General features: G+C 64.0%; 110 protein-coding genes and 1 tRNA gene (2 of these 111 only partly in view). 80 read left to right on the forward strand and 31 right to left on the reverse strand.

Annotation, left to right across the window (positions count from 1 at the left end; translation table 11 throughout):
* A protein-coding gene (locus ACSQ3N_RS05175) for an ABC transporter permease (protein ID WP_056173319.1) crosses the window boundary here: on the reverse strand, nt 1-724 show its 5' portion. The gene continues 224 nt to the left of window position 1, outside the view; the window shows 724 of its 948 coding nt (coding positions 1-724); the start codon lies at nt 722-724; the stop codon falls past the left edge of the window.
* Nucleotides 725-854: 130 nt separating this feature from the next.
* Nucleotides 855-2,462, reverse strand: coding sequence for an ABC transporter substrate-binding protein (locus ACSQ3N_RS05180; RefSeq protein WP_056173322.1), 1,608 nt, complete (start codon nt 2,460-2,462; stop codon nt 855-857).
* Between the two features lie 117 nt (nt 2,463-2,579).
* Between ACSQ3N_RS05180 and ACSQ3N_RS05185 the strand changes: the two genes are divergently transcribed.
* Nucleotides 2,580-2,969 carry a RidA family protein gene (locus tag ACSQ3N_RS05185; protein WP_056173325.1) on the forward strand — a complete coding sequence of 130 codons (390 nt, stop codon included), beginning with the start codon at nt 2,580-2,582 and terminating at the stop codon, nt 2,967-2,969.
* Between the two features lie 44 nt (nt 2,970-3,013).
* Here the strand turns inward: ACSQ3N_RS05185 and ACSQ3N_RS05190 are convergent, their stop codons facing one another.
* The 3 genes from ACSQ3N_RS05190 to argC all read right to left on the reverse strand — a co-directional run bounded on the left by ACSQ3N_RS05190 (nt 3,014) and on the right by argC (nt 5,342).
* On the reverse strand, nt 3,014-3,742 hold the full coding sequence (locus ACSQ3N_RS05190; protein WP_436145760.1) for a pentapeptide repeat-containing protein: 729 nt from the start codon (nt 3,740-3,742) through the stop codon (nt 3,014-3,016).
* Between the two features lie 61 nt (nt 3,743-3,803).
* Nucleotides 3,804-4,157 (reverse strand): SMR family transporter, encoded by a 354-nt coding sequence (locus ACSQ3N_RS05195; RefSeq protein WP_056173327.1) that lies wholly within the window; start codon nt 4,155-4,157, stop codon nt 3,804-3,806.
* A gap of 252 nt (nt 4,158-4,409) precedes the next feature.
* Entirely contained in the window at nt 4,410-5,342 is a 933-nt protein-coding gene (argC, locus tag ACSQ3N_RS05200) for an N-acetyl-gamma-glutamyl-phosphate reductase (RefSeq protein WP_056173330.1), read from the reverse strand.
* Between the two features lie 121 nt (nt 5,343-5,463).
* On the opposite strand from argC, the gene ACSQ3N_RS05205 reads away from it, so the two are divergent.
* Nucleotides 5,464-6,351, forward strand: a complete 888-nt coding sequence (locus ACSQ3N_RS05205; protein WP_056173333.1) for a LysR family transcriptional regulator — start codon at nt 5,464-5,466, stop codon at nt 6,349-6,351.
* 124 nt (nt 6,352-6,475) lie between these two features.
* Here ACSQ3N_RS05205 and ACSQ3N_RS05210 read toward each other — a convergent pair whose 3' ends face one another.
* The gene (locus tag ACSQ3N_RS05210) at nt 6,476-7,234 is read right to left on the reverse strand and encodes a TetR/AcrR family transcriptional regulator (protein WP_056173336.1); all 759 of its coding nucleotides are present in this window, start codon (nt 7,232-7,234) and stop codon (nt 6,476-6,478) included.
* 173 nt (nt 7,235-7,407) lie between these two features.
* Here ACSQ3N_RS05210 and ACSQ3N_RS05215 point away from each other — a divergent pair, with 173 nt between their 5' ends.
* From ACSQ3N_RS05215 to ACSQ3N_RS05250, 8 genes are all read left to right on the forward strand, one after another.
* Entirely contained in the window at nt 7,408-7,587 is a 180-nt protein-coding gene (locus tag ACSQ3N_RS05215) for a hypothetical protein (protein ID WP_156372213.1), read from the forward strand.
* A complete protein-coding gene (locus tag ACSQ3N_RS05220) occupies nt 7,587-8,966 on the forward strand; it encodes an NAD(P)-dependent oxidoreductase (protein WP_436145761.1) in 1,380 nt (459 codons plus the stop codon). The genes ACSQ3N_RS05215 and ACSQ3N_RS05220 overlap by 1 nt, the downstream gene beginning before the upstream one ends.
* A 58-nt stretch (nt 8,967-9,024) precedes the next feature.
* Entirely contained in the window at nt 9,025-10,341 is a 1,317-nt protein-coding gene (gene preA / locus ACSQ3N_RS05225) for an NAD-dependent dihydropyrimidine dehydrogenase subunit PreA (RefSeq protein ID WP_056173344.1), read from the forward strand.
* Between the two features lie 231 nt (nt 10,342-10,572).
* On the forward strand, nt 10,573-12,030 hold the full coding sequence (locus ACSQ3N_RS05230) for an NCS1 family nucleobase:cation symporter-1 (protein ID WP_056173347.1): 1,458 nt from the start codon (nt 10,573-10,575) through the stop codon (nt 12,028-12,030).
* Nucleotides 12,031-12,104: 74 nt separating this feature from the next.
* Nucleotides 12,105-13,559, forward strand: coding sequence for a dihydropyrimidinase (gene hydA, locus ACSQ3N_RS05235; RefSeq protein ID WP_056173350.1), 1,455 nt, complete (start codon nt 12,105-12,107; stop codon nt 13,557-13,559).
* Between the two features lie 153 nt (nt 13,560-13,712).
* A complete protein-coding gene (locus tag ACSQ3N_RS05240; RefSeq protein WP_436145762.1) occupies nt 13,713-14,969 on the forward strand; it encodes a Zn-dependent hydrolase in 1,257 nt (418 codons plus the stop codon).
* Nucleotides 14,970-15,269: 300 nt separating this feature from the next.
* A complete protein-coding gene (locus ACSQ3N_RS05245; protein WP_436145763.1) occupies nt 15,270-16,793 on the forward strand; it encodes a methyl-accepting chemotaxis protein in 1,524 nt (507 codons plus the stop codon).
* 251 nt (nt 16,794-17,044) lie between these two features.
* Nucleotides 17,045-19,108, forward strand: a complete 2,064-nt coding sequence (locus ACSQ3N_RS05250; RefSeq protein ID WP_436145764.1) for a putative bifunctional diguanylate cyclase/phosphodiesterase — start codon at nt 17,045-17,047, stop codon at nt 19,106-19,108.
* A gap of 158 nt (nt 19,109-19,266) precedes the next feature.
* Here ACSQ3N_RS05250 and ACSQ3N_RS05255 read toward each other — a convergent pair whose 3' ends face one another.
* From ACSQ3N_RS05255 to ACSQ3N_RS05275, 5 genes are all read right to left on the reverse strand, one after another.
* Nucleotides 19,267-19,659 (reverse strand): Rap1a/Tai family immunity protein, encoded by a 393-nt coding sequence (locus tag ACSQ3N_RS05255; protein WP_056173361.1) that lies wholly within the window; start codon nt 19,657-19,659, stop codon nt 19,267-19,269.
* A gap of 74 nt (nt 19,660-19,733) precedes the next feature.
* Nucleotides 19,734-20,792, reverse strand: coding sequence for a bifunctional nicotinamide-nucleotide adenylyltransferase/Nudix hydroxylase (locus tag ACSQ3N_RS05260; protein ID WP_436145765.1), 1,059 nt, complete (start codon nt 20,790-20,792; stop codon nt 19,734-19,736).
* Between the two features lie 234 nt (nt 20,793-21,026).
* The gene (locus ACSQ3N_RS05265; RefSeq protein WP_436145766.1) at nt 21,027-22,727 is read right to left on the reverse strand and encodes an NAD+ synthase; all 1,701 of its coding nucleotides are present in this window, start codon (nt 22,725-22,727) and stop codon (nt 21,027-21,029) included.
* Between the two features lie 140 nt (nt 22,728-22,867).
* The gene (gene pncB, locus ACSQ3N_RS05270) at nt 22,868-24,067 is read right to left on the reverse strand and encodes a nicotinate phosphoribosyltransferase (RefSeq protein WP_436145767.1); all 1,200 of its coding nucleotides are present in this window, start codon (nt 24,065-24,067) and stop codon (nt 22,868-22,870) included.
* A gap of 213 nt (nt 24,068-24,280) precedes the next feature.
* Nucleotides 24,281-25,147 carry a hypothetical protein gene (locus tag ACSQ3N_RS05275; RefSeq protein ID WP_056173373.1) on the reverse strand — a complete coding sequence of 289 codons (867 nt, stop codon included), beginning with the start codon at nt 25,145-25,147 and terminating at the stop codon, nt 24,281-24,283.
* Nucleotides 25,148-25,321: 174 nt separating this feature from the next.
* On the opposite strand from ACSQ3N_RS05275, the gene ACSQ3N_RS05280 reads away from it, so the two are divergent.
* Both ACSQ3N_RS05280 and ACSQ3N_RS05285 read left to right on the forward strand, forming a co-directional pair.
* Complete coding sequence (locus ACSQ3N_RS05280; RefSeq protein WP_056173376.1) at nt 25,322-25,999, forward strand: NUDIX hydrolase; 678 nt, start codon at nt 25,322-25,324, stop codon at nt 25,997-25,999.
* A 225-nt stretch (nt 26,000-26,224) separates the two neighbouring features.
* On the forward strand, nt 26,225-27,469 hold the full coding sequence (locus tag ACSQ3N_RS05285) for a diguanylate cyclase (RefSeq protein WP_056173379.1): 1,245 nt from the start codon (nt 26,225-26,227) through the stop codon (nt 27,467-27,469).
* A 90-nt stretch (nt 27,470-27,559) separates the two neighbouring features.
* Here ACSQ3N_RS05285 and ACSQ3N_RS05290 read toward each other — a convergent pair whose 3' ends face one another.
* From ACSQ3N_RS05290 to metK, 3 genes are all read right to left on the reverse strand, one after another.
* Complete coding sequence (locus tag ACSQ3N_RS05290; protein WP_056173380.1) at nt 27,560-28,012, reverse strand: hemerythrin domain-containing protein; 453 nt, start codon at nt 28,010-28,012, stop codon at nt 27,560-27,562.
* Between the two features lie 54 nt (nt 28,013-28,066).
* Nucleotides 28,067-28,252, reverse strand: a complete 186-nt coding sequence (locus ACSQ3N_RS05295; RefSeq protein ID WP_056173382.1) for a DUF1328 domain-containing protein — start codon at nt 28,250-28,252, stop codon at nt 28,067-28,069.
* Nucleotides 28,253-28,736: 484 nt separating this feature from the next.
* A complete protein-coding gene (gene metK, locus ACSQ3N_RS05300) occupies nt 28,737-29,918 on the reverse strand; it encodes a methionine adenosyltransferase (protein ID WP_056173384.1) in 1,182 nt (393 codons plus the stop codon).
* Nucleotides 29,919-30,050: 132 nt separating this feature from the next.
* Between metK and ACSQ3N_RS05305 the strand changes: the two genes are divergently transcribed.
* Nucleotides 30,051-30,917 carry a lysophospholipid acyltransferase family protein gene (locus ACSQ3N_RS05305; RefSeq protein WP_056173388.1) on the forward strand — a complete coding sequence of 289 codons (867 nt, stop codon included), beginning with the start codon at nt 30,051-30,053 and terminating at the stop codon, nt 30,915-30,917.
* A complete protein-coding gene (locus tag ACSQ3N_RS05310) occupies nt 30,914-31,780 on the forward strand; it encodes a lysophospholipid acyltransferase family protein (protein WP_056173390.1) in 867 nt (288 codons plus the stop codon). Before ACSQ3N_RS05305 ends, ACSQ3N_RS05310 begins: the two co-directional genes overlap by 4 nt.
* Nucleotides 31,781-31,944: 164 nt before the next feature.
* Here the strand turns inward: ACSQ3N_RS05310 and ACSQ3N_RS05315 are convergent, their stop codons facing one another.
* Nucleotides 31,945-32,850 carry an alpha/beta fold hydrolase gene (locus tag ACSQ3N_RS05315; protein ID WP_436145768.1) on the reverse strand — a complete coding sequence of 302 codons (906 nt, stop codon included), beginning with the start codon at nt 32,848-32,850 and terminating at the stop codon, nt 31,945-31,947.
* Nucleotides 32,851-32,900: 50 nt separating this feature from the next.
* Nucleotides 32,901-33,668 (reverse strand): ribosome biogenesis GTP-binding protein YihA/YsxC, encoded by a 768-nt coding sequence (gene yihA, locus ACSQ3N_RS05320; protein WP_436145769.1) that lies wholly within the window; start codon nt 33,666-33,668, stop codon nt 32,901-32,903.
* Between the two features lie 72 nt (nt 33,669-33,740).
* Here yihA and ACSQ3N_RS05325 point away from each other — a divergent pair, with 72 nt between their 5' ends.
* The 5 genes from ACSQ3N_RS05325 (at nt 33,741) to ACSQ3N_RS05345 (ending at nt 40,001) form a co-directional block, all read left to right on the forward strand.
* Entirely contained in the window at nt 33,741-34,382 is a 642-nt protein-coding gene (locus tag ACSQ3N_RS05325; protein ID WP_436145770.1) for a c-type cytochrome, read from the forward strand.
* 163 nt (nt 34,383-34,545) lie between these two features.
* On the forward strand, nt 34,546-36,711 hold the full coding sequence (locus ACSQ3N_RS05330) for a cytochrome c biogenesis protein ResB (protein WP_436145771.1): 2,166 nt from the start codon (nt 34,546-34,548) through the stop codon (nt 36,709-36,711).
* A complete protein-coding gene (gene ccsB / locus ACSQ3N_RS05335; protein ID WP_436145772.1) occupies nt 36,708-38,054 on the forward strand; it encodes a c-type cytochrome biogenesis protein CcsB in 1,347 nt (448 codons plus the stop codon). Before ACSQ3N_RS05330 ends, ccsB begins: the two co-directional genes overlap by 4 nt.
* A 188-nt stretch (nt 38,055-38,242) precedes the next feature.
* The gene (gene msrP, locus ACSQ3N_RS05340) at nt 38,243-39,247 is read left to right on the forward strand and encodes a protein-methionine-sulfoxide reductase catalytic subunit MsrP (RefSeq protein ID WP_436145773.1); all 1,005 of its coding nucleotides are present in this window, start codon (nt 38,243-38,245) and stop codon (nt 39,245-39,247) included.
* A gap of 100 nt (nt 39,248-39,347) precedes the next feature.
* Nucleotides 39,348-40,001 (forward strand): sulfite oxidase heme-binding subunit YedZ, encoded by a 654-nt coding sequence (locus ACSQ3N_RS05345; protein ID WP_436145774.1) that lies wholly within the window; start codon nt 39,348-39,350, stop codon nt 39,999-40,001.
* Nucleotides 40,002-40,095: 94 nt separating this feature from the next.
* Here the strand turns inward: ACSQ3N_RS05345 and ACSQ3N_RS05350 are convergent, their stop codons facing one another.
* Both ACSQ3N_RS05350 and lptM read right to left on the reverse strand, forming a co-directional pair.
* A complete protein-coding gene (locus ACSQ3N_RS05350) occupies nt 40,096-40,914 on the reverse strand; it encodes an MBL fold metallo-hydrolase (RefSeq protein WP_056173589.1) in 819 nt (272 codons plus the stop codon).
* Between the two features lie 118 nt (nt 40,915-41,032).
* The gene (gene lptM, locus ACSQ3N_RS05355) at nt 41,033-41,284 is read right to left on the reverse strand and encodes an LPS translocon maturation chaperone LptM (protein WP_082517123.1); all 252 of its coding nucleotides are present in this window, start codon (nt 41,282-41,284) and stop codon (nt 41,033-41,035) included.
* Between the two features lie 12 nt (nt 41,285-41,296).
* On the opposite strand from lptM, the gene cyaY reads away from it, so the two are divergent.
* Nucleotides 41,297-41,626, forward strand: a complete 330-nt coding sequence (gene cyaY, locus ACSQ3N_RS05360; protein WP_056173417.1) for an iron donor protein CyaY — start codon at nt 41,297-41,299, stop codon at nt 41,624-41,626.
* A 131-nt stretch (nt 41,627-41,757) separates the two neighbouring features.
* Here the strand turns inward: cyaY and ACSQ3N_RS05365 are convergent, their stop codons facing one another.
* Entirely contained in the window at nt 41,758-44,157 is a 2,400-nt protein-coding gene (locus tag ACSQ3N_RS05365; protein ID WP_056173420.1) for a penicillin-binding protein 1A, read from the reverse strand.
* Nucleotides 44,158-44,425: 268 nt separating this feature from the next.
* Here ACSQ3N_RS05365 and ACSQ3N_RS05370 point away from each other — a divergent pair, with 268 nt between their 5' ends.
* The 10 genes from ACSQ3N_RS05370 (at nt 44,426) to ACSQ3N_RS05415 (ending at nt 55,409) form a co-directional block, all read left to right on the forward strand.
* Nucleotides 44,426-45,505, forward strand: coding sequence for a pilus assembly protein PilM (locus ACSQ3N_RS05370; RefSeq protein WP_056173422.1), 1,080 nt, complete (start codon nt 44,426-44,428; stop codon nt 45,503-45,505).
* On the forward strand, nt 45,502-46,110 hold the full coding sequence (locus tag ACSQ3N_RS05375; protein WP_056173424.1) for a PilN domain-containing protein: 609 nt from the start codon (nt 45,502-45,504) through the stop codon (nt 46,108-46,110). The genes ACSQ3N_RS05370 and ACSQ3N_RS05375 overlap by 4 nt, the downstream gene beginning before the upstream one ends.
* 1 nt (nt 46,111) lies before the next feature.
* Entirely contained in the window at nt 46,112-46,795 is a 684-nt protein-coding gene (locus ACSQ3N_RS05380; protein ID WP_082517124.1) for a type 4a pilus biogenesis protein PilO, read from the forward strand.
* Nucleotides 46,792-47,331 (forward strand): pilus assembly protein PilP, encoded by a 540-nt coding sequence (locus ACSQ3N_RS05385; protein WP_082517125.1) that lies wholly within the window; start codon nt 46,792-46,794, stop codon nt 47,329-47,331. The genes ACSQ3N_RS05380 and ACSQ3N_RS05385 overlap by 4 nt, the downstream gene beginning before the upstream one ends.
* Nucleotides 47,328-49,472, forward strand: coding sequence for a type IV pilus secretin PilQ (gene pilQ, locus ACSQ3N_RS05390; RefSeq protein WP_082517126.1), 2,145 nt, complete (start codon nt 47,328-47,330; stop codon nt 49,470-49,472). Before ACSQ3N_RS05385 ends, pilQ begins: the two co-directional genes overlap by 4 nt.
* 27 nt (nt 49,473-49,499) lie before the next feature.
* Nucleotides 49,500-51,068 (forward strand): Ig domain-containing protein, encoded by a 1,569-nt coding sequence (locus ACSQ3N_RS05395; protein WP_082517127.1) that lies wholly within the window; start codon nt 49,500-49,502, stop codon nt 51,066-51,068.
* Nucleotides 51,069-51,271: 203 nt separating this feature from the next.
* Complete coding sequence (aroB, locus tag ACSQ3N_RS05400) at nt 51,272-52,390, forward strand: 3-dehydroquinate synthase (RefSeq protein WP_056173430.1); 1,119 nt, start codon at nt 51,272-51,274, stop codon at nt 52,388-52,390.
* A 52-nt stretch (nt 52,391-52,442) separates the two neighbouring features.
* The gene (locus ACSQ3N_RS05405) at nt 52,443-53,609 is read left to right on the forward strand and encodes a deoxyguanosinetriphosphate triphosphohydrolase (RefSeq protein ID WP_056173433.1); all 1,167 of its coding nucleotides are present in this window, start codon (nt 52,443-52,445) and stop codon (nt 53,607-53,609) included.
* Nucleotides 53,610-53,811: 202 nt separating this feature from the next.
* A complete protein-coding gene (locus tag ACSQ3N_RS05410; protein ID WP_082517128.1) occupies nt 53,812-54,462 on the forward strand; it encodes a DUF1415 domain-containing protein in 651 nt (216 codons plus the stop codon).
* The gene (locus ACSQ3N_RS05415; RefSeq protein WP_436145775.1) at nt 54,459-55,409 is read left to right on the forward strand and encodes a class I SAM-dependent methyltransferase; all 951 of its coding nucleotides are present in this window, start codon (nt 54,459-54,461) and stop codon (nt 55,407-55,409) included. Before ACSQ3N_RS05410 ends, ACSQ3N_RS05415 begins: the two co-directional genes overlap by 4 nt.
* A 56-nt stretch (nt 55,410-55,465) precedes the next feature.
* Here the strand turns inward: ACSQ3N_RS05415 and ACSQ3N_RS05420 are convergent, their stop codons facing one another.
* Complete coding sequence (locus ACSQ3N_RS05420) at nt 55,466-55,642, reverse strand: hypothetical protein (protein ID WP_056173440.1); 177 nt, start codon at nt 55,640-55,642, stop codon at nt 55,466-55,468.
* Between the two features lie 117 nt (nt 55,643-55,759).
* Between ACSQ3N_RS05420 and ACSQ3N_RS05425 the strand changes: the two genes are divergently transcribed.
* From ACSQ3N_RS05425 to hisD, 16 genes are all read left to right on the forward strand, one after another.
* A complete protein-coding gene (locus ACSQ3N_RS05425) occupies nt 55,760-56,464 on the forward strand; it encodes a transposase (protein WP_056173442.1) in 705 nt (234 codons plus the stop codon).
* 175 nt (nt 56,465-56,639) lie between these two features.
* Complete coding sequence (locus ACSQ3N_RS05430) at nt 56,640-61,373, forward strand: glutamate synthase-related protein (RefSeq protein ID WP_056173445.1); 4,734 nt, start codon at nt 56,640-56,642, stop codon at nt 61,371-61,373.
* A gap of 57 nt (nt 61,374-61,430) precedes the next feature.
* A complete protein-coding gene (locus tag ACSQ3N_RS05435) occupies nt 61,431-62,909 on the forward strand; it encodes a glutamate synthase subunit beta (protein ID WP_056173448.1) in 1,479 nt (492 codons plus the stop codon).
* A 521-nt stretch (nt 62,910-63,430) separates the two neighbouring features.
* Nucleotides 63,431-64,249: an ABC transporter ATP-binding protein gene (locus ACSQ3N_RS05440; protein ID WP_056173451.1), complete on the forward strand. Its 819-nt coding sequence runs from the start codon at nt 63,431-63,433 to the stop codon at nt 64,247-64,249.
* Nucleotides 64,246-65,028, forward strand: a complete 783-nt coding sequence (gene mlaE / locus ACSQ3N_RS05445; RefSeq protein WP_056173454.1) for a lipid asymmetry maintenance ABC transporter permease subunit MlaE — start codon at nt 64,246-64,248, stop codon at nt 65,026-65,028. Before ACSQ3N_RS05440 ends, mlaE begins: the two co-directional genes overlap by 4 nt.
* 35 nt (nt 65,029-65,063) lie before the next feature.
* Nucleotides 65,064-65,558 (forward strand): outer membrane lipid asymmetry maintenance protein MlaD, encoded by a 495-nt coding sequence (gene mlaD, locus ACSQ3N_RS05450; protein WP_056173457.1) that lies wholly within the window; start codon nt 65,064-65,066, stop codon nt 65,556-65,558.
* Between the two features lie 5 nt (nt 65,559-65,563).
* The gene (locus ACSQ3N_RS05455) at nt 65,564-66,334 is read left to right on the forward strand and encodes an MlaA family lipoprotein (RefSeq protein WP_369817192.1); all 771 of its coding nucleotides are present in this window, start codon (nt 65,564-65,566) and stop codon (nt 66,332-66,334) included.
* Nucleotides 66,335-66,495: 161 nt separating this feature from the next.
* On the forward strand, nt 66,496-67,134 hold the full coding sequence (locus ACSQ3N_RS05460; protein ID WP_056173461.1) for an MlaC/ttg2D family ABC transporter substrate-binding protein: 639 nt from the start codon (nt 66,496-66,498) through the stop codon (nt 67,132-67,134).
* Nucleotides 67,135-67,303: 169 nt separating this feature from the next.
* A complete protein-coding gene (locus ACSQ3N_RS05465; RefSeq protein WP_056173465.1) occupies nt 67,304-67,576 on the forward strand; it encodes an STAS domain-containing protein in 273 nt (90 codons plus the stop codon).
* A gap of 98 nt (nt 67,577-67,674) precedes the next feature.
* Nucleotides 67,675-68,613 (forward strand): ABC transporter ATP-binding protein, encoded by a 939-nt coding sequence (locus ACSQ3N_RS05470; RefSeq protein WP_056173468.1) that lies wholly within the window; start codon nt 67,675-67,677, stop codon nt 68,611-68,613.
* Entirely contained in the window at nt 68,610-69,365 is a 756-nt protein-coding gene (locus ACSQ3N_RS05475; protein WP_056173471.1) for an ABC transporter permease, read from the forward strand. Before ACSQ3N_RS05470 ends, ACSQ3N_RS05475 begins: the two co-directional genes overlap by 4 nt.
* An 81-nt stretch (nt 69,366-69,446) precedes the next feature.
* Nucleotides 69,447-69,689 carry a BolA family protein gene (locus tag ACSQ3N_RS05480; RefSeq protein WP_056173475.1) on the forward strand — a complete coding sequence of 81 codons (243 nt, stop codon included), beginning with the start codon at nt 69,447-69,449 and terminating at the stop codon, nt 69,687-69,689.
* An 88-nt stretch (nt 69,690-69,777) separates the two neighbouring features.
* Nucleotides 69,778-71,064: a UDP-N-acetylglucosamine 1-carboxyvinyltransferase gene (gene murA, locus ACSQ3N_RS05485; protein WP_056173478.1), complete on the forward strand. Its 1,287-nt coding sequence runs from the start codon at nt 69,778-69,780 to the stop codon at nt 71,062-71,064.
* A gap of 8 nt (nt 71,065-71,072) precedes the next feature.
* Nucleotides 71,073-71,714 carry an ATP phosphoribosyltransferase gene (hisG, locus tag ACSQ3N_RS05490; RefSeq protein ID WP_056173594.1) on the forward strand — a complete coding sequence of 214 codons (642 nt, stop codon included), beginning with the start codon at nt 71,073-71,075 and terminating at the stop codon, nt 71,712-71,714.
* A 21-nt stretch (nt 71,715-71,735) separates the two neighbouring features.
* Entirely contained in the window at nt 71,736-72,179 is a 444-nt protein-coding gene (locus ACSQ3N_RS05495) for a DUF1016 N-terminal domain-containing protein (RefSeq protein ID WP_056173481.1), read from the forward strand.
* A gap of 22 nt (nt 72,180-72,201) precedes the next feature.
* Nucleotides 72,202-73,587 (forward strand): histidinol dehydrogenase, encoded by a 1,386-nt coding sequence (gene hisD / locus ACSQ3N_RS05500; protein WP_056173485.1) that lies wholly within the window; start codon nt 72,202-72,204, stop codon nt 73,585-73,587.
* Here the strand turns inward: hisD and ACSQ3N_RS05505 are convergent.
* Nucleotides 73,574-74,023 (reverse strand): DUF2917 domain-containing protein, encoded by a 450-nt coding sequence (locus ACSQ3N_RS05505; RefSeq protein ID WP_056173488.1) that lies wholly within the window; start codon nt 74,021-74,023, stop codon nt 73,574-73,576. The genes hisD and ACSQ3N_RS05505 overlap by 14 nt on opposite strands.
* A gap of 152 nt (nt 74,024-74,175) precedes the next feature.
* On the opposite strand from ACSQ3N_RS05505, the gene ACSQ3N_RS05510 reads away from it, so the two are divergent.
* The 16 genes from ACSQ3N_RS05510 (at nt 74,176) to tatC (ending at nt 85,244) form a co-directional block, all read left to right on the forward strand.
* Entirely contained in the window at nt 74,176-75,627 is a 1,452-nt protein-coding gene (locus tag ACSQ3N_RS05510) for a PLP-dependent aminotransferase family protein (protein WP_436145776.1), read from the forward strand.
* A gap of 68 nt (nt 75,628-75,695) precedes the next feature.
* Nucleotides 75,696-75,920 (forward strand): hypothetical protein, encoded by a 225-nt coding sequence (locus ACSQ3N_RS05515; protein ID WP_010462084.1) that lies wholly within the window; start codon nt 75,696-75,698, stop codon nt 75,918-75,920.
* Nucleotides 75,921-75,934: 14 nt separating this feature from the next.
* The gene (locus tag ACSQ3N_RS05520) at nt 75,935-76,387 is read left to right on the forward strand and encodes a PIN domain-containing protein (protein WP_056173494.1); all 453 of its coding nucleotides are present in this window, start codon (nt 75,935-75,937) and stop codon (nt 76,385-76,387) included.
* A complete protein-coding gene (hisC, locus tag ACSQ3N_RS05525) occupies nt 76,384-77,508 on the forward strand; it encodes a histidinol-phosphate transaminase (RefSeq protein ID WP_436145777.1) in 1,125 nt (374 codons plus the stop codon). The genes ACSQ3N_RS05520 and hisC overlap by 4 nt, the downstream gene beginning before the upstream one ends.
* On the forward strand, nt 77,505-78,152 hold the full coding sequence (gene hisB / locus ACSQ3N_RS05530; RefSeq protein WP_056173502.1) for an imidazoleglycerol-phosphate dehydratase HisB: 648 nt from the start codon (nt 77,505-77,507) through the stop codon (nt 78,150-78,152). The genes hisC and hisB overlap by 4 nt, the downstream gene beginning before the upstream one ends.
* A 52-nt stretch (nt 78,153-78,204) precedes the next feature.
* Nucleotides 78,205-78,891, forward strand: coding sequence for an imidazole glycerol phosphate synthase subunit HisH (gene hisH / locus ACSQ3N_RS05535; protein WP_056173504.1), 687 nt, complete (start codon nt 78,205-78,207; stop codon nt 78,889-78,891).
* An 87-nt stretch (nt 78,892-78,978) separates the two neighbouring features.
* Nucleotides 78,979-79,719: a 1-(5-phosphoribosyl)-5-[(5-phosphoribosylamino)methylideneamino]imidazole-4-carboxamide isomerase gene (hisA, locus tag ACSQ3N_RS05540; RefSeq protein WP_056173506.1), complete on the forward strand. Its 741-nt coding sequence runs from the start codon at nt 78,979-78,981 to the stop codon at nt 79,717-79,719.
* A 125-nt stretch (nt 79,720-79,844) separates the two neighbouring features.
* On the forward strand, nt 79,845-80,645 hold the full coding sequence (hisF, locus tag ACSQ3N_RS05545) for an imidazole glycerol phosphate synthase subunit HisF (RefSeq protein ID WP_056173510.1): 801 nt from the start codon (nt 79,845-79,847) through the stop codon (nt 80,643-80,645).
* A 113-nt stretch (nt 80,646-80,758) separates the two neighbouring features.
* Nucleotides 80,759-81,157 (forward strand): phosphoribosyl-AMP cyclohydrolase, encoded by a 399-nt coding sequence (gene hisI, locus ACSQ3N_RS05550; RefSeq protein ID WP_436147922.1) that lies wholly within the window; start codon nt 80,759-80,761, stop codon nt 81,155-81,157.
* Between the two features lie 8 nt (nt 81,158-81,165).
* Entirely contained in the window at nt 81,166-81,543 is a 378-nt protein-coding gene (locus ACSQ3N_RS05555) for a phosphoribosyl-ATP diphosphatase (protein ID WP_056173516.1), read from the forward strand.
* A complete protein-coding gene (locus ACSQ3N_RS05560) occupies nt 81,540-81,926 on the forward strand; it encodes a DUF4870 family protein (RefSeq protein ID WP_436145778.1) in 387 nt (128 codons plus the stop codon). The genes ACSQ3N_RS05555 and ACSQ3N_RS05560 overlap by 4 nt, the downstream gene beginning before the upstream one ends.
* The gene (locus ACSQ3N_RS05565; RefSeq protein WP_436145779.1) at nt 81,919-82,989 is read left to right on the forward strand and encodes a patatin-like phospholipase family protein; all 1,071 of its coding nucleotides are present in this window, start codon (nt 81,919-81,921) and stop codon (nt 82,987-82,989) included. The genes ACSQ3N_RS05560 and ACSQ3N_RS05565 overlap by 8 nt, the downstream gene beginning before the upstream one ends.
* A 163-nt stretch (nt 82,990-83,152) precedes the next feature.
* Nucleotides 83,153-83,509, forward strand: a complete 357-nt coding sequence (locus ACSQ3N_RS05570; protein WP_056415424.1) for a histidine triad nucleotide-binding protein — start codon at nt 83,153-83,155, stop codon at nt 83,507-83,509.
* Nucleotides 83,510-83,615: 106 nt separating this feature from the next.
* Complete coding sequence (tatA, locus tag ACSQ3N_RS05575; RefSeq protein ID WP_436145780.1) at nt 83,616-83,852, forward strand: Sec-independent protein translocase subunit TatA; 237 nt, start codon at nt 83,616-83,618, stop codon at nt 83,850-83,852.
* A gap of 53 nt (nt 83,853-83,905) precedes the next feature.
* Nucleotides 83,906-84,373: a Sec-independent protein translocase protein TatB gene (gene tatB / locus ACSQ3N_RS05580; protein ID WP_056173533.1), complete on the forward strand. Its 468-nt coding sequence runs from the start codon at nt 83,906-83,908 to the stop codon at nt 84,371-84,373.
* Between the two features lie 76 nt (nt 84,374-84,449).
* Entirely contained in the window at nt 84,450-85,244 is a 795-nt protein-coding gene (tatC, locus tag ACSQ3N_RS05585; protein ID WP_436145781.1) for a twin-arginine translocase subunit TatC, read from the forward strand.
* Nucleotides 85,245-85,593: 349 nt separating this feature from the next.
* On the opposite strand, the gene ACSQ3N_RS05590 is transcribed toward tatC, so the two are convergent.
* Nucleotides 85,594-86,733 (reverse strand): S1C family serine protease, encoded by a 1,140-nt coding sequence (locus ACSQ3N_RS05590; RefSeq protein WP_056173538.1) that lies wholly within the window; start codon nt 86,731-86,733, stop codon nt 85,594-85,596.
* A gap of 133 nt (nt 86,734-86,866) precedes the next feature.
* Here ACSQ3N_RS05590 and ACSQ3N_RS05595 point away from each other — a divergent pair, with 133 nt between their 5' ends.
* The 3 genes from ACSQ3N_RS05595 (at nt 86,867) to ACSQ3N_RS05605 (ending at nt 90,176) form a co-directional block, all read left to right on the forward strand.
* Entirely contained in the window at nt 86,867-87,628 is a 762-nt protein-coding gene (locus ACSQ3N_RS05595; protein WP_436145782.1) for a Nif3-like dinuclear metal center hexameric protein, read from the forward strand.
* Between the two features lie 236 nt (nt 87,629-87,864).
* On the forward strand, nt 87,865-88,893 hold the full coding sequence (gene pdxA / locus ACSQ3N_RS05600) for a 4-hydroxythreonine-4-phosphate dehydrogenase PdxA (protein WP_056173543.1): 1,029 nt from the start codon (nt 87,865-87,867) through the stop codon (nt 88,891-88,893).
* Nucleotides 88,894-89,222: 329 nt separating this feature from the next.
* Nucleotides 89,223-90,176 carry an IS110 family transposase gene (locus tag ACSQ3N_RS05605; RefSeq protein WP_436145783.1) on the forward strand — a complete coding sequence of 318 codons (954 nt, stop codon included), beginning with the start codon at nt 89,223-89,225 and terminating at the stop codon, nt 90,174-90,176.
* Between the two features lie 240 nt (nt 90,177-90,416).
* Here the strand turns inward: ACSQ3N_RS05605 and mscL are convergent, their stop codons facing one another.
* Nucleotides 90,417-90,851: a large conductance mechanosensitive channel protein MscL gene (mscL, locus tag ACSQ3N_RS05610; protein ID WP_436145784.1), complete on the reverse strand. Its 435-nt coding sequence runs from the start codon at nt 90,849-90,851 to the stop codon at nt 90,417-90,419.
* Between the two features lie 152 nt (nt 90,852-91,003).
* Between mscL and petA the strand changes: the two genes are divergently transcribed.
* The 6 genes from petA (at nt 91,004) to ACSQ3N_RS05640 (ending at nt 95,282) form a co-directional block, all read left to right on the forward strand.
* Nucleotides 91,004-91,603: a ubiquinol-cytochrome c reductase iron-sulfur subunit gene (petA, locus tag ACSQ3N_RS05615; RefSeq protein ID WP_436145785.1), complete on the forward strand. Its 600-nt coding sequence runs from the start codon at nt 91,004-91,006 to the stop codon at nt 91,601-91,603.
* A gap of 11 nt (nt 91,604-91,614) precedes the next feature.
* Nucleotides 91,615-93,030, forward strand: coding sequence for a cytochrome b (locus ACSQ3N_RS05620; protein WP_436145786.1), 1,416 nt, complete (start codon nt 91,615-91,617; stop codon nt 93,028-93,030).
* Between the two features lie 17 nt (nt 93,031-93,047).
* Nucleotides 93,048-93,803, forward strand: coding sequence for a cytochrome c1 (locus tag ACSQ3N_RS05625; RefSeq protein ID WP_056161235.1), 756 nt, complete (start codon nt 93,048-93,050; stop codon nt 93,801-93,803).
* 111 nt (nt 93,804-93,914) lie between these two features.
* Nucleotides 93,915-94,526 carry a glutathione S-transferase N-terminal domain-containing protein gene (locus ACSQ3N_RS05630; RefSeq protein WP_056161237.1) on the forward strand — a complete coding sequence of 204 codons (612 nt, stop codon included), beginning with the start codon at nt 93,915-93,917 and terminating at the stop codon, nt 94,524-94,526.
* 72 nt (nt 94,527-94,598) lie between these two features.
* Entirely contained in the window at nt 94,599-95,156 is a 558-nt protein-coding gene (locus ACSQ3N_RS05635) for a ClpXP protease specificity-enhancing factor (RefSeq protein ID WP_436147923.1), read from the forward strand.
* 50 nt (nt 95,157-95,206) lie between these two features.
* Nucleotides 95,207-95,282: transfer RNA gene (locus ACSQ3N_RS05640), tRNA-Thr, on the forward strand.
* Between the two features lie 45 nt (nt 95,283-95,327).
* On the opposite strand, the gene ACSQ3N_RS05645 is transcribed toward ACSQ3N_RS05640, so the two are convergent.
* Entirely contained in the window at nt 95,328-95,627 is a 300-nt protein-coding gene (locus tag ACSQ3N_RS05645; protein ID WP_436145787.1) for a hypothetical protein, read from the reverse strand.
* A gap of 31 nt (nt 95,628-95,658) precedes the next feature.
* On the opposite strand from ACSQ3N_RS05645, the gene ACSQ3N_RS05650 reads away from it, so the two are divergent.
* From ACSQ3N_RS05650 to ACSQ3N_RS05670, 5 genes are all read left to right on the forward strand, one after another.
* A complete protein-coding gene (locus ACSQ3N_RS05650; RefSeq protein ID WP_436145788.1) occupies nt 95,659-96,654 on the forward strand; it encodes a M23 family metallopeptidase in 996 nt (331 codons plus the stop codon).
* A gap of 136 nt (nt 96,655-96,790) precedes the next feature.
* A complete protein-coding gene (gene secA, locus ACSQ3N_RS05655) occupies nt 96,791-99,562 on the forward strand; it encodes a preprotein translocase subunit SecA (RefSeq protein WP_436145789.1) in 2,772 nt (923 codons plus the stop codon).
* A 155-nt stretch (nt 99,563-99,717) separates the two neighbouring features.
* The gene (gene argJ, locus ACSQ3N_RS05660; RefSeq protein ID WP_436145790.1) at nt 99,718-100,947 is read left to right on the forward strand and encodes a bifunctional glutamate N-acetyltransferase/amino-acid acetyltransferase ArgJ; all 1,230 of its coding nucleotides are present in this window, start codon (nt 99,718-99,720) and stop codon (nt 100,945-100,947) included.
* A 160-nt stretch (nt 100,948-101,107) separates the two neighbouring features.
* Entirely contained in the window at nt 101,108-101,974 is an 867-nt protein-coding gene (locus ACSQ3N_RS05665) for an ATP-binding protein (protein ID WP_056161249.1), read from the forward strand.
* Nucleotides 101,975-102,016: 42 nt separating this feature from the next.
* A complete protein-coding gene (locus tag ACSQ3N_RS05670) occupies nt 102,017-102,448 on the forward strand; it encodes an NUDIX domain-containing protein (protein ID WP_436145791.1) in 432 nt (143 codons plus the stop codon).
* A gap of 111 nt (nt 102,449-102,559) precedes the next feature.
* On the opposite strand, the gene ACSQ3N_RS05675 is transcribed toward ACSQ3N_RS05670, so the two are convergent.
* From ACSQ3N_RS05675 to ACSQ3N_RS05705, 7 genes are all read right to left on the reverse strand, one after another.
* Nucleotides 102,560-102,790 (reverse strand): DNA gyrase inhibitor YacG, encoded by a 231-nt coding sequence (locus ACSQ3N_RS05675; protein WP_436145792.1) that lies wholly within the window; start codon nt 102,788-102,790, stop codon nt 102,560-102,562.
* Between the two features lie 45 nt (nt 102,791-102,835).
* Nucleotides 102,836-103,591, reverse strand: coding sequence for a cell division protein ZapD (gene zapD, locus ACSQ3N_RS05680; protein ID WP_056161254.1), 756 nt, complete (start codon nt 103,589-103,591; stop codon nt 102,836-102,838).
* Nucleotides 103,592-103,676: 85 nt separating this feature from the next.
* Complete coding sequence (gene coaE / locus ACSQ3N_RS05685; RefSeq protein WP_056161256.1) at nt 103,677-104,303, reverse strand: dephospho-CoA kinase; 627 nt, start codon at nt 104,301-104,303, stop codon at nt 103,677-103,679.
* A 7-nt stretch (nt 104,304-104,310) separates the two neighbouring features.
* The gene (locus tag ACSQ3N_RS05690; protein ID WP_056161258.1) at nt 104,311-105,204 is read right to left on the reverse strand and encodes a prepilin peptidase; all 894 of its coding nucleotides are present in this window, start codon (nt 105,202-105,204) and stop codon (nt 104,311-104,313) included.
* A complete protein-coding gene (locus ACSQ3N_RS05695) occupies nt 105,204-106,424 on the reverse strand; it encodes a type II secretion system F family protein (protein WP_056161260.1) in 1,221 nt (406 codons plus the stop codon). Before ACSQ3N_RS05695 ends, ACSQ3N_RS05690 begins: the two co-directional genes overlap by 1 nt.
* A gap of 16 nt (nt 106,425-106,440) precedes the next feature.
* Nucleotides 106,441-108,180 (reverse strand): type IV-A pilus assembly ATPase PilB, encoded by a 1,740-nt coding sequence (gene pilB / locus ACSQ3N_RS05700; RefSeq protein ID WP_056161261.1) that lies wholly within the window; start codon nt 108,178-108,180, stop codon nt 106,441-106,443.
* Nucleotides 108,181-108,414: 234 nt separating this feature from the next.
* Nucleotides 108,415-109,344 carry a polyprenyl synthetase family protein gene (locus ACSQ3N_RS05705; protein ID WP_436147924.1) on the reverse strand — a complete coding sequence of 310 codons (930 nt, stop codon included), beginning with the start codon at nt 109,342-109,344 and terminating at the stop codon, nt 108,415-108,417.
* Nucleotides 109,345-109,570: 226 nt separating this feature from the next.
* Between ACSQ3N_RS05705 and rplU the strand changes: the two genes are divergently transcribed.
* From rplU to proB, 4 genes are all read left to right on the forward strand, one after another.
* Nucleotides 109,571-109,882 (forward strand): 50S ribosomal protein L21, encoded by a 312-nt coding sequence (gene rplU / locus ACSQ3N_RS05710; RefSeq protein WP_056162434.1) that lies wholly within the window; start codon nt 109,571-109,573, stop codon nt 109,880-109,882.
* A gap of 16 nt (nt 109,883-109,898) precedes the next feature.
* Nucleotides 109,899-110,159 (forward strand): 50S ribosomal protein L27, encoded by a 261-nt coding sequence (gene rpmA, locus ACSQ3N_RS05715; RefSeq protein WP_056161262.1) that lies wholly within the window; start codon nt 109,899-109,901, stop codon nt 110,157-110,159.
* 185 nt (nt 110,160-110,344) lie between these two features.
* Entirely contained in the window at nt 110,345-111,415 is a 1,071-nt protein-coding gene (gene cgtA, locus ACSQ3N_RS05720; RefSeq protein ID WP_056161265.1) for an Obg family GTPase CgtA, read from the forward strand.
* A 109-nt stretch (nt 111,416-111,524) separates the two neighbouring features.
* On the forward strand, nt 111,525-112,078 hold the beginning of the coding sequence (gene proB, locus ACSQ3N_RS05725; protein WP_436145793.1) for a glutamate 5-kinase. It continues 598 nt past the right edge of the window; only the first 554 of its 1,152 coding nucleotides appear in the window; the start codon lies at nt 111,525-111,527; its stop codon lies beyond the right edge, outside the window.

Raw genomic sequence — 112,078 nt, forward strand, 5'->3', positions numbered from 1 at the left:
GCACGGTGACGATGGGCACGAGCGCATTGCGCAGCACGTGCTTGACCATGATGGTGCCCTCGTCCAGCCCCTTGGCGCGTGCGGTGCGCACGTAGTCCTCGCCCAGGATGTCGAGCATGGATGCGCGGGTGAAGCGGATGATCAGCGCCGAGTTGAGCAGGCCCAGCACCAGCGCGGGCAGCAGCAGGTGCGACAGCCGCTCGCCCAGCGTGGCGCGGGGGTCGCCATAGCCCGATGCCGGAAACCACCCCAGCTTGACCGCGAACAGCTGGATGAGGATCAGGCCCAGCCAGAAGCTGGGCACGCTCGCGCCCAGCATGGCCACGCCGCTCACGGCCTGGTCGGCCGCGCTGCCGCGCCAGATGGCCGCCGCCATGCCGCACGGAATGCCCACCAGCGCCGCGATGCCCACCGCGAACAGCGCAAGGAACAACGTGGGCTCGGCCCGCTCCAGCAGCGCCTGCGCCACGGGCCGCTGCAGGAAGAGCGACTGCCCCAGGTTGCCCTGCAGCAGCTCACCCACCCACAGCACGAACTGCGTGGGCAAGGGCTTGTCCAGCCCGTACTGGGCGCGCGCCTGCGCAATGTCGGCGGCAGTAGCCTGGTCGCCCAGCAGCAGCGCCACCGGGTCGCCCGAGGCCAGCCGCGTGAGGCAGAACACCAGCACCGCCACCAGCACCAGCACCACCGCCGCTCCACCCAGCCGCTTCAATAGAAATCGCATGCTTGCTTGTCTCTTAAAAAGTCCCCACTCGCACCACACCCCCGGTCCAAGCCAGTGCCACCGTGGAACCGGCTTTGCCGGGCCACCGGAGGCGCCCCCTCGGGGGAGGCGCCGCAGGCGCTTCGGGGGGTTACTTCATCCATGTATTCCAGAAGAACGGCCAGACCGCCGGCGTGTAGCCCGACAGCTTGGCCGATCGCGCCGACAGGCCGTTGAACTTGCCCACCTCGATGAACGGCACCTCGTCGTACACCACCTGCTGCACCTTGCCCCACAGCGCACCGCGCTTGGCAGGGTCGGTCTCCTGGTTGAACGCGGCCAGGGTCGACTTCTTGGCGTCGGACTCCCACCAGCCCGGTGCGCCGTCACCCAACTGCGGCGGCGACAGCATGGGCTCGGGGAACAGGCCCGAATGCGTGAAGTACACGTCCCACAGCTTGGCGTCGTTGCGGCGCTGCACCAGGGTGGCCCAGTCCACCACCTGCAGGTCGGTCTTGAAGCCCGCCTTCTTGAGCTGCTCGGACATCACCAGCGCCATGTTGTAGTGGAACTCGTACTGCCGGCTGGCCATGATGCGCACCGGCTGGCTGTTGTTGTAGCCCGCCTTGGCGGCCTGCTCCTTGGCCGCCTGAGGGTTGCGCTCGTTGTACAGCTTGGCGCCCGCGTCCGAGTAGTAGGGCGTGCCCTTGGGGAAGAAGTTGGGCTCCACCATGAAGAAACGGTTGTCGCCAAAGCCCGCGGCCATTAGCTCGCCCGTGCCCACCGCGGTCTGCACCGCGCGGCGCAGGGGCTGCGATGCGAGCACGCCCTCCTTGGTGTTGAACACGATGTACGGAAAGCCGAAGTTCTTGGTGACGATGGGCACCACGGCGGGCGCACCTTTCTCCACACGGCCGATGGCTTCCACCGGCAGCAGGTCGGCATAGTGGAACTGGCCGGACAGCGCGCCCTCGACCCGCGTGTTGGCGCTGGGCACGGGCACGAAGCGCAGCTCATCGAGCAGCGCCTCGCGGCGGCCTGCGTAGCCGCTGGGGGCTTCCTTGCGGGCGGCATAGTCGTCAAAGCGAACCAGCACGGTGAACTGGTCTGGCCGGCGCTCCTTGAACTTGTAGGGTCCGGTGCCGATGAATTCCTTGAGCTGCGGCGCGATGCTTTCCTTGGCCAGGATGGCTGCCATGCCGCTGGGCAGGGCCAGTTGCGCCAGCAGCGGTGCGTAGGGGTTCTTGAGCTTGAGCTCCACGCCGTGCGTGCCCTTGGCTGTGAGCGCCACCACTTCCTTGCCCACCGCCTTGCCCCGCGGCGAGAGCTCCATCCAGCGCTGCAGCGAGGCCACCACGTCCTCGGCTGTCATCTCGCGGCCGTTGTGGAACTTCACGCCCTTGCGCAGGGCGATGGTGTAGTTGAGGCCATCCTTGGAGACGGTGGGCATGCCCTCGGCCAGCATGGGCGCAATGTTCCAGTTGCCGTCGAAGGTGTAGAGCGGCTCGTACACGTGCTGCATGATGGTGCCCACCAGGTCGGCGGTGCTCACCATCGGGTCCAGGCCCTGGGGCTCGCCCACCATGGCCAGGTTGGCGGCGCCGCCCTTGGCCGGTGCGCCGGCCTGCTGCGCCGACGCTGCACCAGGGCCTGCGCCCCACAGTGCGAGCAGCGCGGCCAGGCCCACCAGCCCCCGCCGCGCCACGTTCGCCGGCCGGGAGTTCGCCAGCCGCACCACATTGGTTCCAGAAGTTTGCATCGTGCACCTCTAAGTAATAGGATTACATTGATAAGCCCTTTCGATGCCAGAAATCTGCTCGATTTGTGCTTTTTGGGCGTTTTGTATGTAATATCTTTACTCAAAGGAGCACTTTCAATGCCAGTAGAAACCCTCGGTCAGTCCCCGCTTGCCTCCGACCGGCAGGCCCGTCCACTTTCCCCCGCCACGCGCGCCGGGGACTTCGTTTTTGTGTCGGGCCAGGTGCCCACCGATGACCAGGGCCAAGTCATCACCGGGGGCATCGAGGCGCAGACGCGCCAGGTGTTCCTGCGCCTCACGCAGGCGCTGGCGCTGGCCGACTGCACGCTGGCCGATGTGGCCAAGGTGAGCGTCTGGCTGGCCGACGCGCGCGACTTCGGCAGCTTCAACCGCGTCTACATGGAGTGTTTTGGCGAGCACCGGCCCGCGCGCTCGACGGTGGAGTCGCGGCTCATGATCGACGCCAAGGTGGAGATCGACGTCACGGCGTACAAGCCGCGCGGCTGAGCGCGGCGGGCGCTAGCCGGCGGTCCGCGGCACCGGCTGGGTTGCTACATCACGCGGATGCCCAGCTCGCTGACCAGCAGGGCCGCCTGGTCGGTGGAGAGGATCGCCCCCTTGAAGGACTGCGCCAGCTGGGCCAGCCGCAGCCCGCCCAGGTCCACCGACCGCAGGTCGGCGCCGTCGAAGCGGGCGTTCTTGAGGTGCGCATCGCGCAGGCTTCCGCCTTCGAACACCGCATCGCGGAAGTCGCAGCCAGAAATGTCCGCGTCGGACATGTCGAGCTGTTCGATGGTCTGCTTGCGGAACGAAATACCCCGCAGGTCCGCGCCCACCAGCAGCGTGTCGTGAAAGCTCAGGCCCAGCGTCTGCGCTTCATGGAACTGCGCGCCGGTCAGCTTGACCTCGGCAAACAAGGCCGACGCCAGCGTGGCCTTGGTCCAGAGCGTGTTGTTCAGGTCGCAGTGGTGAAAGCGTGCGTCGGTCAGGTGCGCCAGGTGAAAGCTCGCCTGCCGCGCCCTGCAGCCGAGCCACCGCGTGTCGCCCAGTTGGGCGCGTGCCAGCGAGGCCTCGGCCAGGCTGCAGCCGGTGAACTGCGCGCCTTGCAGCGCAAGGCCCGAGAGGTCGGCGCCGTCGAAATCGCAGTGCTCGAAGTGCAGGCGCTGCGCCGGGGTGTCCGCCAGCATCGCCAGCAGGTCGGCGCGGGTGATCTGCTGCTCTTGCACGAGGACCGTACCGCTGGTGCTGGTGCTGGTGAGTGGGGTGGATGCTGTGATCATGGGACGGTGACTGCAATGGTGGCTGGGCCGTGGCGTGGCGCGTGCGGTGCAACGTGCGGCGTCAATGTCCCGTGGTCTTGGAAAACAGGTTCACCACCACCACGCCGGCCACGATGAGCCCCAGCCCGGCGATCGCAGGTGCGTCCAGCCGCTGTCCGTAATAAAGCCAGCCCACGGTGGAGATCAGCACGATGCCCACCGCCGACCAGATGGCGTAGGCAATGCCGATGGGCAAGGTCTTCAGCGTGAGCGACAACAGGTAGAAGGACACCGCGTAGCACACGGCGGTGATTGCGCTGGGAACCAGCCGCGTGAAGCCCTCGGACGCCTTCAGCGCACTGGTGCCCAGCACTTCGGCCACGATGGCCAAGCCCAGCAATGCGTAGCTGGTGGTGGTGGCGGTCCACTGGATCATGGTGCGGGTCCGTTGCAAAAGCTGGAGAAGCGGCCGATTCTAGGAAGGACCCACGCACCGCGGTGGCATGCCCTTGCATTGGTGCAGGGCCTCTGCACAGCCGGTTGCAGCCGCCTGAAATCTGTGACCACACGGCGAGTACCCGTGGCGCGCACCGTGGCCCGGAGGCCCGACCTGGCCCCCCATCGCCGCAATGCCAGCCCGCTGCCAACCCTGGCGCTCTCACCTCGCCACGCAGCTGCTGTTGAGCCGCTATGCAGCGTGCTGCAGCATCAGGTCCAGGTTCTGCACGGCAGCGCCCGACGCGCCCTTGCCCAGGTTGTCGAACACCGCGCTCAGCAGCACCTGGCCGTGCTGCGGGTTGGCAAACACCGAGAGCCGCAGCTGGTTGGTGCCGTTGAGCACCTGGGGGTCCAGGTGCTGCGCCGCCTGCGCATCTGCCCGGGACACCACCTCCACATGCGCCGCGCCGTCGTAGTGCTGCTGCAGGCAGGCGTGCAGCCGGTCGGCAGTCACGCCCGCGGGCAGTTGCCGCAGCAGCAACGGAATGGTCAGCACGATGCCCTGGCGGAAAGAGCCGTAGGCCGGCAGGAAGAAAGGCCGCTGCGTGAGGCCCGCGTGCTGTTGGATCTCTGGCGTGTGCTTGTGGGCCAGCCCCAGGCCGTACACCTGGAACGCGGAGGCTTGCGATGCACCCGCACCTTCATGCTCATCCACTCGCGCACGGCCGCCGCCGGAGTAGCCCGACACGGCATGGATGGCCAGCGGATGGTCCGCAGGCACCAGGCCTGCCTGCACCAGCGGCAGCAGCAGCCCGATGGCGCCCGTGGGGTAGCAGCCGGGGTTGGTCACGCGGCGCGCCGAGGCGATGCGGGCGGACTGCGCGGCGCTCATTTCAGGGAACCCGTAGACCCAGTCCGCATCGGTGCGGTGGGCCGAGCTGGCGTCGATCACGCGCACGGCCGGGTTCACGATGGACGCCGCCGCTTCGCGCGCAGGCCCGTCGGGCAGGCACAGCACGGCGATGTCGCAGGCATTGATCGCTTCGGCGCGGCGCGCAGCGTTCTTGCGGTCGGCCTCGGGCAGCGTGAGCAGACGCAGGTCGCTGCGGCCGTGCAGGCGTTCATGGATCTGCAGGCCGGTCGTGCCCTGATCGCCGTCGATGAAAACCAAGGGTGCGCTCATGCGGTGCTCCTGATGAATGGAATGGCTGAAGAAAAAACGAAGGAATGACGAATCTTCGGCCGCGCCCTAGAATTTGAAAAGTTGAATTTCACAAACATCAGCATCAGATTCACTGAACGTCATGCGCGAACTCAACCTCGACCGGTTGCGCACGCTGGTCACCATCGCAGACCTGGGTTCGTTCGCCGAAGCCGCGCGGGTGCTGCACCTGGCGGCGCCCACGGTCAGCCTGCACATCGCCGACCTGGAGGCGCTTTTCGGCGCGCCGCTGCTGGTGCGCAAGCGCGGCGAGGTGACTCCCTCGGGTGTGGGCGACGCGTTGATCGAGCGCGCGCGGCGCCTGCTGGCCGATGCGGACGAGGCGCTCGATGTGGTGCAGCGCCAGGTGCAGGGGCTCGCGGGCCGCGTGCGGCTGGGGGCGTCCACCGGTGCCATTGCCCACCTGCTGCCACAGGCGCTGGAGGTGCTGGGGCACCACCACCCCGGTATCGACGTGCAGGTGGCCGTGCTCACCACGCAGGACACCATGGCGCGCCTGGTCGGCGGGTCGCTGGATGTGGGCCTGGTGGCGCTGCCGCAGGCCACCGTGCAGGGCGTGAAGGTGCAGCCCTGGCGGCGGGACCCGGTAATGGCGTTCGTGCCGTCGGCCTGGCCTGCGCCACAGCGCGCCACGCCGAAGTGGCTGGCGGGGCAGCCGCTCATCCTCAACGACGTCGGCACCAGCCTGTCGCGGCTGACGGCCGAATGGTTCGCGCTGGCGGGCGAACACCCCAAGGCGCGCATCCAGCTCAACTACAACGACGCCATCAAGAGCCTGGTGGCCGCAGGCTATGGCGCCACGCTCCTGCCGCACGAGGCCACGTCCACCACGCCGCTCGACCCGCGCATCCGCATGCTGCCGCTGCGCCCCGCGCTGTGGCGGCCGCTGGGCATCGCCCACCGCGAAGGCCCGGTGGAGCGCGCCACGCAGCACGTGCTGGATGTGCTGTGGCAGCAGCGCCAGGCTTGAATAGATCGAATTTTTGGGCCAAACAGGCCGTTACCGCTCATCTGCAAAGCGCAAGCAGCTATATATTTGATAGCATTTGCGGTTCTCGGCTGCGGGACTGACCGGCCGCAGCGCCTGGGGTGCATCAGGCGGTGGCGCCGGGCCCCAGCGCGCTCAGCACCATGCGCACGATCAGTTCCTCAGCATTGTTGTAGTCGCGCTCGGTCAGCGCGGGCTTGCCCAGCAGCAGCGCAAACTGCGCCTCCTGCTCCGCATAGGCCTGCGTGACCGACCAGATGATGAACATCAGGTGGGTGAAGTTGACCTTGGCGATGCGGCCCTCGCGCGCCCAGCGCTCGAAGGTGCGCACCTCGGTCTTGAGCAGCGGGCCCACCCGCTCGGCGATGGCGGTGCCATAGCGTGGTGCACCGGCAATCACCTCTTTGGTGAACACCTTGGCGCCCTGGGGGCGCATGCGCGAGTACTGCATCTTGGCGCGGATGTAGCGGCGCAGCGCCTGCTCGGGGTCGTCGCTGTGCGACAACGCCTCCATGCCTTCGAGCCACTGGGTGAGCACATCGTCGAGCACGCGCTGGTACAGCGCCTCCTTGCTCGGAAAGTAATACAGCAGGTTGTGGCGGCTGATGCCGATGGCCGCGGCAATGTTCTCGAGCGACGCGCCTTCGAAGCCGAACTGCGCGAAGTGGTTCTCCGCCTCGGCCAGGATGGCCTGCTCCTTGCGCAGGCGCGAGGCCTTGGGGGCGCGGGCGCCGGTGTCGTCGGTGCTTTCGGCGGCTTCAGGGGCTACCGCGGCAGCGGGCTTGCGGATGGCGCCGGCTGCACGCGGCGGCTTGGCAGGGCGGGGGGCGGAGGTGGCAGCCGGGGACTGGCGGGCGTCGGTCATTGCACCATTGTGGAACAAGCCGGGGCCTGAAAACTGGCAATTGGCTGGCATGGGGTTTGCTCTAGGGATTTTACCAATTGGTAAATTTTTACGGGTTGGTAAATTGGCCCCCAACGCAGGGCACCGCGGCACATCAAGCCGTGGGCACCTGCACCCCCACAGCGAGGACCACGATGAAACCTCCGACATTTGCGGGCGCACGCACCCTCGCTTGCGCCGCATCGGCTGCCTGCTGCCGCCGCCCCGGCAGCGGCGCGCGCCACCTGCACCGGGCGCCCGCGCCCACCACGGCCGAACCAGCGAGCAAGGGCACGGCCTGCACCCCCACCCCGCACCTTTCGGAGGACATCTGATGGACACACCCGCAAGCCGTGCCTGCGGCATTCATGCCGCACGCCTGAACCTGGCCGACTACGCCGTCAACTTCAGCGACGCCCACCCGCCGTTGACCCGGCCGCAGGCCCTCATCGAGGCCGAGCGCTGCTACTACTGCCACGACGCGCCCTGCGCCACGGCCTGCCCCACGGGCATCGACATCCCGTCGTTCATCCACCGCATCGCGCAGGACAACAACCGGGGCGCGGCGCGCGCCATCCTGGAGGCCAATCCCCTGGGCGGCATGTGCGCCCGGGTCTGCCCCACCGAGGTGCTGTGCGAGCAGGCCTGCGTGCGCAACACCAACGAAGACAAGCCGGTGGAGATCGGGTCGCTGCAGCGCTACGCGACCGACGCCTTCTTTGCCAAACCCGGCGCACCGATGTTCCAGCGCGCCGCACCCACCGGCCGCCGCGTGGCCGTGGTCGGCGCGGGGCCTGCTGGCCTGGCCTGCGCCCACGGGCTGGCGCTGCGCGGGCACGACGTGGTGCTGTTCGAGGCGCGCCCCAAGCTGGGCGGGCTCAACGAATACGGCCTGGCCAGCTACAAGACCACGGACAACTTCGCGCAGAAGGAAGTCGACTGGCTGCTGTCGGTGGGCGGCATCGAGGTGCGCACCAGCCAGCAGCTGGGCCGCGACATCACGCTCGACGGCCTGCTGGCCAGCCACGATGCGGTCTTCCTGGGCCTGGGGCTGCAGGGCGTGAATGCGCTGGGCGTGGCCGAGCCTGCGGTGTCTGGCGTGCAGGGCTTGAGTAGCGCCGTGGACTTCATCGCCGAGCTGCGCCAGAGCAGCGACCTGTCCACCCTGCCCGTGGGCCGGCGCGTGGTGGTGATCGGCGGCGGCATGACGGCGGTGGACGCCGCCGTGCAGTCCCGCAAGCTGGGCGCCGATGAGGTGACCATCGTCTACCGCCGGGGAGCCGACGCCATGTCTGCGTCGAAGGTAGAGCAGCAATGGGCGCAGACGAACGGCGTGACCATCCGCCACTGGGCGGCGCCGCAAGAAGTCTTGTGCGAAGGCGGCGCCGTGACCGGCGTGCGCTTTGCGGCCACGGCGCTCGATGCGGCGGGCAAGCTGGTGAACACCGGCGAGACCTTCACGCTCGCGGCGGACGTGGTGCTCAAGGCCATCGGCCAGACCTACGTGGCGGAGCCCGCTGGCAAGGCGATGGCGCTGGAGGGCGGACGCATCGCCACCGACGCCGCAGGCCGCACCAGCCTGGCGAGGGTCTGGGCGGGCGGCGACTGCCGGGCTGGCGGGCGCGACCTGACGGTCGAGGCCGTGGAGCACGGCAAGCTGGCGGCCATCTCCATCCATGAAGCGATGAGCGTGCCGGTGGCGCTCGTGGCCTGACGGCATCGTCGGCACATCCTGACCGCACAACCTGACTGCAATTGACGGGAGCACATCCATGGCAGACATCCGCAGCAATTTCCTGGGCATCCAGAGCCCCAACCCCTTCTGGCTGGCCTCCGCACCCCCGACCGACAAGGAGATCAACGTCACCCGCGCCTTCGAGGCAGGCTGGGGCGGCGTGGTCTGGAAGACGCTGGGCGAGGACCCGGCGGTCGTCAACGTGAACGGGCCACGCTACTCCACGCTCCTGTCCCAGGACCGCCGCGTGATCGGGCTGAACAACATCGAGCTCATCACCGACCGTCCGCTGCACACCAACCTGGAGGAGATCAAGCGCGTCAAGCGCAACTGGCCCGACCGGGCCATGATCGTCTCGCTCATGGTGCCCTGCGAAGAGCAGAGCTGGAAGAGCATTTTGCCCCTGGTGGAAGACACCGGCGCCGACGGCATCGAGCTCAACTTCGGCTGCCCCCACGGCATGAGCGAGCGCGGCATGGGCGCGGCCGTGGGCCAGGTGCCCGAGTACATCCAGATGGTCACGGCCTGGTGCAAGCACTACAGCCGCCTGCCGGTGATCGTGAAGCTCACCCCCAACATCACCGACGTGCGGCACCCCGCGCGGGCGGCCAAGGCGGGCGGGGCGGATGCGGTGTCGCTCATCAACACCATCAACTCCGTCATGGGCGTTGACCTGGACCGCATGGTCATGAGCCCCAGCACCGACGGCTGGGGGTCGCACGGCGGCTACTGCGGCCCGGCCGTCAAGCCCATCGCGCTCAACATGGTGGCCGAGATCGCGCGCGACGCGCAGACCGCGGGCCTGCCCATCAGCGGCATCGGCGGCATCACCACCTGGCGCGACGCGGCCGAGTACATCGCCCTGGGCTGCGGCACGGTGCAGGTGTGCACGGCGGCCATGGTGTACGGCTTCAAGATCGTGCAGGACATGTGCGACGGGCTGTCCAACTTCATGGACGAGCACGGCTACGCCACGCTCGACGACTTCAAGGGCCAGGCCGTGCCCACGGTGAAGGACTGGAAGAACCTGAACCTCAACCACATCGAAAAGGCCGTGATCAACCAGGATGCCTGCATCCAGTGCGGCCGCTGCCATGTGGTGTGCGAAGACACCTCGCACCAGGCCATCACCTTCACCAAGGACGGCGGCGTGCGCAAGTTCGAGATCAACGAGGCCGAGTGCGTGGGCTGCAACCTGTGCGTGTCGATCTGCCCCGTGCCCGAGTGCATCACCATGCGCGCCCTGGAGCCCGGCGAGGTCGATGCGCGCACGGGCAAGCCGGTGACGGGCGAATACGCCAACTGGACCACGCACCCGAACAACCCGCACAGCGTTGCGGCGGCGGCAGTGTGACGGGCTGCTCTCCGTGTGCATCCGCTGCAGGGTCTGCCAAGCAGCGGCTGTGCGTTTGCGACGTGTGGATCGGCCTTGCATGCTGCACTGCATCTGGTGCATTTATTGCGTAACCCTCAACATCGGCCACATCGCTTGCTTCCTTTGGCCCGCCATCTGCCAGCGTGAGAACGCCGGACCAGGCTGCGGGTTGTGTTCCACCCCCACGACGTCTTTGACAGGAGTACAGGCATGACCAACAGTACCGGCAGCGCTGCCCATGTGGCAGGGCAACTGCCCGGCGGAGCATCCAATTCGCTCGCCAATGAAGATCTGCTCCCCACCACCGCGGCGCAGCGGCACTGGACCTGGAAAGACTTTGCCGCGCTCTGGGTGGGCATGGTGGTGTGCGTGCCCACGTACACCATGGCCAGCTCCATGCTCGATCAGGGCTTCACCTGGCAGATGGCGGTGTGGCTCGTGTTCCTGGCCAACTGCATCGTGCTGATACCGATGGTGCTCATCGGCCGGGTGGGCCCCAAGTACGGCGTGCCCTTCCCGGTGCTTGCGCGTGCGTCGTTCGGCGTGAAGGGGGCCAACCTGCCGGCCGTGCTGCGCGGCCTGGTGGCGTGCGGCTGGTTCTCCATCAACTGCTACTTCGGTGCGCTGGCGCTCCACGGCTTCCTGAACATCGTGGGCATGAACCTCGCGGGGCCCGCCCAGGGCGAGACCATCAGCACCTCGCAGTTCATGTGCTTCCTCGCGTTCTGGGCCGTGCACATCTACTTCATCTGGAAGGGGCCGGAATCCATCCGCCTTCTGGAGGTCATCGCCGCGCCGCTGATGATCGGCGCATCTATCCTGTTCGTGGTGGTGCTGGTTATGAAGGTGCCGTCGGGCCAGCTCTTCAACCTGCCCGCCAAGGTGGTGGAAGGCGGGCCCAAGACCTGGGCGGCCCTCACGGGGCTGGTGGGCTTCTGGGCCACGCTGGCGCTCAACATCCCGGACTTCACGCGCTTTGCCAAGTCGCAGAAGGACCAGGTCGTGGGCCAGGCCATCGGACTGCCGCTGCCCATGGCGCTGTTCTCCATGGTGGGCGTCATCGGCTTTTCGGCATCGGCCATTCTGTATGGCAAGGCGCAGCTGTTCCCCGATGGCCTGTTGACCCAGATGGGCAGCGTGGCGGCGGGCCTGGGCCTGCTGGTGATCCTGCTGGCCAACCTGACGACCAACGTGGCCGCCAACCTGGTGTCGCCGTCGTACGACTTCAGCCAGATCGCACCGTCCAAGATCAGCTTTCGCATGGGTGGCGTCATCGCCGCGCTGATCGGCCTCGTGTTCATGCCCTGGAAGATCCTCGCCACATCGGGTGGCTACCTCTTCACCTGGCTGGGCGGCTACGGCACGCTGCTGGGCGCCATTGCCGGCATCTTGCTGGTGGACTACTACCTGGTGCGCAAGAGCGTGCTGAAAGTGGACGACCTGTACCGGCGCGGCGGCGACTACGAGTACAGCAATGGCTGGAACCTGCACGCGCTCATCGCCTTCGCCCTGGGCGTGCTGCCCTGCCTGCCGGGATACCTGGCGGTGTCCGGCGTGGTGGACAAGGCGGGCATGCCTGCCATCTGGCTCACGCTGTTCGACTCGGGCTGGTTCTTCAGCCTGGCCGTGGCCGGCACCTACTACTACCTGACCGCCAAGAAGAAGTGACCTGGGACCCCGCCCGGCCGTGGTGCCGGTGCCGGGCCTGCTTTTTTTGATCTGCATCCCTGAAGGAGATCTCCATGACCCAAGCCCTTCTGATCCGCGGTGGAACCGTGGTCAACGCCGACCGTGAACAACAGGCCGATGTCCTCTGCGTCGATGGCCGCATCGTGGCCGTGGGCGAGGGTGCGGCGGCGCAGGCCCCGGCCGGCGCGCAGACGCTGGATGCCAGCGGCCAGTACGTGCTGCCCGGCGGGATCGACCCACACACGCACATGCAGCTGCCCTTCATGGGCACGGTCACCATGGACGACTTCTTCACCGGCACGGCGGCAGCCCTGGCGGGCGGCACCACGAGCATCATCGACTTCGTGATTCCCGACCCGCAGGAGCCCATCCTGGACGCCTACCGCAAGTGGCGCGGCTGGGCCGAGAAATCGGCGGCCGACTATTCCTTTCACGTCGCCATCACCTGGTGGAGCGAGCAGGTGCGCGCCGACATGGGCACGCTGGTGCACGAGGAGGGCGTGAACAGCTTCAAGCACTTCATGGCCTACAAGAACGCCATCATGTGCGACGACGAAACCCTGGTGAACAGCTTCAAGCGCGCGCTGGAGCTGGGCGCCATGCCCACGGTGCATGCCGAAAACGGCGAGCTGGTGTACCTGCTGCAACAGGAGGTCGCCAAGATGGGCATCACCGGCCCCGAGGGCCACCCGCTGTCGCGCCCGCCCATGGTCGAGGCCGAGGCCGCCAACCGCGCCATCGCGATTGCCGACGTGCTGGGCGTGCCCATCTACGTGGTGCACGTGAGCTGCATGGAGTCGGCCGACGCGATTGCCCGCGCCCGGGCGCGCGGCCAGCGCGTATACGGCGAGGTGCTGGCGGGCCACCTGCTGGTGGACGAGAGCGTCTACCGCGACCCGGACTTCGCCACGGCCGCCGCGTACGTGATGAGCCCGCCGTTTCGCCCCAAGGTGCACCAGGAGGCGCTGTGGCGCGGCCTGCAGTCCGGCCAGCTGCACACCACGGCGACGGACCACTGCACCTTCTGCGCCGCGCAAAAGGCGATGGGTCAAGAAAACTTCGCCAAGATCCCGAATGGCACGGGGGGCGTGGAAGAGCGCATGGCCGCCATCTGGGACGGCGGCGTCAACACCGGGCGCCTCACGCCCAGCGAGTTCGTGGCCATCACCTCGGCCAACGCGGCCAAGCTGTTCAACATCTACCCGCGCAAAGGCTTCATCGGCGAGGGCGCCGACGCCGACCTGGTGCTGTGGGACCCCGAGGGCACCAAGACCTTCTCGGCCAAGACCCAGTTCAGCAAGGGCGACTTCAACATCTTCGAGGGCCGCACCGTGCGCGGCATCCCCACCCACACCGTGAGCCAGGGCCGCGTGGTGTTTGCCAATGGCGACCTGCGGGCCGAGGTGGGTACAGGCCGCTACATCAAGCGCCCCGCGTTCGGCCCCAACTTCCAGGCCGTGCAAAAGCGCGCGCAGGAGCTTGCGCCCACGGCGGTGGCGCGCGGCTGACGCGGGCGCTATGGAAGCATTCCATCCGGCTTTGCACTTTCACAGCCCGTTCAGCCTGAGCCTGTCAAAGGCCGTCACCAGCCCCGGCTTCGACAGGCTCAGCCCGAACGGTACTGAGTGAACCGGCAATTCAGACATCCCTTGGAGAACACCATGGACACCAAAGTCAAACCCGACATCGAGAACCTGCGCATCAACGGCGACCGCCTGTGGGCATCGCTCATGGAGCTGGCGCAGATCGGCGCCACGCCCAAGGGCGGCGTGTGCCGCCTCACGCTCACCGACCTGGACAAGCAGGGCCGCGACCTCGTCACCCGCTGGGCGCGCGAGGCCGGCATGAGCGTCACCATCGACAAGATCGGCAACGGCTTCATGCGCCGCCCGGGCCGCAACAACAGCCTGCCGCCCATCATGACCGGCAGCCACATCGATACCCAGCCTACGGGCGGCAAGTTCGACGGCAACTACGGTGTGCTGGCCGGCATCGAGGTGGTGCGCACGCTCAACGACCACGGCATCGAGACCGAGGCACCGATCGAGGTGGCCTTCTGGACCAACGAGGAAGGCAGCCGCTTCGTGCCGGTGATGATGGGATCGGGCGTGTTCGCCAAGGCCTTCACGCTGGAGCACGCCTACGCCGCCACCGACACCGAGGGCAAGACGGTGAAGGGCGAGCTGGAACGCATCGGCTACGTCGGCGAGCAGGAGCCGGGCGACCACCCCATCGGTGCGTATTTTGAAACCCACATCGAGCAGGGCCCGGTGCTGGAAGACAACGACAAGACCATCGGCGTGGTCAGCGGCGTGCTGGGCATCCGCTGGTTCGACTGCACCGTCACCGGCATGGAAGCCCACGCGGGCCCCACGCCCATGGCGCTGCGCAAGGACGCCCTGCTGGCCGCCACGCACATCATGCAGGACGTGGTCGCGGCCGCCCACCGCCACCCGCCGCACGGCCGCGGCACCGTGGGCATGGTGCAGGTGTTTCCCAACAGCCGCAATGTCATCCCCGGCCGGGTCAAGTTCAGCATCGACCTGCGCAACAGTACCGACGAACTCGTGGACCAGATGGCCGCCGAAGTGAAGGCCCGCGCCGAGCAGGTGGCGCAGGAGCACGGCGTGCAGGTGCACATCGAGATGGTGTCCAGCTACCCCGCGCAGGTCTTCCACGCCGAATGCGTGGAGGCCGTGGCCCGCGCCACCGCCAGGCTGGGCTACAGCCACATGCCCGCGGTCTCGGGTGCGGGGCACGATGCCGTCTACATGGCCAAGCTCGCGCCGGCCGGCATGATCTTCATCCCCTGCAAGGACGGCATCAGCCACAACGAGATCGAGGACGCCAAGCCCGAGCACATCACGGCAGGCTGCAACGTGCTGCTGCATGCGATGCTGGAGCGGGCGGGGACCTGACGCCCGCAACGCCGGGCGGACGCGGGCCCGGTCCACGGGGCGGCCTGCCGGCCTGCCAGCCAGCCAACGCCTGCGCCGGGCAGCGCAAGCCGCCCGTCCCGTTGTGGTTGCGCCACAGCTCCCCCGCTGTTACACCTGGGTCCCGGCAGACGCCAAGTCGTGCCCCCGTGCGGCCTGCACACCGATCTGCGACTACCACAATGGGATGAAGAGACCGTGACTTTCTGGCGGTCTTGAGGGTAACTACGGGGCGGTCCCTGTATCTTCTGGTTACTTTTTCCGTTTCCCGAAGACGTTCCCATGAAATTGCGTACCCGAATCCTGTGGCTGTGTGCTGCCACCTTGCTGGGCCTGGTGGTCCTGTCCGCCGTGGCCTTGACCACGCTGTACCGGTCGATGATGAACGAGCGCACGGCGCAGTTGTCCAACCTGGTCATCCTGGCCCACGCCGCCGCGCAGAAGGCGCACGACAAGGAAAAGAGCGGCGCGCTGTCCCGCGAGGACGCGATCAAGGAGGCCGAGCGCACCATCGGCAGCTTTGTCGACAAGGACAAGTATTTCTTCGTGCGCGGCTTCACCAATGATGTGAACTACGTGCACCCCAACCCGAAGCGCATCGGCATCGTCGATGAAAAGGGCGGCAAGGAAGCCGGCGTGCGCTACCGCGCTGCGCTGCAGGGCAAGACCATCGGCACGGTGACCGCACCGGGCACGCGCCCCGGCGCCAAGGAGCCGGTGGACAAGCTCTACGCCATCATCAAGTTCGAGCCGTGGGACTGGATCATCGGCTTTGGCGACTACGTGGACGACATCGAGGATGCGTTCTGGCGCAACACGGCCATCCTGCTGTCCATCGGCGCGGTGCTGATGTTCATCGTGGCGGTGATGGCCTGGCAGATGCTGCGCACGCTGGTGCAGCAGCTCGGCGGCGAGCCGCAGTACGCGGCGCAGGTGGTCACGCAGATCGCCGAAGGCAACCTGGCGGTGGATGTACAGACGCGCCCGGGTGACACCTCCAGCATCCTGTTTGCCATCCGCGCCATGCGCGACAACCTGGCCCACCTGGTGACCCAGGTGCGCGACAGCACTGATTCGATCAACACGGCATCGGCCGAAATCGCTGCCGGCAACGGCGACCTTTCGTCCCGCACCGAATCGCAAGCCAGCGCGCTGCAGCAGACCGCTGCGTCGATGGAAGAACTCACCTCCACCGTGGAGCAGAACGCCGCCAACGCCCGCCGGGCCGACGAGCTGGCGCGCGCCGCCTCGGCCACCGCCGTGCGCGGCGGCGACGTGGTGCAGCAGGTGGTAGGCACCATGGGCTCCATCGAGCAGTCCTCGCGCAAGATCGTGGACATCATCAGCGTGATCGACGGCATTGCGTTCCAGACCAACATCCTGGCGCTGAACGCAGCGGTGGAAGCAGCCCGTGCCGGTGAACAAGGCCGTGGCTTCGCCGTGGTGGCCAGCGAAGTGCGCAGCCTGGCCCAGCGCAGTGCTGCAGCGGCCAAGGAGATCAAAGGCCTGATCGACGACTCTGTGTCCAAGGTGGGCGCGGGCACCCAACTGGTGGAGCAGGCCGGCGCCACCATGCGCGAGGTGGTCGAGGGCGTGAAGAACGTGACCACCATGGTGGCCGAGATCAGCTCGGCCAGCGCCGAGCAGAGCGCGGGCATCGCCCAGGTCAACCAGGCGGTGTCGCAGATGGACCAGGGCACGCAGCAGAACGCGGCGCTGGTGGAAGAAGCCCTGGCAGCGGCGCAGTCGCTCAGCCAGCAGGCCGTGGCGCTGTCGCAGACGGTGGGCCAGTTCCGCGTCTCTTGAGAGGTTTCGCGCCCCAGCCGGCAGGCGTCTGCATGGTGGCAAAACTTGGCTGGACAAGCCCTCTGGCTGTGCGAAGATGCAAGCAATTGCGTCAAGGTCTGGGCGCGCCAAGGCATCGCTGACGGAGCGCGCTGCTGGCGCACATCCTGACTGCACTGCTGTCACACCGTCTTCACCACCATGTCTGCCTGTCTCTCGCTGACCTTTCCACACATTCTGGCCGCTGGCCTGGTGCTGGACTGCGGGCCGGCATGACCGTGTCGGCCCCCTTGCCGGCAGCGCGCCTGCCGCAACACCGCCTGCCCACCGATGCCGACCTGGCTGAGCGCGGCCAGCGATGCGCGGCGCTGGAGTGGCTGTCGCGGCCCGTCTGGCTCTTCGACATCGACGGCCGGTGCGTGTACTGGGCCAATGCGGCGGCACTGGCCGTCTGGCAGGCCACCACGCTGGCCGAGCTGTGCGGGCGCGACATGGGCCACGACATGTCCGAGTCGGTCGCGCAGCGGCTGGCGCAGTACCAGAGCGACTTCGTGCTGCGGGGCGACGCGAGCTTCACCGAGCAATGGACCATCTACCCCGGCGGCGTGCCGGTGTCGCTCAACGTGCGCTTTGGCGGACACCGCCTGCCCGATGGCCGCATGGGCATGCTGTGCGAGGCCGACGCCATGGGCGCGGCCCTGCCGGAGTCCCTGCGCTCGGTCGAGGCCCTGCTGCACACCGCGGTGATGATCACGCTGTACGACGGCAACGGCCAGGCGCTGTACCGCAACCCTGCCGCGCGTGCCGCCGTGCTCAGCCCCGGCGAGCGACTGCAGGAGCGCGTGGGCAACGCGGCGGTGTTTGCCGCGCTCTCGCGCAGCCTGGAGCAGCACGGCGTGGGCACGCTCACGCTCGCAGTGCGCACGCCGCAGGGCGACCGCTGGCACGAGCTGTCGGCGCGCCGCTGCAGCGACGCCGTCACCGGCCAGGACGCGGTGCTGGTGAGCGAGGCGGACATCAGCGCCATCAAGCACACCGAAGAGCGCGCCAACTTTCAGTCGCTGCACGACGTGCTCACTGGCCTGCCCAACCGGGCCCACTTCACGCAGCGCTTTGCGCGTGCGGTGGAGGAGGCCAAGGCCCAGTCGCTCGAAGCTGCGCTGATGCTGATCGACCTCGATCACTTCAAGGACGTGAACGACACACTGGGCCATGCAGCGGGCGACGAGCTGCTGGTGGCCATGTCGCAACGGCTGCGCCACACGCGGCACGGCACCGAGGTGCTGGCCCGCTGGGGCGGCGACGAGTTCCTGGTGCTGCTGACATCGCCGCGCATCCGCGAAGATCTGGATGCACTGCACGAGCGCATCTCCGTGGCCATGGCGGCGCCGCTGTCCATTGCCGGGGCGCAGCTGCGCGTGACGTCCAGCATTGGTGTGGCGCTGTACCCGCAGGACGGCGAGTCCATCGAGATCCTGCTGCGCAACGCCGACCTGGCCATGTACGCGGCCAAGGAGCGCGGGCGCAACGCGCTGGCCTACTTCGACCGGCACATGGCCGAGACGGTGCGCAGCCGCACCGAGCTGGAGAAAGAGTTGCACCTGGCGCTGGAGCGCGAGGAGTTCGAGGTGTACTTCCAGCCGCGCGTGGATGTGGCCACCAACACCATCCGCGCGGTGGAGGCGCTGGTGCGCTGGAACCACCCGCGCCTGGGCGTGGTGTCGCCCGCGCATTTCATCCCGGCCTGCGAGACCACCGGCCTCATCGGCGCGCTGGGCCTGTGGGTGCTGGCGCAGGCGGCACGCGAACAGGTGGCCTGGGCCGCGCAGGGCTGGGACCTGGTGGTCTCGGTCAACCTGTCGCCCCGCCAGTTCGCATCGCCCAGCCTGCTGCACGACATCACCAGCGTGCTGCGCGAGGCCGGTGTGAACCCCGCGCGCATGGAGCTAGAGATCACCGAGTCCATCTTGCTGGGCGAAGACCAGCACGTGCTCAACGTGCTGCGCGAGCTGTCGGCGCTGGGCCTGACGATTGCGCTCGATGACTTCGGCACGGGATATTCCAACCTGGCGTATCTGCAGAAGTTTCCGGTCCACACGCTCAAGATCGACAAGACCTTCATCCAGGACACCGACGCCAACCGTTCGCTGGCCGAGTTGATCGTGTCGCTGTCGACACTGATGAAGCTCACGGCGGTGGCCGAGGGCGTGGAGACCCAGGAACAGCTCGACTGGGTGGCCGGGCGCGGGATCGCGCAGTACCAGGGTTATCTGTATGCGCGGCCGATGCCGGTGCGGGAATTCACCGACTGGCTGCGTGTGCACCCGCCGGGCTGACCGAAGGCTGCAAGCTCAGTAGTCGCGGCGGATTTGCGGCTGCAGCGGTGTTCAATGTATGAGTCTGGAGCCTGCTTGCTGGGCTTGAATGCGGTGGCAAACAACACATCCATCGCAGGCCCCGCGGCCGTTGATAGTTCGCGCGCAAATCGGTGGCGTCAGGGACGCCTACGGCAAGGAATCCAAGCTTTGAGATGGGCCTCTATGACGGTGGCTGCGCGTGCTTTGGGAGTCTTTTCCAGAGCGGCCTTCAAGCCGATATGCACCTGTTCGTCGATCGTAGAGGGCGAGATCATTTTGAAGTTGCACCAAGTCTCTCCTTCACTGCTGTCTACGACCCCAACCACGTACATCTGAGCAAGCCTTCGTTGCGCCACATCGTCGCTCATGAGGGCGGCGAACACCGTCTCGACGGTCATGTTGCGGTATTGCGTAATCAGGCTCTCATTCTTGTAGGCGGGGACTTCGATGGGTTTTTCGCCAGCGAAGCACGCTGGCGACATCAAGAGCAGCGCCGCGAGGAGGGGGAGTTTCTGGGTGATAGATGGCATGCGACGGCGGTGGTGCATGTGCGTAGGCAGTACTGAAACTCAGTGTGTCACGTGGTTGAAATTGCGCACGGCGGTCACGCTAGGGAGCGCGAGGGCTCGTTCAGATCCGTCAGTCCGAGGAAATGGTCCAGCATGTGGAAGTGGTCCTCGAAGAACTCCTCTTCCATGCCTGCCAGTTCGGACAGCCGCGTCCATTGCACCTGCAGCGCATCGTCATCCGCCTGCACCTTGGGGAAGGGCGCGCTGCCCAGGTCGAAATAGTGCGCATGCGTGAGCGTGCGGCCGCGCTGGCTGCGGTCGGGGTGGTCGAAGACGGCCACGGCCTGCAGCGCGGCGCGCATGGTGGCTTCGGGCAGGTCGCAGTGGGTTTCTTCCACCAGCTCGCGCAGGCAGGACTGCCACACCGTTTCGCGCTGTTCGATGAAGCCGCCCGGCACGGCCAGCTGGCCTTTGCCGGGGGCGTGGGCGCGGCGGATAAGCAGCACGTGGTCCTGGCAGCGCAGGACAGCGTCCACGGTCACAAAGACGGGAGGGTAGGGCGCAGCGGACCAGGCCTCTCGGTAGCGGCGCAGCATGCGCCATTCTTCCTGCAGGGCCGGGTAGTGCGGGGTGTGGGCAAAGCGCTCCAGCGCGGTCAGTGTGCTGGGCGGAATCTCGGCCGCCAGCGGGGCCAGCGCTGCCTGCACCGTGGCGGGCGTGGCGCCGAAGTAGGCGTCGCGGATGGCGGTGGCGTCGATGCGGCCCTGGCGCTCCACGTGGATGAGCTGCCAGCCGGGGAAGGCGCTCAGGTAGCTGCTGGTGGCGTCCTTGAAGTGGCCCACCAGGCCGATGTTGGCATCGGCACCGGCGATCTCGGCCACGCCGCGGCGCACGGCCTGCACCCACACGGCCTCGTTGTAGTAGTCCCGCACGGGCAGCACGCGCACCCGGGCGCGGTCGGCCGCGGGCAGGGCTTCGTGCAGCATGGCCTCGCGTTCTTGCCAGGTGAAGGGGTTCTTGGGCGAGCGGGCCTGCCAGGCGGAGCCGACCACCACGATCACGTTCTGCGCGCTGTCGAGTGCGCGTTGCAGCAGGGCCAGATGGCCGGTGTGGACGGGCTCGAAGCGGCCGATGTAGATGGCGGTGTCGTGCATGTGTCTCCAGGCGGTTGAAGTGATTTGAGCCTCTACCGCTTGATGGGAGAGCGCTGCCAGCTACTGTTTTGATAGCGATTGTAAAAGGGCGTGCGGGGCTGCTCGGCGGCTGCTGAAAAGTCCATCCGTTCACGCCGGGCCTTTCGGCATGTCACGGCAGGCTTGTCGAAGCGCGGCGCCGGGCTTCGGCCAGGTCAGCCCGAGCGGATGGGAGTGCATTCCATATGCATGCCGTCAGACATATTTTGCGGCGATCGGCATCTGCCGCCCGCTGCCGAAGGCCCGGGGCCGCACGCGCAGGATGGGCGGGGCCTGGCGGCGCTTGTATTCGTTGCGCGCCACCATCATGCGCACGCGCTGCACCAGGGCGCGGCCGGCGTCGTCGTTCTGCAGGGTCGAGACGAAGGTCTGCGCGGCCGTGAGTTCGGCGGTGGACAGGCGCTCGCCTTCGATCAAGAGCTTGAGCACTTCGTCGAGCACGGGGTAGGGCGGCAGGCTGTCCACGTCGCGCTGGCCGGGGGCCAGTTCGGCGGACGGTTCCTTGTCGATGATGGCCTGCGGAATCAGCTCGCGCCCGGCCTGCGCGTTGACGTGGCGCGAGAGCGCGAACACTTCGGTCTTGTACAGGTCGCCGATGAGGCCCAGGCCGCCGTTGGTGTCGCCGTACAGCGTGCAGTAGCCCACCGAGATCTCGGACTTGTTGCCGGTGGTGAGCAGCAGGTGCCCGAAGGCGTTGGAGTATTCCATCAGCACCGTGCCGCGGATGCGCGCCTGCAGGTTCTCGAGCGGCAGGCCCGCCAGCGGCTGGTCGAACGATTGCCCGAACTGCTGCGCGTAGCCCGCCACCAGGTCTGCGATGGGGTGGGTGAACAGCTGCACGCCCAGGTTGCGGCACAGGGCCACCGAGTCGTCGACCGAGCCGCTGCTGGAGTAGCGCGAGGGCATGGTGATGCCGACCACGTTCTCAGGGCCCAGCGCCTGTGCGGCCAGGGCCAGGGTGAGCGCGCTGTCGATGCCGCCCGAGCTGCCCACCACCACCTGCCGAAAGCCGCAGCGGCGCGCGTAGTCCTTGAGGCCCAGCATGATTTGCTGGCGGTAGAACTCCATGGTGGGAATGCCCTCGGCCGGCACGGGGGCCGGGGCCTGGCCGTCGCCCATGGAGAAGTGGCCGTTGTCGAACTGCAGGGTGCGCACGTCCTCCACGAAGCGGGGCGCCTCGAAGACGATGCCGGCATCGGGCTCGGCCGCAAACGATGCGCCGTCGTACACCAGCTGGTCGTGCCCGCCCACCTGGTTGACGTACAGGATGGGCAGGCCGTGGCGGCGCGACGAGCCGCCGAAGATCTGGTGGCGCTGCTCGCGCTTGCCCACGTGGCTGGGGCTGGCGTTGATGCTGATCACCAGGTCCGGTGCGGCGTCGCGCAGGCGCACGAAGGGGTTGGTGACGTAGTCGGCACCGTGGTCGTTCCAGCCGTCTTCGCACACCAGCAGGCCCACCTGGGCATTGCCCACGCGCAGCACCTTGGCCACGTCGGGGCCGGGCTCGAAGTGGCGGCGCTCGTCGAAGATGTTGTAGGTGGGCAGCAGCTGCTTGGCATACGACAGGCGCACCTGGCCGCCGTGCAGCACCAGCAGGCTGTTGTGCAGCCGCTTGCCGGGCCCGCTGGCGCGCGTGGGCGTGCCCACCACCCAGTGCAGGTCGGGCAGCGTTGCCGATGCGGCCTGCAGCGCAGCCACCCCGGCCTCCACGCGCTGCATGAACTCGGGCTCATCCAGCATGTCGCCGGGGTAGTAGCCGCACAGCGAGAGTTCGCTGAACACGACGATATCGGACTGCTCGGCCGCGGCCTGCCGTGCGGCGGCCACCATTCGATCGACATTGCCTTCGATGTCGCCAACGGTGATATTCAATTGAGCGATGGTAATACGGAGCATTGCGTTTCCCTTGAGTGCGCAGAGCGATACGGAGTGGCTGAAAAACTCAGCGAAGCGGTCCTGGCTAGGCGTTTAGTCGCAGACAGTACTGCAGGTACGGCAAGACTGAACAACGACGCCAGGAGAGTTTTCTCAGCCGCTCAGTTAGCAACGTTGAAGACTTGGCGGAGGTAGGCCAGATAGGTTTCATCGTCGCACAGCGTCTTGCCGGGCGTGTCCGACAGCTTGGCGACGGCCTGGCCGTTGGCGCGGGTGAGCTTCATCACGATGTTCAGCGGCTTCATTTCGGGTGTGTCCCCCATGTCGTTGGTGAGGTGGGTGCCAATGCCAAAGCCCAGCTGCGTGCGGTCGCCGAAGTGGCGGTACAGCGACAGCGCCTTGGTGAGCGTGAGGCCGTCGGAGAACACCAGGCGCTTGGTGTTTGCGTCGATGCGCAGCTTGGCATAGTGCGCCAGCGCCTTTTCACCCCAGGCCACCGGGTCGCCCGAGTCGTGGCGCAGGCCGTCGAACAGCTTGGCGAAGTACAGGTCGAAGTCGGCCAGGAAGGCGTCCATGCCCACGGTGTCGGTCAGCGCGATGCCGAGGTCGCCGCGGTATTCCTGCACCCAGTCTTCCAGCGCGGCCTTTTGAAAGTCGCGCAGCCGCACGCCCAGCGCCTGGTAGCTTTGCAGGTATTCGTGCGCCATGGTGCCGATGGGCACCAGGTTCAAATCGCGTGCCAGCAGCACGTTGCTCGTGCCCTTGAACCACTGCGGCGTTTGCTCCGCAAACGTCTGAACCACCTCGCGCTGCCAGTCGCCGCTGTAGCGGCGGCGCAGGCCGAAGTCGAACAGCTCGAAGGGGTGTCGCAGCGTGGCCTGCCGGGCCAGGTCCTGCAACTGCTGCACTTTGGCGGCCAGGCGCTCACGGCCGCTGGCCAGCGCTGCTGCGGCGTCGAAGCGGCGAAAGTACAGCTCGTTCACGATGGCCAGCACGAAGATCTCGAAGCCCATCACATGCACCTGGGGGCCGCGCGCAATGATAGTGAGCGTGTCACCCTCGGCCCGCGCCTCGATGAAGCTGCGCTGGAACTGGAAGATCCGCAAAAAGTCGATGAAGTCGCTCTTGATGAAGCGCAGGCCGCCCAGGTAGTCGAGCTCGCCCTTCGTGAAGCGCAGCGAGCACAGGTGGTCGAGCTCGGCGTTCACTTCCGGCAGTAGCTCGACCAGCGGATAAATGGGCTGGTTACGGCACACGAAGCGGTACTCGCTTTGCGTCTGCGGGTGCCGGTGCAGCAGGGCCTGCCACATGGTGAACTTGTACAGGTCGGTGTCGAGCAGGCTGGTGATGATGCGGGTCATGGTGATGCTCCTGTTTTTTGTAGCTGGTTGCGCTGGTTCAACAAGCGCTAGGGATCCACTGCACGAATCGAGCTGCCAAGTGTGCACTGCGGATCGGGAAGGAGTGCAAGGCGCAAAACGCAGCCATAGCCGTAGCTATTGCGAGTATTTGCAACGCCGCAGGCCGCCCGAGACTGCAGATGCACACGGCGCGATGATTCGTGCAGAGAGTCCCTAGAGGCTGATTTCCGTGCTGGTGGCCAGTTGCACGCCCTGGGCGCGCATGGCGTCGAGGAAGGCCTGGTGCTGTGGTTCGAAGCCGCCCACGGGGCTCATGCAGTCGGTCAGCAGAACGATGTGGCTGGGCCGGGCGCCTGCCGCCTGCAGGCGGGGCAGGTGCTGCACGATGTGCTCGGTGGTGGAGCGCACGCAGTGGCTGCTGGCTTCGCCGGCGATGAGGAGCAGGTCGGCGGTGTCGAGCGCCGCGAGCAGGCGGGTGTTGAGGGCGGTGTCCGGGTCGGCGGCGTCGACCACCTCGGCCTGGATGGCGCTGTAGTGCTCGGTCCAGGGGTTGGTGCCCTTGAACACGTTGTGCACCGCGCGCTGTTGCTGCAGCTGCCAGTCGCCGCAGGCGGACAGCACGTCGGCATGCACGCCGTGGCCCCAGCTGCCGATCTCGCAGTGCACCGGCCAGACCATGAGCGTGTAGCGGCCCTGGGCTTCGAGCGCATCCAGGTAGGCCAGCGTGCGCGGCAGTGCGGCAGCGCTGCGGGGCGTGAACGCGCCGCTGCGCACCTGGGCCGCCGTGATGGGGGTGAAGGGTGCGACGGCTGAGCCGCCCGCCTGCTGCCAGAACCCGGGGTGCGCGATGTCGAAGCGCTGGTGCGAGTCGAGCGTGACGGTGATGGCGTCAAACCGTGCGCCCTGCGTGCGGATGAACGCGGCCAGGCGCTGCATGTCGGCATGGGCGCCAGCAACCGGGAGGCTGGGTGCTGTGCGGCTGCCTGGGGGCTGGCCGGTCTGCGCAGGATGCCAGTCGGCGGGCAGGTCGCAGAAGTCGTTTTGCGGGTCGATCACCAGAAGCTGGATGTTGCGGGCCATGGTCTTCTCCTTGGGTTGGATGCAGTGTAAGTTTGTTAATACAAAAATGCAACTAACTAAGATGCAACACGATGTGTCGGATTCCAGAGAGCTTTTGCTCTGAATACTTGGGGTTTTGAAGGTGCAGTGTTAGCCTTGTTCGTATATCTCTGCAATGAACTCAACGATCGAACCATGACCAGCGACAGTGCTCCCGCCGTGATCTGCACCGTGGATGTGGTGCTGCTGACTTTGCAGCAGGGCCTGCTCCAGGTGGCGCTGGTGCGCCGGGACCGCGCGCCGTTCGCCCAGGCGCTGGCCTTGCCCGGCGGCTACATCCACGCGCAGGACGATGTCGATGCCCAGGCCAGCGCCGCGCGGGTGCTGCGCGACAAGGCGGGTCTGGAGAGCCCGTACCTGGAGCAGCTGGCCACCTTCTCGGGCGCGGTGCGGGACCCGCGGGGCTGGTCCGTGGCGGTGGCGTACTGCGCGCTGGTGCCGCCCGAGACGCTGGCCCAGGCCGAGGGACGCGTGGAGCTGGTGGCGGTGGATGCACTGCCGCCCCTGCCGTTCGACCACCGCCAGATCATCGACACCGCCGTGCAGCGCGTGCGCAGCAAGAGTCAGTATTCGTCGCTGCCGGTGCACCTGTGTGCCGAGCCCTTTACGCTGCCGCAGCTGCAGGCCGTCTACGAAGCGCTGCTGGGCGAGCCCATCAACAAGGTGAGCTTTCGCCGCAAGGTGGACGAGCTGGCCATGCTGGAGCCCGTGCCCGGCGCCCTGCAGACGGGTGGTGCGCACCGGCCCGCACAGCTGTACCGGGTGCGGCCGGCGTACCGGCGCAGCCTGTCGCTCAGCGCGCGCGGCCTGTAGGCAGTTTTTTGCCAGTGCCAAACTGCGGGCCCGGGCCATCGGTGTGCCGCGGGTGTTGCGCTGGGGCACGGTGGCAGAAAGTGTTGGACCGCCCCTGCAAAATCTGGCACAAACGCAGGCTTTGACGAGGGAGTGGCGTGCGCTCGCAGCCGCCCCGCGTGCAGCGGCGGCCCACGCCACACCAACAACAAGCCAGCAGCCCACGCTGGCGCCCGAGGGAAATCCATGTCTTTGCGGCTGAAATTCAACCTGGTGCTGGCTGCCGTGCTGCTGCTGGCCGTGGTCGGTGCGGGGGCCTACGTGCACCGCTTCCTGCAGCAGTCGGCCATCGAGGAGGTGCAGCACAACTCGCAGATCATGATGCACGCCGCCATGGCCATTCGCGACTACACCACCGAGCTGGTCAAGCCGCATTTGGACGTGACGCTGGCCGAGAAATTCCTCCCGCAGACCGTGCCCGCGTATGCCGCCACCGAGACGCTGCGCCGCCTGCAGGGCCGGTTTGCCGGCTACGAATACAAGGAGGCGGTACTCAACCCCACCAACTTGCGCGACCGCGCCAACGAATGGGAGGAGCGCATCATCAGCGACTTCCGCGAAGGCCGCGTGGACGTGAAGAAAGAGGTGACGGGCGAGGTGGGTGAAGGCATGCACCGCGCCATGTACGTGGCCCGACCCATCACCATCAAGCAGGCGCAGTGCATGGCCTGCCACAGCACGCCGGCGGCTGCACCGCCCACCATGCTCAAGATCTATGGCGACAAGAACGGCTTTGGCTGGGGTATGAACGAGACGGTGGGCATCCAGGTGGTGAAGGTGCCCATGTACTTCCCGCTCGAAAAAGCGCGCCAGACGTTCTACACCGTAATGGCCGCGCTCATCGGCAGCTTCGTGCTGCTGTTCGTGGTGCTCAACCTGTCGCTGTCGTCCCTGGTCATCGAGCCCATGGCGCGGCTGAATACCAAGCTGGAAGACTTGGCCACCAAGGACTTCCTGACCGACCTGGTCAACCGCCGCAGATTCTTCGAGCGGCTGGAAACGGAAATGGCCGACACGCGCGTGAAGACAAGCCACCTGTCGGTGGTGATGTTCGACATCGACTTCTTCAAGCGCATCAACGACACGTTCGGCCACGACTCGGGCGACGTGGTTCTCAAGAGCACAGCGCTGCGCGTGCGCGAGTTGCTGCGGTCGTCGGACTGCGCGGCACGCTTCGGCGGCGAAGAATTCATCATCCTGCTCAAGGAAACCCCGGTCGACGCCGCCATGGCCATGGCCGAGGCCGTGCGCGCCCGCATTGCCGGGGCGCCGTTCGATTCGGTGGGGCATGTGAGCGCAAGTTTTGGCGTGGCCACCTGGGACCACAAAGAGGATGCCCACGCGCTCATCAAGCGCGCAGACACTGCGCTGTATGTGGCCAAGTCCAAGGGCCGCAACTGCGTGGTGCAGGCCGAGGAAGCGGCTGCCTAAGGCGCATTTGACGGGTTGGTGTCGGGCGCGACGAGCAACAGTAGCGGGACTGGTTTCGTCGCCGCCTGAATCCTGCGCCGTGGTCGCTTCTCAAGCCGTCGTGGTCTTGGCTTCTTCGTAGGTCGCCAGGTATTCCTTGGCCAGCTGGGTTTTCTGCTTTTCGGTCAGCAGTTTGCCCGCCATCTGGAAGAACTTGTGCTCCTCTTCTTTCAAATGGTGCTCGACCTTTTCAGCCAGTTTCTTCGCGAGGGGCAGCCAGGTGGGCGTGGCGGGGTCGGCATCTTCCAGCGACTCCACCATTTCATCGAGCTCGTGGTGCTCGGAGATCGCGTGGCGTGACAAATCCACGCCTGCGTCGTGAGCCATCAGCGGAATGTAGAAATGCCGCTCTTCGGCCAACTCGTGCGCCAGCAGTTCTGTCTTGAGCTGCTCGAACAGGTCGTGCCGCTCGGGCGTGTCGCCGCTGGTCTCGACCAGTTGCTTGCACAGCTCGCGTTGCCGTTCGTGGCTTTCGCGCAGTGCTTCAAAGATGTTGAGTGCCATGGGAGTCCTGGTTTTATGTGTCTGATCGTGGGGTGATGAAACCAACCGGGGTGGTTACTTCAGCGCCTTGCGCGCTGCACCCACGCCCACGACGGCGAGGATCACGAACACCACGGCGATGATCAGGAAGATCACGAACAGCACCTTGGCAATGCCTGCGGCGCCAGCGGCCACACCGGTGAAGCCCAGTGCACCTGCAACCAGGGAGATCAGGGCAAAAATGATGGCGTACTTCAGCATGATGGTCGCTCCTAGCGAGGGTTGAAGAGCAGCCCGGGGCTGCGTGAGGGTGTGCTGGAACGATACCGGCGGGGCCTGGGCACAGCCGTCAGCACGGGCGGGATGCGGGTGTAGGAGAGAGTCGCTGGGGTGCTGGGTGGGTGCGGGTCAGGTGCGTGCACAGGCAAGCGGGCAAAAGAAAAGCCGCAACGTGGGGACGTTGCGGCTTTGCGGGGATATTGGATGCGTTAGGTGCTGCGGGGTTACAGCCCCGCTGCTGCACGCAGTGCAGCAGCCTTGTCCGTCCCTTGGTCTCCGTTCACATCGCTGGCGCGATATGAACTACGCCCGAAGACCGAAAACCGCGCTATTGCGCGGCGGGCTTTACAGCCCGGCTGACGCACGCAGTGCGGCAGCTTTATCGGTCTTTTGGTCTGCGCTCACTTCGCTAGCGCGATATGAGCTTCGCCCACGTACGGAAAGCCGCGCGTACCGCGCGGGGGGCTTACAGCCCCGCTGCTGCACGCAGTGCAGCAGCCTTGTCCGTACGTTCCCAGCTGAACTCTGGCTCTTCGCGGCCGAAGTGACCATACGCTGCCGTCTTTTCGTAGATCGGGCGCAGCAGGTCGAGCATCTGGATGATGCCCTTGGGCCGCAGGTCGAAGTGCTCGCGCACCAATTCGGCCAGGCGCTCGTCTGGGACCACGCCCGTGCCTTCGGTGTAGACCGTGATGTTCATCGGCTCGGCCACGCCGATGGCGTAGGCCACCTGGATCTGGCACTGGCGCGCCAGGCCGGCAGCCACGATGTTCTTGGCCACGTAGCGGGCAGCGTAGGCGGCCGAGCGGTCCACCTTTGTTGGATCTTTCCCGCTGAAGGCACCACCGCCGTGGGGGCAGGCGCCGCCGTAGGTGTCCACGATGATCTTGCGGCCGGTCAGGCCGCAGTCGCCCTGGGGGCCGCCGATGACGAAGCGGCCGGTGGGGTTGATCAGGTAGCGGGTGTTCTGCAGCCATTCCTTGGGCAGCACGGGCTTGATGATCTCTTCGATGATGGCTTCGGTGAACGAGGCCTTCATCTTGGTCTGGGTTTCGCTCTGGTCGGGGTGGTGCTGGGTGGACAGCACCACGGTGTCGATGCTGTGGGGCTTGCCGTCCACGTAGCGCATGGTGACTTGCGACTTGGCGTCGGGGCGCAGGAAGGGCAGGCGGCCATCCTTGCGCAGCTGGGCCTGGCGCTCGACCAGGCGGTGCGCGTAGTAGATGGGCGCGGGCATCAGCTCGGGCGTTTCGTCGCAGGCATAGCCGAACATCAGGCCCTGGTCGCCAGCGCCGGTGTTCAGGTGGTCGTCGGACGCGTGGTCCACGCCCTGGGCGATGTCGTTGGACTGCTTGTCGTAGGCCACCAGCACGGCACAGCCCTTGTAGTCGATGCCGTAGTCGGTGTTGTCGTAGCCGATGCGCTTGATGGTGTCGCGCGCCACCTGGATGTAGTCCACATGGGCGTTGGTGGTGATCTCGCCCGCCAGCACCACGAGGCCGGTGTTGGTCAGCGTTTCGGCGGCGACGCGGGAGCGGGGGTCTTCCTTGAAGATCGCATCGAGGATCGCATCCGAGATCTGGTCGGCCACCTTGTCGGGGTGGCCTTCGGACACGGATTCCGAGGTAAAGAGAAAGTCGTTCGCCATTTGAATAAACTCCTGTGTTCCGGCATTTGGGGCGTTGCCCTCACCCCGAAGGAGCTTTGGCGAACGCTTTAGCAGATTTTTTTAACGTCGCCCTGCAAGTTGCTCATTTAACTCAGCGACCCCGTTATTTTAATGCCAGTCGTGTTCCGTTTCTTTTCTGTGTTCCCGCTGTGGTTGCTGCACGCCCTCGGCGCGGCGATGGGCTGGGTGGCGTTTGCGGCGTCGCCCACGTACCGGCGGCGCTTTTTGGCCAACGTGGCAATGGCGGGCTATCCGTTCGGCGCGGTGCGTGCCGCCGTGGCGCACGCGGGCCGCATGGTGACCGAGCTGCCCCGCCTGTGGCTGGGCGCGCCCATGCCCTGCCGGCTGGAGGGCGAGGCCTGTGTCGAGGCGGCCTATGCGGCTGGCAAGGGCATCGTCTACCTCACGCCGCACCAGGGGTGCTTCGAGCTGTCGGCCCAGGCAGCGGCCCGGCGCTTCAGTGCCGAGCGCGGCCCCATCACCGTGTTGTACCGCCCCGCACGCCAGGCCTGGCTGGCCAAGGTGATGGAAACCGCCCGCAACCGCCCCGGCATGCTGGCTGTGCCCACCACGCTGGCGGGTGTGCGCCAGATGATCAAGGCCCTGCGCCGCGGCGAGGCCGTGGGCCTGCTGCCCGACCAGGTGCCGCCCGACGGGCAGGGTTTGTGGTCGCCCTTTTTTGGCCGTGACGCTTACACCATGACCCTGGCCGCGCGGCTGGCGCAGCAGACGGGCGCGGCAGTGGTGCTGGCGCGCTGCGAACGGCTGCCCTGGGGCCGTGGCTACGTGACGCATTTCGAGCCGCTGGCGGCACCCCTGTCGAGCGACATGGACCAGGCCCTGCTGCAGATCAACCAGGCCATGGAACACCTCATCCGCCAGTGCCCCGAGCAGTACCTGTGGGGCTACGCCCGCTACAAGCAGCCCCGTGCCGAGGCCGCGCCGCCGGCTGCACCGGCTCCGGAGACCGCAGCATGATCGGCCGCCTGGGTGTGTGGTTCATGCGGGTGCTGGCGCTGCTGCCGTTGCCAGTGCTGCGGGGCGTGGGTTGGCTGCTGGGGCAAGTGGCCTTTGTGCTAGCGGCGCCCCGGCGCCGGGTGGCGCTGCGCAACCTGGCGCTGTGTTTTCCGGACTGGACCGAGGCGCGCCGCCGCGCGGTGGCGCGGGCGAGTTTTGTGGCGTTCTGCCAGACCTGGCTCGACCGCAGCTGGCTCTGGGCCGCGCCGCGCGAGGTGGTGGAGCGGCGTGTGGTGCTCACCGGCGCCATCCACGAGCTGGAGGGCGACACGCCCACCATCCTGTTCGCGCCGCATTTCTACGGCATGGATGCGGGAGGACTGGCGCTACCGCTGCACTCGACGCGCGCGTTCACTTCCATCTTCGCCACCCACCCAGACCCCGCGGTGGACGCCTGGTTCATGGCCGGGCGCCAGCGTTTTGGCGATGTGCGCATGCTCAACCGGTCTCACGGCGTGAAGCCCATCATCGCCAACCTGCGCCAGGGCGGCCTGCTGTACCTGCTGCCCGACATGGACTATGGCCGTAACGATTCGGTGTTCGTGCCGTTCTACGGCGTGACCACCGCGACCATCCCGTCGCTGTCGCGCTTTGCGCGGCTGGGGCGTGCCAAGGTGGTCGGGGTGTATTCGCGCATGACGCCCACTGGCTACGTGGCCGAGGTGTCGCCCGCGTGGGCGAACTTCCCCACCGATGACGTCGATGCCGACACCGAGCGCATGAACCGCGAGCTGCAGGCCGTGATCGACACCATGCCCGAGCAGTACTACTGGGTGCACAAGCGCTTCAAGACGCGGCCCGAGGGCGAGCCAGGCTTGTATTGATTCCCCCCTGAGCCGCCTGCGGCGTTTCGCCCTCCGGGGGCCGCCACTCGTGGCCTGGCAGAGCCGGTTCCACGGTGGCACTGGCCTGGGGTGCGCCATTTGGCAAGATGGCAGATGCTTTTGAAAATGGCCTCTGGCGCTTGTCTGCAAAGCGCTGGCAGCTATCAATTGGATTGCAAGAACCGGCGTAACTCCAGCGCCACGCGCTCTGGGTGCTCGTGCACGACCCAGTGCGAGGCCTGCTCCACTTCGTGGATCTGCAGCTGCGGAATCCAGCCCGGCAGGCCATCCAGCAGGCCCGGAAGCAGGGCCGGGTCGTCCATGGCCCAGAGCACCAGTGTGGGCACGTCGACCGTGAGCATGGACTCGGGCAGCGTGATCGTTTGCGCGCCGGGCTCCCCGTCCCGCGGCGGACGGATGGGACTGGCGCGGTAGTAGTTGCACGCGCCGGTCAGGCCCTGCTGCCACAGCGCGCGGTATTGGGCGCGCACACTATCGGTGAGCCACGCCGGGGCGCGGCCTTGAGGGTCATCGAAGAAGCCGAACAGTCGGCGGAAGTCGTTCTCGGCCAGAAGGGCTTCGGCGTCCGGCCTGCACAGGAAATGCATGTACTGGCTGGCGGCCTGCTGCGCAGCGTTGTGTGCCAACTCGCGCACGAAGGCACCGGGGTGCGGCGAGTTGACGATGGCCAGGCGCTTCATCAACTGCGGTTGCTGGTTGGCCAGGTTCCAGGCCACGGCGCCACCCCAGTCGTGCGCCACCAGGCATTCGAGCGGTGCCTGGGGCGACTCGGCGGCGATCAGGGCCACCAGGTCTTGCACCAGGTGCTTGGCGCGGTAGGCCTCGACCTCGGCGGGGCTGCTGGAGGGGCCGAAACCCCGCAGGTAGGGGGCGATGCAGCGGTAGCCGCCGTTCTCCGGCCGGGCAAAGTACGCCAGCTGCTCGTCCCAGATGAACGCGCCTTCGGGGAATCCGTGCAGAAACACCAGCACGGGCCGGCCGGCCACGCCGCTCACGCGACAGTGCAGGGTGATGCCGTGGGGCAGGGCGACGGGATGGGTTTGGATCATGGCGCTACTAATTTGATAGCTGATAGCGCCTGATGAATAAGCGCTAGGGCCTAGTTTTGCTGAGAATCCTCAGGCGCGTCCGGCGTGGAGTCGTCACTGGCGGGGCCAGGGCCGTCGCCTGGCACTGCGGCTGGGGCGTCAGCCACCTGCGCCGGGTGCGCCCATTGCCACAGCAACTGCGCCACCTCGTCCACGCCCTGCTTCTTGAGGGCCGAAAACATCATCACATCTCCGCCGGCCGCGTTCAGTCGCGTAATCGACAGGATCTTGGCTTGCTCGGAACGTGTGAGCTTGTCGGCCTTGGTCAGCACGATGAGGAATTTGAGGCCTTCCTCGACCCGGGGGCGCAGCACTTCGAGCAGTGCTTCGTCCAAGTCGGTCAGACCGAGGCGCGGGTCGCACAGCAACACGATGCCGGTGAGCCCGGGGCGGCTGACCAGGTAGTTGACCATCACCTGCTGCCAGCGCAGCTTGTCCGAGCGCGACACCTTCGCGTAGCCGTAGCCGGGCAGATCGGCCAGTACCGCATCGGTCACGCCATGCTTGCCCAGCGAGAACAGGTTGATGTGCTGCGTGCGCCCCGGCCTTTTGGACGCGAACGCCAGCTGCTTTTGCTGGGTGAGCGTGTTGATGCAGGTGGATTTGCCGGCGTTGGAGCGGCCCACGAAGGCGATCTCGGGCACGTGAATAGGCGGCAGGTGGTGCAACTGCGCGGCTGTGGTGAGGAATCTGGCCGTGTGCATCCAGCCCATGGCGATCTTGGCGTCGGGTGCGGGCGAAAGAGAGCCAGCAACTGGCACAGTGGGGGAGGTCGTCATGGAGTATTGGGTTGCGAGAGAGCCTCATTGTAGAATCGCGAGGTTTTGCGCACATAAACATAGACCCTCGATATGAAGTTGCTCGCCTCCTTGTTGACAGCTGCCGCACTGGCAGCACCTGTTTTCTCGGCCTTTGCAGCGGGGGAAGCTCCTGCGGCACCGCCCAAGGCGGCCAAGCCCGATCTGGTCAAAGGCGAGGCCAGCTTCACGGCCGTGTGCGCAGCCTGCCACGGCGCCGATGGCAATTCGGCCATCGCAGCCAACCCCAAGCTGTCGCAGCAGCACCCTGAATACCTGGTCAAGCAGCTGCAGGAGTTCAAGTCCGGCAAGCGCAACGACCCCGTCATGAAGGGCTTCGCCTCGGCCCTGTCGGACGAAGACATGAAGAACATCGCCTACTGGGTGACATCCAAAACCGCCAAGCCCGGTTTTGCGAAGGAAAAGGAACTGGTCACGCTGGGCGAGCGCATCTACCGCGGCGGCATCGCTGACCGCAACATCGCCGCCTGCGCCGGTTGCCACAGCCCGAATGGCGCGGGCATCCCGGCCCAGTACCCCCGCCTGTCGGGCCAGCACGCCGACTACACCGCCAAGCAGCTGGTGGAATTCCGCGACGGCAAGCGCGCCAACAGCATCCAGATGACGCAAGTGGCGGCCAAGCTCAACGACAAGGAAATCAAGGCCGTGTCGGATTACATCGCCGGCCTGCGCTGATTGATCCTCGTCAATGAACGGCGGCTCTTTTAAGGGCCGCACGGAACCTACCGCCAATAACAACCCCAAAAAGGGCGGGTCCATCGCACTGATGGCCCCGCCCTTTTTGCTTTCTTTCTTTTCTCGCGCTTTCGGGCACCCGCTTTTCCTCTTCTAACACTCCATGTCCGACAACACCCAGGGCCTTCGTGTCCAGTCTGGCTCCGCAGCCCTGCGCGCCGGGGTCGAGCTGCTGTCCTCCATGCGGTTCGCGATCTCGCTGCTGACGGTGATCTGCATCGCCTCGGTGATCGGCACGGTGCTCAAGCAGCATGAGCCCGCGGTCAACTACGTCAACCAGTTCGGGCCCTTCTGGGCCGAGCTGTTTGGGGCCATCCAGCTCAACGCGGTGTACAGCGCCTGGTGGTTCCTGCTCATCCTGGCGTTCCTGGTGACCAGCACGTCGCTGTGCATTGCGCGCAACACGCCCAAGATCATTACGGACCTCAAGGTCTACAAGGAAAACATCCGCGAGCAGAGCCTCAAGGCCTTCCACCACAAGGCCGAGGCCGACCTGAACGAGTCGGCCGAAGCCGAGGCGCGCCGCATCGGCACCATGCTGGCGGGCGGCGGCTGGAAGGTGCGCCTGCAGCAGCGCGACACGGCTGCCGGCCCTGGCACGGGCTGGATGGTGGCGGCCAAGGCGGGTGCGGCCAACAAGCTGGGCTATATCGCGGCGCACAGCGCCATCGTGCTGGTGTGCCTGGGCGGGCTGCTCGATGGTGACCTGATCGTGCGCGCCCAGATGCTGCTGGGCGGCAAGACGCCGTACCAGGGCGGCGGTCTGATCGCCGACGTGAAGCCCGAGCATCGCCTGTCCGAGCGCAACCCCACGTTCCGGGGCAACCTGCTGGTGGCCGAAGGCACGCAGTCGAGCACGGCCATCCTGAACCAGTCCGACGGCGTGCTGCTGCAGGACCTGCCGTTTGCCATCGAGCTCAAGAAATTCATCGTGGAGCACTACTCCACCGGCATGCCCAAGCTGTTTGCCAGCGAGATCGTCATCCACGACAAGGCCACGGGCGAGAAGACCCCGGCACGCGTCGAGGTGAACCACCCGGCCAGCTACAAAGGCATCGAGATCTACCAGTCGAGCTTTGACGACGGCGGCTCGCACCTGAAGCTGCGTGCCGTGCCCATGGTGGCGGGCGCCAAGCCGTTCGACATCGAAGGCGTGGTGGGCAACTCCACCGAGCTCACCAACAAGGGCGGCGGCCCGGGCAGCGACAAGCTCACGCTCGAATTCACCGCGCTGCGCACCATCAACGTGGAGAACTTTGCAGGCGCCGGCCCCGGCAGCACGGGCGTGGACGTCCGCAAGGTCGACCTGCGCGAATCGGTGGAGTCGCGCCTGGGCGCGGCCAACAAGACGGTGACCAAGAAAGAGTTGCGCAACGTAGGCCCCAGCGTGAGCTACAAGCTGCGCGACGCCGCAGGCCAGGCCCGCGAATTCCACAACTACATGCTGCCGGTGGACACTGGCGACGGCGCGCCCGTGTTTCTGCTGGGCGTGCGAGAGACGCCGTCCGAGCCGTTTCGCTACCTGCGCGTGCCGGCCGATGACAGCGGCAGCATGGATGGCTTTTTGCGCATGAAGGCCGCCTTGGCCGACCCGGAGGCCCGTGAGGTGGCCGTGCGCCGCTATGTGGCGCAGGCCATCGATGCCTCGCGCCCCGAACTGGCCGAGCAGCTGCGGCAGTCTGCATCCCGCGCGCTGGCGCTGTTCGCGGGCCGGGGCATGGTCGATGGCAAGCCCACCGGCGGCCTGCAGGCGGTGTCGGACTTCATGGAAGCCAACGTGCCCGAGGCCGAGCGCGCGCGCGCCGGCGAAGTGCTGGTGCGCATCCTGAACGGCACGCTGTTCGAATTGGCGCAGCTGTCGCGCCAGCGCGCGGGTCTGGCTGCGTTGCCGCAGGATGAAAAGACCCAGGGCTTCATGACGCAGGCGGTGCTGTCGCTGTCCGACGCGCAGATCTACCCCGCACCGCTGGTGTTCGAGCTCAAGGACTTCACGCAGGTGCAGGCCAGCGTGTTCCAGGTGGCACGCGCCCCGGGCAAGAACATCGTCTATCTGGGCTGCGCCTTGCTGATCCTTGGCGTTTTTGCCATGCTCTACGTGCGCGAGCGCCGCGTATGGGTTTGGCTCGCCCCCCGCGACGGTGATGGCACGCTCAGCCACGCCGTCATGGCCCTGTCGACCAATCGAAAAACCATGGACGGCGACCATGAGTTCGTCCAGCTTGCACAGAAACTGATCGGGGCCACCAAGGCCCCGGAAGGCACCGCATGAACACCGCCACCCGCAACACGACCACCGTAATCACCCTGAACGAGGGGTTCTTTGCCCGCCGCAACTGGTTCGACTGGCTGTTTGCCGCCATCGTCGTAGCAGGGGGGCTGTATGCACTGCAGCGCTACGGCAGCTTCATGGATGTGTACGAGAAGGGCATCCTGCTGGGCGCCATCCCGTGCACCATCTGGCTGTGCTGGTTCTGGCGCCCGCTGCGCGTGCTGCTGCTGGTGGTGGCGGCGGTGGCGCTGATGGCCATCGGCCTGTACCAGCAGGACGGTGCGGGCAGCCTGGCGCGGGCCGATGCGGTGTTCGGCCTCAAGTACTTCCTGTCCAGCCAGTCCGCCATTTTGTGGATGAGCATGCTGTTCTTCATGAGCACCATCTTCTACTGGGTGGGCATGTTCTCGCGCGGCGAAGGCCGCACGATGAGCCTGCTGGGCTCGCGCATCGCCTGGGTGGCGGTGGCCATGGCGCTCATCGGCACGCTGGTGCGCTGGTACGAGAGCTACCTCATCGGCCCGGACATCGGCCACATCCCGGTGAGCAATCTGTACGAGGTGTTCGTGCTGTTCTGCTGGATGACCGCTGCGTTCTACCTGTACTACGAGCAGCAGTACGACACGCGCGCCCTGGGCGGCTTCGTGATGCTGGTGGTGAGCGCGGCGGTGGGCTTTCTGCTCTGGTACACCGTGGTGCGCGAGGCGCATGAGATCCAGCCCCTGGTGCCGGCCCTGAAAAGCTGGTGGATGAAGCTGCACGTGCCCGCCAACTTCATCGGCTACGGCACCTTTGCGCTGGCCGCCATGGTGGCCTTTGCCTACCTGATCAAGCAGCAGGCCACCGAAACCCGCTGGTACAAGCTGGCCCCGCTGTGGCTGCTGGGCGTGGTGCTGTGCTTCGAGCCCATCGTCTTCCGCCAGGGTGCCACCGAGAACGGCGGCAGCTACTGGATGGTGTACTTCGGCATCTCCGCGCTCATCGTCGCGGGCATCTTGCTGGGCCGCAAGCGCATCGCGGCGCGCCTGCCGTCGTTCGAGATCCTGGACGACGTGATGTACAAGTCCATCGCCGTGGGCTTTGCGTTCTTCACCATCGCCACCGTGCTGGGCGCCCTGTGGGCGGCCGAGGCCTGGGGCGGCTACTGGAGCTGGGACCCGAAGGAGACCTGGGCGCTGATCGTCTGGCTCAACTACGCGGCCTGGCTGCACATGCGCCTGATGAAGGGGCTGCGGGGCACCCTGTCAGCCTGGTGGGCGCTGGTCGGCCTGGCGGTGACCACGTTCGCCTTTCTGGGCGTGAACATGTTCCTGTCGGGGCTGCACAGCTACGGCACGCTGTAAGAACACCGGGGCGCCATTCCCCGGGCGGCTGGACGGATGCGGACGCGTGCGAACAGGGTGGTGGGGTCGGCGCGACAGAAACAGAAACTATTGCGTCTTCGGTGTAACCTGAGCGGTACAGGGAACGAACTAGCAGTTGTTCTGCTCTATCGTCACACTGTTTCAACCCGAGAACACCGGAGACCGCCATGCTGATCCCGCCCCGCGACAAAGGCTTCAACCACCCGCACTCCTCGGAGATCACGCCGCGCTCGGTCTACGAGGACCGGCGCCAGATGCTGCGCCTGATGGCCGGTGGCGCAGCAGGCGCTGCCATGGCAGCCTGGGCGGGGCGCGAAGCCATGGCGCAGGCAGCGGCAGTGCCCAAGCCCGGCAAGCTGGCCGCGCTGGCCAGCACCCGGTCGACGGTGGCTGGGGCCGTCACCATGGAAAAGCTCACCGACTACAAGGACGCGAGCACCTACAACAACTACTATGAATTCGGCACCGACAAGGCCGACCCGGCGCGCAACGCCCACACCCTGAAGACCACCCCCTGGACGGTGGAAGTCGAGGGCCTCGTCAAGAAGCCGGGCAAGTACAGCATCGAAGACCTGCTCAAGCTCAGTGCCCAGGAAGAGCGCATCTACCGCCTGCGCTGCGTGGAGGGCTGGTCCATGGTGGTGCCGTGGGTGGGGTATTCGCTGGCCGAGCTGATCAAGCGCGTGGAGCCCCAGGGCAGTGCCAAGTACGTCGAGTTCGTGACGCTGGCCGACAAGGCGACCATGCCGTTCGTCGGGTCCCGCGTGCTGGACTGGCCGTATGTGGAAGGCCTGCGCATGGACGAAGCCATGCACCCGCTCACGCTGCTGAGCTTCGGCATGTATGGCGAGGTGCTGCCCAACCAGAACGGCGCACCGGTGCGCTTGGTGGTGCCGTGGAAATACGGCTTCAAGAGCGCCAAGAGTCTGGTCAAGATCCGCTTCGTCGAGAAGGAACCAGGCACGGCCTGGAACAAGGCGGCCAAGCAGGAATACGGCTTTTACTCCAACGTGAACCCCGAGGTGGACCACCCCCGCTGGAGCCAGGCCACCGAGCGGCGCATCGGCGAAGACGGCCTGTTCGCCAAGAAGCGCAAGACGCTGATGTTCAACGGTTACGAAGCGCAGGTCGGCCAGCTTTACGCCGGCATGGACCTCAAGAAGTTCTACTGAACCTGGGTGCGCCGGGCAGGGCCACTGACCTGCGCCTGTTCGGCCATCCACCGCCCTCCGACTTTACGCTTTCACGCCGATCCCCCAGCCTGGGCTCCCCATGCGAAAACTCTTGCTTCATCCGGCCGCCAAGCCTGTGGTGTTCGTGCTGTGCCTGTTGCCGCTGGCCTGGCTGGTCTACGCCACGGCCACCAACCAGCTGGGCGCCAACCCGGCCGAGGCGCTGATCCGCGCCACTGGCGACTGGGCGCTGCGTGCGCTGTGCCTGGTGCTGGCCGTGACGCCCGCGCGCGTCATCACTTCCACGCCGCAGCTGGCGCGGTTTCGGCGCATGCTGGGATTGTTCGTGTTCTTTTACGCCGTGCTGCACCTGCTGAGCTACGCTTGGTTCGACATGGGGTTCGATCTGCCGGACATCCTGCGCGACATCGCCAAGCGGCCGTTCATCCTGGTGGGCTCGCTGGCGTTGCTGCTGCTCACGCTGTTGGCCGCCACGTCGTTCAACCGTGCCATCAAGGCGATGGGCGGCAAGCGCTGGCAGGCGCTGCACCGCACGGTCTACGTCGTCGCCGGGCTGGCCATCCTGCATTTCTTCTGGATGCGCGCCGGAAAGAATGACTTTGGTGAAGTGGCCGTGTACGCCGCCATCCTGGCCGCGTTGCTGGGGTGGCGCCTGTGGCAGCGGCTGCGCAAAAGCAAGGCGGCGCGTGGGGCCGCGGTGCAGGCATCACCTGCTGCCGCACGGACGAGGTAGTGGCGGGTCCTCGCACCCGATGCTATTGAATTGATAGCTGCTGGCGCTTGCTGGAAAAGCGGTAGCGCCTTTTTTAATCACAACAGGTAGCCGTCTACCGCACAGGCTGGGCGCGCATCTGCCGGCTGACCGGGTCGATGTAGGCCGTAGGGATCTGGTAGGCACGGTCATCGAAGAGATCGATACCGCACATCAGGTTCTCGATCCAGTCGAAGAAGTCGCCGATGGCCTTCTTGCCCATGATGGGGGCGCCATGCTGCGGCACCAGCATGGAAATCTCCAGCTTCCGCGCCATCTGCGTCCACAGCCGCAGAATCTTGTTGGAGACCATGTACCGCCGGTGGAACCCTTCCATCCGCGGGATGTGGGGCTTGAGGTCGGTGACCGGCACGCGCGCTTCGGCCCCAGACATCATCGACACCCCCAGGTCGCCCGTGAACAGGATGCGGCTGACCGGGTCGTAGAAGTGGAAATTGCCTTCGGAATGCATGAAGTGCGCCGGCAACAGCACCAGCTCATGGCGCCCTAGCGGCAGGTGACCGCCGCTGTCAGGCACGCCGATCACGCGGTTTTCGGTCTTGCCGACCTTGGTGAAGTGGGGTGCAAACCGCTCCCACACGCGCGAGATCACCAGGTCTGCCTTGGTGCTGGTCATCCACCGGTCCAGCGAAGCGATGATGTCCGGGTCTGCGTGCGAGGCGATCAGGTACGACAGCTTATGGGGTGGGAAGTGCTTGGTCATCCCCATGAACAACTCATTGAACGCCAGGTTGCCGCCCGGGTCGATGATTGCGCCGGTGTCGTCGTCCACGATCAGGAACTGATTGGCCTGCACGGCCTGGCCGTCTTCCTCGATGAGGTCGGTGAACATCAGACAAGCGTGATTCTTGTCGCGGTAGAGTTCCAGGGCCATGGCCATCCTGCAGTGCAATAAAGCACCGAATCTACGATGGCCCCTGCCCAGCGTCCTTGATAGAAATCAAGGGCGAAGGGATTGATGGGCAGCGGCTGGCGCGGTCGCTGCTGGCGCTTCAGCGCGGTGCGGAGGCGGCGTCGGCAGGCGCTGCTGCAGCGGGCGGCACCGATGCGCTGGGGGTGCTGTTGTCGACGCTGCTCCCGGTGCGGTCCCTGTTGGGCGTCAGTGTTTCAGGCAGAGTGGCCCGCTGCGCGGCCGCCGGACCCGTGGGCAAAAACAGCGGCCCCCGTTGACCACAACCGACAAGGGCTGCCGCACTGGCAGCAAGGACAAGCGTCCTGACTAGAATTTGGGAAGCTTTCAACATGCGCAAATTGTAATGACCGACCTTGAATTTCTCGACCACGCCGAAAAACTGCTTCTCGCCGTCGAGCGCAGTTGTGATCGCATCAACGACGACACGGACGCCGACGTGGATGCCCAGCGGTCGGGCGGCATGGTGACGCTCACTTTCCCCAACCGTACCCAGATCGTGATCAACCTGCAAAGGCCGCTGCACGAGGTCTGGATGGCTGCCAAGTCCGGCGGCTACCACTACAAGTTTGATGGCACCGCCTGGCACGACACTAAGGGCGCCGGAGACTTCTTTGCCTGCCTGACCCGTGATGCCACGCAGCAGTCAGGGATGGCGCTGCAGTTCTCCGCCTAACAGGGAGTGGCTGTTTAGCGAACGCTGGGTACAGCGCACGGCGTTGACCTCAGGTATCGCAGGGATAGAAGGTCTGGGGCCGGCGGTCGTTCGCTGACCGGCCAGCCCAACAAGGAGCCTACTGAACCCTGCTAGTTGCGAAACAGATCGAGGATGCGGTTTCGCTCTTCGGTCGGCGGTGGCGCGTGGGGGGCTGTCCCTGCGGGCGATGCGGCAGACCGGTCGTCCAGCCCCACATTCGCCACACCCGCATTGCGGGCGTATTCTTCATAGAACCACTCGCCGCCCACGTTCACGACGCCTGGCGGCACTTTGGCTTCCATCACCGGCACGCCCTTGAGCGCCCGCTCCATGAAGCTGATCCACACCGGCAGGCTCAGGCCCCCGCCCGTCTCGCGGCTGCCCAGGTTGCGTGGCGTGTCGTAGCCGATCCAGGTGACGGCCGCGACCGTGGGCTGATAGCCCGCGAACCACGCATCCACCGAGTCATTCGTCGTGCCGGTCTTGCCATACAGGTCCGGACGCTTGAGCGTGGCCTGCGCGCGGGCTGCGGTCCCAGAGCGTGTGACCTCCTGCAGCAGGCTGTTCATGATGAACGCATTGCGGGCATCGATGGCGCGGGGCTGCTCGCTGGTCTCGGGTGGCGTGGTTTCAGAGATCACGCGGCCCTTGTGGTCGGTCACTTTCGCGATCAACCAGGGGTTCACGCGATAGCCTCCATTGGCGAACACCGAATAAGCCGTCGCCATCTGCAGCGGCGTGACGGAGCCAGCGCCCAGGGCCATGGTCAGGTAGGCCGGGTGCTTTTCCGCATCGAAACCGAAGCGCGACACCCATTCCTGCGCGGTCTTGGGGCCGACAGCCTGCAGGATACGGATCGAGATCATGTTCTTGGACTTGGCCAAACCGGTGCGCATGCTCATCGGGCCGTCGTACTTGCCGTCGTAGTTCTTGGGTTCCCAGGGCTGGCCGCCCGTGGTGCCCGCGTCGAAGAACAGCGGTGCGTCGTTGATGACCGTGGCGGGCGTGAAACCTTTCTCCAGTGCGGCGGAGTAGATGAAGGGCTTGAAGCTCGAGCCTGGCTGGCGCCACGCCTGCGCGGCGTGGTTGAACTTGTTCTTGTCGAAGTCAAAACCGCCGACCAAGGCGCGAATCGCTCCGGTGCGGGGGTCCAGAGCCACCAAGGCACCTTCCACCTCAGGAAGCTGCGTGATTTCCCAGGCATTCTTGGGCGTCTTCACTACGCGGATCACCGCGCCACGGCGGATCTTGATGTTGGGCGGCGCTTTGTCGCTCAGGCCCGACTGGGCCGGTTTGAGGCCATCGCCGGTGATCTCGAGCATGTCGCCGTTGGCGCGCGCTGCGACGATCTTGCGGGCCGACGCCTCCAGAACGACTGCCGACAGCACATCGCCGTTGTCGGGATGATTGGCCAGCGCATCGTCGATGGCGTCCTCCACATCCTGAGCACTGGCAGGCAAGGCGACAAACTTCTCCGGCCCGCGGTACTGCTGCCGGCGTTCGTAGTCCATGATGCCCCGGCGCAGCGAGGCATAGGCAGCCTCCTGCTCTGCAGCATTGAGGGTTGTGTACACATTCAGGCCGCGGGTGTAGGCCTCGTTGCCGTACTGCGTGAAGATGAGCTGGCGCGCCATTTCAGCCACGTATTCCGCGTGTACCCGGGTGGTGTCGGGGCCGGAGCGGATCTTGAGGTCTTCTTTCTTCGCGGCGATGGCTTCGTCGGCGGTGATGAAGCCGTTCTCCTGCATGCGCTCAATGATGTAGAGCTGCCGTGAGCGCGCACGTTTGGGGTTGCTGATCGGGTTGTAAGCGGACGGGGCTTTTGGCAGCCCTGCCAGCATCGCCGCTTCGGCAACGGATACTGATTTCAGTGGTTTGCCAAAATACGCCTCGGACGCTGCAGCAAAACCATATGCACGATTCCCCAGATAAATCTGGTTCATGTAAATCTCGAGAATCTGATCTTTGGTCAGTAAATGCTCAAGCTTGAACGTTAGTAAGATTTCGTAAATTTTGCGTGTAAATGTTTTCTCTGAAGACAGATAAACATTTCGCGCTACCTGCATTGTGATAGTTGAGGCACCTTGGCTCTTCACACGCCCGAGGTTGGCCAAGCCTGCACGCACCACACCCTTGTAGTCGACGCCGCCATGTTGAAAGAAGCGTGTGTCCTCGATGGCCAGCACGGCGTCCTTCATGACCGTGGGGATGTCCTGGATGGGCGTCAGGTTGCGGCGCTCTTCACCAAATTCTCCCAGCAAGGCACCTTCCGAAGAGTAGACCCGCAGGGGGAGCTTGGGCCGGTAGTCCGCAAGGTCGGAGATGTCGGGCAGGTTCGGGTAGGCCACGGCCAGCGCCACCGCGATGGTCAAGGCAAGCCCGAAAGCTCCGGCCAGCGCCAGCCCTGCGGTCCACGCGAAGGCAAGAAAGATCCAGCGAAGCCAAGTGGGGCGAGCGCGAGGGGCAGGGGAGTCCGACTTGTCGGAAGGCTTCGAGGGAGAGGGCGACATATCGCTCCGGAGAGGTAAGACCGTCCATTATAAAAAATGCAGCTCCTGTAGGGCGAAATCCTCTGCCCCTGTCGTCTCGTCGCCCGCCGAAAGGTGGGACGCTGCCGCTGAACGGTGTTGCGCAACCACCAAAAATCGTCTGCTTTTGGCAACGCTTGAGGAACGTTACAGGGGGAAAAATCTTTGCTGGAGAAGTACCTTACTGATAGCATTCATGTGAAGTGTTAAGTTTTGTTGCCTCATTTTGGCAAGTTACAGGGGACCAATCTTGAGCTCAATGGGGTCTTTGTTCAATCGCCAGTCGGCGCCGCTGCTGGGAATCGACATCAGCTCGTCCAGCGTCAAGCTCGTGGAGCTTGCGCGCGACAAGTCCGGCGCGCTGGTTCTGGAGCGCTGCGCAATCGAGCCGCTGGAGCGCGGCTGGATCAGCGACGGAAACATCGAAAAGTTCGATGAGGTGGCTGACGCGTTGCGCCGTCTAGTGAAGAAAAGCGGCACGCGGACCAAAAACGTGGCCCTGGCACTGCCTCCGTCGGCTGTCATTACAAAAAAGATCACGTTGCCCGGGGGAATGACTGAGCAAGAACTTGAGGTTCAGGTTGAATCGGAGGCCAACCAATACATCCCTTTTTCTCTAGACGAGGTCAGTCTGGATTTTTGTGTCATAGGACCAAGTAAAAGCGCGCCTGGTGATGTGGAAGTGCTGATTGCCGCATCACGCCGCGAAAAAGTACAAGACCGCCAGGGACTGGCAGAGGCTGCGGGTCTGAAGCCGATAGTTGTTGATATTGAGTCTCACGCATCGCGCTTGGCTGCGGGGCGATTGATAGAGAGCTTGCCCAATAAAGGAGTGGACTCTATTGTGGCTCTCTTTGAGGTGGGCGCACTCACAACCAGTATGCAAGTGATCCGTAACGAAGAGGTCCTTTATGACCGAGATCAAGCATTTGGTGGGGCTCAATTAACACAACTAATCGTGCGCCAATACGGATTTTCGCTGGAAGAGGCTGAAAGCAAAAAACGAAGCGGCGACTTGCCCGAAGACTATCAGGCTGCAGTACTGCGTCCGTTTGTGGATAGCATGGCTCAAGAAATAAGCAGAGCGCTGCAATTTTTCTTCACCAGCACCCCCCACAACCGTGTCGATCACATCATGCTTGCTGGGGGATCGGCGCCGTTGCCAGGACTAACTGAAGCGGTAACTCAACAAACCGGGTTTGCCTGCACTACAGTGAATCCGTTTGACGGCATGGAAATTGGAAGTTCCGTTCGATTGAAGAAAATGGTACGTGAAGCGCCTTCCTATCTGACTTCTTGTGGCTTAGCAATGCGGAGATTTTTGCAGTGATTCTCATCAATCTTCTACCTCATCGTGAAGCAGCTCGCAAGCGTCGTAAAGAGATTTTTCAGGCGACGATGTTTGGGTCGTTTCTAATTGGCTTGGTAATTGCCGGTGCTATTTATTGGTGGTTTCAAATGATGATCACCACGCAGCAAGAAAAAAATAATTTTCTTCAGGGCGAGATCAAGATTTTAGAAGATCAGATAAAAGAAATTGCCACCATTGAAGATGAGATCGCAGCATTAAAAGCACGGCAGAAGGCAGTTGAAGACCTTCAATCTGATCGCAACTTGCCAGTGCATTTGCTCAACGAGTTGGTGAAACAGATTCCTGAGGGTGTCTATATCAACAATATCAAGCAAACTGAAAGTGTCATCTCTATGCAAGGGGTTGCTCAGTCTAACGAACGAGTTTCGGAGATGTTGCGAAATTTGACTGACAACACCCCATGGCTGTCCAAGCCGGAGTTGGTTGATATTGTGGCAGGTAATATTCCTTTGACTCAAAAGGACTTGCGGAGAGTAGCAAATTTCAATTTGCGTTTTCGGTTAATGCGCACGGCTGATGTCAAAGGAGCGAGTGCTCCTGCCAGTGCTTCGCAGGGAAAATAAAATGGCTAAAAAATCAACAAAGCAGATTGATTTCGTTGCCGCGCAAGATGTCATTGCCAGACAGTTTAGAAATCTCGATGCTAAGGATCCTTCGCTGTGGCCAGTTGCCCCGAAAGTCCTCTTGTGTGTTTTGATAGCGACCGCAGTTGCCGTTGTATCTTGGTTTGCAAAAATCAAAGAATATGAGGAAGAGTTGCAGGCGGAGGTGGCTAAAGAGCAATCGTTAAGAGCTGATTATCAAACAAAATTGGTTAAGGCTGTTAGTTTAGATGCTCTTAAGCGACAGCGTGAACAAGTTCAGCAGTATGTAATTCAACTCGAGAAGCAACTGCCAAGTAAAGCTGAAATGGCTGCGCTGCTTTCGGATATTAATCAAGCTGGCTTGGGGAGAAGTTTGCAGTTCGACTTGTTTCGCCCTGGAGCTGTTGTAGTGAAAGAGTATTATGCGGAACTTCCTATTGATGTGAAAGTCACGGGAAAGTATCACGATATGGGAGCATTTGCCGCTGATATCGCCCAATTGTCCCGTATTGTCACTCTTAACAACATTTCGATCGCCCCAATTCCTAAGGATGCAGGCAAAGATGCGGGAATGCTTACCATGAATGCAACCGCACGTACATTTCGATATCTTGATAATGAAGAAATTCAAATCCAAAGAAAAGCAGGAGGATCTAAGAAATGAGATATCCCCGGGTGCTTTTCTTGTTTTGTACTCTATTTTTAGGGAGTTGCGGTTTCTCACAGGACGATGATCTTCGGCTGTGGATGGAAGAGTTACGCGCAACAACAAAACCCCGCGTGACTCCTTTAAGTGAGCCTAAACAGTTTCAGCCACAAGCTTATACTATGGAGGCTGGGGTGGAGCCCTTTAATGCGGTCAAATTGACCCAGGCTTTGCGTAAAGACTCCAGTCAACTTGCATCTAACGCGGCGCTCATTGCTCCAGAGATGGCTAGACGGAAAGAGCCACTTGAAGCCTATCCACTCGACGTAATGACAATGGTCGGTAGCCTGGATAAAAAAGGTACGCCAACAGCTTTGCTGAAAGTCGACACCCTTTTATATCAAGTACGCGTTGGAAACTACATCGGCCAGAATTATGGGAAAATAATTCGCGTATCGGAAAGTTCAATTCAACTGCGGGAAATCGTGCAGGATGCTACAGGTGATTGGGTTGAGCGTACGACGTCCTTGGATCTGCAAGAGGTTAAGAAATGAAAAATTCTAAAGTATGTAGCTCTAAAATCTGGAGCTTCTTCGCTGGAGCCTCTTTGGCTGTATTGGTCCCGGTAAGTGCGTATGCCCAGGGTGTTCTGGAATCTGTTGTCAGCAGTGTTCAAAATGGCGTAGACGTCGTTCGCATTGATTTCGGGCAGCCATTGGCAGAGCTGCCTCGAGGTTTTGCTGTTCAAACACCGCCGCGTGTTGCGTTGGATTTTCCCGGGACCGTTAATGGTAGCGGCAAAAATATCTTTGAAATTAATCAAGGTAATGTCAGATCGGTGAACATCGTGCAAGCTGGCGATTTGTCCAGAATTGTGCTTAATCTAAAGCAAGCGACTTCCTATCAAGCGGAAATTCAGGGGAAGTCACTGTTTATCTCATTAGGATCAAGCGGTTCGATTGCCAGCGCGGCAGCCAAGGGGGTACCCTCCACACAGACATTTGCTGATGTGGGAAGTTCTGATGTGCAAGTTCTACGCGATATTGATTTTCGTCGGGGTGCGGATGGCTCCGGTAGAGTTATAGTAACGCTACCGTCTAGTCAGGTAGGTGTAGATGTTCAGCAGCAGGGAAAAGGGCTCGTTGTTGACTTTCTAAAGTCTTCGCTGCCAGAGGGCCTTCGTAGAAATTTAGATGTTGCTGATTTTGGAACTCCAGTCCAAACGGTAAAAACGACGCAACAGGGTGAGCGAGTGCGAATGGTTATTGACCCTGTCGGTGATTGGGAGCACAGCGCATATCAGAGTGATAGCCAGTTTGTTGTCGAGATTCGTCAGAAAAAAATAGACCTGAACAAACTGACGCAGGGGCCAGGGTATAGCGGTGAAAAGTTATCACTCAATTTTCAAAATATTGAAGTTCGTTCATTGCTTCAAGTTATCGCTGACTTTACGAATTTCAATATTGTGACTTCAGATACGGTCACCGGATCGCTGACGCTGCGCTTGAAAGACGTGCCTTGGGATCAAGCGCTGCAGATAATTATGGAGGCGAAAGGTCTGGGTATGCGCAAAACCGGTACTGTTTTGTGGATTGCCCCAAAGGATGAAATTGATGATCGTTTGAGAAAAGATTATGAGGCTGTTCAAGCGATTCAAAAGCTCGAACCGTTGCGAACTCAAGCCTTTCAGATGAATTATGCTAAGGCGGCTGATATGGTTAATCAGCTTACAACATCCAGTGGCGGTGCCAGTGGCACAAGTAACAGATTTTTGTCAGAGCGCGGCAGCGCTATTGCAGAGCCCAGAACCAACCAGCTGTTTGTTACTGATACTGGTGGCAAGCTGGAAGAAGTGCGCAAACTGTTGTCTACGCTGGATGTGGCTGTGCGGCAGGTGATGATTGAAGCCCGAATCGTCGAGGCGTCTGACACCTTTGGGCGCTCGCTTGGAGTCAGATTAGGCGCCACCGATTTGCGCGCCAATCGAGGGGGGACTGGTGGCTACGCTCTCGGAGGGGGTAATAGTTTGGCTTTCGGTACAAGTTATAACAATGCAGTCGCTTCAACCGGAGCGGGCGGATCTACCAACACTTTGGGTAACTTCGTGAATCTTCCCGCTCAGGCTCAAGGGGGGTTTGATCCTGCCAGCTTTGCGATCTCCATCTTTAACTCCGCCGCGAATAGATTTCTCAACTTGGAGATTTCTGCAATGGAGGCAGATGGCAAAGGAAAGATTGTTTCGAGTCCGCGTGTAGTTACAGCTGATCAAACCAAAGCCTCCATTGAGCAAGGAACTGAGTTTCCTTATCCTGTAACCGCTCCCAATGGCGGAACTGTTATCGCCTTCAAGAAGGCAGTACTCAAGTTGGAAGTGCAGCCTCAAATTACTCCTGAAGGGAACATCATTCTTGATTTGGACGTGAATAAGGATAGTCCGGGGGAAATTCTTCTCAATGTCCGTGCTATCAATACCAAGCATATCAAGACTCAGGTCCTGGTAGAAAACGGTGGAACTGTAGTTATCGGCGGTATTTTCGAGTTGTTCGAAGACGAGTCTGAGGCGAAAGTTCCACTCTTAGGTGATATTCCTGGTGTTGGGAATCTCTTCAAGACCAAAACCAAACAAGCCAATAAGCAAGAAATGTTGATCTTTATCACCCCTAAGATTTTGACTGAGCGGACCGCTGCTCGGTAATTTATAATTAATGAACAGGAAAAACAAATGTTGAAATTTTATAAATTATCTACAATTTTGCTGGCATCATTTGCCGCTTCATGTGGTGGCGGAGGGGGTAGTCCAGGTACAACTACTGAGCCTTACAGTATTTCACTTCGTGCAGATAAAGTTCAGTTGCCATTGAATATTGCCGGTGCCCGCCCAGGCATAGGAGTTTCCTCGCCCTATACCACAACGCTTTATGTGGAAGCACGTAAGGGTAGTGTTGCTATCCCTGGAGGTACTGCTGAAGTATTTGGCTGCAATATATCGGGTGGCTTGAGTTCAGGATCTCTATATTACCTCGATGGTAAAGCCGAGCACGAAACTGACGTAACTGTAGGCGGAGTAACGACCAAAGTCCCCAACGCCTATCGAAGTATTTCGCTTGCGTCCAACTCCGGTGGTAATTCTTTTCATTTCCATTCTGGAAATCAGGCGGGGCCGGTTCAAATTACTTGCTCCATTACTGATCCAAGTGCTAATCGGGTTGTATCTACAGCTGTAGATATCGTCGTTGGGGCTGCAACTGGTAAGGCTTCTAGTATCAAGGGTGTTGCAGAATTCCCTGTCCTTGGGGTCCAAAGCAATACTGCGAATCTGCGCACTAGCACTGCGATCAATGGTTATGTGTTGGATGATGCAAATCAGCCGGTACCAGTGTCGTCGAAGGCTAATTTGCAGGTGGCGATCATATCGGGCGGCGCGTCTAATGGCGCTCGGTTGCTCTCGGGATCGCAGAGCGGCAGCGTACTGCAAGTAAGTACGATTGGTGGAGTTGGGTTGTTTTCACTAGCAAGCGGCACTAGTGTAGGAACTATATTGTTGGAAATGACTACTGATCGGGCAGATAATGATGTAACCAATGGGATACAGGACCCCATTGTTCAGCTTTATCCAGTTGCTGTAGATTCGGGCGTAGTAGCTGGCACACCTGCTCCGGCGTTGACGCTTGTTGCCGCGACCCCACCAGCGGGTACAAACGGTCTGCCCTACAGTTATGCGTTTAGTGCGACAGGAGGTGTTGCACCATATACATGGACAGCTTTGGGCGGCATTCCAGAAGGCCTGACTCTCAGTGCCAATGGTATCTTGAGTGGCACGCCTGCGGTTAAACAAGTGGGTACGTTTCAAATTGCGGTGCGACTCACTGATAGCCAAGGTAGCTCCATTACCGGCAACTTCCCGTTGGTGATTGCGGCCAATGCGGCGGTGGACCCGGCAAACAATGTGCTGTCTATTACTAACAGTGGTTGCGGCTCTGATCTGTGTATCTTGCCAGTTAGTAATCCAGCTGCCGTAGCGCCTGTCAACGGTATTCATTACCAATATGCTCTGACTGTGACTGGTCCTGGGACAGGTGGCGCTGTATGGACAGCTACTGGACTGCCGACGTGGTTGAGTCTTTCTGCAGACGGCATTCTGACCATCACTTACACTGCTACGCAAACTGTGCCCAAGCTCGAGGATTGTAAGAGTGCGGCGTTTACGATCAATGCAAACCGCGGCGGGCAGACTGCCACACGCAGGGTTTTGATGTCTTTCGGCACTGGAGCAGGTACTTGCCGGGCATAAATGCCACAGCTTAATAGAGAGAGGGAGGGGGGTCTATCCTCTCACCAAATCAGTCCCCGGCTTGCCGGGGATTTTTTTGACCTATCACCTGATTTACCCCGAACGTGCCTTCGTAAAATGCACTGGCGGCGGGATGGAGTTCCAGCGGCTAGACCGGATTTCGGCACCCCTATGTAGCTACTCTACTTTGCAATGATCGAGATATGAGCCCATCTAAAACTACCGCTAGGCATACCGTCTCGATCGATTTGGCCGAGCGTAGCTATCCCATCGTCATTGGCAGCGGCTTGTTGTCTAGTGCACAAACATTCGAAGCCTTGCCGTTGGGCAGCGTCGCGCTGGTTGTCACCAACACAACCGTGGCGCCGCTGTACGCAGCTCACTTGATGTCCGCGCTGCAAACTCGCTATGCGCGGATAGAGGTGGTGCAACTGGCAGATGGAGAGAGCCATAAAAATTGGCAGACCCTCCAGCAGATTTTCGATTCGTTACTGGAAAACAATTGCGACCGCAAGACTGTCATGTTCGCGCTAGGCGGCGGAGTCGTAGGCGACATGACCGGCTTTGCCGCAGCAAGCTACATGCGCGGCGTGCCCTTCGTGCAGGTGCCGACCACGTTGCTCGCGCAGGTTGATTCGTCCGTCGGCGGCAAGACGGCGATTAATCATCCGCTCGGCAAGAACATGATCGGCGCGTTCTACCAGCCACAACTGGTAGTGTGCGACCTGGACGTGCTGCGCACGTTGCCAGCACGTGAGTTGAGTGCTGGACTGGCGGAGGTCATCAAGTACGGGCCCATTTCCGACATGGCATTTTTCGATTGGCTGGAAGGAAATATGGATGCGCTGGTGGCGCGCGATCCTGACGCCCTGGCCCACGCCGTGCGCCGCAGTTGCGAGATCAAGGCCTGGGTGGTCGGGCAGGACGAGCGCGAATCCGGGTTGCGCGCCATTTTGAATTTTGGTCACACCTTTGGCCACGCGATCGAGGCTGGCATGGGCTATGGTGCGTGGCTCCATGGCGAAGGCGTAGGGGCGGGTATGGTGATGGCGGCCGAGCTGTCGCATCGCCTGGGGCTGGTGGATGCTGCTTTTGTACAGCGCCTCACAGCACTGATTGCGCGGGCGGGGCTCCCCGTGCGGGGGGCGATCCTGGATGCTGACGACAATGCGGGCCGGTACCTGAAACTCATGCGCGTCGACAAGAAGGCGGAGGGTGGTGAGATTCGCTTTGTAGTGATCGATGGGCCTGGCCGGGCGGTGGTTCGATCTGCGCCGGATGCACTGGTGCGTGCTGTGATCGATGACTGTTGCGCCCTGTGATCGAGACGGCGCCGGGCGCCCGCCGATAGACCGCGCAGTGGCATCGCGAACCATGTCCTTCTTGGCTCCTTACGCTTGCGACCCCGCACTCACGCGTGGACGCCGCCATACCGAACACCCGGCTCCCACCCGCACCGACTACCAGCGCGACCGCGACCGCATCGTGCATTCCACCGCATTCCGCCGGCTGGTCTACAAGACGCAGGTCTTCCTCAACCATGAAGGCGATCTATTCCGCACCCGCCTGACGCATTCGCTGGAGGTCGCGCAACTGGGCCGCTCCATCGCGCGATCGCTGCGCATCAATGAAGACCTGGTGGAGGCGATTTCTCTGGCGCACGACCTGGGCCACACGCCGTTTGGCCATGCCGGCCAAGACGCGCTGCATGCCTGCATGGCTGAAACTGGTGGCTTCGAGCACAACCTGCAAAGCTTGCGGGTGGTAGACAAACTCGAAGAGCGATATCCGCAATACGATGGGCTGAATCTCACTTTCGAGACGCGAGAGGGCGTGCTCAAACATTGCTCGCGCGTGCATGCCGAACAGCTGGAAGCTGAGGAGCCCAACGGGGTCGGAGCGCGTTTTCTGCGCCGCGAGCAGCCGAGCCTGGAGGCGCAGTTGTGCAATCTAGCCGACGAGATTGCCTACAACGCCCACGACATTGACGATGGGGTGCGGTCCGGGCTGATATCGATGGCGCAGCTGCAGGAGGTCCCCCTGTTCGAGCAATACCGGGCGGCGGCGCTGGCTGAGCACCCGGCACTGGCGCAATCGTCCAGCCAGCGCCGGCTGCTCTACGAGGCCATACGCCGCATGTTGAGCGATCAGGTGTATGACGTGATCGATACCACGCAAGCTGCCATCGCGCGATGCGCGCCGGAGACGGTGGATGCCGTGCGCCGTGCGCCAGGCCTGGTGATGTTCAGCGATGCCATGCGCGAGCGTTCGCAGGTGCTCAAGCGGTTTCTCTTCAAGAACCTGTACCGACACCCCCAGGTGATGGAAACCACCGGGCGGGCGCAGCAGGTGGTGCGAGAGCTGTTTGCGGCATACACCGCAGCGCCCCAAGAGATGAAAGCCGCGTTCGCGGAGCAGGCCTCCATGGACCAAGGGCCGCTGCGGGCGCGGGCAGTTGCCGATTTCATTGCGGGCATGACTGACCGTTTTGCAGCGCGTGAGCACGAGCGACTGACAGGGCTGCGGCTTCTGGTTGAATGAGCGGCAGCGCCATGGCGGCTGCCCCCGATCCGCCGCTTGCGCAGGATTCGGGTATGGTCCTTCGGACGGGCCGCAGTCGAGCCAAAGAAGCTGGGACACTTGTTGCTCAGCCGGCTCAATACATAGCGACGATGCTGACCCCAGCGGTGTCCAAAGGCCACGCACGTAAAATCGACGCATCCCTCGCGCTGCTTGCTTTTTCATGACGCTTCCTCTTGCTTCCACTGCGGCGCGATCTTCAGATCCTGCTGCCCCTTCCCCGTTCATCCAAGACACTGTGCGCTGGCTGGAGCGTGCGGTCATCGGCCTCAACTTGTGCCCCTTTGCCAAGGGTGTGCACGTCAAAGGCCAGATCCACTATGCCGTGGCGCTGACGCCCCATGTGGACGAGGTCCTTGAGCTGCTGCGCGAAGAGCTGGCGGCATTAGTGGCCACGCCGGCGCAAGAGCGCGACACGTCGCTGCTCATCCTGGCGCACTGTCTGCAGGATTTTCTCGATTTCAATGACTTTCTGGGCCAGGCGGATGCGCTGCTGGAGCAGATGGAGCTGGCCGGCACCGTACAAATCGCAAGTTTCCACCCGCAATTCCAGTTTGCCGGCACCGACGTGGACGACGTCACCAACTGCACCAACCGGTCACCGTACCCCACCTTGCACCTGCTGCGCGAGGAGAGCATCGACCGTGCGGTCGAAGTGTTTCCGGAAGCGGAAAGCATCTTCGAGCGCAACATGGAAGTGCTGGAAGCACTGGGCACGAAGGGGTGGGAAGAGCTGGGGGTGGGGCCTGGCGATGGTGGCAGTGATGAGGGTAGTGATGTTGTCGCCACAGCAACGCGCGCGGTCGCGCCATGAAGAAAGATCAAGCAATGGTTAACAGCGCAGCAGCACCGCAAGTGCAAGGTGGCAAGGCCGGTGGCAAAAAGAACACGAACGGCAGGGCGGCATCGAATGCTGCAGCGCAAGCTTCGGAGCTCTCCGAACTGCGGCCCGGGCAGTCCGTGGAGCTGCTAAAGGAGCTACACATCCTGACCCGCGAGGGTCGCTTGAACCAGGACTCGCGCCGCAAGCTGAAGCAGGTGTACCACCTGTTCAACTTCATCGAACCCCTGCTGGGCGAGTTGTCCAGCAGCGACCAAGGCCCGACGCTGGCCGACCACGGGGCCGGCAAGTCCTACCTGGGGTTCATCCTGTACGACCTGTATTTCAAGCCATTGGGTCGCGGGCACATTTATGGGGTGGAGACGCGCGCGGAGTTGGTCGAAAAATCCCGTGTGCTGGCGCACAAGTTGGACTTCGAACGCATGTCGTTCCTCAACCTGTCGGTGGCTGAATCCACCGATGCGAATGAACTGCCACCGCAGATCGATGTGGTGACCGCCCTGCATGCATGCGATACCGCCACCGACGATGCCATTGCCTTCGGTTTGCAGAAAAAAGCGCGGGCGATGGTGCTAGTGCCGTGCTGCCAGGCCGAGATGGCCGCATGCCTGCGCCAAGGCAAGGCGCTGCAGCTTACGCGCACGCCGCTGGCCGAGCTGTGGCGCCATCCGCTGCACACCCGTGAAGTGGGGAGCCAGGTCACCAACGTGCTGCGGTGCCTGTACCTGGAGGCCAACGGTTACCAGGTCACGGTGACGGAACTGGTGGGGTGGGAGCACAGTATGAAGAACGAACTCATCATTGCGCGCTACATCGGGCAGAAGAAACGCAGCGCCGCAGAACGGTTGCGAGCGCTGCTGGGGGAGTTCGGCCTGCAGTCCCTGGAGGATCTGCGCTATCCAGGCTTGCCAGCCGCGTAGCTACCTGGCATTGGCCGCCGCAGGGACTGTTGGTCCCCGCGGTGGCGCGTCACCGATCAAGGCTGTGGTGGGTCCTTGGACCGCGTCTTGCTGACCGCGCTGAAGATGCCGATGCCCAGCAGTATCAGTGCGCCGATGCCGATGTAGAGCTGGGGTACCCCGGCAGTCACCGCAGCCCAGATCACGCCGGCCAGAAAAATCAGGAAGCCGAGCATGTAGAGTGCAAAAGACATGGGTCTTCTCCGTGTTGTTGGTCTGCCCGGATGGTCGGTGCTCACCGCCCTGGGCCATGTCGTCCCGCGGTACGCTCGCGTGTCGGACAACCCCAACAACCACCCCGAGATTTTTCCATGGCCCGCCTGCCGCGCCTGACCCTGCCAGGTCAGCTACACCACGTCATCCAGCGCGGCAACAACCGCCAGCCCATCTTCGTCGACCGCGAAGACTACGAGACCATGCTCGCCCTGCTGGCCGACAACGCGCAGCGCCATGCGGTCGCCGTCCATGCCTATGTGCTCATGGACAACCACTTCCACCTGGTGGCCACGCCTTCCACCGCGGACGGCCTGCCGCAGATGATGCAGGCGGTGGGGCGCCGCTATGTGCAGTACTTCAACCGCCGGCACGGCCGCACCGGCACGCTGTGGGAGGGCCGCTACCGTTCCACGGTGCTGCAGCCCGAGCGGTACCTGCTGCCCTGCATGGTGTACCTCGACCTGAATCCGGTCCGCTCGGGCACCGTGGTGCAAGCCGTCGACTACCCGTGGTCCAGCCATGCGCACTGGCTGGGCCTGCGGGTCGACCGTTTGCTGACCCCGCACGCGCTGTACTGGGCACTGGGCAACACGCCGTTCGCGCGTGAAGCGGCCTATGGCGCTGCAGTGCAGGCGGGAATCAGTTCGCAAGAGCAAGCGGCGTTGACCACCTCGGCCCTCAGCGGCTGGGCGCTGGGTGACCCAGAATTTGTCGCCGAATTGCAAAAGCAGACGCTGCGCCGTGTAGTGCGCGGAAAGGCCGGGCGGCCGGCATTGGCGCCGATTTCAGAAGAAATTTAGGCTCCCCCGCTTGATGGGAGCGCGCTATTCGCTATCATTTTTGACATGTCCCCAATAAATTCCATATTTATTTAGTAGGACAATAAAAGAGAATCTGACCCCAATTAATATGCTTGCAACGCATGTTGCAATGCACTAATCTCCAACTCCCTGCGAAAAACATGAGGAGTGCGCCATGACCACGACGGCCGCCGAGATCGAGCATCTGCAACAACACGGTTTGTATTCATCCGGTAACGAACACGACGCCTGCGGGCTCGGCTTCGTCGCCCACATCAAGGGGGTGAAGCGCCACGACATCGTGACGCAGGCCCTCAAGATCCTTGAGAACATCGATCACCGTGGCGCCGTGGGTGCCGACCCGCTGATGGGCGACGGTGCGGGCATCCTGATCCAGATCCCTGACGCGCTCTACCGTGAAGAGATGGCCAAGCTGGGTGTCACGCTGCCCGCCGCCGGCGAATATGGCGTGGGCATGATCTTCCTGCCCAAGGAACACGCCTCCCGCTTGGCCTGCGAGCAGGAGATGGAGCGCGCGATCAAGGCCGAAGGCCAGGTGCTGCTGGGCTGGCGCGATGTGCCGGTCAACCTCGACATGCCCATGTCGCCCACCGTGCGCAAGAAGGAGCCCATCCTGCGCCAGGTCTTCATCGGCCGCGGCAACGACGTGATCGTTCAGGACGCGCTGGAGCGCAAGCTGTACGTGATCCGCAAGACGGCCAGCGCCGCCATCCAGAACCTCAAGCTCAAGCACAGCAAGGAATACTACGTTCCCAGCATGTCCAGCCGCACCGTGGTCTACAAGGGCCTGCTGCTGGCCGACCAGGTGGGCGTGTACTACAAGGACCTGTCCGACGAGCGCTGCGTCTCGGCCATCGGCCTGGTGCACCAGCGTTTCTCCACCAACACCTTCCCCGAGTGGCCGCTGGCCCACCCGTACCGCTACGTGGCGCACAACGGTGAAATCAACACCGTCAAGGGCAACTACAACTGGATGAAGGCGCGCGAAGGCGTGATGGCCTCGCCCGTGCTGGCCGCCGACCTGCAAAAGCTCTACCCCATCAGCTTTGCCGACCAGTCCGACACCGCCACGTTCGACAACTGCCTCGAACTGCTGACCATGGCCGGCTACCCCATCAGCCAGGCCGTGATGATGATGATCCCCGAGCCGTGGGAGCAGCACACCACCATGGACGAGCGCCGCCGCGCCTTCTATGAATACCACGCCGCCATGCTCGAGCCCTGGGACGGCCCCGCCTCCATCGTGTTCACCGATGGTCGCCAGATCGGCGCCACGCTGGACCGCAACGGCCTGCGCCCCTCGCGCTACTGCATCACCGATGACGACCTTGTCATCATGGGCTCGGAATCCGGCGTGCTGCCCATCCCCGAGAACAAGATCGTGCGCAAGTGGCGCCTGCAGCCCGGCAAGATGTTCCTGATCGACCTGGAACAGGGCCGCATGATCGACGACGATGAGCTGAAAGCCAACGTCGTCAACACCAAGCCCTACAAGCAGTGGATCGAAAACCTGCGCATCAAGCTCGACAGCGTCGGCACCGACACCGCGTCCACTCCCGACGCCGCGCCCCTGCCGCTGCTCGACCGCCAGCAGGCCTTCGGCTACACCCAGGAAGACATCAAGTTCCTGATGGCCCCCATGGCCAAGAACGGGGAAGAAGGCATCGGCTCCATGGGCAACGACAGCCCGCTGGCCGTGCTCTCGGGCAAGAACAAGCCGCTGTACAACTACTTCAAGCAGTTGTTCGCGCAGGTGACCAACCCGCCCATCGACCCGATCCGCGAAGCCATCGTGATGTCGCTGGTGTCCTTCATCGGACCCAAGCCCAACCTGCTGGACATCAACCAGGTCAACCCGCCGATGCGTCTGGAAGTGAGCCAGCCCGTGCTGGACTTCGCCGACATGGCCAAGCTGCGCAACATCGAAAAGTACACGCAGGGCAAGTTCAAGAGCGCCACCATCGACATCACCTACCCGCTGAGCTGGGGCCGTGAAGGCGTGGAGGCCAAGCTCGCGTCGCTGTGCGCACAGGCTGTGGACGCCATCAAGGGCGGCGCCAACATCCTCATCGTCAGCGACCGCGCCGTGAGCGCCACCCAGGTGGCCATCCCCGCGCTGCTGGCCCTGTCGGCCATCCACCAGCATCTGGTGGGCGCAGGCCTGCGCACCACGGCTGGCCTGGTGGTCGAGACCGGTACCGCGCGTGAAGTGCACCACTTCGCCGTGCTGGGCGGCTACGGCGCAGAGGCCGTGCACCCCTACCTCGCCATGGAAACCCTGGCCGAGATGCATAAGGACATGCCTGGCGACCTGTCGCCGGACAAGGCCATCTACAACTACGTCAAGGCCATCGGCAAGGGCCTGTCCAAGATCATGTCCAAGATGGGCGTGAGCACCTACATGTCCTACTGCGGCGCGCAGCTGTTCGAGGCCATTGGCCTGAACACCGACACCGTGGGCAAGTACTTCACCGGCACCGCCAGCCGAGTGGAGGGCATCGGCGTGTTCGAGATCGCCGAAGAAGCCATCCGCATGCACAAGGCCGCCTTCAGCGACGACCCCGTGCTCGAAACCATGCTGGACGCCGGCGGCGAGTACGCCTGGCGCACCCGTGGCGAAGACCACATGTGGACGCCCGACGCAATCGCCAAGCTGCAGCACAGCACGCGCGCCAACAACTGGAACACGTACAAGGAGTACGCCCAGATCATCAACGACCAGAGCAAGCGCCACCTCACGCTGCGCGGCCTGTTCGAGTTCAAGATCGACCCGTCCAAGGCCATCTCCATCGACGAGGTCGAGCCTGCCAAGGAGATCGTCAAGCGCTTTGCCACCGGCGCCATGTCGCTGGGCTCCATCTCCACCGAGGCACACGCCACGCTGGCCGTGGCCATGAACCGCATCGGCGGCAAGAGCAACACCGGCGAAGGCGGTGAAGACGCTGCGCGCTACCGCAACGAACTCAAGGGCATCCCGATCAAGCAGGGCGATACCTTGAAGAGCGTGATCGGAGCCGCCAACGTCGAGGTCGACCTGCCCCTGCAGGACGGCGACTCGCTGCGTTCGAAGATCAAGCAGGTCGCGTCGGGCCGCTTCGGCGTCACGGCCGAATACCTGTCGTCGGCCGACCAGATCCAGATCAAGATGGCCCAGGGCGCCAAGCCTGGTGAAGGCGGCCAGCTGCCGGGCGGCAAGGTGTCCAACTACATCGGCAAGCTGCGCCACAGCGTGCCGGGCGTGGGGTTGATCTCGCCCCCGCCGCACCACGACATCTACTCCATCGAAGACCTGGCCCAGCTGATCCACGACCTGAAGAACGTGGCGCCACACGCCACGATCAGCACCAAGCTGGTGTCCGAAGTGGGCGTGGGCACCATCGCCGCGGGCGTCACCAAGTGCAAGAGCGACCACCTCGTGATCGCCGGCCATGACGGCGGCACGGGCGCATCGCCCTGGTCGTCCATCAAGCACGCGGGCGGTCCGTGGGAAATCGGCCTGGCCGAAACCCAGCAGACCCTGGTGCTCAACCGCCTGCGCGGCCGTGTGCGCGTGCAGGCCGACGGCCAGATGAAGACCGGCCGCGACGTCGCCATCGGCGCGCTGCTGGGCGCGGACGAGTTCGGCTTCGCCACCGCGCCGCTGGTGGTCGAGGGCTGCATCATGATGCGCAAGTGCCACCTGAACACCTGCCCCGTGGGCGTGGCCACGCAGGACCCCGAGCTGCGCAAGAAGTTCTCGGGCAAGCCCGAGCACGTGGTCAACTACTTCTTCTTCATCGCCGAAGAAGTGCGCCAGATCATGGCCCAGCTGGGCATCAAGAAGTTCGACGACCTGATCGGCCGCTCTGACCTGCTCGACACGCGCTCCGGCATTGCCCACTGGAAGGCGCGCGGCCTGGACTTCGGCCGCCTGTTCGCCCAGCCCAATGTGCCCGCCGATGTGCCGCGCTACCACGTGGACGTGCAGGACCACAACATCACCAACACCCTGGACCGCAAGCTCATTGAGCGCAGCAAGCCTGCCATCGACAAGGGCGAGCGCGTGCAGTTCATCGAGGTGGCCCGCAACGTCAACCGCTCCGTGGGCGCCATGCTCTCCGGCGCTGTGACGCGCGTGCACCCCGAAGGCCTGCCGGACGACACCATCCGCATCCAGCTGGAAGGCACGGGCGGGCAGTCGTTCGGTGCGTTCCTCACGCGCGGCATCACGCTGTACCTGATCGGTGACGCCAACGACTACACGGGCAAGGGCCTGTCGGGCGGCCGCGTCATCGTGCGCCCCAGCATCGACTTCCGCGGTGAATCCGTGCGCAACACCATCGTGGGCAACACGGTGATGTACGGCGCCACCACGGGCGAGGCCTTCTTCAGTGGCGTGGCCGGCGAACGCTTTGCCGTGCGCCTGTCGGGTGCCACTGCGGTGGTCGAAGGCACGGGTGACCATGGCTGCGAATACATGACCGGCGGCACCGTGGTGGTGCTCGGCAAGACCGGCCGCAACTTCGCGGCGGGCATGAGCGGCGGCGTGGCCTACGTCTACGACGAAGACGGCCAGTTCGACACGCGCTGCAACATGTCCATGGTGACGCTGGAGCGCATCCTGCCGGCGTCCGAGCAAGAAGCGACCATGCCGCGCGCCATCTGGCACGGTGGCCAGAGCGACGAAGCGCAGCTCAAGAAGCTGCTGGAAGACCACAACCGCTGGACCGGCAGCAAGCGCGCCCGCGAGCTGCTGGACAACTGGGCCGCGTCGCGCGGCAAGTTCGTCAAGGTCTTCCCGACCGAGTACAAGCGCGCACTGGCTGAGATTTATGAACGAAAAGTGTTGGAAGAGCCCGCTACCCCTGCGGTAGCAGCTCCTGAAAAGGTAGCTGTGCCCGCCAAGTAAGGCGAGCCGCAACCGACACGTACACCGTTCATAGACACAAGATTCAAGGACACCGTCATGGGAAAGACCACCGGCTTCATGGAATTCGAGCGCATCGAAGAGGGCTACAAGCCCGTCGGCGAGCGCCTGAAGCACTACAAGGAATTCGTCATCGGCCTCGATGACTCGCAGGCCAAGATCCAGGGTGCACGCTGCATGGACTGCGGCACGCCGTTCTGTAACAGCGGCTGCCCTGTCAACAACATCATTCCGGACTTCAACGACCTGGTGTACCAGCAGGACTGGAAGAGCGCGATCGCGGTGCTGCACAGCACCAACAACTTCCCCGAGTTCACCGGCCGCATCTGCCCCGCGCCCTGCGAGGCCGCCTGCGTGCTGAACGTGAACGACGACGCCGTGGGCATCAAGTCCATCGAACACGCGATCATCGACCGTGCCTGGGAAGAAGGCTGGGTGCTGCCGCGCCCCGCCAAGCACCAGACCGGCAAGAAGGTCGCCGTGGTGGGCTCCGGCCCTGCCGGTATGGCAGCAGCACAGCAGCTGGCACGCGCCGGCCACAGCGTCACGCTGTTCGAGAAGAACGACCGCATCGGCGGTCTGCTGCGCTACGGCATCCCCGACTTCAAGATGGAGAAGTCGCACATCGACCGCCGCGCCAAGCAGATGGAAGCCGAAGGCGTGACCATCCGCACCAGCGTGTTCATCGGTGCTGCCAAGGACGGCCTGGGCAAGGATTCCAAGGTCACCAACTGGGCCAAGGAAACCATCACGCCCGAGCAGCTGCAAAAAGACTTCGACGCCGTGGTGCTGACCGGTGGCGCCGAGCAATCGCGTGATCTGCCCGTGCCTGGCCGCGACCTGGACGGCATCCACTTCGCGATGGAGTTCCTGCCCCAGCAGAACAAGGTCAACGCGGGCGACAAGCTCAAGGGCCAGCTGCGCGCTGACGGCAAGCACGTCATCGTGATCGGTGGCGGCGACACCGGCAGCGACTGCGTGGGCACCAGCAACCGCCACGGCGCCGTCAGCGTCACGCAGTTCGAACTGATGCCCCAGCCACCCGCCGAAGAAAACCGCCCCATGACCTGGCCCTACTGGCCAATCAAGCTGCGCACCAGCTCCAGCCACGACGAAGGCTGCGAGCGCGAGTTCGCCATCTCCACCAAGGAGTTCATCGGCGAAAAGGGCAAGGTCACGGGTCTGAAGACCGTGCGCGTGGAGTGGAAGGACGGCAAGATGGTCGAGGTGGCGGGCTCCGAGACGGTGCTCAAGGCCGACCTGGTGCTGCTGGCCATGGGCTTTGTGAGCCCGGTGGCTGCCGTGCTCGAAGCCTTTGGCGTGGACAAGGACGCCCGCGGCAACGCACGCGCCACCACCGAGTTTGACGGCGGCTATGTCACCAACGTGCCCAAGGTGTTCGCCGCTGGCGACATCCGCCGCGGCCAGTCGCTGGTGGTGTGGGCGATCCGCGAAGGCCGCCAGGCGGCCCGGGCTGTGGACGAGTTCCTGATGGGTTATTCGGACCTGCCCCGCTGAGCGGTCCACCGCTCAAAGCCTGCTTTGCACAGGCCTCCGTCCCATAAAAAACGGCGCCATCTGGCGCCGTTTTTTATGGTGCGGCCGCAAAAGCGATTGGTGCCAGCTGGAGCCAGTCAGTCACTTGGTGAGCCGGTCAGCAAGAACCTCGGTTGGCAGAGGCAAAGAAAGGCTGAACGATCCTCGACCGCCTGGGTGTCGTCCCGACCTGGACGCCCTGAATCACAAGCCAGCGCAGAGTCCCCGTTGCTCCCGTACCACCCGACCTGACCATCCAGCCCGCATTTTCTGCCGCGCAAGCCTTGCCTCCACCCGGTTTGGCCTTTCTTGGCACAATCGGGGGCTGTGTCGGTAGGGGGTGAGTACCTAGGAGCCAAGGTTCGCCGCCTGCATCCCGGAGACCCCATTTGCAAACATACATGAATGTATGTTTAAGTCTTCGGCTACCATCGCAGCACTCGCTTCCCCCTGTTTCCTGGTTCCGGCCAGCCTTGGATCGCTGAGATCCGTCCCTTTTTTGCATGCCCGAGTCCCCCTTCCTCGCTGAGTTGCGCAACGTCACGTTTTCATACGGTGACCGCACGATCCTGCGCGACGTGACGCTGTCCGTGCCGCGCGGCAAGGTCACGGCCCTGATGGGCGCCTCCGGCGGCGGCAAGACGACAGTGCTGCGCCTGATCGGTGGGCAGCAGAAGGCACAGAGCGGCCAGGTGCTGTTCGACGGGCAGGACGTGGGCGGCCTCGACGCGGCCGGCCTGTATGCCGCGCGCCGGCGCATGGGCATGCTGTTCCAGTTCGGGGCCTTGTTCACCGATCTGTCGGTGTTCGAGAACGTGGCGTTCCCCCTGCGCGAGCACACCGACCTGGCCGAAACACTGATCCGTGACGTGGTGCTGATGAAGCTGCACGCCGTGGGTCTGCGCGGCGCGCGCGACCTCATGCCCAGCCAGATATCGGGCGGCATGGCACGGCGCGTGGCGCTGGCGCGTGCCATTGCGCTGGACCCCGAGCTCGTCATGTACGACGAGCCGTTTGCCGGGCTGGACCCCATCTCGTTGGGCACCGCCGCGCAGCTCATCCGCCAGCTCAACGACGCCATGGGCCTGACCAGCATCATCGTCTCGCACGACCTGGAAGAAACCTTCCGCCTGGCCGACCACGTGATCATCCTGGGCGCCGGCGTGGTGGCGGCGCAGGGCACGCCCGATGAAGTGCGTGCCAGTACCGACCCGCTGGTGCACCAGTTCGTGAACGCGCTGCCCACAGGGCCTGTGCCTTTCCACTACGCGGGGCCCTCTGCCGAAGAAGACTTCGGCCCGCTCGGAGGCAAGGTGCTATGAGTTGGTACAAGCCGTCCGACGTGGGTTTTGCCGTGCGCCAGAAGCTGGCCGACATCGGCATGGCAGCGCGCCTGTTCGTGCGGCTGCTGCAGCTGGGCGGCGCCGCCTTCATGCGGCCTGCGCTGGTGCGCGACCAGATCCACTTCCTGGGCAACTATTCGCTGGCCATCATTTCGGTGTCCGGCCTGTTCGTGGGCTTTGTGCTGGGCCTGCAGGGCTACTACACGCTGCAGCGCTACGGCTCGTCCGAGGCGCTGGGCCTGCTGGTGGCGCTGTCGCTGGTGCGCGAGCTGGGCCCGGTGGTCACGGCCTTGCTCTTTGCAGGACGGGCGGGCACATCGCTCACGGCCGAGATCGGGCTGATGCGCGCGGGCGAGCAGCTCAGCGCGATGGAAATGATGGCGGTCGACCCGGTGCGCCGCATCCTGGCGCCGCGCTTTTGGGCCGGCGTGATCACCATGCCCCTGCTGGCGGCGGTGTTCAGCGCCGTGGGCGTGATCGGCGGCTGGATCGTGGGTGTGGTCATGATCGGGGTGGACCATGGCGCGTTCTGGAGCCAGATGCAGGGCGGCGTGGATGTGTGGCGCGACGTGGGCAATGGCGTGATCAAGAGCGTGGTGTTCGGCGTCACGGTCACCTTCGTGGCGTTGCTGCAGGGCTTTGCGGCCAAGCCCACGCCCGAGGGTGTGGCGCGCGCCACCACCCGCACCGTGGTGATGGCGTCCCTGGCCGTACTGGCGCTGGACTTCATCCTCACTGCCCTGATGTTCAGTATCTGAGGCCGGCGCAGCAGCTGGCAAAGAGGAATCAAACAATGCAACCATCCAAAAACGACCTCTGGGTAGGGCTCTTCGTCATGCTCGGCACCGTGGCGCTGGTGTTTCTGGCGCTGCAGGCGGCCAATCTGCTGAGCCTGAACTTTCAGTCCGGCTACCGCATCACCGCGCGCTTTGACAACATCGGCGGCCTCAAGCCCCAGGCCGCGGTGCGCGGCGCCGGCGTGGTGGTCGGGCGCGTGGAGTCCATCACGTTCGACGACAAGACCTACCAGGCCCGCGTGACGCTGGCGATGGAAAACCGCTACGCTTTCCCCAAGGACAGCTCGCTCAAGATCCTCACCAGCGGCCTGCTGGGCGAGCAGTACATCGGCATCCAGGCCGGTGCCGACGAAAAGAATCTCGTGGCCGGCGACATGGTCACTTCCACGCAGTCCGCCGTGGTGCTCGAGAACCTGATCGGACAATTCCTCTACAACAAGGCCGAAGACGGCAGCAACAGCAAGCCCGCAGGGGCAGGTGACAAGAAATGACGACGATGACCAAGCTTTCCCAACCTACCGCCCGCGCCGCCGCGTGGCTGGCCTTCCTGCTGGGCGCAGTGCTGCTCACCGGCTGCGCCACCGTGGCCAACCCCGACCCGCGCGATCCGTTCGAGTCGTACAACCGCAGCATGACCAACTTCAACGAGCAGGTCGATTCGCTGGTGCTCAGGCCGGTCGCGATTGCCTACAAGGACGTCACGCCAGCGCCGGTGCGCACCGGGGTGAGCAACTTCTTCGCCAACATCGGCGATGTGTGGTCGTTCGTGAACAACGTGCTGCAGCTGCGCGGCGAGGCGGCCGCATCCACCTTCATGCGGGTCAATGTGAACACCCTCATGGGCCTGGGCGGCGTGCTCGATATCGCCAGCGAACTGGGCATCGACCGCTACAAGCAGGACTTCGGCCTGACGCTCGGTTACTGGGGCGTGGACACGGGGCCGTACCTGGTGCTGCCCATCCTGGGCCCATCGACCGTGCGCGACACGCTGGCGCTGCCGGTGGACATGAAGGGCAACGTGGTCAGCTATGTGGACCCCGTGTCGGCCCGCAACTCGCTGTACGCGCTGCGTGCGGTGGACGTGCGCGCCAACCTGCTGCGCGCGGGCTCGGTGCTCGACAGCGCCGCGCTGGACAAGTACAGCTTCACGCGTGACGTGTTCCTGCAGGTGCGCAGCCAGCAGCTGGTGAGCACGGCAGTGAACGGTGACGACAAGGAAGACCGCAACGGCAACGACGGCGTGCTGCCTCAGGAGCCTCCGCGCTGATTGCGCGCCGCGCTGTGGCGTCAGTCGCCGCGGCGCGTTGGTTGCACTTGCTTGCAACCCGCAACCCGGGCGACGCACAGGGCCATCGCGCTCCGCACACAATGAAATGAATGCAGGGCGCCACCGGCGCCCGCAGCCTTCGACTAGAAAGTAGACACATCATGATGAACCGACGCACCCTGGGCCAAGCCGCCTTGTGCCTGACCGCTGTGGCCGCACTGGGCCTGCCCTTCGCTGCGCTGGCGGCGGACGAAGCGCCCGACGCGCTGATCAAGCGCCTGTCGGCCGACGTGCTGACCACCGTAAAGTCCGACAAGGCCATCCAGGGCGGCGACCTCTCCAAGATCATCGCGCTGGTCGACAAGACCGTGATGCCCAACGTGAACTTCCGCCGCATGACCGCCGCTGCCGTGGGCCCCGGCTGGCGCCAGGCCACGCCCGAGCAGCAAAAGCGCCTGCAGGACGAGTTCAAGATCCTGCTGGTGCGCACCTATGCCGGCGCGCTGGCCCAGGTGAACGATCAGACCATCCAGGTCAAGCCCCTGCGGGCCGCGCCCGAGGACAAGGACGTGCTGGTGCGCACCGAGATCGTCGGCCGTGGCGACCCCATCCAGCTCGACTATCGCCTGGAAAAGACCCCTGGCGACGGCGCTGGCTGGAAGATCTACAACCTGAATGTGCTGGGCGTGTGGCTGGTGGAAACCTACCGCGGCCAGTTCGCGCAAGAGATCAATGCCAAGGGTGTCGACGGCCTCATCGAGACCTTGGTGGCTCGCAACAAGAGCAACGCAAGTAAATAAGTGATGCTCCCCCTGAGCCGCTTCGCGTCATCCACCTCTCTCGCTGCGCTGCGCGCTGCGGGAGGGGGACGCACCCGGTGGCCTGGCAGAGCCAGTTCCACGGGTGCACTGGCTGGGCCGCGCCGGTTGCAACGGTCAGGGGTTGCGTTTGAAGTCTGGGGAGTTTGAGATGCTCGTCCTGCCTGCCGAACTCACCCACCGCCAGGCCACGGCCTGCCTGCACATGCTGTTGCAGGGCCTGAAGGTGCACCGCGAGCCGGGGGTGGTGGTCGATGCGAATGCGCTCACCGTGTTCGACACGTCGGCGCTCGCCGTGCTGCTCGAGTGCCGGCGCGAGGCGCTGGCCATGCGCAAGACGTTCTCCGTGCAGGGCCTGCCCACCGCGCTGCGGGGCATGGCGGGCCTGTACGGCGTGGGCACCTTGCTCACTCCGGCGTCCTGATCCTGCGGTGTCGCCATGCCGCGTCGCGCAGCCGTGGCGTCTCTGGTGCGGCCCCACGCGGGCGCAGTTCGGGGCTAGGCCGTAAAATCAGGGGCTCCATGCCCGCAGTCTCATTCCAAGCCGTCTCCAAGACCTTCTCCACGCCCAAGGGCCCTTTCCAGGCGCTGAACAACGTCAGCCTGGATATCCAGGAGGGCGAGTTCTTCGGCCTTCTGGGCCCCAACGGCGCAGGCAAGACCACCCTCATCAGCATCCTGGCGGGCCTGGCCCGCGCCAGTCAAGGGAGGGTGCTGGTGCAGGGCAGCGATGTGCAGGCCGACTATGCCGACGCGCGCCGCAAGCTCGGCATCGTGCCGCAGGAGCTGGTGTTCGACCCGTTCTTCAACGTGCGCGAATCGCTGCGCATCCAGTCGGGCTACTTCGGCGTGAAGAACAACGACGCCTGGATCGACGAGCTGCTCGAGAACCTGGGCCTCACCGACAAGGCTAACTCCAACCTGCGCCAGCTCTCGGGCGGCATGAAGCGCCGCGTGCTGGTGGCGCAGGCGCTGGTGCACAAGCCGCCGATCATCGTGCTGGACGAGCCCACCGCCGGTGTGGACGTCGAGCTGCGCCAGACGCTCTGGCACTTCGTGGCGCGCCTGAACAAGGAAGGCCACACCGTGCTGCTGACCACGCACTACCTCGAAGAAGCCGAGGCGCTGTGCGGGCGCATCGCGATGCTCAAGACCGGCCAGATCGTGGCGCTCAACCGCACCAGCGAGCTGCTGCAGGCGGCCTCGGGCAGCGTGCTGCAGTTCAAGACCGACGCTGTGCTGCCGCCATCGCTGGCCACTGTGGCGCGTGTCACGGGCCGCATTGTGCAACTGCCCGCACACGACGCCGCCGAGATCGAAAGCCACCTGGCCGCGCTGCGCGTGGCGGGCGTGGATGTGAACGACATGGAGATCCGCAGGCCTGACCTGGAGGACGTGTTTTTGCAGGTCATGTCCGGCACATCCGCATCGAATATTTCCCTGGACAAGATCGCGATATGACCGGCTGGCAGACCCTGTTCTACAAAGAGGTGCTTCGTTTCTGGAAGGTCAGCTTCCAGACCGTGGCCGCCCCGGTGCTCACCGCCGTGCTGTACCTGCTGATCTTCGGCCATGTGCTGGAAGACCACGTCAAGGTCTACGACCGCATCAGCTACACCGCGTTTCTGGTGCCCGGCCTCGTGATGATGAGCGTGCTGCAGAACGCGTTTGCCAACAGCTCGTCCAGCATCATCCAGAGCAAGATCATGGGCAGCCTGGTGTTCGTGCTGCTCACGCCGCTGTCGCACTGGGCGTGGTTCTGTGCCTATGTGGGCTCGTCCATCGTGCGCGGTCTGGCGGTGGGGCTGGGGGTGTTCATCGTCACGCTGGCGTTTGCGCGGCCTGAGTTTGCCGCGCCGCTGTGGATCCTGGCGTTCGCCTTTCTGGGTGCGGCGCTGCTGGCCACGCTGGGGCTGCTGGCGGGCCTGTGGGCCGACAAGTTCGACCAGATGGCTGCGTTCCAGAACTTCATCATCGTGCCCATGACGTTCCTGTCGGGCGTGTTCTATTCCATCCAGTCGCTGCCACCCTTCTGGCAGACGGTGAGCCACCTGAATCCGTTCTTCTACATGATCGACGGCTTTCGCTACGGCTTCTTCGGCCAGAGCGACACCTCGCCCTGGCTGAGCCTGAGCATCGTGGGCGTGGCCTGGCTGCTGGTGAGCGCGCTGGCGGTGCACCTGCTGCGCACCGGCTACAAAATCAGAAACTAGCTGCACCTCCCTGAGTCGCTTCGCGCCTGCGCTGGCATGGTTCAGCGGCGTGAGCGCTACCCCCAGCAACGGACCCATGACATGACCGCAGAAGAACTCCAGAACATCATCACCGCCGGCCTGGCCTGCGAACACATCACGCTCGAAGGCGATGGCCGCCACTGGTACGCGACCATCGTCTCGGCCGAGTTCGAAGGCAAGCGCTCCATCCAGCGCCACCAGCGGGTGTACGCCACGCTGGGCGCCAAAATGCAGACCGACGAGGTGCACGCGCTGTCGATGAAGACCTTCACGCCCACCGAGTGGGCAGCGCAGCCGAAATAATCTCGGTAGCTATGATTTTTATAGCTGCTACCGCTTGCTTAGAGCGCGGTAGCGGCATTTTTTACCCCTATTCCTGGTTCTTTTCGAGATGGACAAACTCCTGATCCGCGGTGGACGCAGCCTGCAGGGCGAGGTGCTGGTCTCCGGCGCCAAGAACGCCACGCTGCCCGAGCTGTGTGCGGCGCTGCTCACCGCCGAGCCGGTGACCCTGCTGAACGTGCCGCAATTGCAGGACGTGGCGACCATGCTCACGTTGATCCGCAACATGGGCGTCACGGCCAGCCGCTCGGATGACGGCACCGTGCTCATCGACGCCAGTGCGCTGAGCACGCCCGAGGCACCGTACGAGCTCGTCAAGACCATGCGGGCGTCGGTGCTGGCCCTGGGCCCGCTGCTGGCGCGTTTTGGCGAGGCGACGGTCTCGCTGCCCGGCGGCTGCGCCATCGGCTCGCGGCCGGTGGACCAGCACATCAAGGGCCTCACGGCCATGGGCGCCGAGATCGTGGTCGAGCACGGCTACATGATCGCCAAGCTGCCCGCCGGCTGGACGCGCCTGAAGGGCGCGCGCATCACCACCGACATGGTCACCGTGACCGGCACCGAGAACTTCCTCATGGCCGCGGCGTTGGCCGAGGGTGAAACGGTACTCGAGAACGCCGCTCAGGAGCCCGAGATCATCGACCTGGCCGAGATGTTGATCGCCATGGGCGCGCAGATCGAAGGCCACGGCACCAGCCGCATCCGCATCCAGGGCGTCGACAAGCTGCGCGGCTGCACCCACCGCGTGGTGGCCGACCGCATCGAGGCCGGCACCTTCCTGTGCGCGGTGGCTGCCACGGGCGGTGACGTCACGCTGCGCCACGGCCGCGCCGACCACCTAGACGCTGTCATCGAAAAGCTGCGCGAAGCCGGCGCCGAGGTGCAGGCAGTGGACGGCGGCATCCGCGTGAAGAGCGCAGGCGGCGCCACGCTCAAGGCCCAGGGGTTCCGCACCACCGAATACCCGGGTTTCCCGACCGACATGCAGGCCCAGTTCATGGCGCTCAATTGCATCGCGCAGGGCACGGCCACCGTGACCGAGACCATCTTCGAAAACCGCTTCATGCACGTCGACGAACTGGTGCGCCTGGGCGCCAAGATCCAGACCGACGGCAAGGTCGCCATCATCGAGGGCCTGAGCACCACATCCAGCCGCCTGTCGGGCGCCACCGTGATGGCCACCGACCTGCGTGCGTCGGCCAGCCTGGTCATCGCCGGCCTGGTGGCCGACGGCGAAACCATGGTGGACCGCATCTACCACCTGGACCGTGGCTACGACTGCATGGAAGCGAAACTGCGCGGCATCGGCGCCCAAATTGAACGGATCACAGCATGAGCAGCAGCATGATTACCCTGGCCCTTTCGAAAGGCCGCATCTTCGACGAAACCTTGCCGCTGTTGGCCGCTGCCGGCATCGAGGTGCTGGAAGACCCCGAAAAATCCCGCAAGCTCATCCTGACCACCAACCAGCCCGACGTGCGCGTGGTGCTGGTGCGCGCCACCGACGTGCCCACCTACGTGGAATACGGCGGTGCCGACATCGGCGTGACCGGCAAGGACACCCTGATCGAGCACGGCGGCCAGGGCCTGTACCAGCCGCTTGATTTGCGCATCGCCAAGTGCCGCGTGAGCGTGGCCGTGCGCAGCGACTTCGACTACGAGCGCGCCGTCAAGCAGGGCTCGCGCCTGAAGGTGGCCACCAAGTACACCAGCATCGCCCGCGACTTCTTTGCGAGCAAGGGCGTGCACGTGGACATGGTCAAGCTGTACGGCAGCATGGAACTCGCCCCGCTGATCGGCTTGGCCGACGCCATCGTCGATCTGGTGTCCACCGGCAACACGCTCAAGGCCAACCACTTGGTGGAGGTCGAACGCATCATGGACATCAGCTCCTACCTGGTCGTGAACCAGGCCGCGCTCAAGCTCAAGCAGGCGCCACTGCGCCGCATCATCGATGCGTTTGCGGGTGCCATTCCCAAAGACTGACCATTGCCCCCGCCCAGCGCCGTGACGAGCGTCCCGCAGCAGCCCGCCGATTTCGCCGACATTGCGCGCCTGATCGCCGCCAGCCGGCAGCAGGCCGTGCAGACGGTCAACATCCTGCTGGGGGGCGATGGGGTGGTGGCGCAACTGGCGGGCTATCTGGCGCAGACGCAGCCAGGACTGCGTGGGTTCACCTACCGCAACCTGTTCAGAATGCGGCATTTCTACGAGGCCGATCCCGCCCGCGAAATTGTGTCAGCGCTGCTGACACAATGGCCCTGGACGCATCACCTCGTCATCCTGGGCCAGAGCCACGCCCCGAAAAACGTGAGTACTACCTGCGTCTGCGTGCGGTGCAGGGCAAGGGACGCTGGAGCGGCGATTCAAAACCGCTCCGTTCGAGCGCACCGTGCTGCCCCGCAAAAGTCGCACCGCTGGCGGGACAAATCCACCCTGACAGCCGGATGAGGCCACCGACTGAAGAATGACTATGAAATCAATAGCTGCCCCCGCTTACCTGTCCACGGCTGAAGCCGATTTTGAGCAAAAATTTCAGCAGCGCCTGCACTGGTCTGCCGACACCGACGCCGCCATCGAGCAGCGTGTGGCCGACATCCTGGCCGATGTGCAAAAGCGGGGCGACGACGCCGTGCTGGAGTACACCGCCCGTTTCGACGGCCTCGCGGCCCCCGACGTGGCGGCACTGGAGCTGACCCAGGCGGACTTCAAAGCCGCTTTCGACGCCATTCCGCAGGCCCAGCGCGACGCGCTGCAGGCCGCCGCCAAGCGCGTGCGCAGCTACCACGAGGCGCAGAAAAAAGCCTCGGGCGAAAGCTGGAGCTATCGTGACGAGGACGGCACCCTGCTGGGCCAGAAGGTCACGCCGCTGGACCGCGTGGGCATCTACGTGCCCGGTGGCAAGGCGGCGTACCCGTCCAGCCTGCTGATGAACGCCATCCCGGCCCACGTGGCCGGCGTGCAGGAAATCATCATGGTCGTGCCCACGCCCGTGCGCGGCAGCGTGGCCACGGGTGGCTCGGGCGCGCAGCTTGCCTCCGACAAGGGCGAGCGCAACGACCTGGTGCTGGCGGCTGCCTACGTGGCGGGCGTCACGCGCGCCTTCACCATTGGCGGTGCGCAGGCCGTGGCCGCGCTGGCCTACGGCACGGCCACGATTCCGAAGGTCGACAAGATCACCGGCCCGGGCAACGCCTATGTGGCCAGCGCCAAGAAGCGCGTGTTCGGCACGGTGGGCATCGACATGATCGCGGGCCCGAGCGAAATCCTGGTGCTGGCCGACGGCAGCACGCCGCCCGACTGGGTCGCGATGGACCTCTTCAGCCAGGCCGAACACGACGAGCTGGCCCAGAGCATCCTGCTGTGCCCCGACGCGGCCTACATCGCCGCCGTGCAGCGCGAGATCGACCGCCTGCTGCCCACCATGCCGCGCGCCGAAATCATCGCCAAGAGCCTCAACGGCCGGGGCGCGCTGATCCTCACCAAGGACATGGAAGAAGCTTGCGCGATCAGCAACCGCATCGCACCCGAGCATCTGGAAGTGAGCTCTACCGACCCGCACCGCTGGGAGCCGCTGCTGCGCCACGCGGGCGCGATCTTCCTGGGGGCCTACACGAGTGAGTCCCTGGGCGACTACTGCGCGGGCCCCAACCACGTGCTGCCCACCAGCGGCACGGCCCGCTTTTCGTCGCCCTTGGGCGTGTACGACTTCCAAAAGCGCAGCAGCATCATCGAGGTGAGTGAAGCCGGTGCCCAGGTGCTTGGAAAAATCGCCGCCGAGCTGGCCTACGGCGAGGGCCTGCAGGCCCACGCACAGGCGGCCGAGATGCGCCTGAAGACCCCCCTCAAGCCGCGCTGACGGCGCCGACCGGGCCCAGAGGCAGGGCCCCGCCCGCCCCACCCGCCGCGCTGCCGGTGTGCGGCACCACGGCCAGGGCCAGGGGTGCTGCCGAGGGCACAGGCGGATACGCAGCGTCTTGCACCGCTCGGTGCTTCGCCCAGTTCAGCCGCGCGGGCCGGCTGCCTTCGGCGCTCACCCGCAGCCGCACCGGGCCAGCGAACGACAGGCGCTGCCCGGCCTCCAGAAAATAGTCTTCCAGCAGGCCGTCGCAGGTCACCCAGACGCGGCCTTGCTCGACCTCGAGCAGGGCGATGTCGCCCGCGCGGAAGTCCAGCACCTGGACGGCCTGCAGCGGCGGCAGCGGCTGACGCTTCCATTGCAGGGTGAGGGGCACCGCAAGCTGGGCGGGCAGCGTGGGCAACGGCGGGGTGGGGGTGTGGTGCAGCGTGTTCATGCCTCCACTGTGCGGCCAGGCCGCGCGCGGCGCCACGGACAGGCTCGCACGACCTGATCCAGTACAGATGGTCTGTACTGGCCATCTGTACTGTACGGGGTGCACTTGCTCTGTACTGGCTGTTTTTGCGGCTGCCAGTACAGAATGCAGCCATGGCCTCCACCGACGACGCACCCCCGCTCTACCTCCAGATCGCCGAGCAGCTCGCGCAGCTGATCCGCAATGGCACGCTGGCGCGCGGCGAAAAGCTGCCGTCCGTGCGCGAGCTGGCCCGCCAGCACGGCGTGGCGCAGACCACGGTGGTGCAGGCCTACCACTGGCTGGAGGATGCGCGGCTGGTCACCGCGCGCCCGCGCTCGGGCTTCTTCGTGGCAGCGCGGCCGGTGAGCCTGCCCGAGCCCAGCACGCCGCGCCCCATGCGCCGCCCGCGCGAGGTGTTTGTGGACTGGCTGGGCCAGCGCATCCTGGGGCGCAACCAGCCCGAGGACATGATCTCCTTTAGCAGCGGCACCCCGGGCTTCGAGCTGTTCAACCCCGACCGCGTGCGCCGCGCCGTGGTGCGCGCCGCGCAGCGCCACCGCAACCTGCTGTGCACCTACCCCACGTCGGCCGGGCACGAAGATGCGCGCCGCGCCCTGGCCCGCTACGCCGTCGGCATGGGCTGCAGCCTGGACCCCGAGAACATCGTGGTCACCGGCGGCTGCATGGACTCCATCGCGCTGTGCCTGCGGGCCGTGACCCAGCCGGGCGACGTGGTGGCGCTGGAGTCGCCGACGCATTTTTCGTTTCTGGAGGTGCTCCAGGGCCTGCACCTGCGCGCGCTGGAGATCCCCACGCACCCGCGCCACGGTTTGTCGCTCGATGCGCTGCAGCTGGCGCTGGACACCCAGCCGGTCAAGGCCGTGATGATCGTCCCCACGCTCAGCAACCCGCTGGGCAGCTGCATGCCGCAGGCCGAGCGCAAGCGACTGGCGCAGATGGCGGCGCGGCACGACATGGCAGTCATCGAGGACGCGATCTACAACGACCTGGTGGAGGTCGACGAGATGCGCCGCACCGTCAAGTCGTACGACACCACGGGCCACGTGATGCTGTGCGATTCGTTTTCGAAGACGCTGGCGCCGGGCCTGCGCCTGGGGTGGCTGGAGGCCGGGCGCTGGAGCGACAAGGTGCGTGGCATCAAGGACCTGCAGGCGGGCGGCCAGTCGGCCGTGCTGGAGCTGGCGCTGGCCGACCTCATCACCCAGGCCGGCCACGCCGCCGCCATGCGCCAGCTGCGCGCGGGCGTGGCGGCGCGCATGGACGAGGCGCGGCGGGTGATCGCATCGCACTTCCCGCAGGGCACCCGGGTGAGCGACCCGCCCGGCGGCCTGCTGATGTGGCTGGAGCTGCCGCGCGCGCTCGATTCGGTGCAGCTGCACGAGGCCTGCCTGGACCAGAAGATCCTGATCGCGCCCGGGACGGTGTTCAGCACCAGCGGACGGTTTCGCAACTGCCTGCGCATCGGTGTGGGGGGCGACTGGTCGCCCGCCCACCTGCAGGCGCTGCGCACCGTGGGCGACATGGCCACGCAGATGCTGCAAAGCCAGCGGCAGGCTGCGTAGTTCAAAGGCACAAGGCAAATTGAATACACGAACTTCGTGGTGCACGAACTTCGTGTAATATCAACCGCATGAAAAACGTCACCGTGACCATGGACGACACCGTTGCCGAATGGGTGCGCGTGGAAGCCGCCAAGCGCGGCAGCAGCGTGTCGCGCTTGCTCGGTGAATGGCTGGCCGAAAAGATGCGCCAGGAGGACGCCTACGCCCAGGCAATGCGCGAGGCGCTGGGCTTTGAATCCTGGGGCGCGTCCACCGGGCCGTACGTGCCCCGCGAGACCTTGTTTCTGCGCTGAATGGTGGACACCCTATGAGCACCGTCCCCATCTTTGTCGACACTGAAATTTTGCTGGCCAGCGTGGACGACCGCGATGCCGAGCGCCAGGCGCGTGCCCGCGAGTGGATGAACTTTTGCTGGCAGACGCGCAGTGGCCGCATCAGCTCGCAGGTGCTCAACGAGCTGTACAACCAGGCAATCCAGCGCTTTGACGGCCCGCAGGTGCTGCAGCAGGTGCGCGCCCAGGTGCGCCGCCTGCGCGTGTGGCTGCCGCCGCACCTCGACTCCTACACCGTGGACGGCGCCTGGGACTTGCAGGACCGCTACCGCCTCGGCTACTGGGATGCGCTCATCCTCTCATCCGCCCACCAGCAGGGCTGCCGCTATTTGCTGACCGAGGCGCTGCCACACGACCAGCCGCTGGACGCCGTGCGCCCCATCAACCCGTTTCTCACCACCCCCAACGAACTGGACACCGCCGAATGACCAACGCCGCTCCATCTTCACCGCTCCAGGCCCTGGCCCGCATTCGCGCCGACGTGCGCGCCATGCACGCGTACGGCGTGCAGCCGTCCACCGGCATGCTCAAGATGGACGCGATGGAGAACCCGTTTCGCCTGCCCGCGCACCTGCAGGCCGCGCTGGGCCAGCGCCTGGGCGCGCTGGCGCTCAACCGCTACCCCGGCGACCGCCTGCTGGACCTGAAGGCGGCGCTGGCCCAATACGCCGGCCTGCCCGAGGGCTACGGCATCGTGCTGGGCAACGGGTCGGATGAGCTCATCACCTTGCTGGCCCTGGCCTGCGCGCAACCCGGCACGGGCCAGCGCGCCACCATGCTCGCGCCCATGCCGGGCTTTGTGATGTATCCGCTGTCGGCGCAGTTGCAGGGCCTGGAATTTGTCGGCGTGCCGCTCACGCCCGACTTCGAGCTGGATGAACCCGCCATGCTGGCCGCCATCGCGCAGCACAACCCCGCCATCACCTACATCGCCTACCCCAACAACCCCACGGCCACGCTGTGGGACGAAGGCGCAGTGCAGCGCATCATCGACGCCGCGGGCGCGCAGGGCGGCATCGTGGTCATGGACGAGGCCTACCAGCCGTTTGCCAGCCGCACCTTCATCGACCGCATGCGGGCCGAGCCTGCGCGCAACGCCCACGTGCTGCTGATGCGCACGCTCAGCAAGTTCGGCCTGGCGGGCGTGCGCCTGGGCTACCTCATCGGCCCCGCTGCCTTTGTGAGCGAGATCGACAAGGTGCGCCCGCCCTACAACGTGAGCGTGCTCAACTGCGAGGCCGCGCTGTTCGCGCTGGAACACGCCGAGGTGTTCGCCGAGCAGGCCGCCGAGATCCGCGCCGAGCGCACCAAGGTCCTGGCGGCCCTGCGGCAGATGCCCGGCATCGAAAAATGCTGGGACAGCGAGGCCAACATGATCCTCATCCGCGTGGCGGATTCCGCCCGGGCGTACGAGGGCATGAAAAACCGCAAGGTCCTGGTCAAGAACGTTTCTACAATGCACCCACTGCTGGCCAACTGCCTGCGCCTGACGGTCGGCAATGCCGACGACAACGCCCAGATGCTGGCCGCCCTGCAAGCCTCCCTATGACTTCCTCCGCACTCGTAACCTCCAATCCGTCCGGCGCCACGCCCGACCCGATGGCCGACCGCATCGCCGAAGTCAGCCGCAACACCGCCGAGACGCGCATCCGCGTGCGCATCAACCTCGACGGCACGGGCCAGGCCAAGCTGCACACCGGCATCGGCTTCTTCGACCACATGCTCGACCAGATCGCCCGCCACGGGCTGATCGACCTCGACATCGACTGCGAAGGCGACCTGCACATCGACGGCCACCACACGGTCGAAGACGTGGGCATCACGCTGGGCCAGGCCTTTGCGCGTGCCGTGGGCGACAAGAAGGGCATCCGCCGCTACGGCCACGCCTACGTGCCGCTCGACGAAGCGCTGTCGCGCGTGGTGGTCGATTTCTCGGGCCGCCCGGGGCTGCACATCGACGTGAAGTTCACGGCCGGCAGCATCGGCCAGCTCGATACGCAGCTGGTGTACGAGTTCTTCCAGGGCTTCGTGAACCACGCGGGCGTCACGCTGCACATCGACAACCTCAAGGGCTTCAACGCCCACCACCAGTGCGAAACCATCTTCAAGGCGTTCGGGCGCACGCTGCGCGCGGCGCTGGAGCGCGACCCGCGCTCGGTAGGCGTCATCCCGTCCACCAAGGGTTCTTTGTGAGTTTTTTGAATCAAATCAAGCGCTAGCGCTTGATGGATAAGCGCTAGCAGCTATGAATATGGAAGCAAAAACCGTCGCCGTCGTGGACTACGGCATGGGCAACCTGCGCTCGGTGTCGCAGGCCGTGCAGGCCGCTGCCGAGGGCACCGGCTGGACCGTGGTCGTCACCCAGCGCCCCGACGACGTGCGCGCCGCACAGCGCATCGTGCTGCCAGGGCAGGGCGCCATGCCCGACTGCATGCGTGAGCTGCGCGAATCGGGCCTGCAGGAATCGGTGCTCGAAGCCGCTGCCAGCAAGCCCATGTTCGGCGTGTGCGTGGGCATGCAGATGCTGCTGGACCACAGCGCCGAGGGGCCCAATGGCGGTACCCCGGGCCTGGGCCTGATCCACGGCCAGGTGAGCAAGTTCGACCTGATCGGCCGCACCCAGCCCGACGGCAGCCGCTACAAGGTGCCGCAGATGGGCTGGAACCAGGTGCACCAGATGCCGGACGCAGGTCGTGCGGGCGCGGTGCACCCGGTCTGGGCGGGCGTGCCCGACGGCAGCTACTACTATTTCGTGCACAGCTTCTACGCGCAGCCGCAGGATGCGGCGCATTGCGCGGGGCAGACCGACTACGGCGGTTTGTTCGCAGCGGCCATTGCGCGCGATAATATTTTCGCGACGCAATTCCACCCAGAGAAAAGCGCGGAGCACGGCCTGGCCCTGTACCGCAACTTCCTGCACTGGAATCCGTGATCCTTCCGCGCACTCCTTGCTTCTTTCACCAGCCCGTTCGGTCCGAGCCCTGACTCGTCCTTTTTCGCGAACCCTTCCACCACCACCATGCTGCTCATTCCCGCCATCGATCTGAAAGACGGTCATTGCGTTCGCCTCAAGCAAGGCGATATGGACCAATCCACCACCTTCGGCGAAGACCCGGCGGCCATGGCACGCAAGTGGCTGGAGGCGGGCGCGCGGCGCCTGCACCTGGTGGACCTGAACGGTGCCTTTGCGGGCGTGCCCAAGAACTTCGCCGCCATCAAGTCCATCCTCAAAGAGGTGGGCGAAGAGATTCCGGTGCAGCTCGGCGGCGGCATCCGCGACCTGGACACCATCGAAAAGTACATCGACGGCGGCCTGCGCTACGTGATCATCGGCACGGCGGCGGTCAAGAACCCCGGCTTCCTGAAGGACGCGTGCAGCGCCTTCGGCGGCCACATCATCGTGGGCCTCGACGCCAAGGACGGCAAGGTCGCCACCGACGGCTGGAGCAAGCTCACGGGGCACGAGGTGGTGGACCTGGCCAAGAAGTTCGAGGACTGGGGCGTCGAGTCCATCATCTACACCGACATCGGCCGCGACGGCATGCTGTCGGGCATCAACATCGATGCCACGGTCAAGCTCGCGCAGTCGCTGTCCATCCCGGTGATCGCATCGGGCGGCCTGTCGAACATGGCCGACATCGAGCAGCTGTGTGCCGTGGAGAGCGAGGGCGTCGAGGGTGTGATCTGCGGCCGTGCGATCTACAGCGGCGACCTCGACTTTGCGGCCGCACAGGCCCGTGCCGACGAATTGAATGGGTGACCCCCCTGAGCGGCTGCGCCGCTTCCCCCCAGGGGGACGACGCCAGTGGCCTGGCGAAGCCAGTTCCACGGCGTCTGCTGGCCTCGGCAGCGCCCCATCCACGAATCGCTGACTGACTGACCGACATGCTCGCCAAACGCATCATCCCCTGCCTCGACGTCACTGGAGGCCGCGTGGTCAAGGGTGTCAATTTTCTGGAGCTGCGCGATGCGGGCGACCCCGTCGAGATCGCCGCACGCTACAACGCGCAGGGCGCCGACGAGCTCACCTTCCTGGACATCACCGCCACCAGCGACGGGCGTGACCTGATCCTGCCCATCATCGAAGCCGTGGCCAGCCAGGTGTTCATTCCGCTCACGGTGGGTGGCGGCGTGCGCACGGTCGAGGACGTGCGCCGACTGCTGAACGCGGGCGCTGACAAGACCAGCTTCAACTCGGCCGCGATTGCCAACCCCGACGTGATCGATGCCGTGTCCGCCAAGTACGGCGCGCAGTGCATCGTGGTCGCCATCGACGCCAAGCGCCGCTCGGCCGAGGACGCGCAGCGCATCGGCGCCCACGGCCAGCCTGTGGGCGAAGGCTGGGACGTCTACAGCCACGGCGGGCGCAAGAACACGGGCCTGGACGTGGTGGCCTGGGCCACCGAGATGGCGCGCCGCGGTGCCGGCGAAATCCTGCTGACCAGCATGGACCGCGACGGCACCAAGGCGGGCTTCGACCTGACGCTGACCCGCGCGGTGAGCGACGCGGTGACCGTGCCCGTGATCGCCTCGGGCGGCGTGGGCAACCTCGACCATCTGGCCGACGGCGTGCAGCAGGGCGGGGCGGACGCGGTGCTGGCCGCCAGCATCTTTCACTACGGCGAATACACCGTGGGCCAGGCCAAGGCCCGCATGGCCGAGCGCGGCATTCCCGTGCGGCTCTAGGGTCATTGCTATCAAAAATATAGCTGATGCCGCTTGTTCAGCCTGCGGCAGGCTCTGAAAAAGCGTCAAACTTCGGGCGGGATGGCCCCGTCCCGGAATCCAAATCGCCGACAATCCCTTTCATGAACTGGCTCAACGAAGTGAAATGGGATGCGCAGGGCCTGGTGCCCGTCATTGCGCAAGAGCAGGGCACGGGCGACGTGCTGATGTTTGCGTGGATGAACCGCGAGGCGCTGGAGAAAACCGCTGAACTCGGCCGCGCCGTGTACTACAGCCGCTCGCGCAGCAAGCTGTGGTTCAAGGGCGAAGAGTCCGGCCACGTGCAGACGGTGCACGAGATCCGGCTCGACTGCGACAACGACGTCGTGCTGCTCAAGGTCACCCAGCTCGGCCACGAGCCGGGCATCGCCTGCCACACGGGCCGCCACAGCTGTTTTTTCAGCGTGCTCAAGGACGGCGCCTGGACGACTGTCGATCCGGTCTTGAAAGACCCCGAATCCATCTACAAATAAAGAGAACCATGAGTTCCAACGATTCCCTCGCCCGCCTTGCGCAAGTGATCGAAAGCCGCAAGCCGGCCAACGGTGGCGACCCCGACAAGAGCTACGTCACGCGCCTCTTGCACAAGGGCCCCGACAGCTTCTTGAAGAAGATCGGCGAAGAAGCCACCGAGGTGGTGATGGCGGCGAAGGACGTGGACCATGGCGCCGACAAGTCCAAGCTGGTATACGAGGTGGCGGACCTGTGGTTCCACTCCATGGTGGCGCTGGCCCACTATGGCCTCACGCCGGCGGACGTGCTGACCGAGCTGGAGCGCCGTGAGGGCACCAGCGGCATCGAGGAAAAAGCCTTGCGCAAGGCCACTGCGCGTGCAGCCGACGAAGAAGGATCTCCATGAGCGACATCATCGACGTGACCTCCCACGAGCAACGGGCCCAGGGGCTCAAGAACATCGGCTGGGTCAGCTATGTGCTGCACCTGATCGTGGCGGTGGGCGCTGTGGTGCCCGGGGCGCAGGCCAGCGCCTTGCTGCTGATCATTGCGCTGGTGATCGACCTGGTCAAACGCAGCGACGCCGAAGGCACGTGGCAGGCCAACCACTTCTCGTGGCGCATCCGCTCGACGATCTGGGCGGGTGTTCTGTACGTGGTGACCTCGCCCCTGTGGCTGCTGCTGATCGCGCCCGGCTGGATCGCCTGGGGCATCATTTCGCTGTGGTTCCTGTACCGCATCGTGCGCGGCATGCTGGCCATGAGCAAGAACCAGGCAGTGGATGCCTGAAGAAGAACCCGCAGCGCCGCCCGCGCAGCCGCAGCCGCTGCCGCGCCTGAACCTGGCCCTGCAGGGGGGCGGCTCGCATGGCGCGCTGACCTGGGGCGTGCTGGACGCGCTGCTCGAAGACGGCCAGTGGCACTTCGACGGCGTGAGCGGCACCAGTGCCGGCGCCATGAACGCCGTGGCCCTGGCGCATGGCTTTGCCAAGGCGGCCCACGAGCACAAGCACCCGCACGAAGCCCACTTGGCCGGCTGCCAGGAGGCGCGCAATACGCTCACCCGGCTGTGGGAAGGCGTGGGCACGCTGGGCAGCCTGATGTGGGGCTCGCCGCTGTCAGCGGCCAACCCTATGATGGGGCTGATGCGCCAGTGGCTCTCGCCCTACCAGACCAACCCGCTCGACATCAACCCGCTGCGCCGTTTGCTCGAGCGCGAGGTGGACTTCGACCTGCTGTGCACCGGGCGGCGCGCCATCACAGCCGCGGGCGGGCCCAAGGTGTTCGTCTGCGCCACCAATGTGCGCACGGGGCGCGGTGAAATTTTCTCAGGCCCCAAGCTCAGCGCCGATGCGGTGATGGCGTCGGCCTGCCTGCCGCTGCTGTTTAAGGCTGTGGAGATCGACGGCCAGCACTACTGGGACGGCGGCTACTCCGGCAACCCCGCGCTGCATCCCCTGATCTACCAGACCGAGACCTCCGACATCCTGCTGGTGCAGATCAATCCCATCGAGCACCTGGAGCTGCCCCACTCGGGCCAGGAGATCATGGAGCGCATGAACGAGGTCACCTTCAACGCCAGCCTGCTGGCCGAGATGCGCGCCATCGAGTTCGTGCGCCGCCTGCTGGCCGAGGGCAAGCTGGACCCGCGCCGCTACAAGAACGTGCGCATGCACCGCATCGACGGCGGCTCGGTGCTGGCGCCCTTCGGCGCCGACAGCAAGACGCGTGCGGACCTGGCCTTCGTGCGCAAGCTCTTTGCCCTGGGCCGCACGGCGGGGCAGGAATGGCTGCACGCGCACCGCAAGGATGTGGGCGTGCGGCCGACCATCAAGATCCCTGACAATGCTTGAAGCCCCCTGTGTCGCCTGCGGCGCCTTCCCCCTCAGGGGGACGCCACCCGTGGCCTGGCGGAGCCAGTTCCACGGTGGCGCTGGCCTGGGGCGCGCCGGTTGCAATGGCTTGGGGGCTGGGCAGCGCCCGGTGAACTGTTAACTTCGTACCGACATTTTTCTCATGCACGATCCGAACTGCCTTTTCTGCAAGATCATCGCGGGCCAGATTCCTTCGAAGAAGGTCTACGAGGACGAAGAAATCTTCGCCTTTCACGACATCCACCCCTGGGCGCCTGTGCACTTTTTGATGGTGCCCAAGCGGCATATCCCTTCGATGGCGCAGGTCACCGCCGACGACGCGGGCGTGCTGGGGCGCATGATGGCGCTGGCGCCGCGGCTGGCCCTCGAGCAGGGCTGCAACCCGTATCCGGAAGGTGGCTTTCGCGTCGTGGTAAACACCGGGGTGGAAGGCGGGCAGGAGATCCACCACCTGCATGTGCATGTGATGGGCGGCCCGCGCCCGTGGCTCAAAGGCTGAACCAGGCTGACGGGTGGTGCAGGGAGATTCCCGCGGTCCGTCATGGGCTGTGAACTCTTGTCGCGCCCCCCGTCTAAAATGATTGCAATTCGTTAGGAGATATTCCATGGGCTCTTTTTCCATCTGGCACTGGCTGATCGTGCTGCTGATCGTCGTCATGGTGTTCGGCACCAAGAAGCTCAAGAACATGGGCTCCGACCTCGGGGGCGCCGTCAAGGGCTTCAAGGACGGCATGAAGGACGGCTCGGCCGACGCCGCCGCGACCCCGCCCGCAGGCCATGTGGCCAATAACCCAGCTGCCGACAAGACCACCATCGATGTCGAAGCCAAGCAAAAAAGCTGAGCTGGCTGCACGGGTGACCCTGCTCCCTGCATGCTGTGCGCTGACTGACACCCATGATTGATATTGGCCTGTCCAAGATGGCGCTGATCGGCGCCGTGGCGCTGATCGTCATCGGCCCCGAAAAGCTCCCCCGCGTGGCCCGCACGGTGGGCACCTTGCTCGGCAAGGCCCAGCGCTACGTGTCCGACGTGAAGGCCGAGGTCAACCGGTCCATGGAGCTCGATGAGCTCAAGAAGATGAAGGACACGGTGGAGAACGCGGCGCGTGACGTTCACCAGTCCATTCAGACCAACGCCAGCGAGTTCGAAAAAGACTGGGCCAGCAGCGTCACCGACTCGAGCAACGCCGACCTGCACGAGCCCCTGGCTGCGGTGGTGCCTGCCTACAAGCACCCCGGCAAGAACTGGCGCCTGAAGCGCGGTGCCGTGCCCCAGTGGTACAAGGCCAAGAGCGGCGTGCGCACCAAGGCGCAGTCCGGCGCGGCCCGCGTGGCGCGCTACCGTCCCCAGAAATTCCACTGATTGATCCGAAAGCGCCAGCAAGCAGCCGGCGTCGCCGTGCGCTGGTTGGGCGGCCCCTACGCCCTGAAAAACCACTATGTCCGAAACCCCTTCCAAAGAAGACGAGCTGGCCGGTACCGAGCAGCCCTTCGTGCAGCACCTGATGGAGCTGCGCGACCGGCTGGTCAAGGCGCTCATTGCCATCGCCATCGCGGCGGCAATCCTGTTCTTCTTTCCCGGCCCTGGCGCGCTGTACGACTTTTTGGCGGCGCCGCTGGTGGCGCACCTGCCCAAGGGTGCCACGCTGATCGCCACATCCGTGATCTCGCCGTTCATGGTGCCGCTCAAGATTTTGCTGATGTCGGCGTTTTTGCTGGCGTTGCCGTTTGTGCTGTGGCAGGTGTGGGCCTTCGTGGCACCGGGCCTCTATTCGCACGAGAAGAAGCTGGTGCTGCCGCTCGTGATCTCCAGCACGCTGCTGTTCTTCATCGGTGTGGCGTTCTGCTACTACCTCGTGTTCGGGCAGGTGTTCGCGTTCATCCAGAGCTTTGCGCCCAAGAGCATCACGGCCGCGCCAGACATCGAGGCGTACCTGAGCTTCGTGCTGTCGATGTTCCTGGCGTTCGGCCTGTCGTTCGAGGTGCCCATTGCCGTGGTGGTGCTCGCCCGCATGGGCATCGTCAGCGTGCAGAAGCTGCGCGAGTTCCGCGGCTACTTCATCGTGATGGCTTTCGTGATCGCTGCGGTCGTCACGCCGCCGGACGTGGTCTCGCAGCTGTCGCTCGCCATCCCCATGTGCCTGCTGTACGAAGTGGGCATCTGGGCTGCGCAGATCTTCATCAAGCACACCAAGGCGCCGGAAGAAACTGAAGAATCCCCTTCAGCTTCGTGATCCGCAGTCCGTAGCGGCTGGTTGGCAGCGACACTGACGGTGTGGCAGGCATGTCGCGCCGCCAGACGTTACCCAAAAAAATAGCTGCCACCGCCTGATATACGGGCGTTGGCAGCTATTTTTTTGATAGCGCTCTGGACGTTGGCAGTGGCAATGGCAGTGGCAATGGCAATGGCAATGGCATTGCGGTTGGGGTACTTCGCAAGACCGGCGCGATTCCCTAGCCACATGATCTGGATCTGACCCGTCCAGACCGCCCGCAGTACCCGCTTTGTCTCGGCGGACCGCTCGACGGACGACTCGGCAGGTCAACGGCTGAGCGGCTTGGCGGCGGCTCAGCGGCCAGCGTTTATTGGCGCCTCTTCGGCTTGGGCCGCACGCCGGGCGTGATGTTCAGCTCCACCATCTTGTCGGCGCGCTGCACGTTGAACGGTGCCGCCGTGCCCGGCTTGAGGCCTGCCACGGCGGTCAGCAGCTCGGACACGTTGCCCACGTTCTTGCCCTCCACCTTCACGATCACGTCACCCGGACGCATGCCGGCCTGGGCGGCGGGGCCGTCCTGCAGCACGCCGGTGATGATCACGCCTTCGGTGGCCTTCACGCCAAAGGTCTCGGCCAGTTCGGGCGACAGCTCGTTGGGCTCCACGCCGATCCAGCCGCGGGTGACCTGGCCGTCCTTCACGATGCCGTCGAGCACCAGCCGCGCCGTGGACACGGGGATGGCAAAGCCGATGCCCATGCTGCCGCCCGAGCGCGAGTAGATGGCAGTGTTGATGCCCATGAGATTGCCGTTCACGTCCACCAGCGCACCGCCCGAGTTGCCAGGGTTGATGGCGGCATCGGTCTGGATGAAGTTCTCGAAGGTGTTGATCCCGAGTTGCGTGCGGCCCAGCGCGCTCACGATGCCGCTTGTGACCGTCTGGCCCACGCCGAACGGGTTGCCGATGGCCAGCACCTGGTCGCCCACGGCCAGGCCGTCGGAGTTGCCCAGCACGATGACGGGCAGCTTGTCGAGCTCGATCTTGAGGATGGCCAGGTCGGTGTCGGGGTCGGTGCCGATCACGCTCGCCCGCGCACGGCGGCTGTCGGTGAGCGTGACCTCGATCTCATCGGCGCCTTCGACCACATGGTTGTTGGTCAGGATGTAGCCGTCGGGGCTCACGATCACGCCGCTGCCCAGCCCGGCCTGGGCTTGTGCGCCCTGGTCGCCAAAGAAGAACTGGAACCACGGGTCGTTGCTGCGCGGATGGCGCACCGCCTTGCTGGTGTTGATGCTGACCACGGCGGGCGCTGCCTTGCGCGCTGCGGCACTGAAACTGCCAGCCACTGGCTGCGACGAGGGCGCAGACGGGGCTTCCAGCAGTGCGATGCCTGCGCCGGAGCGCGTGGCGCCGCGGTGGAGCCAGTCGGGTTGCAGCGTGGCAACAACGAAGTAGGCGGCAACAAACACGGTCACGGCCTGGGAAAAGAGCAGCCAGATGCGCTTCATGGGGTCCTGTCGAATGGTCTGAAATCGAAGAAGCCGGGCGGGCTCCGGTGTGCGGGACCGCTGCGCTTCTTCCTGGCCACATTGTCCCCCAAGGCTGAAACAATGGGCGCCGGCCGCGCGCGACAATAGGCGCATGAGCATTTCCCGCACCGCGCTTTTGCAGGCCTTCGACAGCCTGCTGCAACCCGAACGCTTCAAGGACTACGGGCCCAACGGTCTGCAGGTCGAGGGCAAGCCCGAGGTGCGCCGCATCATCAGCGGCGTGACCGCCAGTCGCGCGCTGATCGACGCGGCCATCGCCGCGCAGGCCGACGCGATCTTCGTGCACCACGGCCTGTTCTGGCGCGGGCAGGACGGCCGCGTCACGGGCTGGATGAAGCAGCGCCTGCAGCGGCTGCTGGCCCACGACATCAACCTGTTCGCCTACCACCTGCCGCTCGATGCACACCCCGAGCTGGGCAACAACGCGCAACTGGGCCGCGTGCTGGGCTGGACGGCCGACGCCCGCTTTGGCGAGCAGGACCTGGGCTTTGTGGCGACCGCGGCCTTCCCCGATGGCCAGGCGCTGGCAGACCATGTGGCGGGCGCCCTGGGCCGTGCCGTGACCCTGGTGCAGCCCGAGCCCGATGGTGCACCGCAGCCCATCCGCCGTGTGGCCTGGTGCACAGGCGGCGCCCAGGGCTACTTCGAATCGGCCATCGCAGCCGGGGCGGATGCCTTCATCACCGGCGAGATTTCGGAGCCGCAGGCCCACCTGGCGCGTGAAATGGGCGTGTGCTTCATCGCGGCCGGGCACCATGCCACCGAGCGCTACGGCGCGCCGGCCGTGGCCGGGCATGTGGCGAAGCAACTGGGGTTGGAGCACACGTTCATCGAGATTGACAATCCGGCATGAAGCGCATGACGCGCATCAAGTGCATGAAGTGCATGAAGTGCATGAAGTGCATGAAGTGCATGACGTGTACATCCGTGTCCCCAGCACTGGCATCGACCCCTCCACCCCATGATCAGGAGCGCTGGCATGCTGAGCCTGCGCGCCCGGGTAGCAGGGTGGTCTACTATTAAATTCATAGCTGCTTGCGCTTGTCCATAGAGCGGCAGGCAGTGATTTCATTCAAAACGCGGACTTCCATGAAGACACTGGCCATCACCCAAGGCGACCCCGCAGGCATCGGCCCCGAGATCGTGGCCAAGGCCTTTCGCGATGCGCCCGGCGACCTCAAGGGCTGCTTCGTGGTGGGCGACACCGCCACGCTGCGCCGCGCTGCCCAGGCCATTGCGCGCCGTGGCGTGCCATCGGTGCCCGTGGCGCAGATCGGCGCGCCCGCAGAGGCGGTCGACATGCCGCCCCGCTGCATTCCGGTCCTGCAACTGGCCGGCATTCCGGGCCCGCAACCCTGGGGGCAGATCGGCGCCGCTTCAGGGCGCGCGGCAGCGGACTGTGTGGTCTGGGCCACACGCGCGGCGCTGCGGGGCGAGGTGGCGGGGCTGGTGACGGCGCCGCTGCACAAGGAGGCCTTGTCGGCCGCAGGCGTTACCTTCCCGGGCCACACCGAATTGCTGCAGGCCGAGGCGGCCCACCACCAGGGCGTTGCGCTGTCGGCCATGCCCGTGCGCATGATGCTGGCCAGCGACGAGCTGCGCACCGTGCTGGTCAGCATCCACGTCTCGCTGCGCGAGGCCCTGGCAGCCGTCACGCACGAGAACATTCTGCAGACGCTGCAGATCACGCACGCCGCGCTGACCCGCAGCCTGGGCCGCGCCCCGCGCATGGCGGTGGCGGGGCTCAATCCCCATGCAGGGGAGGGCGGCCTGTTCGGCCGTGAAGAGATCGAGGTCATCGCCCCGGCCATCGCAGAAGCCCGCGCCCAGGGCCTGGATGCCCACGGCCCGTTCGCACCCGACACCGTCTTCATGCGCGCCCGCCACACGCCCGCGCGGCCCGGCGAGTTCGACGTGGTCATCGCGATGTACCACGACCAGGGCCTGATCCCCGTGAAGTACCTGGGCGTGGACAAGGGCGTGAACGTGACCCTGGGCCTGCCCCTGGTGCGCACCAGCCCCGACCATGGCACGGCGTTCGACATCGCAGGGCAGGGCGTCGCCGACGCCGCCAGCCTCATCGAGGCCGTGCGCATGGCGCGAGCGCTGTGTGGGTGAATTGCCTGCTGCCGCTTGATGGTAAATCGCTAGCAGCTATCGTTAAGATAGCAAGCGGAAGAGGCGCCCTGAAGCCGGCACGCCATCTATGAAACTGGCACACCCCACGCCAGTGCACCCGTGGAACCGGCTTGTATGGTGGAGGTGTTGGGGTGGAGGGCCTGAATACCGACTATCGGCTTTGACCGACTGGCAAAGATAGCCCCCACCCCGCCCCTGAGCGTCGATAAGGAACTGAGCCGCACCTCAGCGCCGATCTGTAAGCAAGCTAACGCCTGTGGCGGGATTCCACCCCAACGATCGTCATTGTTCATTGGAGGAATCTCATCATGCAAGTACCCCTTTGTTTCATCGGCGTGGACGTCTCCAAGGCTGAGCTGGTCGTGGCCACCCACGGCCAGGACGCTTGCCTTGCCGTCTCTAACGAGTCCACTGCCATCGTGCAGTGGTTGCACACCCTGCCCCCTGGCGCGCTCTTGGCCATGGAGTCCACCGGCCGCTTTCACCAGCTGCTGGCCACCCTGGCCGCCGGCATGGGTTTGACGGTGTTCGTGCTCAACGCCCGCGATGTGTACTTCTACGCCAAGGGCCTGGGCGCGCGCGGCAAGACCGACCGGGTGGATGCCCGGATCATTGCCCGCTACCTGGCCGAGCACCACGAGCGGCTGCACCCGCACTGTGTCCCCAGCGCCTGTCAGGCCGAACTGGAGCAGTTGCTGGGCCAGCGCTGGACGGCGGTGACCAAGCGCACCGCGCTGCGTCAGTCGCTGCGCGGCTGCAGCACGAGCATCGCGCAGGCGGCCGCGGGGCTGGAGGACGCCTTTGGCACCTTGCTGCACACCATCGATGGGCGCATTACGCAGTTGATCAAAGAGCAAGAGCAGTTGCACCGCGCTCGCACGTTGCTGCAAAGCATCGTGGGCATCGGTCCCCAATCGAGCGCGTTGCTGGTCACCGTGCTCGATCGCGTGGCGTTTTGCAGCTGTGATGCGCTGGTGGCCTACAGCGGGCTGGATCCCCGGGCCCACGACTCTGGGCGTAGCAGGGGGCGCAGGCACTTGTCCAAGCGAGGGAATCCGGCGCTGCGCCACCAGATGTTCATGGCGGCGATGTCGGCGTGCCACACGGTCACGTTTGCGGCGACCTACCAAGCGCTGCGCGCCAGGGGGCTCAAGAGCACAGAGGCCCTGGTCGTGCTGGCGCGCAAGCTGCTGCGCATTGCCTTTGCTGTGTGGCGATCGGGCAAGCCGTTTGATGCTCATCGCATCACCCCAAGCGCTTGACTCGAACCATAGAACCTTTGCCGGGCCATGGGGTGCGTCCCCCCACGGGGGAAACGGCGCAGCCGCTCAGGGGGTTTCCAATCCTTCCCGTGGAACCGGCTCTGCCGGGCCACCGGAGGCGTCCCCCTTGGGGCTGAGGCCTGCGGCTCCAAGCCTGCCTGCGCAGGCTTGGACAGGCCGAAGAGGCCGCGCCTGCGGCGCGCGCCACCGTGGCGCGCAGAGCCTCAGGGGGTTATCTTTTCAGGGGGTCTTCTTCAGGCTATCGCGAATCTCGCGCAGCAGCACGATGTCCTCGGGCGTTGCCGCAGGCGCTGGCGGGGCTGCCGGGGTTTCGCGCTTGAGCCGGTTGATCTGCTTGATCATCATGAAGATGATGAACGCCAGGATGATGAAGTTGACCGCCACGGTCAGGAAGTTGCCGTAGGCAAACACCGGCACGCCCGCCTTCTTGAGGGCATCGAGCGTCATGGCCGTGCCTGGCGGCACCGAGCCCAGCACCACGAACAGGTTCGAAAAATCGAGCTTGCCGAACACCAGGCCGACCACCGGCATGATGAGGTCGGACACCACCGAATCGACGATCTTGCCGAACGCGCCGCCGATGATCACGCCGACTGCGAGGTCGATCACATTGCCCTTGACCGCGAATTCCCTGAATTCCTGCACCATGCCCATGGCATCCCCCTTCTCGCTTGAAATGTTGATGCCGGAGTATTGCCCAGAGTCAAGCCCTGTCAACCCTCCCCGGATGCGATTGAAATAACCATTTTCACTCCGCTACAATTCGCGGTTGACCCCAATGTAGCGATGATCAATCGAGGATCCCCATGAGTGACACTCCAATCGACTCCAGCAAGCGGACGTGGATCATCACGTCGGCATGTGCTGGTGCGGTGGGCGGCGTGGCAACCGCCGTTCCTTTCGTGAGTACGTTCCAGCCCTCCGAGCGCGCCAAAGCCGCCGGGGCTGCAGTCGAGGTGGATATTTCCGCCCTCAAGCCGGGCGAGAAGCTCACCGTGGAGTGGCGCGGCAAACCCGTCTGGATCATCAAGCGCACCCCCGAGCAACTGGCCGAGCTGCCCAAGCTCGACGGCCAGCTGGCGGACCCCAAGTCCGAGCGCAAGCCCTCCGAGCTGACGCCTGAGTACGCGCGCAATGAGGCGCGTTCGATCAAGCCAGAGATTTTTGTCGGTGTGGGCATCTGCTCGCACTTGGGTTGCTCCCCGTCGGACAAGTTCCAGATCGGCGCCCAGCCTTCGTTGCCCGACGACTGGAAGGGCGGCTTCCTGTGCCCTTGCCACGGCTCCACGTTCGACATGGCCGGCCGCGTGTTCAAGAACAAGCCCGCGCCCGACAACCTTGAAGTCCCTCCGCACATGTACCTGTCCGACACGCGCCTCGTGATCGGTGAAGACAAGAAGGCTTGACGGAGAACGACATGGCCCACGAATTCAAAGAAATCTCCCCCAACGCACCGATCAGCGCGCAGGTCACGAACTGGTTCGAGAACCGGTTCCCGACGGCCTTCGACGCCTACAAGGTGCACATGTCGGAGTACTACGCTCCGAAGAACTTCAACTTCTGGTACATCTTCGGCTCGCTGGCGTTGGTGGTGCTGGTGATCCAGATCGTGACCGGCATCTTCCTGGTCATGCACTACAAGCCCGATGCCGCCAAGGCGTTCGAGTCGGTCGAGTACATCATGCGCGACGTGCCGTGGGGCTGGCTGATCCGCTACATGCACTCCACGGGCGCGTCGGCGTTCTTCGTGGTGGTGTACCTGCACATGTTCCGCGGCCTCATCTACGGCAGCTACCGCAAGCCGCGCGAGCTGGTCTGGGTCTTCGGCTGCGCGATCTTCCTGTGCCTGATGGCCGAGGCCTTCATGGGCTACCTGCTGCCCTGGGGCCAGATGTCGTACTGGGGCGCCCAGGTGATCGTGAACCTGTTCGCCGCCATTCCCTTCATCGGCCCTGACCTGGCGCTGCTGATCCGGGGCGACTACGTGGTGGGCGACGCCACGCTGAACCGCTTCTTCAGCTTCCACGTGATTGCCGTGCCGCTGGTCCTGCTGGGCCTGGTGGTGGCCCACTTGCTGGCGCTGCACGATGTCGGCTCCAATAACCCCGACGGCGTGGAAATCAAGGGCCCGCAAGCCCCCAAGGATGCCAACGGCAAGCCGCTGGACGGCGTGCCCTTCCACCCTTACTACACGGTGCACGACATCTTTGCGTTGAGCATGTTCCTGATGGCGTTCACGGCGGTGGTGTTCTTCGCGCCCGAGTTCGGTGGCTACTTCCTCGAGTACAACAACTTCATTCCTGCGGACCCGCTCAAGACCCCTGCGCACATCGCACCGGTCTGGTACTTCACGCCGTTCTATTCGATGCTGCGTGCCATCACCACCGAAATGATGTACGTGCTGGTGCTGTGCGTGGTGGCCGGTGCGGGCTTCGGCATCCTCAAGGCCAAGCTGCCCAGCTTCGTCAAGGCAGGCATCGCCGTGGCGGCCATTGCCGTGATCGCGATGATGCTGTCGATCGACGCCAAGTTCTGGGGCGTGGTGGTGATGGGCGGTGCCGTGATCATCCTGTTCTTCCTGCCCTGGCTGGACTACAGCCCCGTCAAGTCGATCCGCTACCGTCCTGACTGGCACAAGTACCTGTACGGTATCTTTGTGATCATCTTCCTGATCCTGGGCTACCTGGGCGTACAGCCTCCGTCGGCCATCGGCGAGCGTGTGTCGCAGGTCGGTACGCTGTTCTACTTCGGCTTCTTCCTGCTGATGCCCTGGTGGAGCCGCATCGGCAAGGCCAAGCCCGTGCCCGACCGCGTGACCTTTGTGGCGCACTGAGCCTGGAGACAACAACAATGAAGAAACTCATCCTCACGTTGATCGCCGCCCTGGGTATTGCCACGGGCGCGCAAGCGGCCGAAGGCGGCATTGCCTGGGACAAGGCGCCCAACAAGACCAACGACCTGGCCTCCCTGCAAAACGGCGCCAAGGTGTTCGTCAATTACTGCCTGAGCTGCCACTCCGCTGCGTACATGCGGTTCAACCGCCTGCGCGACATCGGCCTGACCGAGCAGGACATCAAGGACAACCTCTTGTTCACGACCGACAAGGTCGGCGAAACCATGAAGGCGTCCATCGATCCCAAGCAGGCCAAGGAATGGTTCGGCGCCAACCCGCCCGACCTGACCGTGATCGCACGCTCGCGCGCCGGCCACGGCGGCACGGGTGCCGACTACCTCTACACCTTCCTGCGCACGTTCTACCGTGACGACACCAAGGCCACGGGCTGGAACAACCTGGCCTTCCCGAGCGTGGGCATGCCCCATGCGCTGTGGCAGATGCAGGGCGACCGCCGCCCCGTGTTCGAAGAGCACGAAAGCCATGGCCACAAGACCCAGGTCTTCAAGGGCTGGGAGCAGGTCAAGCCAGGCACGATGACCCCGTTGCAGTTCGACCAGACTGTGGGTGATCTCGTGAACTACCTGCAATGGATGGGCGAACCCGCCCAGAACACCCGCGTCCGAGTTGGCGTGTGGGTGCTGCTCTTCCTCGGTGTTTTCACCGTCATCGCCTGGAGGCTGAACGCGGCCTTCTGGAAGGATGTGAAGTAAGCAGCACGAACCGTCGATCCATGAGAAGGCGCCCTTCGGGGTGCCGCCGGATTGTTTGCAGAGTGGGCGCTCATGGCGTCCCACTCTTTTGATTTTTAGGAGCTTCCCACCATGATGGTGCTTTACTCGGGTACGACCTGTCCCTTCTCCCACCGCTGCCGTTTCGTCCTGTTCGAAAAGGGCATGGACTTTGAAATTCGCGATGTGGACCTGTACAACAAGCCCGAAGACATCAGCGTGATGAACCCGTACGGCCAGGTGCCCATCCTGGTCGAGCGCGATCTGATCCTGTACGAGTCGAACATCATCAACGAGTACATCGACGAGCGCTTCCCGCACCCGCAGCTGATGCCCGGCGACCCAGTGGACCGCGCCCGCGTGCGCCTGTTCCTGCTCAACTTCGAAAAGGAGTTGTTCGTGCACGTGAACATCCTCGAGTCGCGCGCGACCAAGGGCAACGAAAAAGCGCTGGAAAAGGCCCGCTCGCACATCCGCGACCGCCTGACGCAACTGGCCCCCGTGTTCCTCAAGAACAAGTACATGCTGGGCGACAACTTCTCGATGCTGGACGTGGCGATTGCACCGCTGCTGTGGCGCCTGGACTACTACGGCATCGATCTGTCGAAGAACGCCGCCCCGCTGCTGAAGTACGCCGAGCGCATCTTCTCGCGCCCTGCCTACATCGAAGCGCTGACGCCGTCCGAAAAGGTCATGCGCAAGTAATGCTGTCGAGGCTCCGGGCTCCCGGGGCCTCCTGTCCACTTTCTTTCATCCACCGAAGCTGCCACCTTGTTCATGACCGCCCAGGAATCCACCTCCACGCGCCCGTACCTCATTCGTGCCCTGTACGAGTGGTGCACCGACAACGGGCTCACCCCCTATGTCGCAGTGCGCGTGGACGAGTCCGTGCAGGTGCCGCGCGAGTACGTGAAGGATGGCGAGATCGTGCTGAACATCAGCTTCGATGCCACCAGTGCGCTGCAGCTGGGCAACGATTTCATCGAGTTCAAGGCCCGCTTCGGCGGTAAGCCGCGCGAGATATTGGTGCCAGTCGGCAGGGTCATCGCCATCTATGCCCGTGAAAACGGTCAGGGCATGGCGTTCCCGCCGCCGGTGGATGTTCTGGGTAGCCCTGCGGGTGCGCCTTCCGTGATCGAGCCGATGTCGGCAGCGGAGCCGGCGGCCACCGCTTCGGCGACGGCCAGCGTCGTGCCGCTCTCAGCGGCAGAAGACCGTGTCGTGCAGTTGGTTTCGGTCGACGAAAGCAAGAAGGACGACGGCCCTGGCGACGATGCTCCGCGCCCTCCGCCCACTGCAGGCGGCGCGCGGCCTTCACTCAAGCGCGTGAAATAAGCGCGGTTTTCGATTTTTGGCTGCGTTTTCCACGATAAGATGCAGCCCTCGCCGGTTTAGCTCAGTTGGTAGAGCACCCGCCTTGTAAGCGGTAGGTCGTCAGTTCGATTCCGACAACCGGCACCATTTTTCTCCCCCGTTCTCCCTATTCCCTGGTTCAGACCCTGTCCGTCAGGTTTGAACTTTCAGGCGAATCACGTTAACCTCCCACCCCCGGGTGCGCAAATGCGCCCCGAATGCAGGCAGCAGCTGGCGGATTTTTGCCGCTGCGGCATTGCTCTTGACCAGCAGGCACCAGGAATCCCCGTCGATGGGACCCGCCTGGATCGCTGGGCGCAAGGTTGCGGGTATCAGCATTTCAATGGCTTTGAGCCGATCACTGGAGTCGCGGGTCAGCGCTGTCAGTCGGGCCAGCGTGGGAGAGTCCTGGCTGGCTTTCTGCAGGGTGACTGCGTAGTGGCGGCGGTTCATGGCGTGCGTCTTCGGGCGTGGAGAATTCGTAGTGCATCTGATTATCACGGACGCCCGGCTGGCACGCAGCCGCGCCATCCATCTGTCGGGCTCGCGCCTGGTCCTGGCGGGGCTGGGGCTGTCGCTGTGCCTCATGCTGGTGGCCGCCACGCTGTACCACTGGGTGTTCCTCAAGGGCGCGCGTGAAGGCTGGCCCATCGTGGGCTCGCTGGTGCGTCTGGTCGTGAAGGACGAGTTTGCCGAGCGCGACCGTTTCATGCGCGCCAACCTGGATGCCATGGCACGCCGTGTGGGCGAAATGCAGGCCCGCATGGTGCAGCTGGAGTCGCTGGGCGACCGCGTGCTGGGTCTGGCCGGCATGGCGCCCTCGGACATTCAGAAATCCGATGCGCGCGGCGGCGTCCTCGTCAGTGCCCGTGACCTGTCGATGGAGGAATTGCAGGCCACGCTGGATGAGCTGGAACGCTTGACCAACCAGCGCGTGGACTTGATGACGGTGCTCGAATCCCGCCTGTTCGACCAGCACATCCGCAAGAAGATGATCCCCACCCACGCGCCCGTCACCGGCCGCGCGCCGGGTTCGGCGTTCGGCTGGCGGGTGGACCCGATCACCGGGCAGTCGGCGCTACACACGGGCCTGGATTTTCAGGCCGATACCGGCACGGCCATCCTGGCGGCTGCCGGTGGTGTGGTCGTCACGCAGGAGTTTCACCCGGCGTACGGCAACATGATCGAGGTGGACCACGGCAACCAGCTGGTCACGCGCTACGCCCATGCCTCGCGCACCCTGGTCAAGCAGGGCGACATCGTCAAGCGTGGGCAGAAGATCGCCGAGGTGGGCACCACGGGGCGTTCCACGGGGCCGCACCTGCATTTCGAGGTGCTGGTGCAAGGGGTTTTTCAGGACCCGCAGAAGTTTCTGAGCGCAGGCGGCACTGTGCCTTCCAACGCGCCGGGTCCGCAGGTCGCGTCGATCCAGCCCCGTGCTTCGCCTGCCCAGACTGCTGCGCCCATGGCGGGCAGGTAAAATCGCCGGTCCGGTGTTCACGGCCAGGGTTGCATTGCTTGCAATCCTCGGTGTTGAACCCACCTGAACTCAATTCATCTTAGGGATTTCGGTCGCTTGGCGCGCTGGTTTGCAGCGGCCCGGCGGTCCTGTTCGCATGGCCACCAACTTCCTCACCAAATTATTCGGCAGCCGCAACGACCGGCTCCTCAAGCAGTACCGCAAGACGGTGTCCCGCATCAATGCGATGGAGCCTGAGTACGAGAAGCTGTCGGACGAGCAGCTCAAGGCCAAGACGCAGGAGTTCAAGGAGCGCGTCGCCAAGGGCGAGTCGCTGGACGACATCCTCCCCGAAGCGTTCGCCGTGGTCCGCGAAGGCTCCAAGCGCATCATGAAGATGCGCCACTTCGACGTGCAGCTGCTGGGCGGCATGGCCCTGCACTTCGGCAAGATCTCCGAAATGCGCACTGGCGAAGGCAAGACGCTGACCGCCACGCTGCCCGTGTATCTGAATGCCCTGTCGGGCAAGGGCGTGCACGTGGTGACGGTGAACGATTACCTCGCCAACCGCGATGCGCAGTGGATGGGCCGGCTGTACAACTTCCTGGGCCTGACGGTGGGCATCAACCTGCCCAACATGCCGCGCGAGCAAAAGCAGGAGGCCTATCGCGCCGACATCACGTACGGTACGAACAACGAGTACGGGTTCGACTACCTGCGCGACAACATGGTCTACGAAGCCGCAGACCGCGTGCAGCAGGGCCTGAACTTTGCCATCGTGGACGAAGTGGACTCGATCCTGATCGACGAGGCGCGCACGCCCCTGATCATCAGCGGCCAGGCCGAAGACCACACGGCGATGTACATCGCCATGAACAAGGTGGTGCCCCTGCTGGTGCGCCAGGAAGGCGAAGCCGACGCCCGCACCGGCGAGGGCGTGACCAAGCCCGGCGACTTCACGCTGGACGAAAAGACCCACCAGGTGTTCCTGACCGAACAGGGCCACGAAAGCGCCGAGCGCATTCTGGCCAGCCAGGGCCTGATCGCCGAGGGTGCCTCGGTGTACGACCCTGCCAACATCACGCTGATGCACCATCTGTACGCAGCGCTGCGTGCCAACCACCTCTACCATCGCGACCAGCACTATGTGGTGCAGGACGGCGAGATCGTGATCGTGGACGAGTTCACCGGCCGCCTGATGTCGGGCCGCCGCTGGAGCGAAGGCCTGCACCAGGCCGTGGAAGCCAAGGAAGGCGTGAACATCCAGGCCGAGAACCAGACGCTGGCCTCCATCACGTTCCAGAACTATTTCCGCCTGTACAACAAGCTGGCCGGCATGACCGGCACGGCCGATACCGAGGCCTATGAGTTCCAGGAGATCTACGGCCTGGAAACCACGGTGATCCCGCCCAACCGTCCGAGCAAGCGCGACGACCAGCTCGACCGCGTCTACAAGACCACGCGCGAGAAGTACGAAGCGGCGATCAAGGACATCCGCGAATGCCACGAGCGCGGCCAGCCCGTGCTGGTGGGCACCACGTCGATCGAGAACTCCGAAATCATCGACCAGCTGCTGAACAAGGAAGGCCTGCCGCACCAGGTGCTCAACGCCAAGCAGCACGCCCGTGAAGCGGACATCGTGGCCCAGGCCGGGCGCGCGGGCATGATCACCATTGCGACCAACATGGCCGGCCGTGGTACCGACATCGTGCTGGGCGGCAACATCGAGAAGGACACGGCGGCCATCGAGGGCGACGAATCCCTGTCCGAGTCCGAGCGCGAGGCCCAGCTGGCCGCGCTGCGCGAGCGCTGGAAGGTGGACCACGACAAGATCAAGGCCCTGGGCGGCCTGCGGATCATAGCCACCGAACGCCATGAATCGCGCCGCATCGACAACCAGCTGCGTGGCCGCTCGGGCCGCCAGGGCGACCCCGGCTCCTCGCGCTTCTACCTGAGCCTGGACGATTCTCTGATGCGCATTTTCGCGGGCGACCGCGTCAAGGCGATCATGGACCGCCTGAAGATGCCCGATGGCGAAGCCATCGAAGCCGGCATCGTCACGCGCAGCATCGAGTCGGCCCAGCGCAAGGTGGAGGCCCGCAACTTCGACGTGCGCAAGCAACTGCTGGAGTACGACGACGTCTCCAACGACCAGCGCAAGGTGATCTACCAGCAGCGCAACGACATCCTGGACGCTGCGGACCTGTCCGACGTGATTGCCGCGATGCGCGAAGACTGCATGACCGACCTGGTGCGCCAGTACGTGCCCGCCGAGTCGGTGGAAGAGCAGTGGGACCTGCCGGGGCTCGAGAAGGTGCTGGCCGAAGAGTGGCAGGTCTCCCTGCCGTTGCAGCAGGAAGTGCAGGGCGCGAGCAGCGTCACCGACGACGAAATCTTGGAGAAGGTGCTGCAGGCTGCCCACGCATCGTTCGATGGCAAGGTGGAGCAGGTCGGCCGCGAGAACTTCACGCAGTTCGAGCGCATGGTGCTGCTGCAAAGCTTCGACTCGAACTGGCGCGACCACCTGGCAGCGCTCGACTACCTGCGCCAGGGCATCCACCTGCGCGGCTACGCGCAAAAGCAGCCCAAGCAAGAGTACAAGCGCGAGGCTTTCGAGCTGTTCCGCCAGCTGATCGACCTGGTCAAGAACGAGGTCACCAAGATCCTCATGACTGTGCAGGTCCAGTCGCAGGCGCAGCTGGACCAGGCCGCCCAGGACATGGAAAGCCGCGGCGAGAGCATTGCCAACGTGACCTACACCGCCCCCACCGAAACGGGCGATGTGGAAACCACGCTGGGCGCGCAGGCGCAGGGCGCATCCGGCGAGCCCCTGCCGGAAGAGCTGCAAGGCCTGCGCATCGGCCGCAACGACCCGTGCCCATGCGGCAGCGGCAAGAAGTACAAGCAGTGCCACGGCAAGCTGGCTTGATCTTCTGACTCATGCAACACGGGCTTCGGCCCGTGTTTTCATTGGCGCGCCACGGTTTTCCGCATAATTGGCCGCAGTTTTCATCGGGCGGATGCCCGGGCAGGTGGCCCGTGTCGCATCCGTCGTCTTCTTCCAGATAGAAAGGCCCAGTTCCCATGCCTGTGAATCTCGTTGCCCCCGTTGCCGCCGACCTGTACCCGATCGCCGGCGTGCGCATCGGTGTGGCCGAAGCCGGTGTCCGCAAAGCCAACCGCAAGGACCTCACCGTCTTCCTGCTGGACGAGGGTGCCAGCGTGGCGGGCGTGTTCACCCAGAACCGCTTTTGCGCAGCGCCGGTGCAGATCAGCCGCGACCACTTGGCCAGCGGCCAACCGATCCGCGCGATGCTGATCAACACCGGCAACGCCAACGCTGGCACCGGCGCAGATGGCCTGGCGCGTGCGCGCGCGACCTGCATCGCCCTGGCGCGCCAGCTGAGCGTGGCGCCCGAGCAGATCCTGCCGTTCTCCACCGGCGTGATCATGGAGCCCCTGCCCAACGACCGCATCGAAGCTGGCCTGCCTGCAGCCATCGCCGACGCGCAACCGGGCCACTGGGCCCGCGCAGCCGAAGGCATCATGACCACCGACACGCTGCCCAAGGCGTTCTCTGCGCAGGTGCAGATCGGCGGCGCCACGGTCTCCATCACCGGCATCAGCAAGGGCGCAGGCATGATCCGCCCCAACATGGCCACCATGCTCGGCTTCATGGCCACGGACGCCTGTGTGGCCCCTGCCCTGATGCAGCAGTTGGCCCGCGAGCTGGCCGACGGGTCCTTCAACCGCGTGACCATCGACGGCGACACATCGACCAACGACTCGTTCGTGGTGGTGGCGACCAACAAGGCCGCGCACGCGCCCATCACGTCGCTGGACAGTCCCGAGGGCCAGGCTCTGAAGGCGGCCATGCTGGCGGTGTCGCAAAAGCTCGCCCAGGCCATCGTGCGCGACGGCGAGGGCGCCACCAAGTTCATCACCGTGCGGGTGGAAGGCGGCAAGACGGGCGAGGAATGCCGCAAGGTGGCCTACGCCATCGCCCACTCGCCGCTGGTCAAGACGGCGTTCTACGCCAGCGACCCAAACCTGGGCCGCATCCTGGCGGCCGTGGGCTATGCGGGCATCGACGACCTGGACCAGACCGGCATCGACCTGTACCTGGACGACGTGCATGTGGCCATCCAGGGCGGCCGCAACCCGGCCTACCGCGAAGAGGACGGCCAGCGCGTGATGAAGCAAAGCGAGATCACGGTGCGGGTGCTGCTGGGCCGTGGCAACGCGGCCGACACGGTGTGGACCTGCGACTTCAGCCACGACTACGTGACGATCAACGCCGACTACCGGTCTTGATCCCGCGGGGCGCTTCACGCCGGCTCGTCGGCGCGGGGCGTGTCGGCGGCCGCGGGCTTGAGCGCCAAAGCGGTGCTTGCGCGTTGGCAGACCTGTTGTGTCACGATGCTATAAAGTTGATAGCTGCTTGCGCTTGTGTATCAAGCGCTAGGTGCCAGAAATGAATGAAAAATTTGAACATCTGATCGAGCGGGCCGAGCAACTCATCGCCCGTATCGAGTCCGTGCTGCCCCAGCCTCTGGGCGCGCCCGACTGGTCACAGGCCATCGCCTGGCGCTACCGCAAGCGCAGCAGCGGCCACGGCACCCTGGAGCCCGTGCGTCACGTCGCGGCGATGGCGCTGTCGGACCTGAAAGAGATCGACGCGCAAAAGGAAAAGATCGAGCGCAATACGCGGCAGTTCGTGCAGGGCCGGGCCGCCAACAACGTGCTGCTGACGGGGGCGCGTGGTACCGGCAAGTCATCCCTGATCAAGGCCTGCCTGAACACCTACGCGCCCGAGGGCCTGCGCTTGATCGAGGTGGACAAGGCGGACCTTGTCGACCTGCCGGACATCGTCGATGTGGTGGCTGGTCGCCCTGAGAAGTTCATCGTGTTCTGCGACGACCTCAGCTTTGAAGAGGGCGAACCGGGCTACAAGGCGCTCAAGTCCATCCTCGACGGGTCGGTGGCTGCATCCACGCCCAATGTGCTGATCTACGCCACCAGCAACCGCCGCCATCTGCTGCCCGAGTACATGACGGAGAACCTGACCTACACCCACACCGAGGATGGCGAAGTCCACCCCGGTGAGGTGGTGGAAGAGAAGATCTCCCTGTCGGAGCGGTTTGGCCTGTGGGTAAGCTTCTACCCCTTCAGCCAGGAGGAGTACCTCACCATCGTCGCGCAATGGCTGTCGTCGATGGGCGTGTCCGCAGACGCGATCACAGCCGCACGCGGCCAGGCGCTTGTCTGGGCGCTGGAACGCGGCTCGCGCAGCGGGCGCGTGGCCTACCAGTTTGCACGCGACTACGCGGGGCGGGAATGAAAGCGGTCGCCATGCCACCGCACGGCTCCGGGAAGGATTGCCATGGTTGAAGATCGCAAACACACCGAGGTCGCGGTCGGCATCCTGGTGCGTGCCGACGGCGCCCTGCTGCTGTCGACCCGCCCGGCGGGCAAGCCTTATGCCGGGTATTGGGAGTTTCCGGGAGGCAAGCTCGAAGTGGGCGAAACCGTAGAGCAGGCGCTGCGCCGCGAACTTATCGAAGAACTGGGCGTGACCATCGGCCCGGCCTCCGTCTGGAAGGTTACCGAGCACGACTATCCGCATGCGCTGGTGCGCCTGCATTGGTGCAAGGTGTGGGAGTGGAGCGGTGACTTCGAGATGCGCGAGGGCCAGGCGATGGCCTGGCAGCAGATGCCGCTGAACGTGGTGCCTGTCCTGCCCGGCGCTTACCCGGTGCTGGAGTGGTTGGCCCAGGAGCGCGGACTCTCGTTTGTGCCGCCTTCAGCTTTATAAGATAGATTGCTATCAAATAAATAGCTGCTAGCGCATGCCTGGTCAGCGGTCAGTGGCTTTTCGCTTGGGTTCATCCCCGCGTTTGCAGCGGGCATGCCGCTATCACCGATGTCAGTGCTCCGTGCGCGGATCGCCGTACTGCGCATCGCCCCGCGGTGCTTCCGTCGGCATGCGGAAATCTTCGCTGGCCCATGCACCCAGGTCCACCTGCTTGCAGCGTTCGCTGCAGAAGGGGCGGTAGGCGTTGGCGGGGCTGTACACACTGTCGCCGCCGCAGCTGGGGCATACCACTATGCGTTCCTGGGAGGCGCCCGCGGCGGTGGGGCGTGGGGTGGAGGCCATCTTCGTCGTCATCCTCAAATCACAGAGCGCTGCAAGCCAGCAGGCTCAAGCGCACAGGGTCAGCTCAAAAGCTGCATCCTCGTTGCTGGCGTGCAGCCGTGTGTCAGCCTCTAGCCGCATGAGGCGCACCGACACGATGAGGCGGTTGCCGCTGATCTCGGGAATCAGGTTCAGTGCAGGATCGATGCGCAGGCGCAGCAGCTGGAACGTGCGGCCCTGCGGCAGGTTCTGCTGGAACTGCCCACGCTCGGCGGCCACCTTTTGCGGCACACCGGAGTCGCGCAGCAGCTTGAGCAGTACGTAAATGGATTCGGCCAGCGGGGCCAAGTTGGACGCCCACTGTTCCAGCGCCTCCTGGCGCACACCGGGGGCGTAGTGCTGCCAGGCGTAGTAGGCCGGCAGATCGAACCCGCAGGTACCCCCCGGAATGCCCACCCGGCTGCGGATGCTCATGAGCCAATCGTTCTCGGTGAGGATGTGGCCAGATTTGCCTGACTGGGTGTTGAGCGCGTTGAAGCAGCGGTCGAGCTGAGCGATCACCGCATCGAGTGCGGCTTCGGAAATCGACGGATTGCCGCGGTAGCTGTCGAGCTGGTGCTTGTGCTTCTCGATGTCCTTAAGCACGTCCGACTTCAAGTCGGCCCGCGCGGCCACGTCCATGATCTCGAAGATCGTGACCAAAGCGAAATGATGGTCCAGGGCGTGGGGGCGGGGGATCAGCTCCCCAAGGCGCCGAAAGAGCTGCTCCAGCCGCAGGTAAGTGCGTAGGCGCTCATTGAAAGGATATTCGTAAAGGATCACGCTGGCGGGTTCCTGGGGGATCAGGGAGTGTTCTGACGCCGGTAGCGCACGGCAGGGGGTGAAAGCACAAACGGTTTGACCCGCATCATAGCCCGAACAATGATGCTGTCTGCTGCGCGCGCTCCCGCAGCTGCTCGAGCGTGCAGTCCGCGTCGTTGGCAATGACCGCATCGGCCACCGCACGGCGCGTTGTCCTGCTGGCCTGCGAGGCAATGATGCCTTCCACCGTTTCCCGGCTCAAGCCACTGCGTTGCATCACGCGTCTGATCTGCGTCTGCGCAGAGCAATCCACCACCACCACTGCATCCAGCCGCCCCGCCCACCGGCCGGACTCTGCCAGCAGGGGGATGTCGAAAACGATGAGCCTGCGCCCCTCATCGATAGCTTGTTGCGCCTTGAGGTTGCTGTGCAGCGTGACCAGCGGGTGAACGATGCCCTCAAGCTGCGCACGGGCGTCCGGGCGGCTGAATGCGAGCGCTCGCATGCGTGCACGGTCCAAGGCGCCCGTCGCCACATCCACGAAATCGCTGCCAAACGCGGCGGCTATCGCCGACATGGCCGCCCCTTGCGGTCCGGTGACGTCGCGGGCAATCTGGTCTGCATCGATCAGCGCAGCGCCTTGCTCCGCCCAGATGTGGCCCACCGTGCTCTTGCCGCTACCTATGCCGCCAGTCAAGCCCAGGCGCCATGGGCGATGGTTGGGGTGCGGCATGGGGTGGCTAGAGGCCGAAGAGCTTCAGCACCGCATTCAAAATGGACTGGGGCCCGAAAACCATTGCAGTAAAGCCGGCCCCGACCAGAAAAGGGCCGAAAGGCACATATCCGCCCTCACGCAGACTGCTGGCCATCTTCATGCCGATGCCAGTGATGGCGCCAATGACAGACGACATCAGGATGATGGGCACCAGTGCCTGCCAGCCAAACCATGCTCCCAAGGCAGCAAACAGCTTGAAATCGCCGTAGCCCATGCCCTCTTTGCCGGTCGCCAGCTTGAAGCCCCAGTACACCAGCCACAGCGACACATAGCCCGCAGCAGCGCCGGCCACGGAAGACTGCAGCGTCACATCGGTCCACTGCAAGGAAGACGCCAGCAACCCGGCCCACAACAAGGGCAGGGTGATGTCATCCGGCAACAAAGTGGTATCCCAGTCGATGAACGCCAAGGCCACCAACGCAGCAGAAAAGCCGCACCAGGCAATGCCTGTCGGGGTGACACCCCAACGCTGGATACAGAAGAAAAACAACGTGCCCGTGGCCAGTTCCACCAGTGGGTATCGAATGGAGATACGCACCTTGCACGCCGAGCACCGGCCGCGCAGGAAGAGATAGCTCAGTACGGGAATGTTTTCATACCACTGCACCTCGTGCCCGCAAGAGGGGCAGCGAGACCGCGGCGTCATGAGATTGAAAGGCGCCTGCTGTTGGAGTGCTTGCTCCGCCACTGCGTCGTTCCGCAGTGGTTCGTCTGCCTCTGCAGACATTGCCGCCAGTTCAGCAGCCCATTGACGCTCCATCATCTTCGGAAGCCGATAGATGACAACGTTGAGGAAGCTCCCGATCAACAGCCCGAATATTCCGCCGAGCCCCGCACTCAGCCAAGTCTCCATCTCCATTACACGACTTGGCCCAGTTTGAAGATGGGCAGGTACATTGAAACTACGATACCACCGATAAGACTACCCAAAAATACAATAATGATTGGCTCCATCAGACTGGACAGCCCAGCGACCATTTCGTCCACCTCAGCCTCGTAAAAATCTGCAGCCTTGCCAAGCATGTGGTCAATAGAACCGGACTCTTCGCCGATAGCGCACATCTGCAACACCATTGAGGGAAAAATATTAGCATTTCCCATTGCGGCAGTAAGGCTAGTGCCTGTAGAGACCTCCTGTTGGATTCTTTCGGTTGCCATTGAATATACTGAATTTCCAGATGCGCCACCGACAGAATCTAACGCTTCGACCAACGGGACCCCAGCTGCGAACATGGTGGATAAAGTGCGCGTCCAACGAGCAACGCAGGATTTCTCAATGAGAGCGCCAAAAATAGGGATTTTAAGCAGGAGACGGTCCATGAATTTTTGAACTTTCTCATTTCGCTTCCAGGCTTGCATGAAGAAATAGAAAGTTCCACCAATACCCCCAAAAATTAACCACCACCATTGCACAAAAACTTCACTGACGGCCATTACAAATAAAGTAGGTGCCGGCAAATCGGCCCCGAATGAGGTGAAAACTTCTTTAAATGCGGGAATGACGAAAATCATGATCACCGCAACTACTACAAAAGCTACGATAACCACTGAAATGGGATACATTAGAGCCGATTTAATTTTTGATTTAATGGCTTCAGTTTTCTCCATGTAGGTGGCCAACCTATCAAGCAGCGCCTCGAGAATACCAGCAGCTTCTCCTGCCTCAACCAGATTGCAATACAGGCTGTCGAAATACATCGGGTGCTTGCGAAAGGCCGCATTTAGAGATGTACCCGTTTCGACATCAGTTCGGATGTCATTCAGCAATTTAGTAACGCTTGCGTTTGTGTTGCCACGTCCTACAATATCGAATGATTGAAGAAGCGGAACCCCTGCTTTCATCATTGTCGCCAGTTGGCGGGTAAATAATGCAATATCTTTGGGCTTAATCGATTTGCCAGAGCGCATTCTGCGCTTTTTAATTTTTGTAGGAAATACGCCTTGACGGCGCAGCGTAGCCTGCACCTGGTTTTCGCCAGAGGCACGCACTTCCCCGCGTACAATCTTGCCGTGGCGGTCCTTGCCCTCCCATTCGTAAACGAATTCTTTGATATCGCGTATTGATGCAGCGGTTGCCATATGAACCCTCTAACTCTTATTCATTGGTGACAGCAAGGACCTCTTCCACAGACGTGAAGCCCAACTTTGCCTTGTTCAGGCCGGAAGCGCGCAGAGATCGAACTCCCTCAAGTTTTGCCTGCTCTGCGATTTCCAATGCACTCCCATCACGCAAAATAATGCGTTGGAGATCCTCTGTGATCGGCATCACTTGATATATACCAACGCGGCCTTTGTAGCCATTGTTGCAGGCAGAGCAACCCACCGGACGGTAAGTTACCCAAGAACCATCGAGGTCCTCTTCAGGGTATCCTGCTTCCACCATAGCCTCATGGGGTATGTCAGCAGGGGCCTTGCATACGGGGCACAGTCGGCGCGCAAGACGCTGCGCGGTGATCAATATCACGCTGGATGCAATATTGAACGGCGCAATGCCCATATTGCGCATCCGTGTCAATGTGGTCGGTGCATCATTGGTATGTAGCGTAGACAACACCAAGTGACCGGTTTGTGCGGCTTTGATGGAAATATCAGCGGTTTCCAGGTCGCGAATTTCACCCACCATGATGATGTCTGGATCTTGGCGCAGGAATGATTTAAGTGCTACTGCAAAGGTGAGGCCTGCCTTGTCGTTGACATTCACCTGATTCACGCCGGGAAGGTTGATTTCTGAAGGGTCTTCTGCGGTCGCGATGTTAACCCCGGGTTTATTCAGCAGATTCAAGCAGGTGTAGAGAGAAACCGTTTTGCCGGAACCTGTAGGGCCGGTCACCAGAATCATGCCGTACGGACGGCTGATGGCTTGCAGCAGACGCTCCTTCTCTTCGGGTTCATAACCCAAGGCATCGATACCCAGCTTCGCGCTGCTGGGGTCGAGAATACGGATCACGATCTTCTCGCCAAACAAAGTGGGCAGTGTGCTGACCCGAAAATCGATGACACGGTCTGGACCGACCTTGAGTTTCATTTTTCCATCTTGAGGCACCCGTTTTTCAGAGATGTCCAATCGGGATATCACCTTGATACGGGAGGCGAGCTTGTCCTTGATGGCAATGGGAGGCGATGCAATTTCTCGCAATTCACCGTCGATGCGGAATCTCACACGGTATTGGTGTTCGTATGGTTCAAAATGCAAGTCGGACGCTCGCATATTGAAAGCGTCCAGCAACATTTTATGCAGAAACTTGACGATGGGGGCGTCTTCAACGTCCCCGGCACCTGAATCATTGTTTTCTGGAGCTTCTTCAATCGGGACATCGTCAAATTCAAAGTCGCCTCCTGTGGAGTTCATTGCATCCAATGACTCACCGGCAGACTTAGAGCTTGCCTCCACAAGTTTGCTGATCTTGTCATACTCAGCAATAATCCAATCCACCCCCATCTGGGTCGTGAATTTGATTTTCTCTGCAGCTTCCTGGTCCGTAGGGTCAGCAGTCGCAACGATCAATCGGTTATTGCGTTTACTGAGAACGACCACCCGATATGCCTGGCAAATCTTGGGATCAAGCAGTTCCTTGGGAAGGCGCAAGGGGTCGATCGCCTCCAGATCCAGCAGGGGGGCGCCAAAAACGGCGGACACGGTGTGTGCCAGATCGGTGGCGGACACCGCCCCCGAACCCGTCAGCTCGGCAATAAAACTTGTCCGGCTGATTTGTGATTTTTTGTAAATGTCCTCGGCGAGCTTCTGGGTCAGTTTGCCCGCAGAGATTAACGCCCGCCCCAGTCCGGGAAGGGCTACCGCAGAAGCTTCTTTGGGGGCAGTATCAACAGCGGCCATGTAACCGGGGGATGTGTTAGGTTTGGAAAAGAAACCATCCTATCATCGCTGATCGTGTACAGGGTGTACAGCGCCGGGTATTGGCAACAGCGCCACAGAAAGGGCGCTCATTTACAAATCAAAAGCAGAGACCCGGCTGCAGGATTCGATCGTCAGGTGCCACGCCACGAGCGTGGTGCTTGCCAGGCCCGGTCAGCCCACGCCCCCCGTGCACACCGGAAGGCGCGTGTCGCGTCAATTTCTGCGTGCCAGCAGCTGTGCCGCCAGCTCCAGCAGCCCCGCTGTGTACGCATTGCCGGGCAGTTGCTCGGCGGCAGCGATGGCGCGTCGCGCTTCGGCGAACGCTGCAGCGCGGGTAACGTCCAGAGCGCCTGTGTCTCGAACAATCTGCACCACCTCGGCAAGTCGCTCGGTCGATCCTTCTTCGATGGCCTCGCGGACGACGTTCGCTTGCGCTGCGGTGCCGCGCTGCATGGCGGCGATCAGTGGCAGTGTGGACTTGCCTTCGCGCAGGTCGTCACCGAGATTTTTCCCCATCTCCTCGGCGTCGCCGTCGTAGTCCAGGACATCATCGATGATCTGGAAGGCGGTTCCGAGCGCCTGTCCATAGGTGGCACACGTCTCCTCGATGACAGGGGTGCTGTCGGCCAGCACGGCGCCCAAACGGGCGCTGGCTTCGAACAGCTTGGCAGTCTTGGACCGGATGACGCGCAGATAGCCCGCTTCGTCCAGCGAGGCGTCGTGCATGTTCATCAGCTGCAGCACTTCGCCCTCGGCGATCACATTGGTGGCCTCGGAGAGGATTTCCATGATGCGCATGCTGCCGGCCTCGACCATCATCTGGAAGGAGCGCGTGTGCAGAAAATCGCCCACCAGCACGCTGGCAGGGTTGCCGAAAGTCTCGTTGGCCGTGGCGCGGCCCCGGCGAAGGGTCGATGCGTCCACGACATCGTCGTGCAGCAAGGTGGCGGTGTGGATCAGCTCCACCACGGCGGCCAGGCTGTGGCGGTGCTCGCCCCGGTAGCCGAGTGCGCCGCACACCATGAGCAGCAGAGCAGGCCGCAGGCGTTTGCCCCCCGCGGCGATGATGTAGTGGGAAATCTGGGCCACCAGGGGGACGCTGGATGTCAGTCGCTGGCCGATGACCTTGTCGACCTCGTGCATGTCTTGTGCAACGAGCAGGAGGGGGGAGGCTGCGGAGGCGGTGTTGTCAGTCAAGATGGTGGCCACAGAAAGTGCCCGGATTATAGGAAGGACGCGGGACGCCTCTGCGCGGGGTGAGGCGTGTCTGACACCGCGACGGCGCAGGGGCTGGCGCTTTTTGGTGCAGTGCGCTATACTCGCTGGCTCTGCGGAAATCCGTCTGCAGAACTCATATCAAGAGGTCATCATGTACGCGGTCATAAAAACCGGCGGCAAGCAGTATCGCGTTGCTTCCGGCGAAAAAATTAAAGTAGAACAGATTGCTGCGGACGTAGGCCAGGAGATCGTGATCGATCAGGTTTTGGCTGTCGGCAACGGCGCTGAACTCAAGGTTGGCACACCCCTGGTGTCCGGCGCAACCGTGGTAGCCACTGTCGTGGCCCACGGCAAGCACGACAAGGTTCGCATCTTCAAGATGCGCCGTCGTAAGCACTATCAGAAGCGCCAAGGCCATCGTCAGCAGTTCACTGAACTGCAAATCGGTGCGATTGCTGGTTAATCCAAGGAGCTAAGTCATGGCACAGAAAAAAGGCGGCGGCTCTACGCGAAACGGGCGTGACTCCAAGCCAAAGATGCTGGGTGTCAAGGCCTCCGGTGGTGAACTGATCAGCGCTGGTTCGATCATCGTGCGCCAACGCGGCACGCGTTTCCACCCCGGCGACAATGTCGGCGTGGGCAAGGACCACACACTGTTTGCTCTGATCGACGGCCACGTGTCGTTCGGCACCAAGGGCGCAATGTCCAAGAAGACGGTCAATGTGACTGCTGCTGCCTGAGGTTCTCCTCTGGCAACCATCGAAGCCCCGCCTGGTCGGGGCTTTGTTATTTGGTCTGTACGATAGTGGCCTACCGCTGGCTGCGACCGCAGGCCGCACCTGAACGGGGTGTCTTTGCTGCCCAGCAAACGTGGCAGGCCGATGGGGTCTGCCGGCGCCGCCTCCTTCTGTAAACTGGATATCCCATGAAGTTCGTCGACGAAGCCTTTATTGACATTGCTGCCGGTGATGGCGGCAATGGCTGCGTGTCTTTCCGGCACGAGAAATACAAGGAATTCGGCGGCCCTAACGGGGGCGACGGCGGACGTGGGGGCCATGTGTTCGCCGTGGCGGACCCGAACCTCAACACCCTGGTGGACTACCGCTACTCGCGCCGGCACGAAGCCAAGCGCGGCGAGCACGGCATGGGCTCCGACATGTTCGGTGCCGCAGGCTCCGACATCACCTTGAAGATGCCGGTCGGCACCATCATCACCGATGCGGAAACGGGTGAGGTGCTGTACGAGCTGCTCAATCCGGGCGACGTGATCACCATTGCCAAAGGCGGCGACGGCGGCTTTGGCAACCTGCGCTTCAAAAGCGCCATCAACCGCGCGCCGCGGCAAAAGACGCCCGGCTGGCCGGGTGAGAAGAAGAACCTCAAGCTCGAATTGAAGGTGCTGGCCGATGTGGGTTTGTTGGGCATGCCCAACGCCGGCAAGTCGACCTTCATCACGGCGGTCTCCAATGCCCGGCCCAAGATTGCCGACTACCCCTTCACCACGCTGCATCCCAACCTGGGCGTGGTGCGCGTGGGTCCTGAGCAGAGCTTTGTGGTCGCGGATATCCCGGGCCTGATCGAAGGCGCGTCCGAAGGCGCGGGCCTGGGGCACCAGTTCCTGCGCCATCTGCAGCGCACGCGCCTGCTGTTGCACATCGTGGACCTAGCACCGTTCGACGATGCTGTCGACCCGGTGGCGCAGGCCAAGGCGATCGTGAACGAGCTCAAGAAGTACGACCAGAAGCTCTACAACAAGCCGCGCTGGCTGGTGCTGAACAAGCTGGACATGGTGCCCACGGAAGAGCGCGAGGCCCGGGTGAAGGACTTCGTGAAGCGCTTCAAGTGGAAGGGGCCGGTCTTCGAGATTTCGGCCCTGACGCGCGAGGGTTGCGAGCCGCTGATCCATGCGATCTTCCGCCATGTGCAGTCCGAGCAGCGCATCGAGAACGAGCCGGTGGAAGTCGATCCACGCTTTGCGGGTGACGCCCCTCAGTAAATCGAGAAGGCGCGGAACGCGCATTCGAGCGCCGGTTTTGGGTTGCTATCTATTTCATAGCTTCTGCCGCTTGCAGGACAAGCGGTAGGGGCCAAAAACACAATGAAAAATGGTCTCCAGCGTATTGCGTGATGCCCGCCGCATCGTGGTCAAGGTCGGCTCCAGCCTTGTGACCAACGAAGGCCGTGGCCTGGACGAGGCTGCGATTGGCGAGTGGAGCCGCCAGCTTGCGGCCCTGGTGCGGGGCGATGGCGGTGCGCCGCGCGAGGTCATCATGGTCTCCAGCGGCGCCATTGCTGAGGGCATGAAGCGCCTGGGCTGGACCACGCGGCCGCACGAGGTGCACGAGCTGCAGGCGGCCGCTGCTGTCGGCCAGATGGGCTTGGCGCAGATGTACGAGACCAAGCTGCGCGAACAGGGCATCGGCAGCGCGCAGGTGCTGCTCACCCACGCCGACCTGGCCGACAGGGAGCGGTACCTGAACGCCCGGTCCACCCTGCTGACGCTGCTGCGCCTGGGCGTGGTGCCGGTCATCAACGAGAACGACACGGTCGTCAACGACGAGATCAAGTTCGGCGACAACGACACCCTGGGTGCGCTGGTGGCCAACCTGGTGGAGGCCGACGCGCTGATCATCCTCACCGACCAGAAGGGCCTGTACAC

Origin of the sequence: Acidovorax sp. LjRoot194 (assembly GCF_964253015.1) — a bacterium.
Classification (GTDB): Bacteria; Pseudomonadota; Gammaproteobacteria; order Burkholderiales; family Burkholderiaceae_C; genus Acidovorax.

Coding starts and splice junctions, on each gene's coding strand:
- mlaE (WP_056173454.1), top strand. CDS start 64,246: ATGAGTTGGTACAAGCCGTCCGACGTGGGTTTTGCCGTGCGCCAGAAG.
- ACSQ3N_RS05305 (WP_056173388.1), top strand. CDS start 30,051: ATGCCAGTCGTGTTCCGTTTCTTTTCTGTGTTCCCGCTGTGGTTGCTG.
- ACSQ3N_RS05670 (WP_436145791.1), top strand. CDS start 102,017: ATGGTTGAAGATCGCAAACACACCGAGGTCGCGGTCGGCATCCTGGTG.
- preA (WP_056173344.1), top strand. CDS start 9,025: ATGGCAGACATCCGCAGCAATTTCCTGGGCATCCAGAGCCCCAACCCC.
- ACSQ3N_RS05435 (WP_056173448.1), top strand. CDS start 61,431: ATGGGAAAGACCACCGGCTTCATGGAATTCGAGCGCATCGAAGAGGGC.
- ACSQ3N_RS05465 (WP_056173465.1), top strand. CDS start 67,304: ATGCTCGTCCTGCCTGCCGAACTCACCCACCGCCAGGCCACGGCCTGC.
- ACSQ3N_RS05295 (WP_056173382.1), bottom strand. CDS start 28,252: ATGCTGAAGTACGCCATCATTTTTGCCCTGATCTCCCTGGTTGCAGGT.
- ACSQ3N_RS05555 (WP_056173516.1), top strand. CDS start 81,166: ATGAGTTCCAACGATTCCCTCGCCCGCCTTGCGCAAGTGATCGAAAGC.
- ACSQ3N_RS05560 (WP_436145778.1), top strand. CDS start 81,540: ATGAGCGACATCATCGACGTGACCTCCCACGAGCAACGGGCCCAGGGG.
- ACSQ3N_RS05425 (WP_056173442.1), top strand. CDS start 55,760: ATGGCCCGCCTGCCGCGCCTGACCCTGCCAGGTCAGCTACACCACGTC.
- petA (WP_436145785.1), top strand. CDS start 91,004: ATGAGTGACACTCCAATCGACTCCAGCAAGCGGACGTGGATCATCACG.
- aroB (WP_056173430.1), top strand. CDS start 51,272: ATGAGCCCATCTAAAACTACCGCTAGGCATACCGTCTCGATCGATTTG.
- ACSQ3N_RS05280 (WP_056173376.1), top strand. CDS start 25,322: ATGACCAGCGACAGTGCTCCCGCCGTGATCTGCACCGTGGATGTGGTG.
- hisA (WP_056173506.1), top strand. CDS start 78,979: ATGCTGCTCATTCCCGCCATCGATCTGAAAGACGGTCATTGCGTTCGC.
- ACSQ3N_RS05515 (WP_010462084.1), top strand. CDS start 75,696: ATGAAAAACGTCACCGTGACCATGGACGACACCGTTGCCGAATGGGTG.
- tatA (WP_436145780.1), top strand. CDS start 83,616: ATGGGCTCTTTTTCCATCTGGCACTGGCTGATCGTGCTGCTGATCGTC.
- argC (WP_056173330.1), bottom strand. CDS start 5,342: ATGAGCGCACCCTTGGTTTTCATCGACGGCGATCAGGGCACGACCGGC.
- mscL (WP_436145784.1), bottom strand. CDS start 90,851: ATGGGCATGGTGCAGGAATTCAGGGAATTCGCGGTCAAGGGCAATGTG.
- ACSQ3N_RS05635 (WP_436147923.1), top strand. CDS start 94,599: ATGACCGCCCAGGAATCCACCTCCACGCGCCCGTACCTCATTCGTGCC.
- ACSQ3N_RS05205 (WP_056173333.1), top strand. CDS start 5,464: ATGCGCGAACTCAACCTCGACCGGTTGCGCACGCTGGTCACCATCGCA.
- tatC (WP_436145781.1), top strand. CDS start 84,450: ATGTCCGAAACCCCTTCCAAAGAAGACGAGCTGGCCGGTACCGAGCAG.
- ACSQ3N_RS05275 (WP_056173373.1), bottom strand. CDS start 25,147: ATGGCCCGCAACATCCAGCTTCTGGTGATCGACCCGCAAAACGACTTC.
- hisH (WP_056173504.1), top strand. CDS start 78,205: ATGAATATGGAAGCAAAAACCGTCGCCGTCGTGGACTACGGCATGGGC.
- rpmA (WP_056161262.1), top strand. CDS start 109,899: ATGGCACAGAAAAAAGGCGGCGGCTCTACGCGAAACGGGCGTGACTCC.
- ACSQ3N_RS05440 (WP_056173451.1), top strand. CDS start 63,431: ATGCCCGAGTCCCCCTTCCTCGCTGAGTTGCGCAACGTCACGTTTTCA.
- ACSQ3N_RS05645 (WP_436145787.1), bottom strand. CDS start 95,627: ATGAACCGCCGCCACTACGCAGTCACCCTGCAGAAAGCCAGCCAGGAC.
- ACSQ3N_RS05185 (WP_056173325.1), top strand. CDS start 2,580: ATGCCAGTAGAAACCCTCGGTCAGTCCCCGCTTGCCTCCGACCGGCAG.
- ACSQ3N_RS05260 (WP_436145765.1), bottom strand. CDS start 20,792: ATGCACGACACCGCCATCTACATCGGCCGCTTCGAGCCCGTCCACACC.
- ACSQ3N_RS05180 (WP_056173322.1), bottom strand. CDS start 2,462: ATGCAAACTTCTGGAACCAATGTGGTGCGGCTGGCGAACTCCCGGCCG.
- ACSQ3N_RS05385 (WP_082517125.1), top strand. CDS start 46,792: ATGAGATATCCCCGGGTGCTTTTCTTGTTTTGTACTCTATTTTTAGGG.
- ACSQ3N_RS05380 (WP_082517124.1), top strand. CDS start 46,112: ATGGCTAAAAAATCAACAAAGCAGATTGATTTCGTTGCCGCGCAAGAT.
- ACSQ3N_RS05620 (WP_436145786.1), top strand. CDS start 91,615: ATGGCCCACGAATTCAAAGAAATCTCCCCCAACGCACCGATCAGCGCG.
- ACSQ3N_RS05230 (WP_056173347.1), top strand. CDS start 10,573: ATGACCAACAGTACCGGCAGCGCTGCCCATGTGGCAGGGCAACTGCCC.
- ACSQ3N_RS05475 (WP_056173471.1), top strand. CDS start 68,610: ATGACCGGCTGGCAGACCCTGTTCTACAAAGAGGTGCTTCGTTTCTGG.
- ccsB (WP_436145772.1), top strand. CDS start 36,708: ATGAACACCGCCACCCGCAACACGACCACCGTAATCACCCTGAACGAG.
- ACSQ3N_RS05455 (WP_369817192.1), top strand. CDS start 65,564: ATGACCAAGCTTTCCCAACCTACCGCCCGCGCCGCCGCGTGGCTGGCC.
- ACSQ3N_RS05210 (WP_056173336.1), bottom strand. CDS start 7,234: ATGACCGACGCCCGCCAGTCCCCGGCTGCCACCTCCGCCCCCCGCCCT.
- ACSQ3N_RS05220 (WP_436145761.1), top strand. CDS start 7,587: ATGGACACACCCGCAAGCCGTGCCTGCGGCATTCATGCCGCACGCCTG.
- ACSQ3N_RS05190 (WP_436145760.1), bottom strand. CDS start 3,742: ATGATCACAGCATCCACCCCACTCACCAGCACCAGCACCAGCGGTACG.
- ACSQ3N_RS05195 (WP_056173327.1), bottom strand. CDS start 4,157: ATGATCCAGTGGACCGCCACCACCACCAGCTACGCATTGCTGGGCTTG.
- ACSQ3N_RS05415 (WP_436145775.1), top strand. CDS start 54,459: ATGAAGAAAGATCAAGCAATGGTTAACAGCGCAGCAGCACCGCAAGTG.
- murA (WP_056173478.1), top strand. CDS start 69,778: ATGGACAAACTCCTGATCCGCGGTGGACGCAGCCTGCAGGGCGAGGTG.
- cgtA (WP_056161265.1), top strand. CDS start 110,345: ATGAAGTTCGTCGACGAAGCCTTTATTGACATTGCTGCCGGTGATGGC.
- lptM (WP_082517123.1), bottom strand. CDS start 41,284: ATGTTGAAAGCTTCCCAAATTCTAGTCAGGACGCTTGTCCTTGCTGCC.
- hydA (WP_056173350.1), top strand. CDS start 12,105: ATGACCCAAGCCCTTCTGATCCGCGGTGGAACCGTGGTCAACGCCGAC.
- msrP (WP_436145773.1), top strand. CDS start 38,243: ATGCTGATCCCGCCCCGCGACAAAGGCTTCAACCACCCGCACTCCTCG.
- ACSQ3N_RS05625 (WP_056161235.1), top strand. CDS start 93,048: ATGAAGAAACTCATCCTCACGTTGATCGCCGCCCTGGGTATTGCCACG.
- ACSQ3N_RS05595 (WP_436145782.1), top strand. CDS start 86,867: ATGAGCATTTCCCGCACCGCGCTTTTGCAGGCCTTCGACAGCCTGCTG.
- ACSQ3N_RS05630 (WP_056161237.1), top strand. CDS start 93,915: ATGATGGTGCTTTACTCGGGTACGACCTGTCCCTTCTCCCACCGCTGC.
- ACSQ3N_RS05665 (WP_056161249.1), top strand. CDS start 101,108: ATGAATGAAAAATTTGAACATCTGATCGAGCGGGCCGAGCAACTCATC.
- hisF (WP_056173510.1), top strand. CDS start 79,845: ATGCTCGCCAAACGCATCATCCCCTGCCTCGACGTCACTGGAGGCCGC.
- ACSQ3N_RS05285 (WP_056173379.1), top strand. CDS start 26,225: ATGTCTTTGCGGCTGAAATTCAACCTGGTGCTGGCTGCCGTGCTGCTG.
- cyaY (WP_056173417.1), top strand. CDS start 41,297: ATGACCGACCTTGAATTTCTCGACCACGCCGAAAAACTGCTTCTCGCC.
- rplU (WP_056162434.1), top strand. CDS start 109,571: ATGTACGCGGTCATAAAAACCGGCGGCAAGCAGTATCGCGTTGCTTCC.
- ACSQ3N_RS05245 (WP_436145763.1), top strand. CDS start 15,270: ATGAAATTGCGTACCCGAATCCTGTGGCTGTGTGCTGCCACCTTGCTG.
- ACSQ3N_RS05315 (WP_436145768.1), bottom strand. CDS start 32,850: ATGATCCAAACCCATCCCGTCGCCCTGCCCCACGGCATCACCCTGCAC.
- ACSQ3N_RS05605 (WP_436145783.1), top strand. CDS start 89,223: ATGCAAGTACCCCTTTGTTTCATCGGCGTGGACGTCTCCAAGGCTGAG.
- hisD (WP_056173485.1), top strand. CDS start 72,202: ATGAAATCAATAGCTGCCCCCGCTTACCTGTCCACGGCTGAAGCCGAT.
- ACSQ3N_RS05460 (WP_056173461.1), top strand. CDS start 66,496: ATGATGAACCGACGCACCCTGGGCCAAGCCGCCTTGTGCCTGACCGCT.
- ACSQ3N_RS05310 (WP_056173390.1), top strand. CDS start 30,914: ATGATCGGCCGCCTGGGTGTGTGGTTCATGCGGGTGCTGGCGCTGCTG.
- metK (WP_056173384.1), bottom strand. CDS start 29,918: ATGGCGAACGACTTTCTCTTTACCTCGGAATCCGTGTCCGAAGGCCAC.
- coaE (WP_056161256.1), bottom strand. CDS start 104,303: ATGCCGCACCCCAACCATCGCCCATGGCGCCTGGGCTTGACTGGCGGC.
- ACSQ3N_RS05410 (WP_082517128.1), top strand. CDS start 53,812: ATGACGCTTCCTCTTGCTTCCACTGCGGCGCGATCTTCAGATCCTGCT.
- hisG (WP_056173594.1), top strand. CDS start 71,073: ATGATTACCCTGGCCCTTTCGAAAGGCCGCATCTTCGACGAAACCTTG.
- argJ (WP_436145790.1), top strand. CDS start 99,718: ATGCCTGTGAATCTCGTTGCCCCCGTTGCCGCCGACCTGTACCCGATC.
- ACSQ3N_RS05470 (WP_056173468.1), top strand. CDS start 67,675: ATGCCCGCAGTCTCATTCCAAGCCGTCTCCAAGACCTTCTCCACGCCC.
- ACSQ3N_RS05330 (WP_436145771.1), top strand. CDS start 34,546: ATGTCCGACAACACCCAGGGCCTTCGTGTCCAGTCTGGCTCCGCAGCC.
- ACSQ3N_RS05520 (WP_056173494.1), top strand. CDS start 75,935: ATGAGCACCGTCCCCATCTTTGTCGACACTGAAATTTTGCTGGCCAGC.
- ACSQ3N_RS05345 (WP_436145774.1), top strand. CDS start 39,348: ATGCGAAAACTCTTGCTTCATCCGGCCGCCAAGCCTGTGGTGTTCGTG.
- pilB (WP_056161261.1), bottom strand. CDS start 108,180: ATGGCCGCTGTTGATACTGCCCCCAAAGAAGCTTCTGCGGTAGCCCTT.
- pncB (WP_436145767.1), bottom strand. CDS start 24,067: ATGACCCGCATCATCACCAGCCTGCTCGACACCGACCTGTACAAGTTC.
- ACSQ3N_RS05590 (WP_056173538.1), bottom strand. CDS start 86,733: ATGAAGCGCATCTGGCTGCTCTTTTCCCAGGCCGTGACCGTGTTTGTT.
- ACSQ3N_RS05510 (WP_436145776.1), top strand. CDS start 74,176: ATGGCCTCCACCGACGACGCACCCCCGCTCTACCTCCAGATCGCCGAG.
- secA (WP_436145789.1), top strand. CDS start 96,791: ATGGCCACCAACTTCCTCACCAAATTATTCGGCAGCCGCAACGACCGG.
- tatB (WP_056173533.1), top strand. CDS start 83,906: ATGATTGATATTGGCCTGTCCAAGATGGCGCTGATCGGCGCCGTGGCG.
- ACSQ3N_RS05325 (WP_436145770.1), top strand. CDS start 33,741: ATGAAGTTGCTCGCCTCCTTGTTGACAGCTGCCGCACTGGCAGCACCT.
- mlaD (WP_056173457.1), top strand. CDS start 65,064: ATGCAACCATCCAAAAACGACCTCTGGGTAGGGCTCTTCGTCATGCTC.
- ACSQ3N_RS05255 (WP_056173361.1), bottom strand. CDS start 19,659: ATGCCATCTATCACCCAGAAACTCCCCCTCCTCGCGGCGCTGCTCTTG.
- ACSQ3N_RS05240 (WP_436145762.1), top strand. CDS start 13,713: ATGGACACCAAAGTCAAACCCGACATCGAGAACCTGCGCATCAACGGC.
- hisB (WP_056173502.1), top strand. CDS start 77,505: ATGACTTCCTCCGCACTCGTAACCTCCAATCCGTCCGGCGCCACGCCC.
- ACSQ3N_RS05480 (WP_056173475.1), top strand. CDS start 69,447: ATGACCGCAGAAGAACTCCAGAACATCATCACCGCCGGCCTGGCCTGC.
- ACSQ3N_RS05265 (WP_436145766.1), bottom strand. CDS start 22,727: ATGCTCCGTATTACCATCGCTCAATTGAATATCACCGTTGGCGACATC.
- ACSQ3N_RS05695 (WP_056161260.1), bottom strand. CDS start 106,424: ATGGCAACCGCTGCATCAATACGCGATATCAAAGAATTCGTTTACGAA.
- ACSQ3N_RS05430 (WP_056173445.1), top strand. CDS start 56,640: ATGACCACGACGGCCGCCGAGATCGAGCATCTGCAACAACACGGTTTG.
- hisC (WP_436145777.1), top strand. CDS start 76,384: ATGACCAACGCCGCTCCATCTTCACCGCTCCAGGCCCTGGCCCGCATT.
- pilQ (WP_082517126.1), top strand. CDS start 47,328: ATGAAAAATTCTAAAGTATGTAGCTCTAAAATCTGGAGCTTCTTCGCT.
- ACSQ3N_RS05565 (WP_436145779.1), top strand. CDS start 81,919: ATGCCTGAAGAAGAACCCGCAGCGCCGCCCGCGCAGCCGCAGCCGCTG.
- ACSQ3N_RS05690 (WP_056161258.1), bottom strand. CDS start 105,204: ATGGAGATGGAGACTTGGCTGAGTGCGGGGCTCGGCGGAATATTCGGG.
- ACSQ3N_RS05705 (WP_436147924.1), bottom strand. CDS start 109,344: ATGCACGAGGTCGACAAGGTCATCGGCCAGCGACTGACATCCAGCGTC.
- ACSQ3N_RS05290 (WP_056173380.1), bottom strand. CDS start 28,012: ATGGCACTCAACATCTTTGAAGCACTGCGCGAAAGCCACGAACGGCAA.
- ACSQ3N_RS05250 (WP_436145764.1), top strand. CDS start 17,045: ATGACCGTGTCGGCCCCCTTGCCGGCAGCGCGCCTGCCGCAACACCGC.
- ACSQ3N_RS05570 (WP_056415424.1), top strand. CDS start 83,153: ATGCACGATCCGAACTGCCTTTTCTGCAAGATCATCGCGGGCCAGATT.
- ACSQ3N_RS05395 (WP_082517127.1), top strand. CDS start 49,500: ATGTTGAAATTTTATAAATTATCTACAATTTTGCTGGCATCATTTGCC.
- ACSQ3N_RS05675 (WP_436145792.1), bottom strand. CDS start 102,790: ATGGCCTCCACCCCACGCCCCACCGCCGCGGGCGCCTCCCAGGAACGC.
- ACSQ3N_RS05505 (WP_056173488.1), bottom strand. CDS start 74,023: ATGAACACGCTGCACCACACCCCCACCCCGCCGTTGCCCACGCTGCCC.
- pdxA (WP_056173543.1), top strand. CDS start 87,865: ATGAAGACACTGGCCATCACCCAAGGCGACCCCGCAGGCATCGGCCCC.
- yihA (WP_436145769.1), bottom strand. CDS start 33,668: ATGACGACCTCCCCCACTGTGCCAGTTGCTGGCTCTCTTTCGCCCGCA.
- ACSQ3N_RS05215 (WP_156372213.1), top strand. CDS start 7,408: ATGAAACCTCCGACATTTGCGGGCGCACGCACCCTCGCTTGCGCCGCA.
- ACSQ3N_RS05405 (WP_056173433.1), top strand. CDS start 52,443: ATGTCCTTCTTGGCTCCTTACGCTTGCGACCCCGCACTCACGCGTGGA.
- ACSQ3N_RS05420 (WP_056173440.1), bottom strand. CDS start 55,642: ATGTCTTTTGCACTCTACATGCTCGGCTTCCTGATTTTTCTGGCCGGC.
- ACSQ3N_RS05350 (WP_056173589.1), bottom strand. CDS start 40,914: ATGGCCCTGGAACTCTACCGCGACAAGAATCACGCTTGTCTGATGTTC.
- ACSQ3N_RS05365 (WP_056173420.1), bottom strand. CDS start 44,157: ATGTCGCCCTCTCCCTCGAAGCCTTCCGACAAGTCGGACTCCCCTGCC.